102 protein-coding genes (1 of these 102 running past the window's edge) are annotated in these 114,689 nt (G+C 59.6%); 57 read left to right on the top strand and 45 right to left on the bottom strand.

Annotated features, from left to right (window positions below; genetic code table 11):
- The 11 genes from hisD to LKR43_RS07485 all read right to left on the bottom strand — a co-directional run.
- Positions 1-989, bottom strand: partial view of a histidinol dehydrogenase gene (gene hisD, locus LKR43_RS07535; RefSeq protein ID WP_227683435.1) — the 5' portion only. Its footprint begins 328 nt before the window's first position; 989 of the gene's 1,317 nt are visible here — the first part of the coding sequence; the start codon lies at positions 987-989; the stop codon falls past the left edge of the window.
- An 88-nt stretch (positions 990-1,077) separates the two neighbouring features.
- Entirely contained in the window at positions 1,078-1,752 is a 675-nt protein-coding gene (gene hisG, locus LKR43_RS07530) for an ATP phosphoribosyltransferase (protein ID WP_227683434.1), read from the bottom strand.
- The gene (murA, locus tag LKR43_RS07525) at positions 1,752-3,014 is read right to left on the bottom strand and encodes a UDP-N-acetylglucosamine 1-carboxyvinyltransferase (RefSeq protein WP_227683433.1); all 1,263 of its coding nucleotides are present in this window, start codon (positions 3,012-3,014) and stop codon (positions 1,752-1,754) included. The genes hisG and murA overlap by 1 nt, the downstream gene beginning before the upstream one ends.
- Positions 3,007-3,255 carry a BolA family protein gene (locus LKR43_RS07520; RefSeq protein ID WP_227683432.1) on the bottom strand — a complete coding sequence of 83 codons (249 nt, stop codon included), beginning with the start codon at positions 3,253-3,255 and terminating at the stop codon, positions 3,007-3,009. Before LKR43_RS07520 ends, murA begins: the two co-directional genes overlap by 8 nt.
- 5 nt (positions 3,256-3,260) lie before the next feature.
- The gene (locus LKR43_RS07515) at positions 3,261-4,055 is read right to left on the bottom strand and encodes an ABC transporter permease (protein ID WP_227683431.1); all 795 of its coding nucleotides are present in this window, start codon (positions 4,053-4,055) and stop codon (positions 3,261-3,263) included.
- Positions 4,052-4,843 carry an ABC transporter ATP-binding protein gene (locus LKR43_RS07510; RefSeq protein ID WP_227683430.1) on the bottom strand — a complete coding sequence of 264 codons (792 nt, stop codon included), beginning with the start codon at positions 4,841-4,843 and terminating at the stop codon, positions 4,052-4,054. The genes LKR43_RS07515 and LKR43_RS07510 overlap by 4 nt, the downstream gene beginning before the upstream one ends.
- 104 nt (positions 4,844-4,947) lie before the next feature.
- Positions 4,948-5,559 carry a phospholipid-binding protein MlaC gene (locus LKR43_RS07505; protein WP_227683610.1) on the bottom strand — a complete coding sequence of 204 codons (612 nt, stop codon included), beginning with the start codon at positions 5,557-5,559 and terminating at the stop codon, positions 4,948-4,950.
- A gap of 106 nt (positions 5,560-5,665) precedes the next feature.
- Positions 5,666-6,520, bottom strand: coding sequence for a VacJ family lipoprotein (locus LKR43_RS07500; protein ID WP_227683429.1), 855 nt, complete (start codon positions 6,518-6,520; stop codon positions 5,666-5,668).
- 59 nt (positions 6,521-6,579) lie between these two features.
- A complete protein-coding gene (mlaD, locus tag LKR43_RS07495) occupies positions 6,580-7,089 on the bottom strand; it encodes an outer membrane lipid asymmetry maintenance protein MlaD (protein WP_227683428.1) in 510 nt (169 codons plus the stop codon).
- Positions 7,090-7,108: 19 nt separating this feature from the next.
- The gene (mlaE, locus tag LKR43_RS07490; protein WP_227683427.1) at positions 7,109-7,897 is read right to left on the bottom strand and encodes a lipid asymmetry maintenance ABC transporter permease subunit MlaE; all 789 of its coding nucleotides are present in this window, start codon (positions 7,895-7,897) and stop codon (positions 7,109-7,111) included.
- Positions 7,894-8,721 carry an ABC transporter ATP-binding protein gene (locus tag LKR43_RS07485; RefSeq protein ID WP_227683426.1) on the bottom strand — a complete coding sequence of 276 codons (828 nt, stop codon included), beginning with the start codon at positions 8,719-8,721 and terminating at the stop codon, positions 7,894-7,896. The genes mlaE and LKR43_RS07485 overlap by 4 nt, the downstream gene beginning before the upstream one ends.
- Before the next feature lie 438 nt (positions 8,722-9,159).
- Here LKR43_RS07485 and LKR43_RS07480 point away from each other — a divergent pair, with 438 nt between their 5' ends.
- A complete protein-coding gene (locus LKR43_RS07480) occupies positions 9,160-9,579 on the top strand; it encodes a type II toxin-antitoxin system HicB family antitoxin (protein ID WP_227683425.1) in 420 nt (139 codons plus the stop codon).
- 51 nt (positions 9,580-9,630) lie between these two features.
- Here LKR43_RS07480 and LKR43_RS07475 read toward each other — a convergent pair whose 3' ends face one another.
- From LKR43_RS07475 to LKR43_RS07455, 5 genes are all read right to left on the bottom strand, one after another.
- On the bottom strand, positions 9,631-11,094 hold the full coding sequence (locus LKR43_RS07475; RefSeq protein ID WP_227683424.1) for a glutamate synthase subunit beta: 1,464 nt from the start codon (positions 11,092-11,094) through the stop codon (positions 9,631-9,633).
- Between the two features lie 11 nt (positions 11,095-11,105).
- Positions 11,106-15,812, bottom strand: coding sequence for a glutamate synthase-related protein (locus tag LKR43_RS07470; protein WP_227683423.1), 4,707 nt, complete (start codon positions 15,810-15,812; stop codon positions 11,106-11,108).
- 241 nt (positions 15,813-16,053) lie between these two features.
- Positions 16,054-16,722 (bottom strand): 7-cyano-7-deazaguanine/7-aminomethyl-7-deazaguanine transporter, encoded by a 669-nt coding sequence (locus LKR43_RS07465; protein ID WP_227683422.1) that lies wholly within the window; start codon positions 16,720-16,722, stop codon positions 16,054-16,056.
- Between the two features lie 97 nt (positions 16,723-16,819).
- On the bottom strand, positions 16,820-17,014 hold the full coding sequence (gene vapB, locus LKR43_RS07460; protein ID WP_227683421.1) for a type II toxin-antitoxin system VapB family antitoxin: 195 nt from the start codon (positions 17,012-17,014) through the stop codon (positions 16,820-16,822).
- Positions 17,015-17,081: 67 nt separating this feature from the next.
- Positions 17,082-17,810: a hypothetical protein gene (locus LKR43_RS07455; protein ID WP_227683420.1), complete on the bottom strand. Its 729-nt coding sequence runs from the start codon at positions 17,808-17,810 to the stop codon at positions 17,082-17,084.
- Positions 17,811-17,971: 161 nt separating this feature from the next.
- Between LKR43_RS07455 and LKR43_RS07450 the strand changes: the two genes are divergently transcribed.
- Positions 17,972-20,389: a 3-hydroxyacyl-CoA dehydrogenase/enoyl-CoA hydratase family protein gene (locus LKR43_RS07450; RefSeq protein WP_227683419.1), complete on the top strand. Its 2,418-nt coding sequence runs from the start codon at positions 17,972-17,974 to the stop codon at positions 20,387-20,389.
- Positions 20,390-20,398: 9 nt separating this feature from the next.
- A complete protein-coding gene (locus LKR43_RS07445) occupies positions 20,399-21,595 on the top strand; it encodes an acetyl-CoA C-acyltransferase (RefSeq protein WP_227683418.1) in 1,197 nt (398 codons plus the stop codon).
- Between the two features lie 32 nt (positions 21,596-21,627).
- Here the strand turns inward: LKR43_RS07445 and LKR43_RS07440 are convergent, their stop codons facing one another.
- A complete protein-coding gene (locus LKR43_RS07440; protein WP_227683417.1) occupies positions 21,628-22,533 on the bottom strand; it encodes a LysR family transcriptional regulator in 906 nt (301 codons plus the stop codon).
- Between the two features lie 133 nt (positions 22,534-22,666).
- On the opposite strand from LKR43_RS07440, the gene LKR43_RS07435 reads away from it, so the two are divergent.
- From LKR43_RS07435 to LKR43_RS07410, 6 genes are all read left to right on the top strand, one after another.
- The gene (locus tag LKR43_RS07435; protein WP_227683416.1) at positions 22,667-23,449 is read left to right on the top strand and encodes an enoyl-CoA hydratase-related protein; all 783 of its coding nucleotides are present in this window, start codon (positions 22,667-22,669) and stop codon (positions 23,447-23,449) included.
- A 2-nt stretch (positions 23,450-23,451) separates the two neighbouring features.
- Complete coding sequence (locus LKR43_RS07430) at positions 23,452-24,972, top strand: 3-hydroxyacyl-CoA dehydrogenase (RefSeq protein ID WP_227683415.1); 1,521 nt, start codon at positions 23,452-23,454, stop codon at positions 24,970-24,972.
- A 76-nt stretch (positions 24,973-25,048) separates the two neighbouring features.
- Positions 25,049-26,251 (top strand): acetyl-CoA C-acyltransferase, encoded by a 1,203-nt coding sequence (locus LKR43_RS07425; RefSeq protein ID WP_227683414.1) that lies wholly within the window; start codon positions 25,049-25,051, stop codon positions 26,249-26,251.
- Positions 26,248-27,423 carry an acyl-CoA dehydrogenase gene (locus LKR43_RS07420; protein ID WP_227683413.1) on the top strand — a complete coding sequence of 392 codons (1,176 nt, stop codon included), beginning with the start codon at positions 26,248-26,250 and terminating at the stop codon, positions 27,421-27,423. Before LKR43_RS07425 ends, LKR43_RS07420 begins: the two co-directional genes overlap by 4 nt.
- 23 nt (positions 27,424-27,446) lie before the next feature.
- Complete coding sequence (locus tag LKR43_RS07415; protein WP_227683412.1) at positions 27,447-29,576, top strand: acetate--CoA ligase family protein; 2,130 nt, start codon at positions 27,447-27,449, stop codon at positions 29,574-29,576.
- Positions 29,577-29,628: 52 nt separating this feature from the next.
- Complete coding sequence (locus LKR43_RS07410; RefSeq protein ID WP_227683411.1) at positions 29,629-30,636, top strand: tripartite tricarboxylate transporter substrate binding protein; 1,008 nt, start codon at positions 29,629-29,631, stop codon at positions 30,634-30,636.
- 40 nt (positions 30,637-30,676) lie between these two features.
- On the opposite strand, the gene pgi is transcribed toward LKR43_RS07410, so the two are convergent.
- Together pgi and infA are read right to left on the bottom strand one after the other, a co-directional pair.
- Positions 30,677-32,230, bottom strand: a complete 1,554-nt coding sequence (gene pgi / locus LKR43_RS07405) for a glucose-6-phosphate isomerase (protein WP_227683609.1) — start codon at positions 32,228-32,230, stop codon at positions 30,677-30,679.
- Between the two features lie 78 nt (positions 32,231-32,308).
- Entirely contained in the window at positions 32,309-32,566 is a 258-nt protein-coding gene (infA, locus tag LKR43_RS07400; RefSeq protein WP_013744218.1) for a translation initiation factor IF-1, read from the bottom strand.
- 289 nt (positions 32,567-32,855) lie between these two features.
- Here infA and LKR43_RS07395 point away from each other — a divergent pair, with 289 nt between their 5' ends.
- Positions 32,856-33,758, top strand: a complete 903-nt coding sequence (locus LKR43_RS07395; RefSeq protein WP_227683410.1) for a DMT family transporter — start codon at positions 32,856-32,858, stop codon at positions 33,756-33,758.
- A gap of 113 nt (positions 33,759-33,871) precedes the next feature.
- Positions 33,872-36,769: an HD domain-containing phosphohydrolase gene (locus LKR43_RS07390; protein WP_227683409.1), complete on the top strand. Its 2,898-nt coding sequence runs from the start codon at positions 33,872-33,874 to the stop codon at positions 36,767-36,769.
- Here the strand turns inward: LKR43_RS07390 and LKR43_RS07385 are convergent.
- The 3 genes from LKR43_RS07385 to LKR43_RS07375 all read right to left on the bottom strand — a co-directional run bounded on the left by LKR43_RS07385 (position 36,733) and on the right by LKR43_RS07375 (position 39,795).
- Positions 36,733-37,947: an O-antigen ligase gene (locus LKR43_RS07385; protein ID WP_227683408.1), complete on the bottom strand. Its 1,215-nt coding sequence runs from the start codon at positions 37,945-37,947 to the stop codon at positions 36,733-36,735. The two genes, LKR43_RS07390 and LKR43_RS07385, sit on opposite strands and share 37 nt — an antisense overlap.
- Before the next feature lie 130 nt (positions 37,948-38,077).
- Positions 38,078-38,962, bottom strand: a complete 885-nt coding sequence (locus tag LKR43_RS07380; RefSeq protein WP_227683407.1) for a glycosyltransferase family 2 protein — start codon at positions 38,960-38,962, stop codon at positions 38,078-38,080.
- On the bottom strand, positions 38,962-39,795 hold the full coding sequence (locus LKR43_RS07375) for a glycosyltransferase (protein ID WP_227683406.1): 834 nt from the start codon (positions 39,793-39,795) through the stop codon (positions 38,962-38,964). The genes LKR43_RS07380 and LKR43_RS07375 overlap by 1 nt, the downstream gene beginning before the upstream one ends.
- A 179-nt stretch (positions 39,796-39,974) precedes the next feature.
- On the opposite strand from LKR43_RS07375, the gene rfbB reads away from it, so the two are divergent.
- The 4 genes from rfbB to rfbC are packed head-to-tail and all read left to right on the top strand — an operon-like array spanning position 39,975 to position 43,400.
- The gene (rfbB, locus tag LKR43_RS07370) at positions 39,975-41,045 is read left to right on the top strand and encodes a dTDP-glucose 4,6-dehydratase (protein ID WP_227683405.1); all 1,071 of its coding nucleotides are present in this window, start codon (positions 39,975-39,977) and stop codon (positions 41,043-41,045) included.
- An 8-nt stretch (positions 41,046-41,053) separates the two neighbouring features.
- Positions 41,054-41,941: a dTDP-4-dehydrorhamnose reductase gene (rfbD, locus tag LKR43_RS07365; protein WP_227683404.1), complete on the top strand. Its 888-nt coding sequence runs from the start codon at positions 41,054-41,056 to the stop codon at positions 41,939-41,941.
- A 4-nt stretch (positions 41,942-41,945) separates the two neighbouring features.
- Complete coding sequence (gene rfbA / locus LKR43_RS07360; protein WP_227683403.1) at positions 41,946-42,833, top strand: glucose-1-phosphate thymidylyltransferase RfbA; 888 nt, start codon at positions 41,946-41,948, stop codon at positions 42,831-42,833.
- Between the two features lie 21 nt (positions 42,834-42,854).
- Positions 42,855-43,400, top strand: a complete 546-nt coding sequence (gene rfbC, locus LKR43_RS07355) for a dTDP-4-dehydrorhamnose 3,5-epimerase (RefSeq protein ID WP_227683402.1) — start codon at positions 42,855-42,857, stop codon at positions 43,398-43,400.
- Positions 43,401-43,410: 10 nt separating this feature from the next.
- Here rfbC and LKR43_RS07350 read toward each other — a convergent pair whose 3' ends face one another.
- From LKR43_RS07350 to LKR43_RS07315, 9 genes are all read right to left on the bottom strand, one after another.
- The gene (locus tag LKR43_RS07350; protein ID WP_227683401.1) at positions 43,411-44,844 is read right to left on the bottom strand and encodes a TolC family outer membrane protein; all 1,434 of its coding nucleotides are present in this window, start codon (positions 44,842-44,844) and stop codon (positions 43,411-43,413) included.
- A gap of 4 nt (positions 44,845-44,848) precedes the next feature.
- Entirely contained in the window at positions 44,849-46,192 is a 1,344-nt protein-coding gene (locus LKR43_RS07345; RefSeq protein ID WP_227683400.1) for an HlyD family type I secretion periplasmic adaptor subunit, read from the bottom strand.
- A 2-nt stretch (positions 46,193-46,194) separates the two neighbouring features.
- A complete protein-coding gene (locus LKR43_RS07340) occupies positions 46,195-47,946 on the bottom strand; it encodes a type I secretion system permease/ATPase (RefSeq protein WP_227683399.1) in 1,752 nt (583 codons plus the stop codon).
- 187 nt (positions 47,947-48,133) lie between these two features.
- Positions 48,134-48,922 (bottom strand): SapC family protein, encoded by a 789-nt coding sequence (locus tag LKR43_RS07335; RefSeq protein ID WP_227683398.1) that lies wholly within the window; start codon positions 48,920-48,922, stop codon positions 48,134-48,136.
- Positions 48,923-49,071: 149 nt separating this feature from the next.
- Complete coding sequence (locus tag LKR43_RS07330) at positions 49,072-49,764, bottom strand: transposase (protein ID WP_227683397.1); 693 nt, start codon at positions 49,762-49,764, stop codon at positions 49,072-49,074.
- Positions 49,765-49,895: 131 nt separating this feature from the next.
- Complete coding sequence (locus LKR43_RS16200; RefSeq protein ID WP_255675997.1) at positions 49,896-50,018, bottom strand: hypothetical protein; 123 nt, start codon at positions 50,016-50,018, stop codon at positions 49,896-49,898.
- A 203-nt stretch (positions 50,019-50,221) separates the two neighbouring features.
- Positions 50,222-50,557: a DNA-binding transcriptional regulator gene (locus LKR43_RS07325; protein WP_227683396.1), complete on the bottom strand. Its 336-nt coding sequence runs from the start codon at positions 50,555-50,557 to the stop codon at positions 50,222-50,224.
- Positions 50,532-50,831 carry a BrnT family toxin gene (locus LKR43_RS07320; RefSeq protein WP_227683395.1) on the bottom strand — a complete coding sequence of 100 codons (300 nt, stop codon included), beginning with the start codon at positions 50,829-50,831 and terminating at the stop codon, positions 50,532-50,534. Before LKR43_RS07320 ends, LKR43_RS07325 begins: the two co-directional genes overlap by 26 nt.
- 184 nt (positions 50,832-51,015) lie before the next feature.
- Positions 51,016-51,636 (bottom strand): hypothetical protein, encoded by a 621-nt coding sequence (locus LKR43_RS07315; RefSeq protein ID WP_227683394.1) that lies wholly within the window; start codon positions 51,634-51,636, stop codon positions 51,016-51,018.
- A gap of 100 nt (positions 51,637-51,736) precedes the next feature.
- Here LKR43_RS07315 and LKR43_RS07310 point away from each other — a divergent pair, with 100 nt between their 5' ends.
- Both LKR43_RS07310 and LKR43_RS07305 read left to right on the top strand, forming a co-directional pair.
- Positions 51,737-51,985 (top strand): type II toxin-antitoxin system Phd/YefM family antitoxin, encoded by a 249-nt coding sequence (locus LKR43_RS07310; RefSeq protein ID WP_227683393.1) that lies wholly within the window; start codon positions 51,737-51,739, stop codon positions 51,983-51,985.
- Positions 51,982-52,395: a type II toxin-antitoxin system VapC family toxin gene (locus LKR43_RS07305; protein ID WP_227683392.1), complete on the top strand. Its 414-nt coding sequence runs from the start codon at positions 51,982-51,984 to the stop codon at positions 52,393-52,395. The genes LKR43_RS07310 and LKR43_RS07305 overlap by 4 nt, the downstream gene beginning before the upstream one ends.
- Before the next feature lie 228 nt (positions 52,396-52,623).
- Here the strand turns inward: LKR43_RS07305 and LKR43_RS07300 are convergent, their stop codons facing one another.
- The 4 genes from LKR43_RS07300 to LKR43_RS07285 form a co-directional block, all read right to left on the bottom strand.
- Positions 52,624-55,611 carry a NosD domain-containing protein gene (locus tag LKR43_RS07300; RefSeq protein ID WP_227683391.1) on the bottom strand — a complete coding sequence of 996 codons (2,988 nt, stop codon included), beginning with the start codon at positions 55,609-55,611 and terminating at the stop codon, positions 52,624-52,626.
- A gap of 708 nt (positions 55,612-56,319) precedes the next feature.
- Positions 56,320-56,667: a hypothetical protein gene (locus LKR43_RS07295; protein WP_227683390.1), complete on the bottom strand. Its 348-nt coding sequence runs from the start codon at positions 56,665-56,667 to the stop codon at positions 56,320-56,322.
- A 1,248-nt stretch (positions 56,668-57,915) separates the two neighbouring features.
- Positions 57,916-58,689 (bottom strand): SapC family protein, encoded by a 774-nt coding sequence (locus tag LKR43_RS07290; protein ID WP_227683389.1) that lies wholly within the window; start codon positions 58,687-58,689, stop codon positions 57,916-57,918.
- 95 nt (positions 58,690-58,784) lie between these two features.
- Complete coding sequence (locus LKR43_RS07285) at positions 58,785-62,342, bottom strand: hypothetical protein (protein WP_227683388.1); 3,558 nt, start codon at positions 62,340-62,342, stop codon at positions 58,785-58,787.
- A gap of 263 nt (positions 62,343-62,605) precedes the next feature.
- Here LKR43_RS07285 and LKR43_RS07280 point away from each other — a divergent pair, with 263 nt between their 5' ends.
- Genes LKR43_RS07280 through LKR43_RS07255 form a run of 6 tightly spaced genes read left to right on the top strand, consistent with a single transcriptional unit; the run spans position 62,606 to position 69,856 of the window.
- Positions 62,606-63,427 carry an ABC transporter permease gene (locus LKR43_RS07280; RefSeq protein WP_227683387.1) on the top strand — a complete coding sequence of 274 codons (822 nt, stop codon included), beginning with the start codon at positions 62,606-62,608 and terminating at the stop codon, positions 63,425-63,427.
- On the top strand, positions 63,417-64,751 hold the full coding sequence (locus LKR43_RS07275) for an ABC transporter ATP-binding protein (RefSeq protein WP_227683386.1): 1,335 nt from the start codon (positions 63,417-63,419) through the stop codon (positions 64,749-64,751). Before LKR43_RS07280 ends, LKR43_RS07275 begins: the two co-directional genes overlap by 11 nt.
- 18 nt (positions 64,752-64,769) lie before the next feature.
- The gene (locus tag LKR43_RS07270; RefSeq protein WP_227683385.1) at positions 64,770-65,711 is read left to right on the top strand and encodes a bifunctional 2-polyprenyl-6-hydroxyphenol methylase/3-demethylubiquinol 3-O-methyltransferase UbiG; all 942 of its coding nucleotides are present in this window, start codon (positions 64,770-64,772) and stop codon (positions 65,709-65,711) included.
- A complete protein-coding gene (locus LKR43_RS07265) occupies positions 65,708-67,717 on the top strand; it encodes a glycosyltransferase (protein WP_227683384.1) in 2,010 nt (669 codons plus the stop codon). The genes LKR43_RS07270 and LKR43_RS07265 overlap by 4 nt, the downstream gene beginning before the upstream one ends.
- Before the next feature lie 47 nt (positions 67,718-67,764).
- Positions 67,765-68,613, top strand: coding sequence for a hypothetical protein (locus LKR43_RS07260; protein WP_227683383.1), 849 nt, complete (start codon positions 67,765-67,767; stop codon positions 68,611-68,613).
- Positions 68,614-68,671: 58 nt separating this feature from the next.
- Positions 68,672-69,856 (top strand): hypothetical protein, encoded by a 1,185-nt coding sequence (locus LKR43_RS07255; protein ID WP_227683382.1) that lies wholly within the window; start codon positions 68,672-68,674, stop codon positions 69,854-69,856.
- 9 nt (positions 69,857-69,865) lie between these two features.
- On the opposite strand, the gene LKR43_RS07250 is transcribed toward LKR43_RS07255, so the two are convergent.
- The gene (locus LKR43_RS07250) at positions 69,866-71,335 is read right to left on the bottom strand and encodes a TolC family outer membrane protein (RefSeq protein WP_227683381.1); all 1,470 of its coding nucleotides are present in this window, start codon (positions 71,333-71,335) and stop codon (positions 69,866-69,868) included.
- Positions 71,336-71,527: 192 nt separating this feature from the next.
- Here LKR43_RS07250 and LKR43_RS07245 point away from each other — a divergent pair, with 192 nt between their 5' ends.
- The 3 genes from LKR43_RS07245 to LKR43_RS07235 all read left to right on the top strand — a co-directional run bounded on the left by LKR43_RS07245 (position 71,528) and on the right by LKR43_RS07235 (position 74,447).
- Positions 71,528-72,799, top strand: coding sequence for a sugar transferase (locus LKR43_RS07245; protein WP_227683380.1), 1,272 nt, complete (start codon positions 71,528-71,530; stop codon positions 72,797-72,799).
- Between the two features lie 142 nt (positions 72,800-72,941).
- Positions 72,942-73,220, top strand: coding sequence for a hypothetical protein (locus LKR43_RS07240; RefSeq protein WP_227683379.1), 279 nt, complete (start codon positions 72,942-72,944; stop codon positions 73,218-73,220).
- Between the two features lie 135 nt (positions 73,221-73,355).
- Positions 73,356-74,447: an acyltransferase gene (locus LKR43_RS07235; RefSeq protein WP_227683378.1), complete on the top strand. Its 1,092-nt coding sequence runs from the start codon at positions 73,356-73,358 to the stop codon at positions 74,445-74,447.
- Between the two features lie 29 nt (positions 74,448-74,476).
- On the opposite strand, the gene LKR43_RS07230 is transcribed toward LKR43_RS07235, so the two are convergent.
- Complete coding sequence (locus tag LKR43_RS07230) at positions 74,477-76,948, bottom strand: autotransporter domain-containing protein (protein WP_227683377.1); 2,472 nt, start codon at positions 76,946-76,948, stop codon at positions 74,477-74,479.
- A gap of 192 nt (positions 76,949-77,140) precedes the next feature.
- On the opposite strand from LKR43_RS07230, the gene LKR43_RS07225 reads away from it, so the two are divergent.
- On the top strand, positions 77,141-77,662 hold the full coding sequence (locus LKR43_RS07225) for a gamma carbonic anhydrase family protein (protein WP_227683376.1): 522 nt from the start codon (positions 77,141-77,143) through the stop codon (positions 77,660-77,662).
- Between the two features lie 11 nt (positions 77,663-77,673).
- Here the strand turns inward: LKR43_RS07225 and LKR43_RS07220 are convergent, their stop codons facing one another.
- On the bottom strand, positions 77,674-77,886 hold the full coding sequence (locus LKR43_RS07220; RefSeq protein WP_227683375.1) for a hypothetical protein: 213 nt from the start codon (positions 77,884-77,886) through the stop codon (positions 77,674-77,676).
- Between the two features lie 70 nt (positions 77,887-77,956).
- On the opposite strand from LKR43_RS07220, the gene LKR43_RS07215 reads away from it, so the two are divergent.
- The 6 genes from LKR43_RS07215 to LKR43_RS07190 all read left to right on the top strand — a co-directional run bounded on the left by LKR43_RS07215 (position 77,957) and on the right by LKR43_RS07190 (position 83,932).
- A complete protein-coding gene (locus LKR43_RS07215; protein WP_227683608.1) occupies positions 77,957-78,883 on the top strand; it encodes a DMT family transporter in 927 nt (308 codons plus the stop codon).
- A gap of 15 nt (positions 78,884-78,898) precedes the next feature.
- Positions 78,899-79,897 (top strand): lipopolysaccharide heptosyltransferase I, encoded by a 999-nt coding sequence (gene waaC / locus LKR43_RS07210; protein WP_227683374.1) that lies wholly within the window; start codon positions 78,899-78,901, stop codon positions 79,895-79,897.
- 68 nt (positions 79,898-79,965) lie between these two features.
- The gene (locus LKR43_RS07205; protein ID WP_227683373.1) at positions 79,966-81,318 is read left to right on the top strand and encodes a 3-deoxy-D-manno-octulosonic acid transferase; all 1,353 of its coding nucleotides are present in this window, start codon (positions 79,966-79,968) and stop codon (positions 81,316-81,318) included.
- 102 nt (positions 81,319-81,420) lie between these two features.
- A complete protein-coding gene (putP, locus tag LKR43_RS07200; RefSeq protein WP_227683372.1) occupies positions 81,421-82,917 on the top strand; it encodes a sodium/proline symporter PutP in 1,497 nt (498 codons plus the stop codon).
- 345 nt (positions 82,918-83,262) lie between these two features.
- Positions 83,263-83,646 carry a type II toxin-antitoxin system RelE/ParE family toxin gene (locus LKR43_RS07195; protein WP_227683371.1) on the top strand — a complete coding sequence of 128 codons (384 nt, stop codon included), beginning with the start codon at positions 83,263-83,265 and terminating at the stop codon, positions 83,644-83,646.
- Positions 83,630-83,932: a DNA-binding transcriptional regulator gene (locus LKR43_RS07190; RefSeq protein WP_227683370.1), complete on the top strand. Its 303-nt coding sequence runs from the start codon at positions 83,630-83,632 to the stop codon at positions 83,930-83,932. The genes LKR43_RS07195 and LKR43_RS07190 overlap by 17 nt, the downstream gene beginning before the upstream one ends.
- A 12-nt stretch (positions 83,933-83,944) precedes the next feature.
- On the opposite strand, the gene galU is transcribed toward LKR43_RS07190, so the two are convergent.
- Positions 83,945-84,778, bottom strand: a complete 834-nt coding sequence (gene galU / locus LKR43_RS07185) for a UTP--glucose-1-phosphate uridylyltransferase GalU (protein ID WP_227683369.1) — start codon at positions 84,776-84,778, stop codon at positions 83,945-83,947.
- A 68-nt stretch (positions 84,779-84,846) separates the two neighbouring features.
- On the opposite strand from galU, the gene LKR43_RS07180 reads away from it, so the two are divergent.
- Entirely contained in the window at positions 84,847-85,050 is a 204-nt protein-coding gene (locus LKR43_RS07180; protein ID WP_227683625.1) for a hypothetical protein, read from the top strand.
- Between the two features lie 10 nt (positions 85,051-85,060).
- Here the strand turns inward: LKR43_RS07180 and LKR43_RS07175 are convergent, their stop codons facing one another.
- Both LKR43_RS07175 and LKR43_RS07170 read right to left on the bottom strand, forming a co-directional pair.
- A complete protein-coding gene (locus LKR43_RS07175) occupies positions 85,061-85,897 on the bottom strand; it encodes a type III pantothenate kinase (RefSeq protein ID WP_227683368.1) in 837 nt (278 codons plus the stop codon).
- Positions 85,894-86,772, bottom strand: a complete 879-nt coding sequence (locus LKR43_RS07170) for a biotin--[acetyl-CoA-carboxylase] ligase (RefSeq protein WP_227683367.1) — start codon at positions 86,770-86,772, stop codon at positions 85,894-85,896. Before LKR43_RS07170 ends, LKR43_RS07175 begins: the two co-directional genes overlap by 4 nt.
- An 82-nt stretch (positions 86,773-86,854) precedes the next feature.
- Here LKR43_RS07170 and LKR43_RS07165 point away from each other — a divergent pair, with 82 nt between their 5' ends.
- From LKR43_RS07165 to lipA, 7 genes are all read left to right on the top strand, one after another.
- A complete protein-coding gene (locus tag LKR43_RS07165) occupies positions 86,855-87,499 on the top strand; it encodes an alpha/beta hydrolase (RefSeq protein ID WP_227683366.1) in 645 nt (214 codons plus the stop codon).
- Positions 87,500-87,530: 31 nt separating this feature from the next.
- A complete protein-coding gene (locus LKR43_RS07160) occupies positions 87,531-88,754 on the top strand; it encodes a D-alanyl-D-alanine carboxypeptidase family protein (protein WP_227683365.1) in 1,224 nt (407 codons plus the stop codon).
- Between the two features lie 9 nt (positions 88,755-88,763).
- On the top strand, positions 88,764-89,627 hold the full coding sequence (locus tag LKR43_RS07155; protein WP_227683364.1) for a D-amino acid aminotransferase: 864 nt from the start codon (positions 88,764-88,766) through the stop codon (positions 89,625-89,627).
- A 60-nt stretch (positions 89,628-89,687) separates the two neighbouring features.
- Positions 89,688-89,963, top strand: a complete 276-nt coding sequence (locus LKR43_RS07150; RefSeq protein ID WP_227683363.1) for a DUF493 family protein — start codon at positions 89,688-89,690, stop codon at positions 89,961-89,963.
- Entirely contained in the window at positions 89,963-90,637 is a 675-nt protein-coding gene (gene lipB / locus LKR43_RS07145; protein ID WP_227683362.1) for a lipoyl(octanoyl) transferase LipB, read from the top strand. Before LKR43_RS07150 ends, lipB begins: the two co-directional genes overlap by 1 nt.
- Positions 90,634-91,419, top strand: coding sequence for an enoyl-CoA hydratase (locus tag LKR43_RS07140; RefSeq protein ID WP_227683361.1), 786 nt, complete (start codon positions 90,634-90,636; stop codon positions 91,417-91,419). The genes lipB and LKR43_RS07140 overlap by 4 nt, the downstream gene beginning before the upstream one ends.
- Before the next feature lie 199 nt (positions 91,420-91,618).
- Positions 91,619-92,611: a lipoyl synthase gene (gene lipA / locus LKR43_RS07135; protein WP_227683360.1), complete on the top strand. Its 993-nt coding sequence runs from the start codon at positions 91,619-91,621 to the stop codon at positions 92,609-92,611.
- A 48-nt stretch (positions 92,612-92,659) separates the two neighbouring features.
- Here lipA and LKR43_RS07130 read toward each other — a convergent pair whose 3' ends face one another.
- Positions 92,660-93,580: a LysR family transcriptional regulator gene (locus LKR43_RS07130; RefSeq protein WP_227683359.1), complete on the bottom strand. Its 921-nt coding sequence runs from the start codon at positions 93,578-93,580 to the stop codon at positions 92,660-92,662.
- A gap of 225 nt (positions 93,581-93,805) precedes the next feature.
- On the opposite strand from LKR43_RS07130, the gene LKR43_RS07125 reads away from it, so the two are divergent.
- The 7 genes from LKR43_RS07125 to LKR43_RS07095 all read left to right on the top strand — a co-directional run bounded on the left by LKR43_RS07125 (position 93,806) and on the right by LKR43_RS07095 (position 101,526).
- The gene (locus tag LKR43_RS07125) at positions 93,806-95,422 is read left to right on the top strand and encodes an ABC transporter substrate-binding protein (RefSeq protein ID WP_227683358.1); all 1,617 of its coding nucleotides are present in this window, start codon (positions 93,806-93,808) and stop codon (positions 95,420-95,422) included.
- 31 nt (positions 95,423-95,453) lie between these two features.
- A complete protein-coding gene (locus tag LKR43_RS07120; protein ID WP_227683357.1) occupies positions 95,454-96,431 on the top strand; it encodes an ABC transporter permease in 978 nt (325 codons plus the stop codon).
- 13 nt (positions 96,432-96,444) lie between these two features.
- A complete protein-coding gene (locus LKR43_RS07115; protein WP_227683356.1) occupies positions 96,445-97,380 on the top strand; it encodes an ABC transporter permease in 936 nt (311 codons plus the stop codon).
- Positions 97,380-98,363 carry an ABC transporter ATP-binding protein gene (locus LKR43_RS07110; protein WP_227683355.1) on the top strand — a complete coding sequence of 328 codons (984 nt, stop codon included), beginning with the start codon at positions 97,380-97,382 and terminating at the stop codon, positions 98,361-98,363. The genes LKR43_RS07115 and LKR43_RS07110 overlap by 1 nt, the downstream gene beginning before the upstream one ends.
- A complete protein-coding gene (locus tag LKR43_RS07105) occupies positions 98,360-99,388 on the top strand; it encodes an ABC transporter ATP-binding protein (RefSeq protein ID WP_227683354.1) in 1,029 nt (342 codons plus the stop codon). The genes LKR43_RS07110 and LKR43_RS07105 overlap by 4 nt, the downstream gene beginning before the upstream one ends.
- Positions 99,385-100,518, top strand: coding sequence for a M20 family metallopeptidase (locus LKR43_RS07100; RefSeq protein ID WP_227683353.1), 1,134 nt, complete (start codon positions 99,385-99,387; stop codon positions 100,516-100,518). Before LKR43_RS07105 ends, LKR43_RS07100 begins: the two co-directional genes overlap by 4 nt.
- A 108-nt stretch (positions 100,519-100,626) precedes the next feature.
- The gene (locus LKR43_RS07095; protein ID WP_227683352.1) at positions 100,627-101,526 is read left to right on the top strand and encodes an SUMF1/EgtB/PvdO family nonheme iron enzyme; all 900 of its coding nucleotides are present in this window, start codon (positions 100,627-100,629) and stop codon (positions 101,524-101,526) included.
- 45 nt (positions 101,527-101,571) lie between these two features.
- Here LKR43_RS07095 and LKR43_RS07090 read toward each other — a convergent pair whose 3' ends face one another.
- The gene (locus tag LKR43_RS07090) at positions 101,572-102,288 is read right to left on the bottom strand and encodes a Crp/Fnr family transcriptional regulator (RefSeq protein WP_227683351.1); all 717 of its coding nucleotides are present in this window, start codon (positions 102,286-102,288) and stop codon (positions 101,572-101,574) included.
- A 243-nt stretch (positions 102,289-102,531) separates the two neighbouring features.
- Between LKR43_RS07090 and nirK the strand changes: the two genes are divergently transcribed.
- From nirK to LKR43_RS07055, 7 genes are all read left to right on the top strand, one after another.
- A complete protein-coding gene (gene nirK / locus LKR43_RS07085; protein WP_227683350.1) occupies positions 102,532-104,004 on the top strand; it encodes a copper-containing nitrite reductase in 1,473 nt (490 codons plus the stop codon).
- A 193-nt stretch (positions 104,005-104,197) separates the two neighbouring features.
- Positions 104,198-105,781 carry an ABC transporter substrate-binding protein gene (locus LKR43_RS07080; protein ID WP_370632081.1) on the top strand — a complete coding sequence of 528 codons (1,584 nt, stop codon included), beginning with the start codon at positions 104,198-104,200 and terminating at the stop codon, positions 105,779-105,781.
- A 16-nt stretch (positions 105,782-105,797) separates the two neighbouring features.
- Positions 105,798-106,772 carry an ABC transporter permease gene (locus LKR43_RS07075; protein WP_227683348.1) on the top strand — a complete coding sequence of 325 codons (975 nt, stop codon included), beginning with the start codon at positions 105,798-105,800 and terminating at the stop codon, positions 106,770-106,772.
- Complete coding sequence (locus LKR43_RS07070) at positions 106,769-107,647, top strand: ABC transporter permease (RefSeq protein WP_227683346.1); 879 nt, start codon at positions 106,769-106,771, stop codon at positions 107,645-107,647. Before LKR43_RS07075 ends, LKR43_RS07070 begins: the two co-directional genes overlap by 4 nt.
- 3 nt (positions 107,648-107,650) lie before the next feature.
- Positions 107,651-108,631: an ABC transporter ATP-binding protein gene (locus tag LKR43_RS07065; RefSeq protein ID WP_227683344.1), complete on the top strand. Its 981-nt coding sequence runs from the start codon at positions 107,651-107,653 to the stop codon at positions 108,629-108,631.
- Positions 108,628-109,644, top strand: a complete 1,017-nt coding sequence (locus tag LKR43_RS07060; protein WP_227683343.1) for an ABC transporter ATP-binding protein — start codon at positions 108,628-108,630, stop codon at positions 109,642-109,644. Before LKR43_RS07065 ends, LKR43_RS07060 begins: the two co-directional genes overlap by 4 nt.
- Entirely contained in the window at positions 109,641-110,501 is an 861-nt protein-coding gene (locus tag LKR43_RS07055; RefSeq protein WP_227683341.1) for an N-formylglutamate amidohydrolase, read from the top strand. Before LKR43_RS07060 ends, LKR43_RS07055 begins: the two co-directional genes overlap by 4 nt.
- A gap of 18 nt (positions 110,502-110,519) precedes the next feature.
- Here the strand turns inward: LKR43_RS07055 and LKR43_RS07050 are convergent, their stop codons facing one another.
- Entirely contained in the window at positions 110,520-111,533 is a 1,014-nt protein-coding gene (locus LKR43_RS07050) for a C45 family peptidase (protein WP_227683339.1), read from the bottom strand.
- Between the two features lie 22 nt (positions 111,534-111,555).
- Positions 111,556-112,449, bottom strand: a complete 894-nt coding sequence (locus LKR43_RS07045) for a MurR/RpiR family transcriptional regulator (RefSeq protein ID WP_227683338.1) — start codon at positions 112,447-112,449, stop codon at positions 111,556-111,558.
- Positions 112,450-112,653: 204 nt separating this feature from the next.
- Between LKR43_RS07045 and LKR43_RS07040 the strand changes: the two genes are divergently transcribed.
- Positions 112,654-113,979, top strand: a complete 1,326-nt coding sequence (locus LKR43_RS07040; RefSeq protein ID WP_227683336.1) for an aspartate aminotransferase family protein — start codon at positions 112,654-112,656, stop codon at positions 113,977-113,979.
- Between the two features lie 32 nt (positions 113,980-114,011).
- On the top strand, positions 114,012-114,536 hold the full coding sequence (locus LKR43_RS07035) for a carboxymuconolactone decarboxylase family protein (protein WP_227683335.1): 525 nt from the start codon (positions 114,012-114,014) through the stop codon (positions 114,534-114,536).
- Positions 114,537-114,689 lie beyond the last annotated feature (153 nt).

Below are 114,689 nucleotides of genomic sequence, written 5' to 3'. Positions count from 1 at the left end.
TCGGGGGCGATCTCGTTGGCGATTTCGCAGGCTTGCTCCATGCTTTCCACATGAATGAGCGCGCCGCGATTGGCCAGACTGGTGCGTATGATGTCGGCGCGCGGCATGCCCGAAAGCAGGCGCTCTATGGCAGCCTGGACTTCGTCGAGATACTGCAGGTCGGGGCATAGCAGTATGGCCTGGGCCAGTTCATCGTGCTCGGCCTGTGAGAACAAATCCATGGCGATCCAGTCGACCGGCGTGGTGCCATCGGCAATGATAAGAATTTCACTGGGGCCGGCGATCATGTCTATGCCCACGGTGCCGTATACGCGGCGCTTGGCGGCTGCCACATAGGCGTTGCCCGGCCCCACGATCTTGTCGACGGGTGCCAGCGTATCGGTGCCATAGGCCAGTGCCGCCACAGCCTGTGCGCCGCCTATGCCCCAGACGCGGTCCACGCCTCCGATGGCGGCCGCCGCCAGCACGATGGGGTTGTGCACGCCATCTGGCGTGGGCGTGACCATGATCACTTCAGGCACGCCGGCCACCTTGGCGGGAATCGCATTCATCAGCACCGATGAAGGGTAGGCAGCCTTGCCGCCGGGCACGTACAGGCCCACGCGATCCAGAGGCGTGATCTTTTGTCCGAGCACGGTGCCGTCGTCTTCGGTGTAGGTCCAGCTTTCGGCACGCTGGTGCTCGTGATAGCGGCGCACGCGTTCGGCGGCCGCTTCCAGGGCCTGGCGCTGGTCTTTTGGCAAGGCATCGAGCGCGGCCAGCCAGGCGCTGCGCGGGATTTCAAGCTCGGCCAGGGTGTCAGCCGATACGCGGTCAAAGCGCCGGGTGTATTCGAGTACCGCCTGATCGCCACGGGCCCGCACGTTCTTCAGGATGTCGGCGGTGGCCTGCTCAATGGATTCGTCTTGCGAGGCGTCGAAGGCCAACAATGTGCGCAAGGCTTGCCTGAACTGCTCCGACCGGGTGCTGAGTCGATTTATGGAAGACATGATTCAAAACGCAAAGCAATATTTCAATCCAGCCAGTGTATACCGTAACGGGGTGCAGGTTTTGGCCGGCGGCGCACCCCGTGGCCGCTTATGGGTTTGCGGAGGCCTGCGCAAAGGCATCGATCAGGGGCTGCAACGCATCGGCGCGTGTTTTCAGCGAGGCCTGGTTCACGATCAGCCGTGACGAGATTTCGACAATGTCTTCAACCGCGACTAGGTTGTTGGCCCTGAGCGTCCCACCCGTTGAAACCAGGTCAACGATGGCGTCGGCCAGGCCCACCAGGGGAGCAAGTTCCATCGAGCCGTACAGCTTGATGATGTCTACATACACGCCTTTGCGGGCGAAATGCTCGCGCGCGGCCTTCACGTACTTGGTTGCAATGCGCAGGCGCGAACCCTGGTGCACGGCGGCTTCATAGTCAAAGCCCTCGCGTACGGCCACACACAGACGGCAGCGTGCGATATTCAGATCTATGGGCTGGTACAGTCCGCCGGGGTGCTCCGCCGCATGCTCGACCAGTACATCCTTGCCGGCAATACCGAAATCGGCGGCGCCATACTGAACATAGGTGGGCACGTCGGTGGCACGCACGATGATCAGCTGCAGATTGGGGCTGCTGGTGGGCAGGATCAGCTTGCGCGAAGTTTCCGGGTTCTCGGTAACCTGTATGCCGGCCGCGGCCAGCAAAGGCATGGTTTCATCGAATATGCGGCCTTTGGACAAGGCAAGCGTCAAAGGGCGGTCAAGGCTGGCGGGGCTCATCAGGCAGCATCCTTCAGGCGTTCAATCCGGGCACCCACCGAGCGCAGCTTCTCTTCCATGCGCTCGTAGCCCCGATCCAGGTGGTAAATGCGTTCGACCACGGTTTCGCCGAACGCGGCCAGGCCGGCAATGACCAGGCTGGCCGAGGCGCGCAGGTCGGTGGCCATGACGGTGGCACCAGACAGCTGCGGAACGCCGGTTACGACGGCGGTGTGCCCGTCGATGTCGATTTGCGCTCCCATGCGGCACAGTTCCTGTACGTGCATGTAGCGATTCTCGAAAATGTTCTCGACTATGACCGAGGTACCGTCGGCAATGGTATCAAGCGCCATCAGCTGCGCCTGCATGTCGGTGGGAAAGCCCGGGTATTCGCGTGTGCGAAAGCCCGTGGCACGCGGCCGCCGGTTCATGGCGGCACGGATCCAGTCGTCACCGCATTCTATGGTCAGGCCCGCTTCCTCCAGCTTGTTGATCACGGCGCCCATGGTGTGCGGAGCGGCCTTGCGCAGCATGATTTCACCGCCCGTGGCGCCTACCGCGCACAGGAAGGTACCTGCCTCGATGCGGTCGGCCACCACCTGATGGGTGGCGCCATGCAGGCGATCGACACCGTCAATGATGACGCGGTCGGTGCCGTGGCCCTGGATGCGGGCTCCCATTTTGATGAGCAGTTCGGCCAGATCGACGATCTCAGGTTCTCGCGCCGCGTTTTCCAGCGTGGTGCGGCCTTCGGCAAGAACGGCGGCCATCATCAGGTTTTCCGTACCGGTGACGGTCACCATATCGGTGCGTATCGAGGCGCCTTTCAGACGCTTGGCCCGGGCAACGACAAAACCGTGTTCGATTTTTATCTCGGCACCCATGGCCTCAAGGCCCTTGATATGCTGGTCGACGGGGCGCTGGCCAATGGCGCAGCCGCCCGGCAGGCTGACCTTGGCTTCACCGAAACGCGTCAGCAAGGGACCCAGCACCAGTATCGATGCCCGCATGGTCTTGACGAGCTCGTAAGGAGCTTCGAGGCTGTCTACGTGTGAGGCATCAAGGTGAACGATGCCGTCCTGGCTGTGGTCTGACTGCACCCCCAGCCGCCTGAGCAGCTTGAGTGCAGTGCCGATATCGTTCAGGGCGGGCACATTGTGCAGCGTGATGGTGTCTGCCGTAAGCAGACTGGCGCACAAAATGGGCAGGGCGGCGTTCTTGGCGCCTGATATGGTGACCTCGCCGCCAAGGCGATTGCCACCGGTGATCCGGAGTTTATCCATTCGGGTTCGCCTTGTATTCTTCGGGCGTCAGGGTACGCATGGACAAGGCATGAATTTCGGCCTTCATGCGTTCGCCCAGCGCAGCATACACCAGTTGGTGGCGGGCGATGAGTCGTTTGCCTTCAAAGGCCGGGCTTACGATCAGTGCCTCGAAATGGGCGCCATCGCCTTGTACCTGCAGCTGCTCGCATTCCAGGTTGTCGGCAATATATTGGCGTACTTGTTCAGGGGTGGGCATCATGGCGATCAATTCCGAAGTTTATAGCCGCTGGCCAGCAGGCGCAGGGCGAAAAGACAAAGCACGGCAAACACGGCGGTAACAACCGCCAGGCTGTGCCACGGCGAGACGTCTGACACGGCGAAAAAGCCGTAACGGAAGCCGTCTATCGTATAGAAGACGGGGTTCCAGTGCGAAACGGCCTGCCAGAACGGCGGCAGGCTGTGTATGGAGTAAAACACGCCGGACAGGAAGGTGGCCGGCAGGATCAGGAAGTTCTGGAATGCGGCAAGCTGGTCAAATTTTTCAGACCACAGGCCGGCGATCAGGCCCAGCGTGCCCATAATGCCGCAAGACAGTACCGCAAACACCAGCACCCACAGGATATTGGCAACGGGCAGGCGTACGAAGAACAGCGCCACCAGCCACACACAGGCGCCTACGCATAGGCCGCGGGCAATCGATGCCAGCAGGTAGGCGCCGAAGATCTCGCGGTGCGAAAGCGGCGGCAACAGTATGAACACCAGGTTGCCGGTGATGCGGCTTTGTATCAGCGACGACGATGGATTGGCAAAGGAATTTTGCAACATGCTCATCATCATCAGTCCCGGGATCAGGAACGATGTGTAGGGAACCGAGTTGTAGACCTGCACGCGACCTTCCAGCACATGGGCGAAGATCAGCAGATACAGCAACGCGGTGAGCACCGGCGCGGCGATGGTCTGGAAAGCAACCTTCCAGAAGCGCGAAAGCTCTTTGCGCAGCAGTGTCGGAAAGCCCGAGCCCATGTTTTGTTGCGGCTTGATGATGGGTGTTGAACTCATGCCACGGCCTCTTGTTTGTTCTCGGCGTGCATGATGCGCACGAAGGCTTCTTCCAGATCGGCCCCGCCGACGCGGGCCAGCAAGGCCTGGGTGGTGTCCAGTGCCACCATGCGGCCATGCTTGAGCATGGCAATACGCCCGCAAAGCGCCTCGGCCTCTTCCAGATAATGTGTGGTTAGCAAGATGGTGTGGCCTTCCTTGTTCAGGCGGGCAATGAATTCCCACAAGGTGCGGCGCAGGTCGACATCGACCCCGGCGGTGGGTTCGTCAAGAATGATGACGGGCGGGCGGTGCACCAGGGCCTGCGCCACCAGCACACGGCGCTTCATGCCGCCCGACAGCGCACGCATATTCGTTTGCGCCTTGTCGGCCAGCCCCAGGTTGCCAAGTATCTCGTCTATCCAGTCGTCGTTGTTGCGCAGGCCGAAATAGCCCGACTGTATGCGCAGCGTTTCGCGTACCGTGAAGAAGGGGTCGTAGACGATCTCTTGCGGCACGACGCCCAGCGAGCGGCGCGACTGACGAAAATCCCTGACCACATCGTAGCCACAGACGCGCGCCGTGCCGCCCGAGGCCTGGGCCAGGCCGGCCAGTATCGAGATCAGTGAAGTCTTGCCTGCGCCGTTTGGGCCGAGCAGGCCGAAGAATTCGCCATGCTCGACCCTGAAACTGACGTCGTCGAGCGCCTGAAAGCCTGTCGGCGCAGGCGCGCCCGACAGTCGTTCTTTCCAGCTGCGACTACGCGGTGCATAGGTTTTTGAAATGTGTTCTAGGACTAGGGCTGACATGGCACGCAAAAAAAGCTTGGCCCCGAATCAGGCCAAGCTTTGCATTATAGTCGGTGCGCCGGATATTGCTGCCATGGGCATGGGCGCCGGCGGATACTGCCGGATCAGCTGCCGCTGCGGTTCAGGGCGGCGATCAGGCCATCGATGCCGTTCTGCGAAATCTGTTGCGCAAACTGGTTGCGATAGTTCTGGATCAGCCAGATGCCTTCGACATTCAGGTCGTAGATCTTCCAGCCTTGCGGGGTTTTTTCCAGACGATAGTCTATGGCAACTTCGGGGCCGTTGGTCTGGGTCATGGTGGAGCGCACCACGACGTCGTCGGCCGATGGGTCGCCGCGGAAAGGCTGCATCTTGAATGATGAGTTCTGGTCAACCTTGGACAGTGCGCCGCTATAGGTGCGCACCAGGGTGCCCTTGAAGGCCTCGACCAGATCCTTTTTCTGCTGGTCGGTAGCCTGGCGCCAGTAGCGGCCTGCTGCCAGGCGCGTGGTCTTTTCAAAATTCACATAAGGCATGACGTACTGGTCGATGGCCTTGTGGATGCTGGTCAGATCGCCCGAGCGCACCGCCTGGTCTTTCTTGACAGCTTCCAGGGCGTTGTCGGCCACTTGCTGTACGTAGTCGTTGGGTGCCGCGTTGGGGTTGACCTTGCCTTGGGCCAGTGCGGGCAGGCTCAGGGCCAGTGCCGTCAGCGCGAACAAAGTGGCGGCCAGCATGCGCTGCACGCCCTGGAAATTCAGGTGGATGATGGATGGATTCAGCATAAATCGGACTCCTTGCTGTTGGGGTCCGGCCGGCGCGTGGCACCGGCCGGCACCGCGATTACTTTGGTGTGTCTGCCGCCGCTGGCGCAGCGTCCTTGGCAGTGTCTTCGGGGTCGGAATAGTCGGGCAGATCGTCGTCTGAGTAGTCGGGCAGGCTGTCGTCGGCTTCGCCGGGTGCGCGCAGACCGGCGCGGCGGCTGTTGACCATGGAGTTGCGCTGCTGCAGGTAGGCATCGCGAATGAAGCTGTAGCGGTCAAGCGCAATGTCGTCGACCAGTTTGTCGGCGTCAAGCAGGCCGGCGCGCGTATCGATAATGTACAGGGCGCTTATGCTGTTGCGCACTGCGACTTCGTCCATTTGCGTGACAGGGGTAAGGGGCGATACGCCGGCAGCAAAGGTGCCCACGCTGGCCGTACCGTCGCGTACCGTGCTTGGGCCCAGGAAAGGCAATACAACATAGGGGCCGGAGCCCACGCCCCACACGCCCAATGTAGTGCCGAAGTCGTTGCGGATGCGTCGCGAGCCATTCATGGAAGCCACGTCGATACAGCCACCCAGGCCCATGGTGGAGTTGAACAGCACACGGCCCAGGGTGTTGGCGAAATCGTGCCCGCGACCCTGCAGGAAGCTGTTCAGGGCAGACCAGACATCGCCAAGGTTATTGAAAATATTGCGCACGCAGTTTTGCGCCGGATCGGGCATGAGCGTGTCGTAGCCGATGGCAATGGGTTTGATCAACGCGCGGTCAACCGTATCGTTGAAGGCGTACATGCTGCGGTTATAGCTTTCCCAGGGGTCGTCGGGATTGGGATTGGGTACGCTGGCACAGCCGGCAGCCAGTGCCGTGGCGCCCAGCAGGCTGCCTATCCGCAGGAATCGCAGGGTATTCGGGGAAGCTGAAGTAGTAGTCATAGTACGTAACGGTTAACAGCAGTCTCAGGATTGTAAGCGTGTTATCGGCTGCCCGGGGATCAGGGCCGCGACTCACCAGGAGGAGTCAGGGTCGGCGCTGCAGATTGCCCGCCTTCTTTTTCAGCCGAGCTATACAGGAATTTGCTGATCAGCTCTTCAAGCACTACTGCACTTTGCGTGTACTGGATCTGGCCGTCCTGGGCCAGGTTCTTTTCTTCGCCGCCCGGCGTCAGGCCTATGTATTGCTCGCCCAGCAGGCCCGAGGTCAGTATGGATGCTGATGAATCGGTGGGAAACGAGTATTTCTCTTCCAGATCCAGTGTGACGACCGCCTGGAAGCGTTCGTTGTCAAACCCGACGTTGGCCACACGGCCCACGACCACGCCACTGCTTTTCACGGGCGCACGTACCTTGAGCCCGCCAAGATTGTCGAAATGGGCCTGTACCTGATAAGTGGATGCAAAAGAGAACGAGCTCAGGTTGCCGGCGCGCAGCGCCAGGAACAGCAAGGCGATGGCGCCCAGCAGTACAAACAAGCCCACCCAGAAATCGGTTTTTTCACGTGTCATGATTGATCCGTAAATTATTTTAGTTGCTGAACATCAGCGCAGTCAGGATGAAATCCAGGCCCAGAACGACCAGCGAGCCGCTTACTACAGTGCGTGTGGTAGCGCGTGAGACGCCTTCAGGTGTGGCCTTGGCCGTCCAGCCCGCGTGCAGTGCGATCAACGTGACCGCCACCCCGAAAACCACGCTTTTCACCACACCGTTAAGCACGTCCTTGAACACATCGACGCCGCCTTGCATCTGTGACCAGAAGGCGCCCGGATCTATACCGATCAGCAGTACGCCTACTATCCAGCCTCCTATGATGCCCACCATGGAGAATACGGCGGCCAGAACCGGCATGGCAATGACGCCGCCCCAGAAGCGCGGCACCAGTACCCGGCGTACGGGATCCACCGCCATGACCTCCATGGCGGCAATTTGCTCGCCCGCCTTCATCAGGCCGATCTCGGCGGTCAGCGATGTGCCTGCCCTGCCGGCAAACAGCAGGGCGGTAACCACTGGGCCCAGTTCGCGCGTAAGCGAGAGCGCCACCAGCAGGCCCAGCGCTTCCTCGGATCCGTAGCGGTTCAGCGTGTAATAGCCTTGCAGCCCCAGCACAAAGCCCACAAACAGGCCGGATACAGCAATGATCAGCAGGGAATGGTTGCCAATGAAATGGATTTGCTGGGAGATCAGCCCCGGACGTTTGAGTGCGATGTCGCTGCGCACCAGGATGGCGCCCGCCAGCCGCATGAAGGCACCCAGCCCGCTGATACCGTTGCGCACCCGCGCGCCCAGTGTCGTAATGAGTTGAACAGGCGATGTCATGAGCGTCTGCCGTGTTGATCCAGCCACTTCGTGAACGCAGGTGTGGTGGGGTAATGGAAAGCAATGGGACCGTCGGGCTGTCCGTCGAGAAACTGACGCACATAGGCATCTTGCGAATCGGACAGCGCTGCCGGCGTGCCACTGGCGATCAGGCGGCCTTGACCCACCATATAGACCTGGTCGGCAATGGCGAAGGATTCCGCCACATCGTGCGTGATCAGTACCGAAGCGCACTGCAGGCGGTCGGTCAGGTCGCGTATAAGCTGAGCGGTGATGCCCAAAGAGATCGGGTCCAGGCCGGCAAAAGGCTCGTCGTACAGCACAAGTTCGGGCTCGAGCACCACGGCGCGGGCCAGTGCAACGCGGCGGGCCATGCCGCCGGAAATTTCCGAGATTTTCAGATGCGCCGCCGCCCGCAGGCCCACGGCATCGAGCTTGTCGAGCACGCGCTCGATGATCTGGCTTTCGGATACCTGGGTGTGCTCGCGCAGCGGGAAGGCCACGTTCTCAAAGACATTCAGGTCGGTGAACAGCGCACCTTGCTGAAACAGCACACCCATGCGCTGGCGCAATTCCCGCAGCTTCTCGCCCTTGGCTTGTGCAATATTGCTGCCGAAGACCTGGATGTTGCCGCGCTGGGGCGCGATCTGGCCCGTGGTGGCGCGCAACAGCGTGGTCTTGCCTGACCCCGATCCACCCATCATGGCCACGACCTGACCCTGGCGGACCTCCAGGTCTATGTCTTGCAGCACGGTAAAGTCGCCGTAGCCCAGGGCTACGTTGCTGAACTTCACGATGGTGTCGCGGGTAGTGGGTGCATTCATAGGCAAAAGTGTCCTGTCGGCTGGACAATCAGCTTTGCATTGTACCTGTTCGCTCCTGCGCCAAATCGTCTACCGGGTGTAACCCTTGAAAACGCTTATGTCAGCGCGTAACAGCCAGGTTTTCAGCGCCTTGGCCTGCATAATCCTTTGCAAGTGGCATGGTGGCTATGGAGATATAGTCTTCTATTGATCTATCATTTTTGGTTAAAAAAGAATAATATGAATGGGCAGGCATAGAAAGGCAGGCGGGCGTGAAGCTTAAGGAAGCTCTGAACAAGTCGAGCGGTAAACAGGCGTTGTCGTTCAGGATGGGATGCAAGGCGCAAACCGCAGTGATAGCCGTAGCTATCGCGAGGATTTGCAACGCAGCAGACCGCCTGAATCGACAGATGCCTGTGGCGCGAGGACTTGTTCAGAGCTTCCTTAAATAAAGGAATAATGATGGATGTTCGTTATCCGGCCAAAGTGTCGGAAGATCCGGCTGGCGGCTTTTGCGTTCAGTTCATCGATCTGAACGAGGCGTTTACCGAGGGCGATACGCTGGAAGAAGCGTTGTTTAACGCCGCTGAAGTATTGACCCTGACGCTTGAGGGGCGACTTTCAGAAGGCATGGATGTCCCCGACCCCAGTCAGGGCGTGAAGGGCGGGCATTACATTGCTCCCGATGCCAAGACGCAAGGTGTGCTGCTGCTGCGAGCCGCTCGCGGAGACCGCACTTTAGCTCAACTTGCGCGGGCCATGGACACGAGCTGGCCCCAGGCCAAGCGCCTGGAAGACCCGCGCCACTGGCCCAGCCTGAAAACGCTGGACAAGGCAGCGCGCGTGCTTGGCAAGCGCCTGGTGCTCAGTATCGAGTAACTACAAGTAGACTTATAAAGAGGGCGCGACGCTGAAACATACCAGATAGTTTCAGCGCGGCAATACCGTGCTGCCCATCAGGAACTGGTCGACCGAGCGGGCGCACTGGCGGCCTTCGCGTATGGCCCAGACCACCAGCGATTGACCGCGCCGCATGTCGCCGGCGGCGAACACCTTGTCTACATTGGTGATGTAGTCGTCGGTGCTGGCACGGGCGTTGCCGCGGGCGTCCAGTTCGACGCCGAAGGCATCCAGCACATTCTTCACCGGTGAAACGAAGCCCATGGCCAGCAACACCAGGTCAGCCGGCAACTCGAACTGCGAACCTTCCATTTCGCGCATCTTGAGCTGGCCGGTGGCCTTGTCCTTGAACCATTCCACACGAGCGGCTATCAGCTTCTCAACTTTGCCGCCGCTGCCTTCAAGGCTCTTGGTGGCTACGGCCCAGTCGCGCTGGCAGCCTTCTTCGTGCGAAGACGAGCTGCGCAGCTTGATGGGCCAGTAGGGCCAGGTCAGGGGCTTGTCCTCGACGTCGGGCGCTTTGGACATCAGCTCGAACTGGGTGACCGATGCCGCGCCGTGGCGATTGCTGGTGCCGACGCAGTCAGAGCCGGTGTCGCCGCCGCCAATGACGATGACGTGCTTGCCCTTGGCGCTGATCTGTCCCTTCAGGCGGTCGCCGTTGGTGACCTTGTTCTGCTGGCGCAGGAAGTCCATGGCGAAATGTACGCCGCGCAGCTCGCGCCCCGGCACAGGCAGGTCACGCGGGTTCTCTGCGCCGCCGGTGAGCACGATGGCATCGAACTCTTGCTGCAGCGATTCGGGTGTGCGCACGGTCAGGCCGTCTTCGGCATGTTCCTTTGCGCCCACGTAGGTAGAGGGGCAGAACTCCACGCCCTCGGCTTCCATCTGCGCCAGGCGGCGGTCGATATGGCCTTTTTCCAGCTTGAAATCGGGAATGCCGTAGCGCAGCAGGCCGCCGATGCGGTTGCTTTTCTCGAACACGGTGACCGAGTGGCCGGCGCGTGCCAGTTGCTGTGCGCAGGCCAGACCGGACGGGCCGGAACCGACCACGGCGACTTTCTTGCCGGTCTTGCGGCTGGGCGGCTGGGGTGTCACCCAGCCCTGGGACCAGCCCTTGTCGATAATTGCATGCTCGATGGACTTGATGCCCACCGCGTCGTTGTTGATGTTCAGGGTACAGGCGGCCTCGCAGGGGGCGGGGCAGATGCGGCCCGTGAACTCGGGGAAATTGTTGGTGGAGTGCAATACGTCGAGTGCGCGGCGCCAGTCCTGTTTGTAAACCAGGTCATTCCAGTCGGGAATGATGTTGTTCACGGGACAGCCATTGCTGCAAAAGGGAATGCCGCAATCCATGCAGCGTGCGCCTTGCTGCCTGGCCTCGGCGTCGGTCAGGGTATTGACGAACTCGCTCCAGTGCTTCACCCGCGCCTGGGGCGCTTCGTAGGTTTCGGAGATGCGTTCAAACTCAAGAAAGCCGGTAACTTTGCCCATGTTCGTATTCCTCAGGCAGCAATTTGTTGTGGATTGGCGGCGCGCCACAGCTCGCCCAGCGCGCGGCGGTACTCGACGGGCATGACCTTGACGAAAGACAGGCGGGCCCGGTCCCAGTCGTCCAGAATGTCGCGCGAGCGGAAGCTGCCGGTATGGCGGTAGTGGTCTTCGACCAGGCGGCGCAAGATGGTTTCATCAGTTTCGCGTTCGCCGCCGCGCACGGCGCTGTGCCAGGTCTCGATCTGGCCGTGATCGAATTGTTCCTGGTGCGGCACCACACGCTCGAGCTCGACCATGGCCAGGTTGCAGCGTTGGCGGAAGCTGTTGTGCGGATCCCAGACATAGGCCACGCCGCCCGACATGCCGGCAGCAAAGTTGCGGCCGGTATCGCCCAGCACCACCACGGTGCCGCCGGTCATGTATTCGCAGCCGTGATCGCCCGTGCCTTCCACTACCGCAGCGGCACCGGAGTTACGTACCGCAAAGCGTTCGCCGGCCACGCCGTTGAAGTAGGCTTCGCCTGACAGTGCGCCGTACAGCACCGTGTTGCCGGCAATGATGTGGTCGGGTCCGAAGCCGCGGAAATCGTTGGGTGAGCGCACCACGATGCGTCCGCCCGACAGGCCTTTGCCCACGTAGTCGTTGGCTTCGCCGACCAGGTCCAGGGTAATGCCGTGGGCGAGGAAGGCGCCGAAGCTTTGTCCGGCCGAGCCGTTGCACTGTATGTGTATGGTGTCGTCGGGCAGGCCTTCGTGACCGTAGCGGGCGGCGATCACGCCCGAGAGCATGGCGCCTATGGTGCGGTTGCGGTTGCGCACCGGGGTGATGAAGGATACTTTTTCGCCGCGCTCTATGGCCGCCTTGCTGCGTTCTATCAGCTGGTGATCCAGGGCGTGATCCAGGGCGTGGTCTTGCGTTTCGACCTGGTACAGGGGTTGTTCGCTGGGCACGGCGTGGAATATGCGGCTGAAATCCAGGCCCTGTGCCTTCCAGTGTTCAATGCCGGCGCGGGTGTTCAGCAGTTCTACGCGACCGATCAGGTCGTCAAATTTGCGTATGCCAAGCTGTGCCATGATTTCACGCACTTCTTCGGCAACGAAGAAGAAGTAATTGACGACGTGCTCGGGCTTGCCGCTGAATTTCTTGCGCAAGACCGGGTCTTGCGTGGCGACGCCGACGGGGCAGGTGTTCAGATGGCATTTGCGCATCATGATGCAGCCTTCGACCACCAGTGGTGCGGTGGCGAAGCCGAACTCATCGGCACCCAGCAGTGCGCCGATGACCACGTCTCGGCCAGTCTTCATCTGGCCGTCGGCCTGAACACGTATGCGTGTGCGCAGATTGTTCAGCAGCAGGGTCTGCTGGGTTTCGGCCAGACCCAGTTCCCAGGGCGTGCCGGCGTACTTGATGGATGACACGGGCGAAGCGCCGGTACCGCCGTCGTGGCCGGCAATCACCACGTGATCGGCCTTGGCCTTGGCCACGCCCGTGGCCACAGTGCCCACACCAACTTCTGACACCAGCTTGACCGAGATCGATGCCTTGGGATTCACATTCTTCAGGTCGTGAATCAGCTGGGCCAGGTCTTCGATCGAATAGATATCGTGATGGGGCGGTGGCGAGATCAGGCCTACGCCAGGTACCGAATAACGCAGTTTGGCAATGTATTCCGAAACCTTGTGGCCGGGCAGCTGGCCGCCTTCGCCGGGCTTGGCGCCTTGTGCCATTTTGATCTGGATCTGGTCGGCGCTGGACAGGTATTCGGCCGATACGCCAAAGCGTCCGGACGCCACCTGCTTGATGCGTGAGCGCAGCGAGTCGCCTGCGGCCAATGCCACGTCGGCCTCGATGCGGTCGGTGCCCAGGAACGACGCTAATGTGTCGCCCTTGCGAACAGTGGGCTTGCCGGCACGCATCTCGGCGCGATAGCGCAGTTCGTCTTCGCCGCCTTCACCGGTATTGGATTTGCCGCCTATGCGGTTCATGGCCACGGCCAGGGTGGCGTGGGCTTCGGTCGAGATGGAGCCCAGCGACATGGCGCCGGTAGCAAAGCGCTTGACGATTTCTTTGGCGGGCTCGACTTCGCTCAGGGCAATGGCACGGGCCGGATCTACCTTGAACTCAAACAGGCCGCGCAAGGTCATGTGACGGCGTGACTGATCGTTGATCAGCTGTGCGTATTCCTTGTAGGTGCTGTAGTTGTTGGCGCGGGTGGCGTGCTGCAGCTTGGCGATGGAGTCGGGCGACCACATGTGCTCTTCACCGCGTACGCGCCAGGCGTAATCGCCGCCGGCATCCAGCTGGCTGGCCAGTACGGGATCGTTGCTGAAGGCCGAGGCGTGCAGGCGCAGTGCTTCTTCGGCGACTTCAAAAATGCCTATGCCTTCGATGTTGCTGGGGGTGCCGGTAAAGTATTGGTTGACCAGACTGGCATGCAAGCCGACCGCCTCGAAAATCTGGGCACCGGTGTACGACATATAGGTCGAGATGCCCATCTTGGACATGACCTTGTTCAGGCCCTTGCCGATGGCCTTGATGTAATTCTTGATGGCGGTTTCCGGATCGGGCAAGGTAGCCAGCGATTCCAGTGCCAGATAGGGGTGTATGGCTTCCGCACCGTAGCCGCCCAGCAGCGCCACGTGGTGCACTTCGCGCACGGAGCCTGTTTCAACCACCAGGCCGGTGTTGGTGCGCAGGCCGGCACGTATCAGATGCAGGTGTATGGCCGAGGTGGCTAGCAGGGCAGGGATGGCTACATGCTCGCTGTCTACCTTGCGGTCGGTGATGATAAGGATGTTGTAGCCACTGCGCACAGCGTCGGCGGCGTTGGCGCACAGGCTGGCCAGGCGTGCTTCGATGCCGTCCGGTCCCCAGGCGCTCGGGTAGGTAATATCGATTTCCAGGCTGCGGAACTTGTTCGATGTAATGTCGGAAATATGGCGTATTTGCGCCATGGCGGCAAAATCGAGCACAGGCTGCGTAACCTCAAGCCGCAGCGGCGGATTGACGTTGTTGATGTCCAGCAGATTGGGCTTGGGGCCAATAAACGACACCAGCGACATCACCAGCTGCTCGCGTATGGGGTCGATGGGCGGGTTGGTTACCTGGGCGAACAGCTGACGGAAATAGTTGTAGAACGGCTTGGCCCGGTTCGACAGCACGGCCAGCGGGGCGTCGTTGCCCATCGAGCCTGTTGCCTCTTCGCCATTGGTGGCCATGGGCTGCAGTATGAATTTGAAGTCTTCCTGGGTCCAGCCAAAAGCCTGCTGGCGCTGCAAGAGCGACAGGGCCTTGTGCGGGGCATCCGGATGCTGTGCAGGCAAGGACTCGAGTTTCAGGCGCAGGCGCTCGATCCACTGACGATAGGGCCGGGTGTTGGCCAGGTGCGATTTGATTTCCGCGTCGTCGATGATGCGACCCTGCTGCAGGTCGATCAGGAACATTTTGCCAGGTTGCAGGCGCCATTTCTTGACGATGCGGTGCTCGGGAATGGACAAGGTACCGGCTTCCGACGCCATGATGACCATGTCGTCGTCGGTGATGAGGTAGCGGGCCGGACGCAAGCCGTTGCGGTCAAGCGTGGCGCCAATCTGGCGGCCGTCCGTGAAGGCCACGGCGGCGGGGCCGTCCCAGGGTTCCATCATGGCCGCATGGTATTCATAGAAGGCGCGACGGCTTTCGTCCATATCTGCATGCTGTTCCCAGGCCTCGGGAATCATGATCATCATGGCGTGGGCCAATGAATAACCCGACATCACCAGCAATTCCAGGCAGTTGTCGAAGGTGGCCGTGTCGGATTGGCCTTCGTAGACGATGGGATAAAGCTTGGGCAGGTCATCGCCCAGCACAGCCGATTGCATCATCCCTTCGCGGGCGCGCAGCCAGTTGAAGTTGCCCTTGACGGTGTTGATCTCGCCGTTGTGAGCAATCATGCGGTAGGGGTGTGCCAGCGGCCAGGCCGGGAAAGTATTGGTCGAAAAGCGCTGGTGCACCATGGCCAGGGCCGAAACGGCACGGGTGTCGGCCAGGTCGCGGTAATAGCAGCCCACCTGGTTGGCCAGCAGCAGGCCTTTGTAGACCACGGTGCGCACCGAAATGGATGGCACGAAATATTCCTGCCCATGGGCCAGCCGCATGTGCTGAATGGCGTGGCTGGCTGTCTTGCGAATCACATAGAGTTTGCGCTCCAGGGCGTCGGGCACCATGATGTCGGGACCGCGACCAATGAACAGCTGGCGTATCACCGGCGCACAGGCGCGCACGGTAGGAGACATGGGCATGTCGTGGTCTACCGGCACATCGCGCCAGCCCAGCACTACCTGGCCCTCATCGCGTACCGCGCGTTCCAGCTCTTGCTCACAGGCCAGGCGCGAGGCGGTTTCCTTGGGCAGAAAAACCATGGCCACGCCGTATTCATCGACAGGCGGCAGCTCTATGCCCTGGCTGGCCATGTCCTGGCGGTACAAGGCATCGGGAATCTGTATCAGTATGCCGGCGCCATCGCCCATCAGTTCGTCGGCACCCACCGCGCCGCGGTGATCCAGGTTTTCCAGGATCTTCAAACCCTGCTGGATGATGGCATGACTCTGGCGGCCCTTGATGTGGGCGACAAAGCCTACGCCACAGGCGTCGTGTTCGTTATGGGGGCTATACAGGCCCTGTGCGCCGGCCTGGACGGCGGCGGCAGGCAGCGTGATGGAGGTAGATGACTGAGACATGGCAGTTCCGCTGTATTGGTGCAGTGCAAGGTTGCAACAATACTGCCAAGAGGGTATGGGCGCAATAAAAATAAATGGGGTACGTCCCTAATTTATATTGGATGAAAATACTTATATTATAAATAGGGACGCATCTAAAATATTGAAAATAGGAGTGTTTTTATTGCGATTATTTTTATGGATGGCGGGTTGGCAGGGGCAACATGCTGAAAAAAATTATATTCAGCGTGTTGTTCAGGGGCTAGATTCCGGCCAGATGGGGATCTTCGCGCTTCATCATTCGAACGATAATATTCAGCAAAATGCCGTACATGGGTACGAACAGCAACAGGCTTACGCTCAGCTTGATCACGTAGTCCACCATGGCAATTTCGCCCCAGTTGGCTGCCATGAAGGGGTTGCTGCTGCGCCAGAAGGCGATGCTGAAGAAGGCGGCCGTATCCAGCGCCTGCCCGAATACCGACGAGGCCGCCGGGGCAATCCACCACTGTATGTGATTGCGGCGCATGCGATCGAATACCTGCACATCCAGCAGCTGGCCCAGAACATAGGCAGCGAAGCTGGCCAGGGCAATCCGGAACACAAAGCTGTTGAATTCCGTCAGCGCGCCCAGGCCATTGAATGCGCCTTCGTGAAAAAGCACGGAAACAATATAAGAGGCGATCAGCGCCGGCACCATGGCGCGGCTGATCACGCTGCGTGCCTCGGACTTGCCTATCAGACGCACGGTCAGGTCGGTGGCCAGGAATACAAAGGGAAAGCTGAACGCGCCCCAGGTGCTGTGAAAACCAAAGAGATCTATGGGAAGCTGCACCAGATAATTGCTGGCGATGATGATAACAATGTGGAACGCGACCAGCAGGCCTACGTAAAACGGCACCCGCGACGGCGGGACAAAGGTGGGAGTCATATAAGCCTTTTTGATGGATGGGGTTAGGGAACCCATGGATAAGGGCAGTATTGTACTACTGCGCCGTCAACTTATGCGTTTGCTGGAATCCAGTTCTCTAGTTCATGAAGTCATCGCTGACTTTTGGGCCATTCAGGAAAAAGCCATCCCAAGTGTGGCCGACCGGCGCGATGATGCGTTCATTCCCCCTTGCGCGTACCTTTACCTTATATACGCCCTCGGGCAAGCGCATGTTTAGTGGAAGCAGGACTACTTGAGTCCTGCTATTAGTAAAAACTGCCGCAATAGACATATGAGTGCTCCTTTAAGACAGGTGCATACAGCAATAGTACAAAGCTTTTCTTGATGCCGTCCAGGCATCAAGCGTTACTAACATCTACCACCTTAGCTTTCCGTGGCCGCCCGCGTGGCGCGGGTGCGATTCTGCGTGTCGTCTGTGATTCCATGTGTGCAAGAAAGTCAGCCTCGCCCAGTACCCATTGACCGAACAGGGCCTGGTCTATTCTGGCGGACTGGCTGGCCGACAAGCCCCGGCTCAGGCGTTCCCGATAATAGGCCTGGCGTGCAAAGGGGGTGTTGCCGCCGTGCCAGTAGTCGGAGTGATCGGTCAGCAGCGTCCGGTCCGTGGCGGCTGCGGCTTGCGGCCCTTGAAGACCTGTGTGGGCGCCGGCCGACGACCAGGGCCAGCGTGCAGCTTCATCCACATAGTGCAGGCGCACCGGCAGCGATTCCAGCCAGATCAAGGCAGGCAGCACCCATTGTCCGGGCTCCACCAGTGCGCTGCGGTAGCGACCGGCAAACACCCGGCCGTGCCGCATGCCGGCGGCCATGCGCCGGCCCAGCGACTGAATCAGGCGTGCCATGCCCTGCGCATCATCGGCTGTGGCCAGCAGGGTGATGCGGTCGTTAAGCAGCAGCCAGCCGTGCAGGGCTATGCGGTACTCGCGCACGTCGCGCTGCAGCCATTGCTGCAATTGGTCCAGCTGATCTTGCGGGGTAGGGTCTTGCACCGCTGCCAACGGAGAGGCGAACTCTGCTTGCACAAGCTGTGGAATCTGCGGTGCGTAAAGGCGTGGCAATCGGGCCATGGCGGCGGTTCGGTAACGTAATTCAGTGGCGTATTCTAACGCGTGTGCAATGCGTGCAAGGGCTACCGGAATGAATTAACCTAGGGTATTGAACCGAAGCCAGGCATATGCTTTGCTTGCCTGGACTGCCAGTCCGGCCTATCGAGATCAGGGGGTTTATCATGCAGTTGAATCAGTCTGACCGTTTCCATGTGCGCAAGGTTGCGGTGTGTGGTGCGGGCGTTATGGGGGCGCAAATTGCCGCCCATTGCGTCAATGCCGGTGTGCCGGTGGTGCTGTTCGACCTGCCCGCCAAACAGGGTGACAAGAACGGCATTGCACTCAAGGCCATCGCGCAATTGCGCAAGCTCAAGCCGGCGCCGCTGGGCACACCCGACCTGGCCGAACTGATAACCCCTGCCAACTACGACGATGACCTGAACAAGCTGGCCGATTGTGATCTGGTCATTGAAGCCATTGCCGAACGTCTGGACTGGAAGCGCGATCTCTATCACAAGCTTGCACCCGCGCTCAGCCCCAACGCAATCGTGGCCAGCAATACTTCGGGTCTGTCGATTACCGAACTGTCGCGGGCCTTGCCCGAGGCGCTGCGCGAGCGCTTTTGCGGCGTGCATTTCTTCAACCCGCCACGTTACATGAGCCTGGTGGAACTGATCCCCACGGCCGACACGCAAGCCGAGCTGCTCGACACCCTGGAAACCTTTCTGGTGTCGCATTTGGGCAAGAGCGTGGTGCGTGCCAAAGACACGCCCAACTTCGTGGGCAACCGCATCGGTGTCTTCGGCATTCTGTCGGTCTTTGCCCAGGCGGAAAAATTCGGGCTCACTTACGAGCAGGTCGATGAACTGACCGGTACCCGCCTGGGGCGGGCCAAGTCGGGCACATTCCGTACCGCCGACGTGGTCGGCCTGGATACGCTGGTGCACGTGATAGGCACCATGAACGAGCAGCTGCCCGACGATCCTTTCCATGCTCACTTCGGTGTGCCACCGGTGCTGGCCGCCCTGATCGAACAGGGCGCGCTGGGCCAGAAAACCGGCGTGGGCTTTTTCCGCAAGGAAGGCAAGACCATCCTGCGCCTGGATCCGGCCAGCAGGCAGTATGTGCCGGCCGATGCCAAGATCGACGAATCCGTGGCAGCGATGCTGGCCGAGCGTGATCCGGCCAAAAAACTCAAGGCGCTGCACGATTCCGATCATCCGCAGGCCCAGTTCGTGTGGGCGGTCTTGCGCGACAGCTTCCACTACAGCGCCGTACACCTGGCCGATATTGCCGCGACGGCACGCCATCTTGATCAGGCCATGAAATGGGGCTTTGGTCATGCGCAGGGCCCGTTTGAGATCTGGCAGGCCGCAGGCTGGCATCAGGTTGCCGAATGGATACAGCGCGATATCCACGACGGTAAAACCTTGTCCGACGCACCTCTGCCCGACTGGGTCACACGCGGCCCGGTCTGGGAAAAGCAAGGTGTGCATACGCCTACAGGTTCCTGGAACCCGCGCGAACAACGCTTTGAAGGGCGCAGCACGCTGCCGGTCTATGAGCGCCAGATCGGGGCGCCGCGCCTGCTGGGGGAAACCAGCGAACTGGAAACCACCACGGTCTACGAAGACGATGCCGTGCGGTGCTGGACGCTGCCGGCGCCTCATCCCCAGGATGTCCTGATCCTGTCGTTCAAAACCAAGATGAACACCATCAGCCCGCAAGTCGTGCGTGGCATTGTGCACGCAGTCGATCTGGCTGAATCTTCCTTCCAGGCCCTGGTCATCGGCCAGACCGGCGAACCCTTCTCGGCGGGTGCCGATCTGGCGGCCATGCTGCCCGCCTTCCAGCAGGGCGGCGGGGCTGCATTGGAACCCATAGAGCGCGAGATGCAGGACATGGCCTTGCGCCTGCGTCATGCCCAGGTGCCTGTCGTGGCGGCGCTGGCCGGCATGGCGCTGGGGGGCGGTTGCGAGCTGGCCGTTCATTGCGCGCATCGTGTGGCCCACTTTGAAACCTATATCGGCCTGGTCGAAGCCGGCATAGGTCTGATTCCCGGTGCGGGTGGCCTGGCCTACTGCGCACGCCGAGCCGCAGAGCAGCAGGCCGAGGCCGCGCCCGATGCACCGTTGCTAGCCTTTTTGAAGAAATTTGCTTTGTCGGTCGCCACGGCGCAGGTCTCGACTTCGGCGCTGGAAGCGCGTCATATAGGCTATCTGCTGCCGTCCGACACCATTGTCATGCAGCGTCACGAACTGCTGTATGTGGCGGTGCGCAAGGCGCGTGCGCTCGCCGATTCGGGCTATCGTCCACCTCTGGCCCGACGCTATCCCGTGGCCGGGCGCGATGCCATCGCCACCCTGACCGCGCAATTGGTCAACATGAAAGTCGGCGGCTATATCTCCGAGCACGATTTCACCGTGGCCCGGAAAGTTGCGCACGTTATCTGCGGAGGCGATGTCGATCCCGGTTCGATGGTAGACGACGCCTGGATGCTGGCACAGGAACGCGCAGCCTTCCTGCACCTGCTGACCGAGCCCAAAACCCAGGAACGCATTGCCGGCTTGTTGAAAACGGGCAAGCCCGTACGTAACTAAGGAAACTCCATGAGCACTTTGCAACAAGCCTATATTGTCGCTGCCACCCGCAGCCCCATTGGCAAGGCGCCGCGCGGCATGTTTTCACACACCCGTCCCGATGACCTGCTGGCCACCGTCATTCAAGGGCTGCTGGCGCAAGCGCCCGGCCTGGATCCGGCCGCCATCGAAGACGCCATCGTAGGTTGTGCCATTCCTGAAGGCCCGCAAGGCCTGAACGTGGGGCGTATTGCCGCCTTGCTGTCCGGCCTGCCGTCTTCAGTGGCGGGGGTCACGGTAAACCGCTTTTGCGCATCGGGCCTGACGGCCATTGCCATGGCGGCCGACCGCATACGCGTCGGGGAAGCCGACGTCATCATCGCGGCCGGTACCGAATCCATGAGCCAGGTGCCCACCATGGGGGTCAGCACCTCATTCAGCCCGAACATCTTCGAGCGCGACGAGAACCTGGGCATTGCCTATGGCATGGGCCTGACGGCCGAACAGGTGGCCACGCAATGGAAGGTCTCGCGCGAAGACCAGGACGCCTTTGCCTTGCAGTCGCACCAGCGCGCGCTGGCAGCCCAGCAGGCGGGCGAATTCGCCGATGAAATCCTGCCCATCGATGTGGTGCGGCGCGTGCCCGATCTGGATACCGGCAAGGTCAACGAGCAGCACACCACGGTTGCGCTGGATGAAGGGCCGCGTCCCGATACCAGCCTGGAAGCGCTGGCCAGGCTGCGCCCGGCGTTCGCCGCGCGTGGCAGCGTCACCGCCGGCAACAGCTCGCAAACGTCCGATGGCGCGGGCGCCTTGCTGGTGGTGTCGGAACGCGCCCTGAAAACCCACAACCTGACGCCGCTGGCGCGCTTTGTGTCGTTTGCGGTCAAGGGCGTGCCGCCCGAAATCATGGGCATAGGCCCCAAGTACGCCATCCCCCATGCGCTGAAACTGGCAGGGTTGAAGCTCGGTCAAATGGGCTGGATAGAATTGAACGAAGCCTTTGCGGCGCAGTCGCTGGCGGTCATACGCGACATCGGCCTGAACCCGGACATCGTTAACCCGCTGGGTGGCGCGATCGCCCTGGGGCATCCGCTGGGCGCCACCGGCGCGATACGCGCCGCAACCGTCATTCACGGCTTGCGCCGTCGCAAGCTCGATTACGGCATGCTGACCATGTGCGTGGGCACGGGTATGGGTGCCGCCGGTATCTTCGAAAGGGTTTAAGCCGGCCTGCCGGCCGCGCCCTGGTCCCTGGCTTACAGCCGCTGGCACAGATCGATCAGGGCGTCGCGCAGCCAGCGATGGGCAATATCGTCGTCGGCTGACTGGTGCCAGATCAGATAAACCGGAAAGTCGGGCGTGCGTACGGGTGGCTGGTAGGGTTGCAGCCCGAAATGATCGGCATACAGCACCGCCATGCGTTTGGGCAGGGTTCCAAGCAAATCGGTATTGCGCACAATCACCGGCATAGACTGAAAGTGCGGCACCTGCACGACAATGTCGCGTTGCAGGTCGCGCTTGGCCAGCGCCAGATCTATCATGGGCATGCTTTTGGTGCGCGGTATCAGAGCCACATGCTTGACGCTCAGAAAGGTTTCCAGGGTCAGCCGTTCCAGTATGGCGGGGTGGTCTTGCCTGGCCAGAGTCAGCAGCGTGTCGGTCATTACGCAGTGGTGATGGAAGTCTTCCGTGCCCGGCACAAAGAAGCCCAGGGCCAGGTCAACCGATCCTCGTCTTAGCGCGTCTTTCGCCTGTATGCCGGGCTGAGGGCGTATCACGATGCGTATGCCGGGCGCGACCTCGTGCAGCCATTTCAGAAAGCGCGGCAGGATTACGTTTTCACCATAATCTTCCACGGCCAGCTCAAAGGTGCGTTTCGATTCGCTGAAGTCGAAGCCACTGCGCTGGCTCAACCCTTCACGCAACAAGTCCAGCGCGCGCTGTATAGGCTCGGCGATGGTTTTGGCGCGCGGTGTGGGTGCCATGCCTTCGGCGGTGCGCTCGAAAAGCGGATCGCCAATCCTTTCGCGCAGCCGGCTTAATGCATTGCTGACCGCAGGCTGGCTGAGGTTGAGCCGGATTGCTGCGCGCGAAATGCTGCGTTCGATATAAATGGCATCGAAGACGCGCAGCAGATTCAGGTCCAGGGATTGCAGATTCATCGGTAGCCCTTGCGGTAGCGGGATGGACAGGCTGTCTATTCATGGCATGAATAACGCTAATAATAAAAATAAACTTTAAAAATAAGCAATGCTTGTCTACCATACAAACATCCATATCAGTTAGAGGTCACTTATGCCGGGCCACGAAGATATCTTGATTTGTGATGTAGCGGACACGGGTGTGGCGGTGGTGTACCTGAATCGACCCGAAGCCCGCAATGCCTTGAACCTGCCATTGCGCACGGTCATGGCGGACACTTTCCGCAAGCTGCAGGACGATCCCGCCGTGCGCTGCGTCGTCATTGCAGGTAAAGGGCCATGCTTTGCAGCAGGTGCCGATCTGCGCGAAGCGGTCGAGCAAGGCCCCCGCGAGATCTGGGCGATGGAGGTCTTGCGGCACTGGCGGGCCCTGGCAGAATTCCCCAAACCTTTGATTGCTGCGGTGCACGGTGCGGCGCTGGGCGGTGGCTGCGAGCTTGCCATGCATGCAGACATCATCATTGTTGAAGAAGGGGCCAGGCTGGGCCAGCCTGAAGTCGCCGTGGGCATTATGCCGGGTGGCGGCGCCACGCAAAGACTGATGCGGGCGGTAGGCAAATTCAGGGCCATGCCCATGATGCTGACCGGCGACCTGATTACGGGCAAACAGGCCTTTGAAATGGGCTTGGCCAGCGAAGTCGTTGCCGATGGCACGGCGCTGGAACATGCCGTGGCCATGGCCGAGCGCATTGCGCGGCGCCCTCCCATTGCGGTTCGTCTGACCAAAGAGGTCGCGCTCGCCGGTGCCGATGCACCGCTGGCCACCGGGCTGATGCTGGAGCGCCGTGCGTTCGAGCTGCTGTTCGACACGCAAGACCAGAAGGAAGGCATGCATGCCTTCCTTGAGCGCCGCACGCCGGTTTTCAAAGGACAATAATCATGCAGAGTGAAATCCATCATATTGGTGTGGTCGGATCAGGTGCCATGGGGCGTGGCATAGCACAGGCTGCGGCATTGTCCGGGGCACATGTGGTGCTGATGGATGCCAACGAAGAAACGGCGCGGTCCGCGCGCGAGGCGATTGCCAAGGCGCTCGATACCGAAGTCGCCAAAGATCGCCTGACTCGTGAAAAGGCCGACAGCGCACTGGAGCGGCTGGCACTCACCGCCAGCCTGGCCGGCCTGAAAGATGTGGACCTGGTCATCGAAGCCATCACCGAAGACCTGGATGCCAAACGCAGTTTGTTTGCCGAACTGGAAAATGCAGTGGGTGCCGACTGCATCCTGGCCTCGAATACGTCGTCACTATCAATCACGACACTGGCCGCCGCGTGTAAACAGCCGGGTCGCGTGGCCGGCATGCACTTCTTCAATCCGGTGTCGCGCATGCGTCTGGTCGAGGTCATACAGGGGCAGCGCAGTAATCCCGACGTCATCGATGCGCTGGAGGCCGTTGGCACGGCAATGGGCAAACAAGTCGTGCGCGTTCAGGACACACCGGGGTTTCTGGTCAATCAGGTGGGGCGCGGCTATACGCTGGAAGCCGTGAATCTGGTCGGAGAGGGTGTCGCCACCTTTGAGCAGGTAGACCGCATCATGCGTGATGCCGCAGGTTTCCGCATGGGGCCTTTCGAACTGCTGGATCTGGTCGGGCTGGACGTAAACCATCCGGCGACCGAAATGATCTACGCCCAGTTCTATCACGAGCCTCGCTATCGTCCTTCGCCGCTTATGGACATGCGGGTGGCGGCCGGAGCGCTCGGGCGCAAGAACCAGGAAGGCTACTACCAGTATCCCGCCGAGCCCAAAGCCTCTGCACAGCAAACAGAGGCCCAGCCTGCGGCAGCAAGCCAGCCTTGCCCGGTGTGGGTCAGCAATGCCTTGCCGGATGCCGGCCAGGCGGTACGCGAGCTGCTGACCGGCATGGGTGTGCAACTGGACGCGGGCGATCGGCCCGGATCCGAATCCCTGTGTGTGGTCACGCCCATAGGCCGCGATGCCTCGCATGCCGCGGCGGCAGAACAACTCGACCCGGTACGCACCGTGGCTATCGATGCGCTGTTTGGCCTGACCACACATCGTACGGTCATGAGTACCTGCGTAACGGGCGAGCGTTGGCGCGAAGCCGCCGCGAGCCTGTTCGGGCTGGACGGCATACCGGTTACGGTGGTGCGCGACAGCCCGGGCTTTGTGGCACAACGCATTGTGGCCATGATCATCAACATAGGCGGTGGACTTGCCCAGGCTCGCACGGCCACGGCGGCGGATATAGACCGCGCCGTGACGCTGGGGCTGGCCTATCCCCATGGCCCACTGTCTTTTGCCAACAGCCTGGGGGCGGCTAATGTATTGCGCCTGCTGCAAGGGCTTTATGAAAGCTTCTGCGATCCGCGCTATCGGCCTGCCTTATGGCTGCAACGCCGCGCGGTGTTGAGTCTGGATTTTCTGGAAGGCGACTAGCGCACGCTGATGCCTGCACCGTAATGCAATGATGCCGGCGCCATTCAGGGCGCGGCGCAACAGGGAGACAACCCAAATGCTCGATGCATATATTTACGATGGTCTTCGTTCACCGTTCGGCAAACAGGCCGGCGCTTTGTCGGGCATCCGCCCAGACGATTTGCTGGCCCAGGTTATTAAAAAACTGCTGGACAAAACCGGGACTGATCCGGCGCTGCTTGATGATCATATCGTTGGCTGTGCCAATCAGGCGGGTGAAGACAGCCGCTGCGTTGCGCGGCATGCGGGGCTGCTGGCAGGTTTGCCCATCGAGGTCGGCGGGACCGTGGTTCAGCGTAATTGCGGCAGCGGGCTGGGTGCGCTGGCCGCCGCAGCGCATGCATTAACGGCAGGCGAAGGAGAGCTGATACTGGTGGGCGGTGTGGAAAGCATGAGCCGCGCGCCGTTTGTGGTGGCCAAGGCAGAAAAGGCCTTCAGCCCCAACATGACGGTCTTTAATTCTGCGGTGGGCGTGCGCTTTCCCAACCCGGTCATCGAGGCGCAATACGGTGCCGATACCATGCCGCAGACGGCCGACAACCTGGCCCAGGAATACGATTTGTCGCGCGAACAGGTTGATCAGTTTGCGCTGGCTTCCCAGGAAAAATACCAGGCGGCTCATGAACAAGGCTGGTTCAACGATGAAATCGCCGCCATAGATTTGCCGGCCAAGGGTCGCCAGCCGGCCGCCAGCGTATCGGTCGACGAGCATCCACGCGCCACCAATATGGAATCGCTGGCCAAGCTGCGAGCCTTGCACGCAGGGGGCGTTACGACTGCAGGCAATGCATCCGGCATCAATGACGGCGCCGGCGCCTTGCTGGTGGGCAACGCCGCCATCGGCAAGCGTCTTGGGCTCAAGCCGCTGGCCCGGGTGATGTCGACCGCAGTGTGCGGCGTACCGCCCCGCATCATGGGCATAGGCCCGGTGCCGGCCACGCAGAAAGCCCTGTCGCGTGCCGGTATCAAGCTCGAACAGCTGGATGTTATCGAGATCAATGAAGCCTTTGCGGCGCAGGCGCTAGCCTGCGTGAAGGGGCTGGGCCTGAAACTGGATGATGCCCGCGTGAACCCCAATGGCGGCGCGATTGCCCTGGGGCATCCTTTGGGTGCATCCGGCACCCGCCTGGCACTGACGGCGCTGCGTCAGCTGCAGCGCAATCAGGGCCAATATGCCGTAGCCACCATGTGCATAGGCGTGGGTCAGGGTATCAGCGTCGTGCTGGAGAGATGCTCATGAACAGCAGCAAATTCGACTGGCGTGACCCCTTTCTGATCGAGACGCTGTTGAGCGAAGATGAGCGCATGATGCGCGACAGTGTCGCCGACTATGCGCGTGAAAAACTCATGCCGCGTATCGTCCAGGCGCATCGCCACGAAACCTTTGATGTGAACATCATGAAGGAAATGGCCGAGCTGGGTTTGCTGGGGGCCACCATCAATGGCTACGGTTGTGCCGGTATCAGCTATGTGGCCTACGGGCTGATTTCGCGCGAGCTTGAGCGCGTGGACTCAAGCTTCCGTTCCGCAATGGGCGTGCAAAGCACACTCACCATGATACCCATCTATCTTTTTGGCAGCGAAGAGCAAAAGCAGCACTGGCTGCCGAGGCTGGCACGTGCCGAGGCCTTGGGCTGCTTCGGGCTGACCGAGCCGCACTCAGGCTCGGACCCGTCGGCCATGCACACGCGGGCACGCAAGGTCGGTGGCGGCTTCCGGCTGACCGGCCAGAAAACATGGATCAGCCATGCGCATCTTGCCGATGTGATGGTGGTCTGGGCCAAGGACAATGACGGCGACATTCGTGGCTTTCTGCTCGAGCGCGGCATGCCTGGCCTGGAAACGGCCAAGATAGAAGGCAAGTTTGCCGTGCGCGCCTCACCGACCGGGCAAGTCTTCATGGATGACGTCTTTGTGCCGCAAGAGAACATGCTGCCCGGCGCGAAGGGGTTGTCGGCACCGTTTGCCTGCCTGGCAAACGCGCGCTTCGGCATCTGCTGGGGCGCTGTGGGCGCTGCAGAGTTCTGCTGGCATACGGCCCGTGACTATGTGATAGACAGAAAGCAGTTTGGTCGTCCGTTGGCGGCCAGCCAGCTGGTGCAGAAAAAGCTGGCCGACATGCAGACCGACATCACCCTGAATCTGCTGGCCTGCCTGCATGTCAGCCGCCTGCGTGATGCCGACAAGGCCACGCCCGAAATGATTTCGCTGCTCAAGCGCAACTGTGCGGGCAAAGCGCTGGATATTGCCCGCAGTGCGCGCGATATGTTGGGTGGCAATGGTATCAGTGACGAATACCATGTCATCCGTCATGTAATGAACCTGGAAGCGGTCAATACGCTGGAAGGCACGCACGATATTCACGCCCTGGTACTTGGACGGGCCCAAACCGGAATACAGGCCTTTGCCTGAGGATAACCATGCAAAATGCCATCATGACTGAACCTCGCACCATCCTGAGCCGCCACGACGTTCTTGCCCGCATGCTGCAACCGCAATCGGTGGCGGTGATCGGCGCCTCGGCGCAGTTTTCAAAGATCAACGGGCGCCCGCTGAAGCACCTGCTGGAAAAAGGCTATCAAGGCAGAATCTATCCGGTCAATCCAAAGTATTCCGAGCTTGGTGGCCTGAGCTGTTATCCCGATGCCGCCAGCCTGCCGGAACCGCCCGATCTTGCCGTGATTGCCGTGCCGGCCAAAGATGTGCCTGCCAGCCTGCGCGAACTTGGCATGGCGGGCGGGCGCGCCGCGGTGGTGTTCAGTTCCGGCTTCGGAGAGATCGGTGCCGAAGGCCTGGAGCAGGAGCAGCTTCTGCGCACGATTGCCCAGGAATACGACATGGTGCTCTGCGGGCCGAACTGCCTGGGGTTCATCAATGCCCATGAAAACGTGTACGCCACCTTCAGTCAGTATGCCGACGGGCCGACCAACTCGGGCCCGATAGGCTTTGTGACCCAGTCGGGCGCTTTCGGCACGGCCATCGCCGCACTGGTGCGCCAGCGCGGGCTGGGCCTGGGCTACTTCATCAATACAGGCAACGAAGCCGATGCCGGCTTCAGCGAGCTGATGTCCATTGTGGTCGAGGATCCGCGCACGCGCGTGGTGGCCGGCTACCTGGAAGGCATAAAGGATGTCGAGGCATTGGCCAGACTGACACGACGCTGCCACGAGCTGGGCAAACCGCTGGTGCTGACCAAGGTCGGTCGAACGGCCAGCGGCGTTCGGGCAGCGGCATCGCATACCGGGTCGCTGGCGGTTGAAGATGCGCTTTTCGATTCCGTGCTCAGGCAATACGGGGTGCTGCGCGCGCGCAATGAAGAGCAGATGCTCGATATGCTGGAAGCGCTGGCAGGGTGCGATGTGCCGGCCGGACGCGGCCTGGGCATTATTACGCAATCGGGCGGGGCAGGGGTGATGATGACCGACCGCGCCGAAGAAATCGGCCTTGACGTACCGGTGCTGCAGCCATCAACCAGCACGGCGTTGCAGGCGGTCATGCCGGCCTACGGATCCAGCGGGAACCCGGTAGACATCACCGGACAATTTGTTGCCCAACCCGAGCTGCTGAGCGAGTCCGTGTCCATACTGCTGGATGATCCCGGCGTGGATATCGGGATCGTCTGGCTGCAGCTGATGACCATGCATGTCGACATGCTGGTGGATATTTTCGGGCGCATACGGGAGCAGGCCAAAAAGCCCTTCATCGTGTGCTGGGTGGCAGCCCCGCCCGGCACGGCCGAGCGGCTGCGCGAGAAAGGCATAGTCATGTTCGGGGCCGGCGAGCGTGCCGTCGATGCCGTGGCAGCCCTGGCGCGTTATGGTCAGATGCAGCGTGCGCACGCTGCCGCACGCGCTGATGCTCCGGTGCCGCTGCCCATAAAACTGCCTTTTGCCGACGGCCCGCTGCCTACGCTTGATGCGGTTGCCTTGCTTGAGCAGGCCGGTGTTCCGATGGCGCCGGTTGCCCTGGCGGCCTCGGCCGACGATGCCGTGCAAGCCTGGAAGCGCTTTGGCAAACCGGTAGCACTGAAAATCGAATCACCAGACATTCTGCACAAGACCGACGTGGGCGGCGTTGTGCTGGGCCTGGACAGTGAAGCCGACATACGCAAGGGCTATCAGGCCCTGCTGGATGCGTGCATGCAGGCGCGTCCGGATGCGGCCATAACCGGCATAGTGGTCCAGCCCATGAGCGCGGGCCATGTAGAGCTGGTGATCGGCGTGAAGCGCGATCCGGTATTTGGTGTCATGGTCATGGTGGGCTATGGCGGCATATTGCTTGAAGTCCTTCGTGATGTCGCTTTCCGGCGTGCTCCGTTTTCAGTGGGCGAGGCCCGAACCATGCTGGACGAGCTGCGCATGAGGCCGGTGCTTGACGGTGTGCGCGGTCGTCCGCCCATCGACGTGGACCGCCTTTGCATGATGCTGTCACGCCTTTCCCTGTGGGCAGTGTCTGTTGAAAATCAATTGCAGGAGTTGGATCTGAACCCGGTTTTGGCAGGCCCCGAAGGTCCGGTTGGGGTCGATAGCGTTGTGGTGCTCCGGACTGAAACCCAGCAGATTTAAGAGCCCCGTTCAGGGGCATAAACCCATTCCGCCTGAGCGGAAGGAGACAACGATGTTGCATGTGAATCTTAAAGGTTTTACTGGCGCCCTGAGCCTCTCGGCAGCGGCATGTATGGTGGCCAATCCCGCCTGGGCCCAGTCTGATTATCCCTCACGTCCCATTACATTGATTACGCCCTACAGTACCGGGGGCGATTCCGACATGGCGGCCCGCAACTTCAGCGCCGTGGCGTTCAAGTATTTCAAGCAGCCGGTGGTGGTGCTCAACAAGCCAGGTGCCAGCGGCGTCATAGGCTCCGAACAGGGCCGAACCGCTGAACCAGACGGCTATACATTGTTGCTGTCGCGCCCCGGCTCGCAAGCCATTTTGCCGGCTATCGCACCCACCCAGACCAAGTACAAGTGGGATGACTTCACGGCCATAGGGCTGCTGGAGCTCAACCCCTATGGTTGCTACGTCAAGGGAGACTCGCCTTATAAAACCTACAAGGACTTTGAAAAAGCCCTGCGCGAGAAAGGCCCCAGCATGAACTACGGAACAGCCGGTACGCTGACCACCAACTCCATGGGTCCGCGGGTGCTGTTCTCGGAGCTCAAGCTGGGTGGAAAAGTGCCTACGCAAATTCCTTATAAAGGAACGGGCGAAGCAACCAGCGCCTTGCTGGCGGGTCAGGTGGATTTTTCGTGCAGCAGCATTGGGCCCGCATTCGGGCTGATCAACGCCGGAAACCTGCGCGCGCTGTTTGTCACCACGCCCGAGCGCCTGAAATCATTGCCCGACGTGCCTACCGCCAAAGAGCTGGGCCTGAGCAAGATGAATCAGATCACGGGCTGGAGCGGTATTTCGGGCCCACCGAATATGCCGGCTGAGATCGTTGAGAAAATCCGCAAGGTGATGGAAGAGACCGGTAAAGACCAGCAGTGGATCAGCGCGACGGAAAATGCCGGTTCGGTGCCTTACATGAAAGGTCCGGAAGAAGCCAGGAAGTTCATTGCAGGGCAATTCGAGGTCTATCATGACCTGGGCAAAGAGCTGGATATCATCGACAAAACGAAGTAATCCGGATGCGGGGGCAGGGCTGCAGCAGTCAGCCCCGCCGTTACGCTTTCAGCGACCTGGCAAAAGTCTGCACCCAGTGCGCCGTCGAGGCGTCGCGCGATGCGTTGTCGGGCTGCACCTGGCCTGAAAGTTCTGCGGTAATGCCCTTGGCCAGAACCTTGCCGTATTCAACGCCCCACTGGTCAAAAGGGTTGATGCCCCAGATAAGCCCTTGTACAAACACCTTGTGTTCGTACATGGCCAGCAGTGCACCCAGGGTGTAGGGCGAGAGCCGCGACAGCACAATAAGATTGGAAGGGCGACCACCCGGATGCACGCGGTGGCGGGCCACCTTTGCGGCCTGCTCTTGCGACATGCCGGCGTCCAGGCATTCCTGCAGCGCCGCATCATAGCCCTTGCCCTTGAGCAAGGCTTCGCGCTGCGCCAGGCAGTTGGCCAGCAGACTGGTGTGATGCGCGGGCCAGCCGTGGTCGGCTTGTTGGCAGACGATAAAGTCGACCGGTGCGCCGTCGCTGCCCTGGTGCAGCCACTGGAAGAAGGTGTGCTGGGCATCTGTGCCGGGCATGCCCCAGACCGCGGGCCCGGTGGGAACGTTGACCGGTTCGCCGTCCAGGTCGACCGATTTGCCCAATGATTCCATTTCCAGTTGTTGAACATACGGCACGAGCGAGGCCAGGCGGAAATCATAAGGGGCGATATTCAGGGATCCGTAGTCGAGCACGCTGCGATTGACCACGCCGGCCAATGCCATTTGTATCGGTGCGTTTTGCTCTATGGGCGCCTGGGCAAAGTGATTGTCCATCGCATTGGCCCCTGCCAGCATGCCGGCCACCACGTCTTCGCTGACGGCCAGTGCCGTGGTCAGATTAACGGCCGACCACATGGAGAAGCGGCCGCCGACCCAATCCCACAGCTTGAAGATATTCGCCTCGGGCACGCCCCATTTTTTGGCCGTTTCGGGGCGCGCCGTAATAGCCACGATGTGTGACTGGGGGTTTTCCACGCCTGCGGCCTGCAGCCATTCCAGCGCCCGCTGCCCGTTCTGCAGGGTTTCGGCCGTGGTGAAGGATTTGGAAGCCATCACGATCAGGGTGTCGTGCGGGTCGAGTCCGGCCAGACCTCCCTGTATGGCGTGACCATCGATATTGGCTACGAAATGGACTTCCCGCCAGGTACCGGCATAGCCGAAGGCGCTGACGGTCAGGCGTACGCCCCAGTCGCTGCCGCCGATGCCTATATGAACAATGTTGCGCCAGCGGCGTTCGGAATCGGCCAGGCGAACAAAGGCGTTCAGGCGCTGGCGCTCTTGCGCGACTTCCTTGATGGCAGCGGGTGCGCGCAGCGCAGTGTGCCAGGCGGCGCGTTCTTCGGTTGTGTTGGCAATGCCGCCCGAAAGCAGGCGCTCGCGCATGGCAGGGAAGTCGCGTGCGGCCAGCAAGGCCCGGGCGGCTTCAGTTAGCTGGGGGGAGCTGACCTGTCCGCTGATGTCCAGGTCTATGCCTGCAACCTGGATCAGGCGCAGGTTCTGGACATTGACAGAAGATGTACGGGCGGCGTCTTTGAAGGCCACCCATTCGGGCATATTGCTTAACATACAAGACACGACACTTCCTTGCTGGCATGACATGGAACACGGATTGTAATGCCAGTGTCGTACTTGCGTGCCTAAGACTTAGCGGCGGCGTTGGCTCGGGCCACCCGGAGCGCGTCCGGCGATATGGCGGAAAGTGATGCGACCCTTGCTGAGGTCGTAGGGGGACATTTCCAGCGAGACCTTGTCGCCGGCAAGAATACGGATGTGGTGCTTGCGCATTTTTCCGCCTGTGTACGCGACTACGGGGTGACCGTTATCGAGCGTTACGCGAAAGCGGGAATCAGGTAAGACTTCAGTGACGAGACCGCCCATTTCAATCAGTTCTTCTTTGGCCATGTAGGGTTCCTGTAAACATTGAAAAAAAGCACCCGTGTGTCGGACTCGCGCTGCGTGGCATCCGGCAAAACCGCGTGTTGCAGTTGATTGGTGAAAGGTGCTTCGTGACGCCAAAAAAAGCGGCGTTTGGTGCTGCGTTCCGGGAGTGGAACGTATCAGATTGCGTAAGGTAGATCACCATGATAACACAAGTGCTTGTCAAATAGGGATTTTTTCTGGTATGCCCGGCAAACCATCGTTTTCACAGACTTGCTATCATGCGTGTGGACCAGGATCAGGGAAACGCATCGTGTCGGGCAGTCAGGCAATCAGAACGCAATTGATATTGATCGGCACCATGGCGATTTGGGGATTGAACGTTTCCGTGATCAAAGTGCTGGCGGCAAATGTGCACCCCATGCTGGTAGCGACATTGCGCATGGTGATTGCCGCCATCGTGATCAACCTTACGCTGTGGCTGCTCAGGCCTCCGATCATTCTGGGCAGGATCCCTCTTGCACAGTGCTTGCGCTTTGTGCTGTGTGCGGCCCTGATGGTGTATGCCAATCAAATCTTTTTTGCGCGGGGCATGGTCAGTGCCAGCGCGACCAATTCGGCATTGATTCTGGCGCTAAGCCCGCTGGTGGCGTCGCTCATGGCTGCCGTGATCTTTCGTGAAAAGCTCAGCCGGGTGCGGTTGTTGGGCGTTGCGCTGGGCTTTGGCGGGGTGTTTGTCGTGGTCATCATGGGTGCCGACGCCTCGCTGGCCCAGGCAAGCCAGGGCGATGCGCTGGTGTTTGGCGCCATGGTGAGCTTTGTGGCGGGTGGTGTCTTCATCCAGAGCCTGGCCCGGCAATACCATGCCTTGTTCATCAGCAGCGTCATATATACCGTGGGCTCGGTCATGCTTGGCATACACACCTTGCTTGACGATTCCGTTGTTCTGAATGAGCAAACCCTGCTGGGCCCGGGATTGCGGATCTGGGCCTTCATGGCTTTTGCCGGCATTGTGCCCACTGCAGTGTGCAATATGCTGTGGAACAAGGCGATTGCCGAATTGGGCGTGGCCCGGACATCGGTCTATCAGTACTGGATCCCGGTGTTTGGCGTGATCTTTGCCCTGGTGTGGCTGGACGAACCCTTTACGCTCTGGCATGTGGCGGGAATGGCGGGCATTTTGCTGGGTACTTACCTGGGTACCCGGAGGGCCTGATCTGCAAGGGATAGCCCTAGTTTGCCGGCGCACACGATGTATGAATTTACTGCTACCATCAAGACACGCTTCTCGATCGTCATGAAAAGCAAAATAATAAGACAGGGTTCGTTATGAAATCTTCAATACGAAGGGGCATATCGCTACAGCTGTTTTTTTCGCTGGCGATCTCATGTACGACCCTGCTCATGGGCAGTCTGCTGGCGTGGCAGCATTATCGCAGCGTGGAAACCGTCATGATTTCTGCCGCCGGCCAGACCGTACAGCAGCTGGGCAAGGTGCTCACTGAACGTTCGCGCAGCCTCATCGAGCCGCCGCGCAATGTGTTGCAGGTGTTGGCCTACAACCCCCTTTTGCAAGCCAAAACCGCGGAACAACGACTGGAGCGCCTGCCTCAATTGCTTCAGAGCCTGCGGGTCAGCAATGTGGTCAGTGCCGTGTTCGTTGGCTATCCCACCGGCGAGTTCTTCCTGGTCAGGAAGCTGCAGGGCGGTGATCTCCAAACACGCTTCTCGGCGCCGGAAGGCGCCTGGTACATGATGCGCAGCAGCACCCTTGCCGCAGACGGCAGCCTGGTGCGGCAATGGCGTTTCTACGACATCGACGAAAACCTGCTCGAAATCCGCGACCACCCCGGCAACGAGCTTGACCCGCGCGAACGGCCCTGGTTCCAGCAGGCGACGCAGCAGCCCGATATGGTGCTCATCAGACCCTATCTGTACTCCATGACGCAGCGCACCGGCATTACGCTGGCGCAGCGCGATGCCATGGGCAGTGGGGCGGTCGTAGGCATGGATCTGACCATCAGTGACCTGAATGACGAGCTGGCCGACCTGCAGGTAACCGATAACACTGAAGTGGCGGTGCTGGGCAAAAATGGCGCCGTTATTGCATTCCCCGAACGGGAACCGGGCAGCTTTCGTATACCCGAACTGCAAAGCGATGGCATGGGCGTCAAGCTGCCTCATGTCAGTGAAGTGAGCTCGGCCAGCCTGGCCCACGTCTTTGAGCACCCGCCTGCTGATGGCAAACCGCGCCTGTACCATATCAACGAACGCGACTGGTATGGCATCAGCGTACCCCTGGCGCTTTTTTCCGTTGGCCAAAGCCATCTGGTGGTGACGGTCCCGGCCGATGAGCTCTTGCTTGAGGCCCGTGCAGAGTTCGCACGTGGCATGGGCTGGACAGCAGGCCTGACACTGCTGGTGCTGGTGTTGGGCTGGATCCTGAGCAAGCGCCTGAGCCGTCCCTTGCGCCTGCTGGCAGAACAGGTGCGTGCACGGGCACGGTTCGACTTCAGCGGCAACATGGGGGTGAAGTCCTCGTTCACCGAAGTGCGCGAACTCAGCAGGGTGCTGGATCGCATGTCGCACGCCATAGTGGCCTTCCAGTCGATCGCACTGGCACTGAACAATGAAACCGAGCTGGACCGCATGCTGGACGAGGTCGTCGATAAGCTCGTCCATGCCCTGGAGGTCGAAGGCGGAGCCGTGTATCTGCTAAGCACCGAGGCCGACTCGTTGCAGCTGGCCAATCGCTGTGCGGTCGATAATATTCCCGGCACAATACGCCTGAATGCCGACAGCGCCGGCGATCTGCAAAAAGCCGTTACCGGTGCGCTGGGCGAGGGTGGCCATTATCTTTGTTTCGAACTGAACAACCGGCAGGGCTCCACCCTGGGCGTGCTGGTCTTGTGGCTGAGCGCCAGCCAGCAGCGCATGGACGATGTCCAGCACGCCTTTGAGCGCTTTGCGCGCCAGCTATCCAGTGCGGCCGCCATTGCCATCGAAACACGTCAATTGCTGGAAGCCCAGCAGATGCTGATGGATGCCATGATCAAGCTGCTGGCCAATGCCATCGACGCCAAGAGTCCCTACACGGGCGGCCATTGCGAGCGGGTGCCGCGGTTGGCAGAGCTGCTGCTGAACCAGGCCATTGCCACCGACAGCGGGCCTTATGCCGGCTTCAAGATGAATGAAGACGAGCGCTATGAATGCCGTATAGCGGCCTGGCTGCACGACTGCGGCAAGATCACCACGCCCGAATCGGTGATGGACAAGGCCACCAAGCTTGAAATGGTCTACAACCGCATTCACGTCATTCGCACGCGGTTTGAAGTCTTGTGGCGGGATGCCTCGGTGGAATACTGGCAAGGGCTTGCCAATGGCGGCGACCCGCAAACGCTGCAGGAAACATTGCAGCGCCGGCAAGCACAGCTGCAGGAAGACTTTGCCTTTGTGGCCCAGGTCAATATTGGCGGCGAAAGCCTTGACGACGAAGATATCGAACGCTTGCGTGAAATTGGCGCCCAGCGCTGGCAGCGCAACTTCGACCGCAGTCTGGGGCTGGCGCGCCATGAGCTGGAACGTCTGGGCCCCCAGCCCGAAACGCTGCCCAGCCAGGCCTATTTGTTGTCGGATCGTCCCGAGCATCGGGTTCCCTGGGGTGATCACAAGCCTCCGGTCGACAAAGACGACCCGGCCAATATCTGGGGCTTTGACATGCAAGTGCCTGAACTGGCCTACAACCACGGTGAACTTTACAACCTGAGCATACGGCGCGGCACCCTGACACCCGAAGAGCGCTTCCGGGTGAACGAGCACATCATCCAGACCATCATCATGCTAAGCAGCCTGCCGCTGCCACCGCATCTGAAGCGTGTGCCCCATATTGCGGGTACGCACCACGAAAAAATGGATGGCACCGGCTACCCCCGCCGTCTGTGCAAGGAAGACCTGGGCGTGCCCGAGCGGGTGATGATGATCGCCGATATCTTCGAAGCCCTGACGGCGTCCGACCGCCCCTACAAAGCACCCAAGACGCTGACCGAGTCGCTGGCCATCATGACCGATATGGCCCTGAACGGCCATATCGACATCGACATGTTCCGGCTGTTCCTGCAAGAACGCGTATACCTGACCTATGCCAAATTATTCCTGCTGCCAGCCCAGATAGACGAGGTGGACGAACAGGTTTACCTGAAAAGGCTGGATGCTGCGGCCGACACCTGACGCTCTTGTGCGCGCATGCAGCACCACAGCACTATCAGCGTAATAAAGAAGAACAGCAGGGTGTCGTTGCGGTACAGCACCACGTGCGATGCGCCCAGCATGCCGAACACTGCCAGCAGGCTGGTGCCGGCTATGGCCAGTATTCGCACATTGCTGTCCGGCGCACGCAGGCGCCGGCAAAAGAACACAAATGGAAAGATGAACAGGGCCAGAACGGGAAGCAGGCCTACCACACCCTGGCGCAGCATGGTTTCCAGATACAGGTTATGGGTGTGGGCCAGATTCAGCACGTGCGGATCCAGCTGTTTATTGGCGACCTGCTGTTCCAGTCTGGCGCGATAGTCGCTGTTATTCCAGCCGAAAATCGGTTTTTCGGGAATGTTCAGCAGGGCGGCCCGCCAAAGTTCGAAGCGGCCACTGATGGAACCCAGGGCGTTGCCGTCTTCCATATAGCCGGATATATCCTGCACGGCCTGGTTATAGCCAACCCGCAGCGGATTGTTGGGCACGGTGACATACCAGACCCCGGCCGCCAGCAGGGTGACCAGGGCCACCATACAGGCACGGTACAGGTTGCCGCGATTGAAAGTGCCCAGGCAGAACAGCACAAATACCAGCGGCAGGGAAATCCACGCGCCTCGGGTGCCCGACATCAGCGAACCGTAACCGGCACTGATCATGCCTGCAACCAGCACCGCCCGCCACAGCCACGGATGGGCCACGTTGTCACGACGGGCCCACAGCAGGCCGGCCGCGCACAGTATTGCCAGCATGGTGCTGATGCCGCCGTAGCGCACGCCATTGGTCAGCCCGTCTACGTCGTCCAGACCCAGACCATAGATTTGCCACAAGGCAACCCCACCGGCTCCATACGAGCCCACCGCCGCGCCGGCCCAGAACCAGCTCTGTCGTGGTGGTACCTGGATCAGCAGCAAAAAGATGGGAATGGCCAGCAGAAAGCGGCTGGGCAAGTCCAGGGCGGGCAAGCCGTTGTCGTGCACGAAGAAGTTGAGCACCGCCGCAAGAAAGAAGGCGGCCAGGGCGCCTATGCTGATTTTTTCTTCCGTCGTGAGTGCAGGCAGGGGATTTTGCACCAGATAGACCGCACTGCACAGCAGCAGCAGTGTGGCGCCCAGCGAATATCCAGACGGCACCGATTGATTGATGGCGTAAAACAAAAAGACACTGATCGAAATAAAGAGTACGTATTGCTTACGTTTTGTTTCGGAGCTTGGCATCAGTCATGGGCACTAAGGTGCGTGGGTGGTGTCCTATTGTAGCCACACCGTCGGGGAATGTTGCCGCCGCTCAGGGCATAGGACCATAGCGACCGGCCAGACCGTCTCTTATGCCCTTGATCATGAATCCCAGTCGTTTGCCGCCGTGATCCAGCGCAAAAGGGTAGACCACCAGCTTGAAGGCCATCTTGGCCAGACTGGAAAAACGCCAGTACCAGGGTGTATAGCTGCGCTTCATCAGGTGCAGGGCATTGCGAAAGGCATAGTAGTGCCGGAACGGTGCGGGCAGGCCGACGCCGATCAGCCCCAGCACCTTCTTGCGTCCCTCGCCCAGGCTGTGCCCGAGCAGTGCGGCCGGGTTCTTCACCACCAGAAAACCGTGTGCCCGCAAGCGCCAGCAGTACTCGAAGTCGACGGCATCTATAAACAGACCGTCGTCCATGCCACCCACCGCTTCATAGGCAGCCCGGGGGATCAGGCTGCCTGAACTCAGGGTTTCAGACAGCGACAGGTAATCGGTGCCCGTAATGACCTGGCCCTTCTGAACCCGTGGCCGGCTGATGGCACCCGTGACGTTGTCGTAGTCTTGCGCGCCCACCAGCCCTGGTTTGTGGCCCAGGCGGCACAGCTCGTCGTAGGCCTGCAGCAGCCGGGCCACCATATGCTCATCAGCCACGCTGTCCTGGTCCATCTGCAGGACAAAGTCGGCGCCGTGTTCGAAGGCATGGGCCATGCCCAGGCTTTGTGCCCGCGCTACGCCCAGGTTGTCGCGGAAATTCAGTACGTGTACATGATCGCCCGCATGTACGTAATCGTCGGGCGAATTGTTGCAGACCACCACCTCGTTCACCTGGCCGGCAATATTGGCGATGGCCTGTGCAAGTTCGTCGGGCGGCAGCCTGTATGCCACCAGTACGGCATATGTTTTCCGGGCGTTCTGATGTGCGGCAGTCATCAGGCCCGACCCCGCAGCTGCTTGTAAATGGCACGCCGGGCGCCGGTGGGCACCAGTCTGGCGGCAGAGCGGGCCAGAAATATGGGCCAGGCCTTCCAGAAGGGCGTCATGCCCTGGGCAATAAAGTAACGAGTAATCAGAAATTCGCTCTTGACGTAAGCCAGGCCGCCGCGCCGGTCCAGCATTTGTGCACCCGCCCGGGCCCTGACGAGGCATTGCGGCAGATTGGCGCCCGCATGGCCGGCATACATGAGCCTGGCCCACAAATACCAGTCTTCCATCATGGGAAAGTTGTGGTAATTGCCCACCGCCAGCACGGCATCTTTGCGCAAGATCACGGTCATGTGATTGAAGGGGTTGCGGTACGGCAGGCGCGCCCTGATATCTTCTGCCGACAAGGGCACCGTGCGCGTGCCCAGGCCGGCCTCGGTATCGGGGTCGATTTCAACAATGGCCGAACCGCAAAGGGCCAGTTCGGGGTGCTGCGCCAGGAAATCCATCTGTTGCCGAAAGCGCTCGGGTTCGCACAGATCATCGGTATCCATGCGGGCCACCAGGTCGTAACGGCAGGCCAGCAGGCCCTGTGCCAGCGCCGGCCCCAGGCCCACGTTCTCCGGCAGGGGCACGGTTCTGATGGGGAGCCTGGGCATCCATTGCTCGACCACCGCCAGCAGGGGGCGCGGTATCGGGCCGTCAAAGACCAGTACAATTTCTGTCGCGGGGAGCGTCTGGGCCAGCAGGCTGTTGAAGCACGCATGCAGATAGCCCGGATTTTCCTTGTGATACAGCGACATCAGTACTGAAAATGGAATCTCACTGCTCGCAGGGGGCATAGTGCTCATTGCTTGGGTGTGTGATACGGGGCGCAGCCATTATAGACAATGGCAAATACGCTATATTTGCTTACATTCGGCATTGCCTGCGCTTGCTGAAATACGTGCAATCCATTCCAATAGCGTCAATAAACAGAACAGCTGCCCGCCAAGGCGCTTCTAAAGGAATAAGAACACACATGACTATTATCGTCACCGGGGGCGCCGGGTTCATAGGCTCCAACTTCGTCATCGACTGGCTGGCCCAGAGCGATGAGCCCGTCGTCAATCTGGACAAGCTCACTTATGCCGGCAACCTGGCCAATCTGGCCGACCTGCAGGGCGATGCCCGCCATCATTTCGTACAGGGCGACATCGGCGACGTGGCGCTCGTGGCCAAGCTGCTTGCCGAACACCGTCCGCGTGCCGTGGTTAATTTCGCGGCCGAAAGCCATGTAGATCGTTCCATACACGGGCCGGAAGACTTTATACAAACCAATATCGTGGGCACCTTCCATTTGCTGGAAGCGGTGCGAGGCTACTGGAACGAGCTGGAAGGCCAGGAAAAAGACAACTTCCGTTTCCTGCACGTATCGACCGACGAAGTTTACGGTTCGCTGGAAAAAGCCGACCCGGCCTTTACCGAAACGCATCGCTACGAGCCCAACAGTCCGTATTCGGCCAGCAAGGCAGCCAGCGACCATCTGGTGCGCGCCTACCACCATACCTACGGCCTGCCGGTGCTCACCACCAACTGCTCCAACAACTACGGCCCCTATCATTTCCCCGAAAAGCTCATTCCGCTGATGATCGTGAATGCGCTGGCGGGCAAGCCCCTGCCCATCTATGGCGATGGCCAGCAGGTGCGCGACTGGCTGTATGTGAAAGACCACTGCAGCGCCATACGCCGCGTGCTGCAGGCCGGCAAGCTGGGCGAAGTCTATAACGTGGGCGGCTGGAACGAGAAACCCAACCTGGACATCGTTCATACCGTTTGCGCCCTGCTCGACGAACTGCGCCCGCGCCCCGACGGCAAGGCCTATAAAGAGCAGATCAGCTACGTCACCGACCGCCCCGGCCACGACCGGCGCTATGCCATCGATGCGCGCAAGCTGGAGCGCGAGCTGGGCTGGAAGCCCGCCGAAACCTTTGAAACCGGCATACGCAAGACCGTGCAATGGTATCTGGACAATCAGGACTGGGTGGCGCAGGTGCAATCGGGCGCCTACCGCGACTGGGTGGAACAGAACTACAGCCAGCGCAAGGCTTAGCGGCTTACATGAAAATACTGTTACTGGGAAAAAATGGCCAACTGGGCTGGGAACTGCAGCGCAGCCTGGCGCCCCTGGGCGAAGTCGTGGCGTTTGGGTCCACTGGCCAGGGCAATCTGGCCGACCTGAACGGCCTGGCGCAAACCGTCAGCAGCGTGGCGCCCGACGTGATCGTCAATGCGGCGGCCTATACGGCGGTCGACAAGGCTGAAAGCGAGCCAGACCAGGCCCGGTTGGTGAATGCCGACGCGGCCGGCGTACTGGCCGAGCAGGCGCAGCGGCTGGGCGCCTGGCTGGTGCACTACTCCACCGATTATGTATTCGACGGCTCGGGCGATACGCCGTGGCGTGAATCCGACCCCACCGGCCCGCTTAATGTATACGGCAGCAGCAAGCTGGCGGGCGAAGCTGCCATTCTGGCCTCGGGCTGCCGGCATTTGATTTTTCGCACCAGCTGGGTGTATGCGGCACGCGGCGGCAATTTCGCCAAGACCATGCTGCGCCTGGGCGGCGAGCGCGACCAGCTTACCGTGATCGCCGACCAGTTTGGCGCGCCCACCGGGGCGGATCTGCTGGCCGACGTCAGTGCCCACGCCTTGTGCACGGCGCAGCAGCGCCCCGAAGTTAGCGGCCTGTACCACCTGGTGGCGGGGGGAGAAACCAGCTGGCACGGCTATGCCAGCCATGTGCTGGAATGGGCGCGCAAGGCCGGCCACCCCATCAAGGTGGCGCCCGATGCCATCCAGCCCGTGCCCACCAGCGCCTTTCCCACGCCGGCCCGGCGCCCCGGCAACTCGCGCCTGAACACAGAAAAACTGCAAACCACCTTCGGACTCACCCTGCCGCACTGGCAAGCTGGGGTAGAGCGCCTGTTGACCGAAATTCTAGGAAACTGAAACCATGACGCAACGCAAAGGCATTATTCTGGCCGGCGGTTCCGGCACCCGCCTGCACCCGGCCACGCTGGCCATCAGCAAACAATTGCTGCCGGTGTACGACAAGCCCATGATCTACTACCCGCTCAGCACCCTGATGCTGGCCGGCATACGTGACATTCTGATCATTTCCACGCCGCAAGACACGCCGCGATTCGAGCAATTGCTGGGCGATGGCAGCCAATGGGGCCTGAACCTGCAGTATGCCGTGCAGCCCAGCCCCGACGGCCTGGCGCAGGCCTTCATCATAGGCAAGGACTTCATAGGCAACAATCCATCGGCCCTGGTGCTGGGCGACAACATCTTCTACGGCCACGACTTTCACAAGCCGCTGGCCAGCGCCATGCAGCGCACGCAGGGCGCCAGCGTGTTTGCCTACCATGTGCACGACCCCGAGCGCTATGGCGTGGCCGAATTCAACCAGGACGGCAAGGTGTTGTCGCTGGAAGAAAAGCCACTGGAACCCAAATCCAACTACGCAGTCACCGGCCTGTACTTCTACGACAACCAGGTCGTGGACCTGGCGCGCGACCTGCAGCCTTCACCACGCGGCGAGCTGGAAATCACAGACCTGAATCGCCTGTACCTGGAGCAGGAACAGCTGCATGTGGAAATCATGGGCCGTGGCTATGCCTGGCTGGACACCGGCACGCACGAATCGCTGCTGGAAGCGGGCCAGTTCATTGCCACCCTGGAAAACCGCCAGGGCCTGAAGGTATCCTGTCCGGAAGAGATCGCCTTTCGCCAAAAATGGATAGACGTCGAGCAGCTTAAAAAACTGGCCCAGCCGCTAAGCAAAAACGGCTACGGCAAATACCTGGCGCAAATCTGCAAAGAACAGCGTGGCCGCTAAGGTGCCACCAAGGAAACATTCATGCAAATCACATCACTGGCCATCCCCGACGTCAAGCTGCTGGAACCCAAGGTATTTGGCGACGATCGCGGCTTTTTCCTGGAAAGCTATAACCAGAAAGGCTTTGAAGCAGCCATAGGCCGGCAGGTATCGTTCGTGCAAGACAACCACAGCCGCAGCGCCAAGGGCGTATTGCGCGGGCTGCACTATCAAATTGAACAGGCCCAGGGCAAACTGGTGCGTGTGGTGCAGGGCGAAGTCTTTGACGTGGCCGTAGACGTGCGCAAAAGCTCGCCCACCTTCGGGCACTGGGTGGGCGAAATTCTGTCGGCCGAGAACAAGCGCCAGCTTTGGGTGCCCGAAGGCTTTGCCCACGGCTTTTTGGTCTTGAGCGACAGCGCCGAATTCTTGTACAAGGTCACCGAATACTATGCGCCGCAATACGAGCGCAGCATAGCCTGGAACGACCCGCAATTGAACATTGCCTGGCCCGGCGGCCTGACCCCGCTGTTGTCGGGCAAAGATGCGCAGGGAACTAGCTTCGCCGACGCGGAATTGCCTGACTGATTCCGGAATATTAAACAGCGTCCAACAATACCTGCTTGGGTCCAAAATAAGTCTGGCTGGCGGTTTCTATGGTGCTGCTGCTAAGGGTGCCCGCCGCGCCCGACAGCATCAGGCGCGCCAGCACATATTGCAGGCGGGCCTGGGTCAGGTCCAGCTGCGAGCGGTAGTACTGATCCTGCGCATCCAGAATGTCGGTCATGCTGCGCGTGCCGGCCTCGAAGCTGCGTTCGGTGGCTGTAAGGGCCGCCTGGCTGGATTCCACCGCCACCTGCAGCGCCGCTATGCGTTGGGCACCGCTGACCACGCCCTGATAATGGCGCGTAACTTCCACCGCAATGCGTTCGCGCGTGGCTGCCAGTTCCTCGGCCGCCCGGTCGCGGTTATGGCGCGCCTGCTTGACCTGGGCGCTGGTCAGCCCCCCGGAAAACAGCGGCAGGCGCACTTGTATGCCCAGGTTGGTGGTGTTGCTGTCTTGGTTGCGGGTAGACAGCGTTTCGCTGGTGACGTCGCGCCGCGACGCCACGATATCCAGCGTGGGCAGGTGGCCGCCGAAAGCGCGGTCGATTTCCTCGGTGGAAATGCGCAGGCCCTGTTCGCCCGTACGCACTTCGGCATTGCCCGTCATGGCCATGGCCTGCCAGTCGGCCAGCGCGCCGGGGCTGAGCGGCTGCGGCTTGAAGTCGTCTTTCAGGGTGGTAAGCACCACCGGTGCGCTGCCTATCATTTCCTGCAGCTCGCGGCGTGCCACCAGCAGGCGGTCTTGCGCCTGGATCACATCGGCGCGGGCCAGGTCGCGGCGCGACTTGGCCTCGTGCACATCGGTAATTGTGCCCTCGCCGCCGTCGAAGTGATGCTGGGCGGCAACCAGCTGCTTTTCGTTGGCATCGAGCTTGGACTGCGACAGCACCAGGTTTTCGTACGACAGCAGGGTCTGGAAGTAGCGGTTCAGCAGGCGCTCGGACGTGTCGTTGGCCTTGGTGTCGAACACGGCCAGGCTATAGTCGGCGCGGGCCTGGCCCTGCCGGTATTCGGCAAACGTGCTCCAGTTGAACACCACCTGGTTGAGGTGGATTTCATTGACGCCCGAGGTATAGCGCAGATCGGTTTCAACGGTGTTGCCGCCCAGCCCGGGGCTTTCCAGCGTGCCGCGCACCCGCGTGCGCGCCAGCGATGCGCCCACCTGGGGCAGCAGGGCGGCCCGCCCTATGGCGCGGTTGGTCTGGCCGGCCTCGCGTTCGCTGACGGCCGCCTTGTAGGTGGGGTCGTTTTCCAGCGCGGCCTGCCAGGCCTGCGACAAGGTCAGTGCGCCGCTGGGCGCCGCCGCCGTGCCCGGTGTGGCGCGCGCAGCCGGCGTTGCCGTATTCGCGGCCAACGCCGCGCCGGCCCACAGACCGGACAGCAGCGCCAGGCAAAGCAGCTGAGCGGCGGTGTTGGCAGCGCGCATAAGGCTATTGCTCCTTGAAGGATTTGTTCAGCCGCTCCAGGAAGGGTTTGAGCAGATAGCTGAGCATAGTCCGCTCGCCCGTGCGTATCAAGACCGAGGCCGGCATGCCCGGGCGTATGGCGTTGCCTTCCAGCATTTCCATGCCCTTGGGCGTAACGTTGACCTGGGCCAGGTAGTAGGGCATTTTGGTGGTCTCGTTGATCAGGCTGTCGGCCGAGACCGTCATGACCTTGCCCGGAATATTCGGCGTCTGGGCGTGGTTGAAGGCCGGGAAGGTAATTTCCACATCGAGCCCGGCGTGGATCTTGTCGATGGCCTGCACCGGCACCTGGGCCTGCACAATATAGCTGTGGTCCATGGGAATCACCTCCATGACCTGGGTGCCCGGGCGTATGACCCCGCCTACGGTGTGCACGCTAAGGTCTTGCACATAGCCGTCTATGGGCGCGCGTATTTTGGTTTCGCGCACGGTGTAGTCCAGCGCGGCCAGCCGGTCGCTCAGCGCTGAAGCTTCCTTTTGCACTTCCGACAGCTGCGACTGCACTTCCTTTTGGTAATCCTGGCTGCGCTGCAGTATGCGCAGCTTCAGTTCGGCCACCTGATTGCGCGTGCGGCTTTCCTCGACCACGTCGCCCGACAGCGCGGCCTGCAGCTGCGCCGCATCGCGCTCAAGTTCGAACATGCGATTGCGTGGCAAATAGCCTTCCTTGGCCAGCTGGCGCACGCCTTTCAGTTCGCGCTGTATGAAACTGATCTGGCTCTTGCGGTTGGCCTGCACCTGCGCCAGCCCCTTCAACTGCTGTTCGGCGCCGTTCAGGTTTTCCTTCAAAATGGTGATTTCGCCTTCCAGGGCTTCGCGCCGGGTCTGGAACAGCAAGTCTTGCGTGCCGGTGGCGCTGATATAGCGCGGGTCGTCTTTGAAGCGCTCGGTAAAGGCCGGGTCGTACCGGATTTCCGGCAGGCCGTCGCGCTCGGCCAGCAGCCGCGCCTCGGACGCCATGGCCAGAATGTATTGCGAACTGATCACGCCCTGTTCGGCCACCGCGCGGGTATCGTTAAGGCGTATCAGCACCTGGTCCTGCTTGACCTTGTCACCCTCGCGAACCAGAATTTCTTCCACGGTGCCGCCTTCCAGGTGCTGCACCGACTTGCGATTGCCAAACACCTGCACCGTGGCATTGGCCGGCACACCGGCATCCAGCGGGGCCAGCGCGGCCCAGGCGGCAAAGCCGCCAAAGCCTATCAGCAGCACAGCCAGGCCCCAGCGCAAGGGGGCGGTGAAATTGGTGTCGACCTTGTTGCCCGGCACATCCAGGTCGTCGTCCCGGTTCATATTCAATTCTTTCATGTTCAAACCTGGCCTTTACCCACAATCTGCAATGGCGAGCCCTGACCTGCGGCGCCCGGTGCGGCCGCCGCCTGAATCTGCTGCTGGCGCAAACCCTTCAGCACTTCCTCACGCGGGCCATACATGGCCGGCGTGCCTTCGCGCATGACCAGCAGCTTGTCGACCGCGCTGAGCACATTCATGCGGTGCGTGATCAAAATAACGGTTGCTCCCCGTTTTTTCAGGCCAAGAACGGTCTGGACCAGGGCGGCTTCGCCCACGTCGTCCAGGTTGGAGTTCGGTTCGTCCAGCACAATAAGCGCCGGATCGCCATATATGGCCCGCGCCAGCGCCACGCGCTGCTTCTGGCCGCCCGACAAAGACGCGCCGTCGGTGCCCAGGCGGGTGTCATAGCCCTTGGGCAGGCGCAGAATCATCTCGTGCACACCCGCATGGCTGGCCGCTTCTATGACCTTGGCCGAATCGGTTTCGCCAAAACGGGCGATATTCTCGGCGATGGTGCCTTCGAACAGCTCGATATCTTGCGGCAGGTAACCCACGTGCGGGCCCAGTTCATCTTTATTCCACAAATACACATCGGCGCCGTCAAGGCGCACTTTGCCGGCCTGCGCCGGCCACACGCCCACCAGCAGGCGCGCCAGGGTGGACTTGCCCGATGCCGAGGGGCCAATAATGCCCACGGTCTCGCCGGGCTTCACGCCGAAATTAACGCCCTTCAGAATGGCAGCCTGCCCGCCCGGGGCCGAGGCGTAGACGTTTTCCAGCAAGAGCTCGCCCTTCGGCGCCGGCAGGCTTAGCGTGTCGCCGCGCGCGGGTGCCGACTGCAGCATTTCGTCGAGCCTGGCATAGGCCTGGCGGGTGGACAGTGCCTGCTTCCAGGTGCCGATGGCCAGTTCCACCGGACCCAGCGCCTTGCCCATCAGTATGGAGCAGACAATCATCATGCCGGCCGTGATCGTGCCCTCGATAACCAACAGCGCGCCCGCGCCCAGAATCAAGGATTGCAGGGAAATACGCACAAAGCGGGTAACAGAACTGATGCGTGCATTGCGGTCGGAAGCCAGCGTTTGCAGCGACAAGACTCGGCGATGCTGACCGAACCAGCGCGCGCGCAGGCCGGGCAGCATGCCCATGGCTTCGATCACTTCGGCATTGCGCAAATGATTATTGGCAAACGCGCCCGCCGCGATGGACGCCTGATTGGCCTCGGCCAGCGGCTTTTGTGTGGAAATATTGGTGATATAGGCCAATATGAACAGAATAATGGAGCCGCCCAGCGTAATCAGGCCCAGCAGCGGGTGCACCATGAAGGTGACCAATATATAAATGGGCGTCCAGGGCGCATCGAAGAAAGCAAACAGCGCATTGCCCGTAAGGAACTGGCGCAGATTGGTCAGGTCGTGAACGGCCTGCGACGGGTTGCCGCCCTGGCGGCGCAGATTGCGCTCGAAGGCGGCCGTGAACACGCGCTGATTCAGCATCATGTCGAAACGGTTGCCCACCCGAATCAGCACCGAGGCGCGGGTGAATTCCAGCATGCCCGACAACACATACAGGCCCACCACCAGCAGCGTAAGCATCAGCAGCGTGGTTTCATTGCTGCTGGCCAGCACCCGGTCGTACACCTGCAGCATATAAATGGAAGGCGTCAGCGCAAGGATATTGATGACGCAGCTGAACGCGGCCAGACTGTAGAACGTCTTGCGAAATCGGTATAGCGCTTCGCCTAGTTCGGTGCGACGGGATGACTTCATGCGAAAAACCAGTAGGCGCCGTTGTTGCGATCCGCAACAACGCACGCAGTGTAAAAACAGAAAGATTTTGAAGCTTTTTAAAAAAGCTTTTTACTATAACATGTTGTCTCTGACGCCCAGTTGAAAAAGCCGCCAGAAAAGGCAGCTTTTCTATAAATGCAACACCTTGCGTGGCGCCCGGGCAGGCTCAGGCCAGACCGCCGAAATTGATGGTTCCGCCGTCGTTCAGGAATTCAAGATCCAGGTCGCCGCCGGCGGGTTGCAGCGCCGCTCCGGCTGCCGCATGCTGTTGAGCCAGCTTGCCCAGTTTTTCCAAGTGCTGCATGGACAGCAACTGACAAAAAGCTATGGGCAGGGCGCCCGACTTCTGCAGTTCAGCCAAGGGTTCCGGCTCCAGCTGATTCATGGCCGCCTCGTCAATGCGGAACAGCCCCTGAACATTTTGCTCGCCGCCTTCGGCCTGAACCTTGATGGGCCAGGGCTGAATAAGATTATGCTTTTGCAGCGCCGCGCATGCCGCCTGCGTGGCGACCCGGTTGGCCGCAATCTGACCCAGGAAATTCAGCACATCAGTAACCGCCTTGGTGGGTTTTTCGTCTTCGCCAAAGAAAGGCTCGCCCGTGTCGTCGGAAATCAGGCCGCTGTCTTCAATAATGCACAGCACCTGCTGCTGGCCGTTATCGGTATTGGCCAGGGCAAACGGATAGCCGCGATAAGCTGCGGGCACATAGCCGCCCAGCCAGCGGCCATCGGGCGCCACCAGCAGATTCTTGCCCGCCGCCAAGCCCTGCACCGCCACCGGCACATAGCCATCGTTCACCGAAATAAAGCCTATGGGCAAAGTCATGCAGGCGCGCGGCAGTTCCTGCGCCACCAGCGCCGCCACCGAATCGCCCGTGGCAAATGAATAAGAAGCATAACGCTGCCAGCGCTTGCCGGCATGCAGTTCCTTGGAGACGACTTGAAGTTTGGCCATACGGCAGTCCTGTGAATAGAGGGTCTCGGTATTGTAATTGTAATGGGGTCAGACACGATTAACCTTCGATGTAATGGGGTCAGACACGATTAACCTTCGATGTAATGGGGTCAGACACGATTATCAAAAGATAATCGTGTCTGACCCCATTACATCTTTGGCCTGCCCACTCCCTTTGATGCGGCTTGTCGACTTGCCAATCCTTCGATTCTTCTCTGGAAGTGTTCGTTTCCCAACGCCCAGCCCTTGTGGGTCGATTCTCGGATTGCCTGCAAATCCTGATCGGGTAGCGCTATCTTGAACAACCTCTGGTAGGCGCTCTGCTGCTCCTCTTTATTTCTTCCCAGACGGGAATACAGCTGATGAGGTGTCAGCCAGCTTGAGTTGGGGCCAGCGTGGCCTTGCGCATTGAAAGTATGGCTGGACCAACGGTAATCACCGGGGTGAGCCACCATGCCGGCCCGCACCGGGTTTAGCTCGATATAGCGCATCAGCGTCAGCAGATAGCGCTCACTATCCACCACTGTAGCGCGGTAGCGTCCTTCCCATAGGGTGCCGCTGCGCTGATATGTATAGTTGAAATGCTGCACATAACGCCTTCCCGTAGACTGAAAAACCTTGCTGATGCTGTCTCCAGCGCTTGGCGTGGCAAGCAAATGAACGTGATTGGTCATCCAGACGTATGCATGAATCGCCAGACCGTGTTTGTGGGCGGCATCGACCAGAGCGTCACGAAAAAACTGATAATCGGCCACTGAGGCAAAAATAGGCTGCCGGTTGTTGCCTCGCTGGATGATGTGCTGTGGTTGCCCAGGGATGACATAGCGAGGAAGGCGCGCCATAAGTGCTCCACGACAGATGTTTAAACTGGCAAGGTAAGTTCAATATCGCAATATCGTGTCTGACCCCGTTGGCAATTCGCTGCGCATCCAGGATTTGTAAAGTCCAGCGATCCAGGCTGACTTGGTCAGCGTCAGCCACGCGAGTCGAACTTGCGGGTAATCAGCGAAGCAAGAATGCTGGAGGCTGCTTCGAGCTTGCCTTCTTCATGCCCGCGCCTGAGCGCGACGCGTTCAATGGTGTTGACGTAGGTCATATTGTGTTCCTTTTCGATCTGGCTGACGTCATCGACATGGGGGCTTGAACAAGAAGATGTCGAGGCCTCTACTATGGCGGATGGGATTGATGAACAACAGCGAGAGTGAACGTAAAGCTCAATACGGAAAAGTACTTTGTGAATGTGAATGGGGTCAGACACGATTATCAAAAGATAATCGTGTCTGACCCCATTCGGCTTTCCTAGTGCAGTGCCGCCAATGCAAGTTCGGGCACTTTGTCGAGAATCTTCAGCAATGATTTGGCCGCTCCTGTGGGGCTGCGCTTTCCCTGTTCCCAGTTTCTGATAGTGTCTATGGGAACATCGATTCGCGCTGAAAACTGAGCTTGGCTGAGCCCCAGACGTTTGCGAACACGCCGCGCATACCGGGCGGTATCCAGTACGGCCTCTGCTTCATCGGCCGCTGCCTGTCGGGAAACATCCGCTTCTGTAGTGGCATCAACGCGAGCAAGATCCACGCGCCCCAGATTCATCGAAACAGGATCTGCCGGATTAAGTGTTATGCGTGTTTTTTTCATAGATACTGACCTCACGCTTATTGGCTTTGCGGGCCGAAATAATACGAATGACGTCGTGCCTTGATGTATAGACCACCACGAATAGGCGATACTCGATGGCACCCATAAGCCGGTATCGATCTTCCCCGTAGCTGTGTCGGATATCGGGCTGGATGATCCGATCAGGGTCGAGAAATGCCCGTGCAGCAAAGGAAAAGTCAAACCCGCGCTCTTGAAAACACGAGTCGCTTTTGGCACCGTCCCATTCGAAATCGATACATTCAGTATAGTTCATTGGCTTATAGTTAACAACTACCAAGCCCGCAAGGTCCTTACTATGACCAGTTGTACTGAATGGGGATAGTGTGAGTGAACACAAAGCTCATTGCGTGAAAGTACTGAAACCTGCAATGTCCAACGTGTGAATGGGGTCAGACACGATTATCAAAAGATAATCGTGTCTGACCCCATTCGGCTCCTTAATGCAGCAACACACCCAGGCTGGTGTCTTGCGGTTCGGGGCTGTCCAGCCAGGGCAAATCCAGCGGCAGATGCCAGTGGGCGGCTTGTGACTTCTTGATCAGCAGCTCGATCAACTGGTGCACGTGCTCGGGCGCCAAAGGCATGGCCAGCACCGGCTGCTGCGCGCTGGCCTGCGTCATGGCCTGCGGCATGGGCAGGCCCTTGAACGCCAGTATCAATTGTTTATCGTCCAGCCTGACCGTCAGCTCGGTGGCCAGAAAAATTTCAGCCTTCGCGACCGCAGTGTCCTGGCCCGCGGCGCTTGCCTGGCCGAACTGTTCCGCCTTTGCCGCCACCTTGGCGCTGTCGGCATCGAGTTTGGCCTGCATGGCTTTCTGATGCGCCATCTGCAGCACTTCCTTCCAGTAGGCGGCGGGCGTCTGGCCCAGCCCGGTCAGCTCGGGCAGCTTGACCAGCAGCTGCTGCAAGACAATCATGCTCATGCGCCGCGTCAGCAGTAGGTGCACAGCCCCTTGACTGGGTCGCTGTGCATTGATGACGAGGCGGTCTTCGCAGGCGCTGAAGGCGATGTTGATATGGCCGCTAAGCGGGTAAGTGGTGTCGGTGGTTTTGTCCATGGGGGTACGATAACACCAAGCTTGCACCGGTCAAAAGCTTGAAGGAAGTTGTGGGTATTGTTAAAATCTGACCTGTATAGTCAGATTAGGGAGAGGGCGCATGCAGACGTGGCAAATGCAGGAAGCCAAGGCACGCATGTCGGAACTGGTAAAGCGCGCTCAAACGCAACCCCAAGACATCACCCTGCATGGGAAATCGGTGGCGGTTGTAATTTCACGGGAAACCTTTAACCGCCTGTCGCAGGCACAGGACTCACTGGTGGACTTTATGCGCCGCTCGCCGCTCTACGACACGGACGACATTGCGCTGGAACGTGACCAGAGCCTGCCGCGGGATGTTGCGTTTTGAGCTACCTGATCGACACCAACGTGCTTTCCGAACTGCGCCGCAAATCGCCAGACCCCGGCGTGCTGGACTGGTTCGCAAAACGCCCGCCAACGACGCTGTACCTCAGCGTTCTGACGCTGGGGGAAATCCGCAAGGGCATCGAGGGTGTTGCTGAAGACGCACGTCGCCAGTCGCTGGTGGACTGGCTGGCGATAGACCTTCCCACCTTCTTTACGGGACGTATTCTAAGCGTGGACGCCGCGGTGGCCGACCGTTGGGGGCGCCTGGTCGCCGCAGCGGGGCGGCCACTACCGGCCATTGACAGCCTGCTTGCGGCTACGGCAGTGGAGCATGACCTGGTGCTGGTTACGCGCAAGCTTAAAGATTTTGCGGGGCTGCCGGTTAGGGTATTTAATCCGTGGGTTGGGTGAACGTGTTTGGTTTGGTGAGTGTTGTGTGTAAGGGCGCGGGAGCAGCCCGCCCTTATACACGGCAGCCATATTATCTTGTTGGGGTATAAGGCGGAAGAACCTCGCAATCGAGGGATTGCGAGGTTCTTTGACTGCTACGAGACGGGTTCTTGCTGAAAATTAGGGTGAGAAGAAACCATCCATAGCGGATATGCCGATGAGTTGAACAGCGGCGTCAGCTCCTTACCTTTATGCAGGGACCAGTGTGCCACCAAAGAAGTCTTGTATCTCACTCAGATCGAAATCGGCGGCTCCAGTCAGTTTCACTTCAAGATTCATGAACGCTCCCTCGGTCCATGTGACTGTAACTTGACCGTCAGTTAGTGCACCGAAAGTAATATGGTCATAGATGGCACCGGACTCTTTTGTGCTTGTGTATATAACATTATCGGCAAGCTCGCCCGCAGCTGTACTAAATTGCTCCAAGTCAATTGTAATATCAGATTCGCTGGTATAAACGCCTTCATTGTTGAGCCAGATAGCGCCTTCCATGTCCGCAATGCTGGTAAAGATATTGCCTTGAATAGTAATCTGGCCGCTGCCGTCGAAATCGTTGATGGAAATAGCTTTCCCGTTTCCAGAGAATGTATTGCCGTCGATTGTGATGTTCAGTTCATCCAACCAGCCGCTAAAGGTGGTGCCCAAGCTGATGCCTACGGCGTTATTGCTAAGGGTATTGCCAGTAACTTCTGCTTCTACTTTGTCGCTAAGCGAAATGCCGGAGGTGATATTGGTGACTGTGTTTCCAGTAATCTGAATATCCATCAGGCCAGCATCACCAGAGTAGTTACCGTCGGCGGCAATACCGATTACGCTATTGCCGTCGGCGATCTCGGTAGGGCCCGTGACCTTATTGTTCTCGATGATAGCGTTACTGGCCTCTTTTGTTACTGTAATGCCCGATGTGCTCCATGTGCTACGTACTGATGTGTAATCGGCTGTCGCTACCGTATTTCCAATGACGGTTGAGCCTGCACCGCTAATCTGTATCGAATTTCCATTCGCTGTATAGCTAAATACTTCTGATGTCGTTATTGTATTGTTCAGCACGTGAAATTGCCCGGCGCTGGCACTACTGAACTGCCCAATTCCGCCTTGTGTTCCGGCTATTACAGTCAGACCTTCAATGGTTGCTGTGCCGGTAAAAGATCCCTCTGCTCTGATTGCGTATACGCCGCCATTAGCGTCGATTATGGTTTGGCTGGTTCCCGCAAGCCTTGCATCACCCGTCAAAGAGGCAATATTGACTGCTTCTTGGAAGTTGCCAGGACCTACGTAAATAGTATCGTCCGGCCCAGTGCTAGTCACTGCCAACTGAACAGTGTCGTAGTTTGTGACTGTGCTCGTCTTATTTTCCACGTCGTGTATGACATACGCCTCGTCTCCGATGATGCTGGTCACTTCATCTTCGTCACGGGGAATATCGTGCGCCAGATCCCAAACTAACGTTTTCTCGAGATTGTGTACTTTTGTGAGTACGCCGTCGTGATACGCCCGCTCACCGAACTCTGCTACTTCTGGCTCAAGCACACGTGCTGTTAGCTCACCCCTAGTTATTCGGCCACTAATGGTGTCATTGTTGAGGTTACCCAGCAAATTATCATGCAGCGATTGCTGCCTGACTGCGAAATTTGGCCCGGCTGGCTCATCGCCGCTGGCCGGGCGTTTCGTTTGTACCACATCGAAAATTGGGGCATTGTCATCAAGAAGGTGCTCAGCATAAATAACACTAATATCAAGATTGGCGTCATTTACTGCTTTTTTCTGTGCGATATCGTCTGTATCAAGTACGGCATAGTACCCTTCATCGCCGGTAACCCAGAATAGCTTGAACTTATCAGCGATATTGCCACTGACGGTTGATACACTATTCCATACTGCACTGGGCGCGTTGCTGTCGCCAACATATACGTTGGAGATATCGACACTTTCCAACTGTTGAGTGTCATTGCTTAATTCACTAAAGGCTGTGGCTACCTTTAGCATTGCCCCGCCTGTCAGATCAATTCGCGGCAGTTCAGTAACAACGTCAGCTGAAGTCTGCAGTGTTGCGCCATTGACAGTGATCTTCGTAATGTCGTTCATTTCAGGTGCAGTCGTGGCAGTCAACGAGCCGCGAGCAAAGCTCGCCACGCCATCCGCGACCGACATGATGATGTCTCCGGTGGCTGTTCCACCAAAAGTCACCGCACCGTCGTCGTCAATCACCACTGAAAAGTTGGGTACCGGCGTGCCATCACCATCGCCATCGCCGTCGCCGTCGCCATCGCCATCGCCATCGCCATCGCCGCCATCACCATCACCATCACCATCACCATCACCATCACCATCACCATCACCATCGCCATCACCATCGCCATCGCCATCGCCATCGCCGCCGCCCGTATCAACTGGCGGTTCAAAAGTGTCGGGTAACACCGTGCCAGGCGGTACTTCTACGGAAGGTGGAATGACCAGCTTCGTGCCTTCGGGCGGTACAAAGTTTGTTGGTATAGGCGTGTCGGCGGGTGCTTCCCAGTTACTTGGCGGTACGAAGGTAGGTAGGAATGGGGCTACTTCGGCCACGCGTTCCAGGGCGCCTTGCACGTCGCCAGCTTCCAGTGCTTCTTGGAAAGTTTCGTCATCTGCGAATATGGACATGTCTACGCCATTGCCTAGATCACGGCCTTCGCTCACACCATATAACATCAGGTGGTCTAACGCACTCATTTGACCGGCCGCTACTGCATCGGCAATATCGGGGTTGGCGTCTAGATAGGCTCCCAAGTCTATGGAAGGGCTGAAGGGGCGGTGTTCATTTTGGCCATACAACAGGAAATGCTCGATGGCTGACATGCCGCCATCGTTAACCGCATCGGCGACGTCGGGGTTTTGTGTCAGATAAAACGCTTCGTCGAATAGATGGCTGGGGGTGCGTCCCTCAGAGGCGCCGTACTGAATGAAGTGGTCGTAGGCAGTGATTTCGCCCTTTCTTACAGCTTCGGCCACATCGGGATTATCAAACAGATATTGCTCGATATTAAAGAGTGGACTGGAGCTGCGCCCTTCGGCTTTGCCGTAATCCAGGAAATGCTGGTAGGCGTCGTTGATTTCTCCGCTTTCAAGTGCTGCGGCGACATCGGGGTTATGGTCCAGATACCATTTAAGATTGAATAACAGATCGGGGGCTAAGGCCATGAGAGCGACTCCTTGTGCAATAGAAAGCTGTGTAGCAGATTAGTTCGATACTTATTAATACGTAAAGTTACATATTAAACACAGTGTGATTATAGAGTCGATAAATAAAAAGTCGAGCGTTGTTTATGTATGTAAACCCTTATAAAACATAGATTTACATTAAATTAATTTAATTATAAATATGTCGCTAAACTTGTCTTTTATTTGGTTTGTCGAAGTTTTTGTTTCGGATAGTTTGTGGGGAATTCTATTGGATAGTCTGGCTGTAGGGACTATGGGGGTGCTCAACGAAAGCACGCACAAAATTATTTTGAAGCCTACTGGGCGAAAAGTCCCCCCAAGCCAATCAGAAGTGTGGAATAAATCTGCATATTGGTAATTGCATGGATGATTTCCTGATTGAGGAAATCTTAACGGCAGCCGCTTGAGATTCAGCAGCCTGCGCCTTGCACGTTCAAGCATTGGCCGTCTTCCGTTATGGCCGGGATAGCGCCGAGGGTTGTAGCGAATGGCGGTCAGCCTTTATTGGAAGCCGTTAAAGATCGAGAAAGCGCAGCGCACCGCCTGGGCTGTGCTCGCCAGCGGCTAAGTGGGTTGTAATGCGGGGGACTTACAACGGGGGATGACAATTATGGAGCTAAGGACAAAAAAAAGTGTTAGCAACTGGAGGGGCTGCAATGAAGTGAGCACTCCGTTCTAAGTCGCAGATTAATTCCCGCTACCAGCAACCTTCATTTGCTCACACATTTCCGCTTTTTCCGCGGGGCTGGCCATCGCTATTTGGGTGCGTGCGTTGTTGTAGCTGGCTTCAAACATCTGATCGTATTGGGCTACGGAAACTCCCATTGCTGATACAGACGTCTGCTGCTGCTTACGCATTTCTTTGAGCTGGCTTTGTGTATAGTCACCACATTCTTCAGCAACGGCCTGTATCGTTGCGCCGGCCTGTGCAAACTGCTGCGCGAACTGTTCAGGTGAAGCCTGAGTGTAGGCAGAAAAGCTCAAGGCTGAGAGTCCAACGACAAGCGCGAAGCTGCGCGAGAGATTTTGAGCCATACAGCCTTCTGTAAAAAGATGAAAGATTCCTGCGCGCAGTCAGGATTGTCCTGCGCAGGCCCAGGAAAAAGACCATCGCTTGGCAAATTTTCCGGCGAGATATTCGGGAGCTTAGTTGAACTGATGGCTCGGTCTCTCAACGTCATCTTCTCGTGGCTCGGTGCGCCCGAGCAGCCACCAAGCTATGATTAGGGCGGCTCCTGCTCCGTATAAAATCATTGGGATAAATGTGTGTGACATCGGCTGACAACCCTTTTATTATTGAGTTTATGGCGTTTGGTTGAGGGGTATTTCTCCCTCTCTTTTATGTGTCTTAGGCAGCATTTAATTATTTATTGTTACTTTTATCATAAGGTTCTGAACAGCACTATCAGGGTTCCTCCTCATAGCTTTTATTCATTACCTTCGGTTGCCTAAATCAAGCGCCGGCTAAATACTTTGTGCCCCCCACTGGGCACCTCTCAGGTGCTTCCGGCCCTCCAGCACTGAATGACCTTTTTCCTGGGCTGACCTTCACATCAAGCGGTTCACGTCTAGAGGTGATTTCCGTCGCATTGTGCAAAATGAGAGTCGGGCGCCTGCATGGGAGCAGGCCGTGGGCTTTACATCGCCTTGTATTGATTGAAAAATCGGCTAGAATGTTGCCTTCCGTTTCAGCGCGTTGCCTTCCGTTGCTTTCTCGTTGGATGCAGATTGAGAAGCCGTTTTTTTGTGTCGGCTGACTCTGACGAGTGAACGGCAAGCTATTACCGATACCATTCCATCAAATGGTTCACTAAAGCGTTGATCCAACCGCTTTAATTCTATGAGATATTTATATGTGGCTGACTGCGAGGCAGGCCTAGCTGTTACACACGATGCAACGCACCCGGTAAATTAATTATGTCTTTAATAATCAGTGTCGCTCCGATTAGGGCCTTTAGTGTCAGGAATAGCGCTTCCGGTATGTGGGCCGTAAGTCCAAGAGCCGATAAAAGTCGAATTCAAAGCGATAACAAAATCGGGGTCCGGAATTGTCATTAGCTTTAGCTATCAAGTCATACTTGGCTGTGGCGGCTGGATGTTTTATTGGACTGTTGTGGTTGAGTTGGCGCGATAGTCAGTGAAATTGTAAGCGCCACCGTATCCTTCCATTTGCGCTGAAACTTCGCAAACCTTTTCAGGCTGCATTCGACAGCGCTTCAGAATAGAACAGGTGGCGTGCTTCTTTGATTTGACTCAAAGGAAGAGTCCTCTGTCACTGCTAAATCAGTGCAGCCCGCCAAAACTGATCGTGCCGTCTTTGTCAATACCCGATAGTGCTTGAGAAGCGTCGCGCGGCATCAACAGGCTGTCGGTCAGGTTGCTCATTGACATGAAGTGCGCATGAGCCAGAGCCAGCGCGCCGCTGCGGTGCAGTTCATGCAACGCATTAGCAGGCAGATCGGCGAAGCGTTTGGGGTCAATTACGCGCATGCCCTTCAGTGCGAACGGTTCACCTTGTTTGGGTTGTACGCGCAGCGCTTGCTCTTCGAGCAGCCCGGCTGCGTCAAGCTGGGCAACGAGTTTGAGTGTGCGCAGCTGATCACGCTGCAAGTGACTAAGAGATTCCTGAGCGCGTTGCAGGACAGGTGCCGGTCCACCTTGCTTATCGAACAGCGGTTCAGCGCCAGATTCGACAAAGTGAGGTGCTTCGGCGTCTATCATCATGGTAAAGCGGCGATTGCCGGATTCGCCCGGATTTTCAGCCGAGTCGGCAAACATGAACGGGTAACGACGCACATGCGCTGGAATGTAGCGAGATTGCCAAGCGCCGCTATCATCCACATAGGCATTCTTGTCTTTATCCACACCCAGCAAGGCCAGCGGCAGACTTTCCGTTTTACGCGCAAATACCAAAACATATTCGCGAGCAATATGACCGGCTTCGGCAGCCACCACGGGACTGACCATCAGCTTTGAGGCAAAGCTGTAATTATTCTTGGCATCAAAATGTAGATTTCGATGCGCATCGAGATTCAATGGAACTAGCTTCTGGAACATAACATCTTCCGATAACATGAGGTAAAAAGGGACCGTACCCTAAGGCACGGTCCCTTGCAAGCGGAACCGAGGTTCCTTGAAAATCTCAGTTTCGCTTAAGCGAAGATGAAGTTTTCGTTGGTCAAGTCAGCAGCACCGGTAATGCCAACCAGGTGGATGGCGAACGATTCATCTGCATTTGTAAGAACGATATCACCTGCAAAGGTAGTCGTGTCATACACAAAATCAGACAGTTGTGAAATACCATGTGCCGATACGTCCAATACTGAAACCTCTTGGATTGCAGAGCCAGTACCGTCGTCGAAACCAGTGATCTTCACAATGTTCTGATAGCCATCAGTGGCGTTACCTGCTCCGCCAACGGCGTCGGCGATAACGTAGGTAACGATGTTAAGGGCGCTAGCGCTTTCGTCGATCTCAACACCGTAGCCATTTAACTCAATGGTTATGTTACGGACAGTGATGACGCCAGTATCCAAGGTGAACGCAGCGACATCGCCCACATACTCAGAAAGGTCAATATTGCTGAGAATGTTGGTCTGTGCGCCAAGATTAACAGAATCCACTACGCCTGCACCATTGTCGCCACCGCCGGTGATAACCAGCGAGCGGGCGTAGACGAGGTTTACGTCACCAGGTGCAGGTGTCAAGTCGCCATTTTCGTCGAGCAATCCCAAGTTAACGGTGTAGATGTTGGCCTGATCAACATCCCCACCAAGATCCAGCTTAATGGTGCGGAAGTCTTGGGCTTCGAGCTCCACTGTTCGCGCGCCGGCAAGCGTTTCGTACTCAATATCGAGCACGTTGGTATTGGCCTGGCTTGCTGCAATGAACGTAAGCGTGTCGCCAGAAGTAGCGTCAGCATCTACCCAGACCTTCTCGTTGCCCTTCATGCCGGATACTTCGAAGTCGCGTGATGTTTCTTCGATGCGATATTGTGCAACACCGTTGAAGTTGGTCACGTCTACGGTGTCAAGCCCAGGCCCAAGCGCAGTAGTGAAGAACTCTACCGTTTCAAAAGCGGTAACGGTCGTGTTGTTGGTCACGGCAAGTGCACCTTCCAGTCCCAAGACGTCATCTTCGTTGGCAGTACCGGTCAGAGTGACGGTTTTGCTGGCAGCGTTAATGGCGCTAACCATGTCGCCCGTCAGGTCCAGATCGAGTGACCCAGCCAGATCGGCGCCGTTAACAACCAAGGCGTCGCGCAGGCCTGCTGCTGCGGTAGAGTTCGCTGCAGCAGAGATGTCTACAAAGAGGTCTTGCGTACCGGTCAGATTGAAGGTATTGACCAATGCAGCGTCAAGATCACCCACAACGTTGAATGTGTCGCGCGAACCAGCCGAGACAAGATTCAGCGTACGAATGCCGTCGGCGTCACCATCAAGATCACCGATGGTCAGGCCGCTAACGATCAGGCCTGCATCCAGACGTGCGGTGTTTTGCAGTGTAACGCCCAGGGTGCTGTCACCGCCGACGACGTCAGCGCTGTCAATGGCGATGTTACCAAAGAATTGGAAGCCGTTGCTGTTCGTGTCCAGCGTTTGGTTCTTGCCAGTGATGACCACATCAGCGTCACGAGCGACGTTGATGAGGTCGGTATTGGTGGCACCACCCAAGGTTGCGACATTGATTGCTGTTACGCCTTGCATGGATTCGAAATCATGCTCGGTGTCTGCAAAGCGCTCAACCTCGTAGGTTTGGAAGTTGGCGAATGCAGCGAAGGTGTTGTCGGCATCAGTACCATGGCTGCTGGCCACGGCAATGGTGTTGCTGCCTTCGCCGCCGTCTACGGATACGTTGCTGGCGTTTTCGATGGTCAGGTTCAGGCGGTCGTCGCCTGCGCCCAGATCCACGCTCATGGCGTAGTCGTCGTCACCTGATACGTCGGACTCGTAAATAGTGATGTTGTCTGCGCCATTACCGCCTTCATATGTGAACTGAACGGTGTCTTCAGCGTCATCCAGGTAGCGTGCAATGGAGTCCGCAGTCAGGACCACGCCGTAGGACAGGTCGCCCTCGAAGCCTTGGTTCAGAACTTCACGGACATCTGTCAGGCCATTTTCAACGCGACCATCCAGTGCGCCGGTACGGGCATCGCCTACGTATTCACCAATTGCCAGATCGCCGTTTGCGCCGATGCTGGTCAGGTTGATGGTTTCCAGATGGCGATCGCCTTCGCCGAAGTATTCACGCGATTCAAGTGCGCTAACCCAGCTGTCGCGGTCAACGGATACGTTGAACACTTCAACGCCGCCGTCTGCCATGGAGCCGATGTCAAGCTCACCGCCTTGCGAGGTGCGGCCCACTGCGTCCAGAACCACGTTGGTGGTGACTGGCACGTTATCTTCGATGGCTGCGCCAGCGGACATGTTCCACTGCAGATTGCCGTCGGAAGGAACAACGTTACCAACCCATGTGTAGCCTACGGGCTCGAAAGCTTCGCCTTCAGGGTCGACCAGAGTAATGGAGTTGTTGGGGTTCAGGGTAACCGTAACGTCGGCCAAGTCAGGGTTGGCTGCCAGAGCGGCTTGCAGATTTGCTGCGAACTCTGCATAGGTGGCGCCCAGGGCGTCTTCTGTTTGTACGGTGTATTCGGTGCCGCCCAGAGTGAAGACGATACCGTTGACGGGGAAGTTTTCCAGTTCGTCAGCACCGGGGGTGTTGTCGACCAGGGTCAGGGTCAGGCTGGAGTCGCCCGAAGTGCTGCGATCTTCGGCCAGTTGAGCTGGGTCGAAGTACACGTAAAAGCTTGCGCCGTCGTTGCTGTTTGATTCTGGATCGGTTTGACGCATGCCGAAGGTCAACTCTTCGGGAAGTTGACGGATGTCTTCGATTTGCAGGTCGGCCCGGCTGTTGTTGCTCCAGTATTCTTCAACGCCAGCGTGCAGTTCAGCGTCGATGTGCGAGAAGTTTACGATGTCGCGGTTGCCGTATTGTGCACGAACATTGATGACTTCAACGTTGGATACTGTGGCCGAAATGGCAGGAGCGCTAAACAGGTTATCCACGCCCTGGGAGTTGGTCAGGACAACGTTCAGCGTGTCGTGGCCTGCGCCGCCGTCGATGGTGTCGCCGGTTTCAAAGGTGTTGACCAGTTCGCCGTTTTGGTTCTGTGCCACAGGGCCGCTGATGGTGTCATCAGCGGAAGAACCTACGATATTGTCGATGCCGACTGTCAGTGTCAGGTTTTCTGGGTCGACTTCTTCGAAGTCTGCACCAGGGCGGCCTTCATAGTAGCCGTATTGATAGTAGTGGCTGGTCAGTGCTTCTTGCTGAGCTTCAGTCAGATCGGTAGGGTCTTCAATATCGAAGGCTGCTTGCAGATCTGGGTTGGCGGCAGCATAGGCTTCCAGCCCTTCTTCGGTGATGGTCAGGCCTTGCGAAGGCGAACGGCCCTCGAATTGACCGTACTGCACAAAGTGTGCGAAAGCGCCGTCGGCGCCTATGCCCGCTTCGATCAGGTCGGCGTTGTTGTCCAGGTAGTAGGCAACGTCGAAATAGGGGGCCGGGTTGCGCGAGGCGTTACCCAGAAGAGCTTCGTTGGCGCCATATTGCAGGTAGTGCTGTTCGGCAGTGTCTACTGTATAGCCAGCAGCCATTACGTCGGGGTTTTTCTGCAGGTAGGCGACGGCGTTAAAGTACGGATTAGCCATTATCTGTAAGTCCTATGGTTTGTTACGGGTTACACCCATCGATGGATGTTATCTGGTGTCAGAATTTATGTTGACGCGCGTCATTTATTCTGACGTCCAGTAACATCAGCGCAGCTTAAACAACTTGTAATCCCTTGTCAATTAATGAAGACTAAAGGTTCCTGAATGTTATGTAACTGCAACATTATCTCAGGTGCTGGCAAATCGGCCTTGACGGGGGCGCCGTACTATAATCGGCCTTTCCCAATTTTCACTGTTTCTTTATGGCTGCAAGCCCCTTAGCACCGTCGTCGCGTATTCCGCTATGGCAACATCGCCAGTTGATTGCCACCCTGGCCTGGCGCGATGTGCTGGGCCGTTACCGCGGTTCGGCGGGCGGCCTGGTGTGGTCACTGGTTACGCCCATACTGATGCTGGCGGTCTACACCATTGTGTTCAGCGGCATTTTTCGCGCCCGCTGGTCGCAGGGCGGCGGGGCGGCCGATCCGGTGGATTACGCTTTACAACTGTTTGTGGGCTTGGTCATACACGCGCTGGCGGCGGAATGCCTGATGCGCGCGCCCACGCTGATGATTACCAACGTAAGCTATGTGAAGCGGGTGGTGTTTCCGCTGGAAGCCTTGCCCGTTATCAATCTGTTTGCGGCGGTATTCCACTTTGTGCTGAGCCTGGTGGTGCTGCTTACCTTCTATTTGGCCGTGCACCGGTCCATGCACCTTACTGTGTTGTGGCTGCCGCTTATTATTCTGCCCTATGCCATTTTGCTGGCGGGCGTCAGCTGGCTGCTGGCCGGCCTGGGAGTGTATTTGCGCGATATTTCTCAGGTTACGGGGCTGCTGATCACCATACTTATGTTTCTGTCGCCTATTTTTTATCCCGCTTCGGCGCTGCCCGACGAGTTCCAGACTATCTTTCAGTTCAATCCACTCACCCTGATCATAGAGCAGTCGCGGGCGGTGATCATAGATGGCAAGATGCCCGACTTTATGGCCCTCTCTATATATACAGTGGTGGCGCTGGTGTTGGCGGCTGTGGGTTACCGTGCTTTCCAGGTGATGAAGAAGGGGTTTGCCGATGTCCTCTGAAATTGCCATAGAAGTTCGCAATGTGGGCAAAACTTTCCGCCTGTACAAGCGCCCGCAAGATCGCCTGCTGCAGTATTTCTTCCGGGGCCGCAAGTATTTCCGTGAATTCCACGCCTTGTCCGACATCAGCTTTACGGTGAACCGGGGCGAAACGGTGGGCATTATCGGGCGCAATGGCTCGGGCAAGTCCACTTTGTTGCAGCTGGTGTGCGGCACGCTTACGCCCACGCTGGGCCAGGTCACCGTGCATGGCCGTATTGCGGCGCTGCTGGAATTGGGCGCGGGCTTCAACCCCGAATTCACCGGGCGCGAGAACGTTTACCTGAATGCCGCCATACTGGGCCTTAGCCGTCAGCAGATAGACGAGCGCCTGCAAGACATTTTTGCCTTTGCCGAAATCGGCGATTTTGTTGATCAGCCGGTTAAAACGTATTCCTCGGGCATGTATGTGCGCCTGGCCTTTGCCGTGATTGCGCACGTCGATGCCGATATCCTGATCATAGACGAGGCGCTGGCGGTGGGCGATGCCCTGTTCACGCAAAAGTGCATGCGGTTTTTGCGGCGCTTCCGTGAAACCGGCACCATCTTGTTTGTAAGCCACGATAGCTCGGCGGTAACCAATTTGTGCCAGCGCGCCATCTGGCTGCGCGAAGGCCATGTGGTGGAGCAGGGCGCGGCCAAGGAAGTGTGCGAATCGTATCTGGCTTCGTTGTTTGAAAGTACGAATAAGTCGGGGTCGTCGGAAAAAAGCCAGGCAACGCTGGCCGAGCCCGAAGAGTGGGTGGACCAGCGCAGCAACTTCATCAATCACAGCAATTTGCGCAACGATCTGGAAATTTTCCGCTTCGACCCTGAAAAAGCCGGCTTTGGCCAGGGCCATGCCACCATCAGCGATGTGTATCTGGCCGATGCCGACGGCAGGCATATGGCCTGGGCGGTGGGCGGCGAGGTCACCACGCTGCGCATGCGCATTACGGCTCACCAAGACCTGGAACGCCCCATTGCTGGCTTCTACATCAAGGATAGACTGGGCCAGACCCTGTTTGGCGACAATACCTATTTAAGCTATGCCGACCAGCCCGTGCGGCTGCAGGCCGGCCAGACGCTGGTGGCCACTTTCCGTTTTCCCATGCCGCTGCTGCCGGTGGGCGACTATTCCATTGCGGTGGCGGTGGCCGACGGCACGCAGGCCGAGCACGTGCAGCACCACTGGATACACGACGCCGTGTTGTTCCGCTCGCACTGCACGGCCACGGCTACGGGGCTGGTGGGCATACCCATGCTGGATATCGCCCTGGCGGTGGAGCAGGACGTTGCCGCCTAAGCGCGGCGGAATAGGCCTATGACAGCATCCGCTTCCCGCTACGATTATCAGTTCGACCCGCAGGGCGATGGCACGGCGGCCCGGGTGTGCCGCCTGGCCGGCCAGAATGGCGGCCAGGTGCTGGAGCTCGGTTGCGCGGCCGGCGCCATGTCGGCGGTGCTGGCGGGGCATTATGGCTGCCAGGTGACCGGCGTGGAATACGAGGCGCCCGCGGCCGAGCAGGCGCGCCGCTACTGCCGGCGCGTGGTGCAGGCCAATCTTGACGACCCCGGCTGGGCCGATGCCCTGGAGCCGGAGCGCTTTGACACGATTGTTGCGGCCGACGTGCTGGAGCATTTGCGCGACCCGCTGGGCTGTTTGCGCCGCGCGCGTGGGCTGCTGAACCCCAACGGGCAACTGGTGGTGTCGGTACCCAATATTGCCCATGGCGGGGTGCTGGCCGCCTTGCTGGCCAATGATTTTCCTTACCGTGAGACCGGTCTGCTGGACCGCACGCATATTCATTTTTTCACTTCGCTGACGCTGGGCCGCATGCTGGTGCAGGCGGGCTTTCAGGTCGATAGCTGCGAAACGGTGGATACCGGCCCCTGGCACCCCGAGTTCAGTGATTACTGGAACAAGCTGCCCGACGCCGTGCGCAACTGGCTGGCGGCCAATCCCGCCGGGCAGGCTTACCAGGTTGTGATGCTGGCCAGGCCGGTTGACCAACCGCCTGAATATAGCGATGGCGCCCAGGCGGCCATGCCCGATTGGCTAGCGGCGCTGCCGGGCCAACCCGACTCCGCCGCGCAGCTGGACCAGCTGCGCCAGGCCCATGATGCGCAGGCAGCGGAACTGGCGGCCGCCCGTGCCGAAAGCGAGCAGGCTCGCAGCCAGTTGCAGGCCGTTACGGCTTCGCGCAGTTGGCGCCTGACGGCGGGCTTGCGCCGGCTGGCCAATAGTTTAAAGTCCCGACCATGACGACACCGACCCCATCCACACCGCGCGTAAGCGTGGTGATCCCTTCGTACAACCACGAGCGCTATCTGCAAGACACCATGGATAGCGTGCTGAGCCAGCAGGGCGTCGACCTGGAACTGGTCATTATCGATGACGGTTCGCGTGATGGTTCGTGGCAGTTGATTCAGGAAGCCGCCAGCCGCGACAGCCGGGTGCGCCCATATGCCCAGGCCAATCAGGGCGCGCACGCCGCCATCAATGCGGGCCTGCGCGCCTGTCGGGGCGAGTTCCTGGCCATACTGAATTCCGACGACCGCTATCAGCCCGGTCGCCTGGCCACGCTGGTGGCGCTGGCGCAGGCGGGGCCGGGGCTGGACTTCATTGCCACCGGCCTGCGTCTGATCAACGATGCCTCGCAGCCCGTGATTCAGGCGCCGTGGCTGGACGAATACCAGCGCATGCGCGATACGGCCCGCGAACAGGGGCTGTGGGCCGCGTTGCTGGAACGCAATTTCACGGTGTCCACGTCCAATTTCTTCATGCGCCGTTCGCTGTATGAGGCGCTGGGCCCCATACGCCCCTTGCGCTACAACATGGACTGGGACTACGCGCTGCGGGCCTATCTGCAGGCGCCCGAACGCTTTGCCTGGCGCGATGACCTGGTGCTGCTGGATTACCGGCTGCATGGCAGCAACACCATACTGGGCGGCCTGCCGGTTTCGGCCATAGAGGCCAATCATTTGCTGTACCGCAGCCTGAAGCAGCGCTACGGCGTGCCTGGGTCGGCGCTGGCCAGCCTGCGCCGCCACTATCGTTTGATACGGCTGCAGCAGGTCAGTAAAGTGGCGCAGGAACGCGACACCCGCTGGGAGGCCGAGTTGCAGAAGGCGCATGCCGGCTGGGCGGCCACGCGTGACGAAAACGATCAGGTGCACGCCCGGCTAGGCGATACGCTGACGGAATTGGGCGTGGCGCGCACCGGTTGGGGCGAGGCGCGCAAGGATTTGGGCGAAACGCGCCAGGAGCTGGGCCTGGTGCGCCATGAATTGGCGCAGGTACTGGCTTCGCGCAGTTATCGGATTGGCCGCAAGGTGACGGCACCGGTGCGCTGGTTGAAGGCGCGACTGCGCAAGGATGAGCCTGCGGTTGCGTCGTCGCTCGCGTCCTCGGCTTCGGGCGCGGTGCCTTCGGAAGCCCTGGTGCAGGGCGCAGCCGCCGCGGCTGCCGGGCACCCGGCTCCGGCCTACCAGCCACTGGCTCTGCCCGACGTGGTCGATATGCCTGCCGCCGAGCGGCCACGCGTGGCGGCGCACCTGCATGTGCATCATCTGGACCTGCTGGACGAATTGCTGGATGCCGTGGGGAATTTGCCCACGCCTTTCGACCTGTTCGTGACCACCACCAATTCGCTGGACACCGTGCAGCCGCAGGTGCTGGCACGCTTTCCGGGGGCGCAGGTTTGGCAGCCCGCCAACCAGGGCAAGGATGTGGGGCCGTTCGTGGATGCGCTGAACCGCCACAGGCTGGACCAGTACGATCTGGTACTTAAGCTGCATGGCAAGAAAAGCCAGAACCACCCCAATTACCTGGCCGCCGTGCGCGGCCTGTTCGGCAAGGATATCCGCGACGGCGACGACTGGCGGCGCAAGCTGATTGCACCCCTGGCGGGCAGCCCGCGGCGTGTGGCGCAAATCTACCAGGCCTTTGCCAACGATGCGCAACTGGGCATGGCGGGCGCGGCGCGCTTTATCTGCAAGGCGCCCGATGCCGATCCGGACGCCTATGCCGCGTTGTGCGAGCGGCTGGGGGTGTCGGACCAGATACTGTTCTTTGGCGGCACCATGTTCTGGATACGCGGCGCGGCACTGGCTCCGTTCCTGGGTGCCGGCCTGACGCTGGATGATTTCGATGACCGCCACGCCGCCAGTGTGGAAGGCACGCTGGAGCATGGCTGCGAGCGGGTCTTTGGCGCACTGGCGGCCAAGGCGGGCGGCCGGCTGGGCGGTTTGGACGACCTGCAGGCCTGATCTACAATGCAAGCCCATACGGGGGATACCCGGGTACCACGGTATTTATGAACTATTTCCAGACCCCCATCTTCATTATTGCGTTCAATCGGCTTGAGCCCCTGCAGCAGTTGCTGGCCTGGCTGGAGCGCGCCGGGTATGGAAACATCCATATCATCAACAACGCCTCGACCTACCCGCCCTTGTTGAACTACCTGGCGACCAGCCCGCACCATGTACACAATATGGACCAGAATTATGGTCATCTGGTCTTGTGGGATTCGGGCTGTTTCGATGATGTCATCAATCACCAGGACTACGTGCTGAGCGACTGCGACGTCGTGCCCGACGAGGCCTGTCCGGCCGATGTGGTGGAGCGCCTGGCCCGCATACGCGAGCGTTACCCCAATTTCACCAAGGTGGGGCTGTCTTTGCGCATAGACGACCTGCCCGATCATTACCAGCTGAAGCCCAAGGTGCTGGAATGGGAGGCGCCGTTCTGGGAGCACGTGCTGGAAGACGGCGCCCTGTACGAAGCGGCGGTGGACACCACGTTTGCCTATTACCGGCCCGGCATTGCGCCCAAGGACCCGCGCTGGTGGCGTTCGCTGCGCACGGCCGCGCCCATGACGGCGCGCCACCTGCCCTGGTATGCCGACACCACCCGGCCCACGGAAGAGGACATCTACTATCAAACCCATTTGAAGGAGATGTCGTCCCAATGGAGCACCACCGACCCGGTGCTGCTCAAGGAACAGAACATCAAGCTGCAGACCGAGGTGCATGCCTTGCGCCGCGAAGTGGCCTTGCTGCGCCAAGGCGCCTGGGCGCACTGGCGTAGCGGCGTACGGCGCCGTATCATCGAATGGCTGGATCGCCTGGGCATAGGGGCCCTGTTGCGCCGGCTGCGTAGATGATGGCGTCGGCACCAGTTATCAATAATTTTCAAAACATTGCGAGAGCATCACACTGCCCATGAAATATTTCTTCACTTCCATCAATAATGCCTACATTCCCAAAGCGATTACCCTGGCGGAATCCTTGCGGCGTGTTTATGGGGAAGAGGCTCATGTAACGTGCATGTTGTCTGATGCCGTGCGCGAGGACATAGACTATTCGGCCTTCGACGAGATACTGACCATAGAAGACCTGGACCTGCCCGTGCCATCGCTGGAAGCCTGGATCTTCAAGCATTCGGTGGTTGAGCTGTGCACGGCGGTCAAGCCCTGGGCCTTCAAGAAGATTTTCCAGCGCCACAATGCCGAAACCGTCTTGTACATGGATCCGGACACCGTCGCGTATTCGCCGCTGGACGAAATCTATGAAACGCTGCCCCAGCAGCCGGTTATTCTTACGCCCCACGTCAGTGTGCCGGCACAAGACGAAGACGACCTGCTGGACGGCGAAATGCTGGGTTGCCTGCGCCACGGCGTGTTCAACCTGGGTTTCCTGGCTCTGGCCAACCACGGTGAAGGCATAAGCTTTCTGGACTGGTGGGCGCAGCGCTGCCTGGACTGGTGCTACGACGACGGCCCCAAAGGTTTGTTCACTGACCAGCGCTGGGTCGATCTGGCACCCTGTTTCTTCCCCACGCTGCATGTGTTGCGCCACCCCGGCTACAACATGGCCACCTGGAATCTGTACTATCGCACGCTCAGCCGCGCGGCCGACGGCACCATTAATGTGAACGGCAATCTGCCGCTGCGCTTCTTCCACTTCTCGGGTTTCGACCTGGGCACGCACGAGCTTATGCTGCGCAAGCATGCGCCCGATGACGCCTTGCTGCACGAAATGAGCGATTGGTATGTGAACGAGCAAAAGCGCCACGAACAAGAGCGTCTGGGTCGACGCCCCGGCCACTTTGATTTTTATTCCGATGGCCAGCCCATCGTGAAGGACTGGCGTTTCGTCTATCGCGCCGAAGCCGATCTGCCCAAGCGCTTTCCCAAGCCTTACAGCGAACCCGGTTTCCGGGAATGGATGGAGCGCCATAACAAGGCGGCGGCCCCCCAGCCTGAAGGTGCTGCGGCCCCTGCAGCGGCCGGCACGGGCCTGGCCGGCGCAGTAGTGGCGCAAATCAAGAAGCATCCCAGGCTGGTGCTGTGGCTGAACCAGAATATTCCGGCCAGCGTGCGCGCACGCATCAAACGCCGGCTATGACAGCCTTGCTTACCGGGGCCCGTTGCTGGGCTCTTGTTTTTCCTGCAGGGTAATGACCCGGCCCAGATAGGTCTGCGAAATGCTGTCGAACCCGGCGTCGTCGAGTGTGCCGGCGGCGCTGGCCAGCGACAGGCGGGCCAGCAGGTATTCCAGCCGTGCCCGGACCAGGTCAAAGCGTGCGCGATACAAGGTATCCTGGGCACGCAGCACATCCAGATTGCTTAGTACGCCGGCACGAAAGCTTTGCTCGGTGGCGTGCAACGCCTGTTGTCCGGACTCGACCGCCGCCTCGAAAGCCCTGATGCGCTCGGCACCGCCCAGCACATTGGTGTACTGGCGCATGACTTCCGCCTGGGTTCTTTCCAGCGTGGCGGTCAGTTCGTGCTGCAGGCGCTTCTGGTCGGCGCGCGTGCGCGACACATTGGCGGTGTTGTAGCCACCCGTGAAAATCGGAATATTGGCCTGCAGGCCGGCCATAAAGGTATTGCTGCGCTGGCTCAGGGTCGACAAGTTCTCGCTGTCGGCCTTGCTCACGCTTACGATCAGATCCAGTGTGGGAAGGTAGCGGCTGGTGGCCTGGTCGACTTCTGTTTCAGCCACGGCTACGGCCTGGCGCGCGGCGCGTACTTCGGCGTTGTTCGTGCGTGCCAGTTCCAGCCATTGGGCCAGGCCGGCAGGTTGCAGCCCCGTCAGGGGGAAATGTTCGGCTTGCAGGGCCGACAGGCGTGCGACCGGCCCGCCCAGCATGGCGGCCAGTTCGCGTTCGGCCACTTGCAGCTGGTCGGCCGCATCTATCATGTCGGCGCGGGCCACGGCCAGACGTGCCTGGGTTTCCTGAACGGCAGTGACGGTGCCTTCGAATTGCTTCAAATGCGCTTCAAGCGCGGTCGCACGTGCTTCCAGCACCTCGACCAGCGAGCGCTGCAGGCCCAGATTGTCGTGCGCCAGCAACACATTCAGGTAAACCTCTGTTAGCCGCAGGGCGGTGGCCTGACGCCGGGCGGCAAAAATGGCCGTACCTTCGTTGGCCAGGGCGATGCCGCGCTGATAGCCCGCATAGCGGCCAAAATTCACAATAGGCTGCTGCAGCTGTATATAAGCGTTGGTGGACGTGTAGCTGAGTTCAGACGAATTGGACTGGCCCAGGGCATTGAAACTGACGGCATCGCCCTTGACCTGGCTGCGCGAATAGCCGGCCTGTATCTGCGGCAGCAGCCCGGCGCGGCCCATGGCCTCTTCGGTTTGCGCGGCGGCCTGTTCGCTGATGGCGGCCTGATAGTTGTGATCGTATTCCAGCGCCCGGCGCCAGGCCCGCGACAAATCGACCACACCCGTTATGGCGCCATTGGCCTGACCACGCAGGCCGTTGATATAGCTGGGCTGGGGCTCGGATGGCTGCGCCTGGGCGGTGGCTGTGCCCAGGGCCAGAGCGCAAGCCAGCACGCCGTTCAACAGGCGTTGCAGCAGGGGTCTTTGCAAGACAAGAGCCTGGACGGATGGCGGCATTGCGGAAGATTCGATCTTGGGTAAAACCGCTATTCTAACAATTTGACACGGCCTGCTGGGGCGCATGGCTGCGCGGCACCAGACTTGCCTATAATACACAGCACCTGTTACAACCCCCACCATCATTCGGTTTGGAACAATTGTCTTTCATGGCCCAAGCAATCTATGCGTTCCATTAGCAATCGACGCTACACCAAAGTTCACGAACAGGTTCTGCTGTCGCATACTTTTTCCTTGCTGATGGGCTGGTTGCTGACCGTGGCGCTGCCTTCGCTGGCGTATTGGGGCCTGGACGACTTCGCCAAGCCAGACCAGGGCCGCTTTTGGGGCATGGTTACATCCAGTGTGGCGCTGGCGCTGGCGCACTTCACCGTGCACAGGCTGATGTCTTCTTACCCGGGCGGGCGCAGCATAGGCATGGTCATACCCAATGTAGTCATCATCTACCTGCTGTCGGCCATAGTTCCCTTGTCGCTGCACATAGGCGTTTCGCGTTATATATTGGTGATCAGCGGGCTGGCGGCCCTGCTCTGGTTCCAGCTGCAATACATGGTAACCGAGAGATTCCGCCGCCCCAAGCTGGCCATCGTTCCCAGCGGCCAGGCGCTGGACTTGCTGGGTTTGCCCGACATCGACGGGCGCGAGCTGGAAGCGCCCGACCTGAAAGACAAACGCTACGACGGCGTGGTGGCCGACTTTGAATCCCTCAGCCAGGAATGGGAACGTTTCCTGGCGCGCTGCGCGCTGGACTGCATTCCTGTTTATAACGCCAGAACAGTATACGAATCGGTCACCGGCCGGGTGCGCATCAACCGCATGTCTGAAAACGACCTGGGTTCCCTGCTGCCGTCGCCGGTGTACAGCCGCTTCAAGGCCTTGCTGGACAGCGTGCTGATATTGTTGACCGCGCCCATCAGCCTGCCCCTGGTACTGTTCACCGCCTTGTGCATCAAGCTGGAAAGCCCGGGGCCCGCGCTATACGTGCAGGAACGCATGGGCCTGGGCAACAAGCCCTTCAAAATGTACAAGCTGCGCAGCATGCGTCACGAGCCGGGTTCCTGTGCGCTGTTCGCCTCGGAAGACGACGACCGGGTCACGCGGGTGGGACGCATCATACGCAAATACCGCATAGACGAATTGCCGCAATTCCTTAATATTCTGAAGGGCGAAATGAGTCTGATAGGTCCGCGTCCCGAGCAGCCCGACTTCGTCGAGGATTTCGACCGGTCATTGCCTTTTTACATCTATCGCCATGTGGTCAAGCCCGGCATCACAGGCTGGGCCCAGGTGCGCCAGGGCTATGCGGCCGATGTCGATTCCACCCGTGAAAAAATCGAGCACGATTTCTATTACATCAAGCATTGCTCGTTGTTCCTGGATGGGTTCATCATGCTGCTGACCGTGAAGACCATGTTTACCGGCTTCGGCGCGCGCTAAACCCTGCTCCACCTTGTAATGATCAGGGTATATACTGGCTTTATGTGACAATATGTGTACTATATTATTAAAAGAAACTAAAAGACACGGTGCCTACATACGATTGTTTTGATGTATAGCGATATTTTCCAGGAAGACAGCCATGCCTCATGTTCAGATGCATCCCGTCTCTGCTTATACAGAATTCAAAGATGCCATGCGTACGCAACTTCTGCGTCTAGCGCTACACTTCCTGGCTGGCATGGCGCTGGCCATCTTCCTGCTGCCCGAAGGTGCCGGCATCGTGCTGGCAAGCGCCGTGGCCGTAGCCAGCGCCAGAACCTTCTACGACTACCTGAACCGCAGCATCAATATGCCCGCCTGTCTGTGCTTGCTACTGGGCGCTATGGCCGTCGTTATGGCTACGAATCCCATGCCTTAGACTCGTTCAGTCGGCTTGGTCACGCAGTGGCTGGGTTGACGGTAATATTTACGCGTAATCTTACGTAAAAACGATACAATTCCGGGCCGGTGTAACGCACCCATAGCCTAATCCTGTTTCCGGAGTCCGTCGTTCATGCGCAGCCCCAATACGGTGTATCTGTCCAGATTGGATCATTTGCGTTTCTACGCCGCGGCCCTAGTTCTGGTGTATCACTATTTTCACCGATTCGTGGGCAACGTTGCCTACAACAATCCGCTGGCCAGCCTGATCAATGAAGGGCATGTGGGCATAGGCCTGTTCATGGTGCTCAGTGGCTTTATCTTCTCGGTGATTGCACAGGGCAAGGTCATCCATTATGGGTGGTTCATATTCAATCGGTTCATCCGCATCTATCCCTTGTATGTGTTTGCCGTGTTCCTGGCGGTTTCACTCATGGTCTACAACCAGGGCCAGGTTCATCGCGGCGTGTTCGACATTCTGGGCTGGCTGCTGGCCTTTCGCCCGCCCACCATTGTGGAAGTGCCTTACTTCCCGCATCTGTGGACCATACCGGTAGAGTTCTCCTTTTATCTACTGTTCCCCTTTCTGCATCGGTTCTTCACTGAACGTGGGGTACGCTATTTCCTGGGTCTGCTCGCGCTGCTGCTGGTGTTGCGCATAGGCGTCTACCTGGAATATGGCACGGTGCGCTTTCTGGCCTACGAGACGGTGTTCGGCCGGCTGGACCAGTTCCTGATCGGCTATCTGTGTGGCTGGCTGTACGCCGAGGGCAGGTGGAGCAAGGCGCTGGGCTTTCCCCTGGCGTTGCCCATTGCCTTTGGCGTGCTGCTGCTTACGGTGCAGTGGTTGAACCAGCGTGGAGGTTCCCTGAACATGGATGCCTGGTGGTGGACGATATGGCCGTTGGTTGAAGGCCTGGCCTGGGCCTTCCTGGTGCTGGCCTACATGCACTTTCGCATTCCGATTCCCAAGCGGGTGGATCGCGTGCTTTCAAGGCTAGGTGAATACAGCTTCTCCATCTATATCGTGCACATGTTCGTGGTGATAGTTGCCAGCAAGCACATTGGCCTGCTGGGTCTGAGCAGCAATATCGCCGTGGACGCCACCCTGAGCGCGCTGCTGACGGCACTGCCCCTGACGCTGCTGATTTCCGCACTGACGTATGCTGTCATCGAGAAGCCGTTTCTTGCCTACCGCAGGGTGTATGCCGCCAAGCAGGGCTGAGGGGCGGGCGGGTCAGCTTGATACGTCCGTCAAAACGCCCACATGACATTCACCCTTGCGCCGTGATCCTGGCGCCCCGATGCATAGTGCCCGGCATAGACAAGGCCCAGCCGTCCGCCTTTGCCGATGTCGGCCTCTATCCCCAGCTTCAGCGACCAGGCCTGGCGTGCCAGGGACTGGCCTTCAGAGGTGAACAGTCTTTGCCGGTTGCTGTCGCGAAAGCGCTGCTGGCTATAGGCGCGCACATCGCCGCTGGCATGATGCCAGGCCAGTTCTCCCTCCACACGCGCTTGTCCTGATGGGGTTTCCAGCGTACGCAATGCTTTCAGGCCCAGGGTGGAAAAAATAACGGCATGGCTGGCCGGCTCCACGGTCAGGGCCGCCATGCCGCCTTGTTCGCCATAGCCTGGCGTTTGATGGCGTGCCCACGCAAGCCGTGCGAAAGGGGCCAGTTGAGTCCGGGACTGCCCGGCGTAGCGTTTCAGCTGCTGCTTGCCCAGCCATAGAAAGGGCGCCGTGATTTCAGCGAAGGCCTGCAGGGTTTTGCCGCGATAGCGGCCTGTCAGGGTATCGTGCAGGCCGGGCAGTGCCAGGCTGCGGCGGCTGTTGATGTTGTGCCAGGTGTGCGCCATGCCCAGCACCCATTGCAGACCGCCCCAGTTGTGCGCCAGGCCCAGGCCCGCATGCTGGCTGTCTACAGAGGCATGGGTCTGATGCTCCGCGCGCCACATGCGGCTTTGCTGGGCGCCCAAGTAGCCGCTGACGCTCAGTGCATCGCTGATGGCGTGGCTGCCGCCCAGCACCAGGCCGCCCGTGTCGCGAGTGTCGCCCGGTGTGCCGTGCTGCGCGTTGCGGTGGGCCGAGGCGTACCAGGACTGGTGCCACGCGCTTGATGTTCCGGCCGCCTCGCCGGCCGCGGCGCCCGTGTGCAGCAGCGCGGCTTCGCGGATGTAGCGGCTGTCTTCCAGCAGGCGCGAGGCGATGGATGCGGCCCAGTTGCCCGAGAGCTGATTCAGCGCCTTGCGTGCGGTGGGCTGGTCCATGACGATGATTGTGTCGTGCAGGGTGGGGGGCTTGGGTTCGCTGACGACTTGTTCGGGTTCAGGTTCGGGAGCAGGTACTGGTTCCGGCTCTGGTTCAGATTCGTCAGGAGGTTGGGGCTCAGGTTGCGGTTCAGGATCGACAACCGGATCGGGCGTAGGCTCCGGCGTAGGTTCGGGAGCGGGAGCAGGTTCAGGAGTCGGTTGGGGATCTGGCTTGGGATCTGGCTTGGGGTCGGGTTTCGGATCAGGCGGCGGCGGTGGAGGCGGTGGTGGTGGCGGGTCGTCGTCTTCTTCGTCCACGACCTCGCCGACCTCATCTTCGGTGGGCGTTTCGCCGACGTCGTCCAGCGGGGTGTCGTTGCGCACCAGGCTCAGGTAAACGTGCTGGTCGTCGTAGCTCAGTTCGGGGTCAAGAAAGGGCAGGTTGGCCGTGGCGCCATCAAAGCGGGCGCCGTCCAGACCCTGTTCGGCCCGTACTATGGTGTAGCGGGTGTGGGGCTGCCAGTCGCCGGCTTGCGCCAGTGTCAGAACCTGCCCGGCCAGGGCTATGGTGTCGATCACCTGGATTTTGTCGGCCCGGCCGTCGGCATGGGCATGCACTTCCAGCGTGGCACCGGCCTGTAGCTCCAGCTGGCGTATCACCATCGTGCCCGGATCGGCCTGCATGCCGGGAGCCAGCGTGGCGCCATTCTGCACGGTGGCGACATCGACCGCCCCTGTGCCTTCCAGGCGCGCGGCGGGCCTGACCTGTATGGGGCCGGCAAAGAAGCCGCCTATGACCAGGCTGCCTTCCTGTATTACGGCCAGTGAGGGCTGAGTGACGTAGCCCGGCAGATGCAGGGTGCCCGCGCCGACTTTGTTTATAGGCACCGAGCCCAGCACGGTGCCTATCTGGCTGGCGCTGCCGTGGTCCACCCGCCAGGTAACGGTGGTGTCAGGCTCGCCGCCGGGCTGCAGCTGCATGACGTTGTACAAGGCGGCGTCTGGCGCGTAGTTCAGCGTGGTGCCGGCGTACATGTTCAGCGTGGCGTAGGTGGCGCCCAGGGCACTGTCGCCCTGCACCGTCAGGGTGCCCTCGTGCAGGGCGGTATTGCCTTTGTAGCGGTTCTGGCCCGACAGCATCAGTGTGCCGGTTCCATACTTGGCCAGGCCTTGCGTGGAAGCGCCCAGGTTGGAAACCGGCCCCGACAAATGCAGCGTTGCGGTGCCGTCGGTGTGAATAAGGGCTGGCTTGTCTATGTGGAATTCGCGCCCCGATTCGAAACTGCCCGACACATAAAGACCATCGTCAGTAAAGACAAAAGGCGCATCGGGCAAGCCCAGTTGCGCCTCGTGCTCTATCCAGTGCGGGTCGGCCAGCGCCGGCCTGCCCAGTGCAAACAACAAGGTGGTCAGCATGATGGCTCGCTGCCCGTAACATACCTGCAAAGACAACAGCAATACGTGTGAATACGTCATAGTGTTCTCCGATAGTCAAATATGCCACTGCCGTGACGAGCGCAGTATGAGGCCAGGGGCATATTGCAAACATGCTTCAAATCATGTTTTTGGAGATATCCTGGATCTACCATGGACATTTGTATCCATGCCCTTGTGCTACGATCGTTCACGACCGTATCCACCGATTCAACCAAACAGTACAGGCACGCAATGACTTGTTATGCACTGGGCGATCTGACGCCCGACATTCACGATTCCGCCTATGTGGCGAAAGAAGCCACGATCATCGGGCAGGCTGTGATGAGCAAGGGCTCCAGCATCTGGCCGGGCGCTGTGATCCGGGCCGACAACGAGCCCATCGTGGTGGGCGAGGGCTCCAACGTGCAGGAAGGCGCGGTGCTGCACGTGGATCCGGGCTGTCCGCTGAACATAGGCCGGAATGTCACCGTGGGCCATCAGGCCATGCTGCACGGCTGCACCATAGAAGACGGTGTTTTGATCGGCATACAGACCGTGGTGATGAACAATGCGGTAATAGGCAAGGACAGCCTGGTGGGCGCCGGCGCCATTGTCACCGAAGGCAAGGTCTTTCCGGAGCGCTCATTGATTCTGGGCGCACCTGCCAAGCTCGTGCGCACCCTGACCGACGAGCAGGTCGTCGATTTGCACAAGGGGGCCGCCAACTATCAGGCCCGTGCGGTTCGCTACAAGCAGGATCTGAAGGCGCTGTAAATCGTGGTGGCCTAGGTCAGGTTGTTGCGCAGCCAGGTTTCGCCTTCCACAGCCAGGTCCATCAGGCGTTTGATGATCAGCGCGTCGGGCTGGCCATGTTCGCGCATGGCATCGGCAAAGGCTTCCATGCTGTCAGTGGTGGGGAGCCAGTCGTTTTCAGGCTGAAGTTCCAGACCGTTTGTGTGTTTTACGTTGCCGTTGGGCAATATGTACCAATTATTCATGCGGCAATGGTAATTCATTTATGATGATCACCCATTGCCCTCGCGGCCAATTTGTTGCTGGAGTTTGATGATGAGTGGGGTCAGTCCCGCAACGGTTTCCGCTGCAGCCTACGGTGCTACACGCCCCGTGGCGGGTATCGTTGTTCTGGTTTTGTCTACATGGGCTCTGTCGGGGCTCGATGCCAGCGGCAAGTTTGTTCAGGGCGTCGGCGTGCCGCTGCTGATGCTGTGCTGGGTACGTTACGTTTTTCATCTGGTGCTGGTCATGGCGCTGGTGATGCCTACGCGCGGCGTGTCGGTGCTGCGCTCGGCCAGGCCCGGGGCCCAGATCGCGCGCGGCGCCATCATGCTGCTGGCCACCATGTCCAGCTTTACCACCCTGCATTACTTGCCGCAGGCCGAAACCACAGCCATTAACTTTCTGGCGCCGCTTATCGTGCTGGCCGTGGCGCCCTGGGCGCTTAAAGAACCGCCGCGCCTGTCGCGCTGGATCGCATCGGGCGTGGGTTTTCTGGGCGTGCTGATCATTATCCGGCCCGGCTCTGGGCTGCATGTTGCAGGCACCCTGTTCGGATTGCTGACGGCTTTTCTGTTTGCCTGTCAGTTCATTGCCACGCGCCGCGTGGCGGTCGATGGCCCGTTCACCACCCTGATCTGGAGCGGGGCGGTGGGCAGCATTGCCCTGACCGTGATTTTGCCCTTTGTGCTGCCGTCGGCCTTGCCGGTGCTGGCGGCCCTGACGCCCATGCAGTGGCTGGTGCTGTTATCGACCGGCTTCTGGGGGGCGCTGGGTCATTTGCTTCAGGTGCAGGCCTATCGCAATGCGCCGGCCTCAATGCTGGCGCCTTTCCTGTATCTGCAGATCATCAGCGGTGCCGGGCTGGGCTGGCTGATCTGGGGGCAATTCCCCGACACGCTGACCTGGCTGGGCATTGCAATTATTTGCGCCAGCGGGATCACGATCGGCACGATGGAATGGCGCAGGCGCAATTTATAAATTTATAATCCGGGCATGGTAAAAAAAATCCTGATAGTCCGCACGTCATCGCTGGGTGACCTGGTGCACATGCTGCCGGCTATTTCCGATATTGCCCGGCATGTGCCCGGTGCCCGAATCGACTGGATAGTTGAAGAAGGCTTTGCCGAGATCCCGGCCTGGCATCCGGCAGTCAATGAAGTCATTCCTGTGGCGCATCGGCGCTGGCGCAAGCATTGGTGGTCACCGCAGGTACGGGCTGAGCGCGCGGCATTGCGCAAGAACCTTGATGCGCGCCGCTACGATATCGTGCTTGATATGCAGGCACTGATGAAATCGGTGTGGCTGGTCCGGCAAACCCATGGCACGCGTCATGGCCTTGACCGCAAGTCGGCGCGCGAACCGCTGGCGTCTTTTTTCTACGACGTCAAACATACCGTCAATTTCTGGCAGCCGGCCGTTACACGCCAGCGCGAGCTTGCGGCCGCGGCTTTCGGCTATACCTACCAGGGTCCGCCCGACTTTGGCCTGGAAAGCATCACCAACGGTGTCGAAATCGAACCCTATGCCGTCATCATGCCGTCGGCCAGCCGCGACGACAAACTGTGGCCCGAAACCGCGTGGCAAAAAGTGTTTGCGCGCCTGCACGAACACAATCTTGACCTGAAACTGTTGTCTGGAAACCCCACCGAAACAGAGCGTGCCCGCAAGCTGGTGGACGGCAATGCGCGCGCCCAGGTGCTGCCGCGCATGTCCCTGACAAATGTGGCCGGGGTTCTGGCAGGTGCGCGCATCATGGTCGGACTCGATAGCGGACTGACGCATTTGTCGGCCGGGCTGGGTCGCCCCACGATAGGGCTGTACAAGGCTTCCACCCCGGTGCGCACGCCCCTGGAAGGTCCGGCCTACACCGCCAGTCTGGGTGAGCGTGGCAGCGAACCGTCGGCCGAAACCGTGCTTAGCGCCATCGATCAGGCGCTTGATTTTGATGATTCGGCACATGCTGAACTGACGGGTGGCGAAGCGCCTGACTGAAACAATGAGGTGTCCGATCAGGCTTATCTGGCTAAAATAGTCCAACTATTGCGGGCACAGGCATATTTTTGAATCGTTTTTTCTACACCGCTCTGATCAGAATCCTGACGCCAGGTTTGTTGGGATGGATGGCCTTACGCGCACGGCGCTCCGAAGGCGAGTGGGGTGTGTGCTCGGGAGCCCGGTTCGGCCATTACGCCAGCCCCAGTCCCTTGAAGCGTCCGGTATGGGTGCATGCCGTCAGTCTGGGTGAAATGCGCGCCGCCCAGCCACTGGTGCAGGCGCTGCTTGATCAGGGCGAATCCGTACTGCTTACTCACATGACGGTGACCGGTCGGGCCGAAGGCGTGCGTGCCTTCGAGCAGGACATTGCCCAGGGCCGTCTGCTGCAGCAATGGCTGCCTTACGACTACCCGGGCGCCACCCGCCGCTTCATGGAACATTACCAGCCTTGCGCGGGCGTACTGATAGAGCGCGAGGTCTGGCCCAATCTGCTGGCCGCTGCCCGTGAACATCGCGTGCCCGTCATGCTGGCCAGCGCCCGCTTTTCCGACCATGCCCTGCGGCAAAGCCTGCGCCTGGGCAGCGTCATGCGTCAGGCCTATGCCAGCTTCAGCGCGGTCTATGCCCAGACCCTGCACGATGCGCAGCGGCTGGAACAGGCCGGCGCAGCGGCTGTGCGGGTATCGGGCAACTTCAAGTTCGATGTGACGCCGCCGTCCGGCAAGGTCAAGCGGGGCAAGGCCTTTGCGGCCGATCTGCCGCGCAAGGTGATTGTGATCGCCAGCACGCGTGAGGGCGAAGATGAACTCTTCATACGTTCCATAGGACGCCAGATCAAGCGTGCGCGTGCCCAGGGCCGCAACCTGTCGGAAAAAATCCTGTTCTGCCTGATCCCTCGCCATCCGCAACGTTTTGACGAGGCCGCCGAACAATTGGGCAAGGCCGGACTGCAGTACGTGCGCCGTTCGCAACTGATAGAGGCGGGCGATTGTGGTTCGACCGCACTGGAACTGAGCAGCCGGGCCACCGTGCTGCTGGGCGATACCCTGGGTGAAATGCCCTGGTATTACGCCCTGAGTCAGGTGGCGATTGTGGCCGGCAGCTTCCAGCCGCTGGGCGGGCAAAATCTTATCGAGGCCTGCGCCATCGGCGTGCCGGTGCTGGTGGGACCGCATACCCGCAACTTTGAGCAGGCTGTGGTTGATGCCATGGATGAAGGCGCCGCGTTGCGCGCGTCCGACCCCGACGCGGCCCTGCAGATGGCGCTGCAGCTGCTGGACGAACCGCAGCGCCTGAGCCGCATGGGTGAAGCCGGCGAGCATTGGGTAAAGAAGCACACCGGCGCCGTTGCTCGGGTGGTGGTGGGCCTGAACGAACTCAAGGCCAGCGTCAGGACCAACGCCAATCAAGAGCCATAAAATCTTGGCCTGATCGCGTGCATGTGTTAGTGTGCGCAAATGACAGCCCGTGTCGGGTGGTGAAGTTTTGCTACAGACGGCACACAACCCAAGGAGAAAATCATGGCGGTTGGTGTCTGGATTAGCCTCACACTGTACTTTGTTCTGATGCTGGCTATCGGCTTTTATGCCATGCGTCAGGCAACCTCTTCATCCCAACAGTATCTGCTTGCCGACCGCAATTTGCATCCGGCTGTGGCGGCGCTTTCGGCTGGTGCCTCCGACATGAGCGGCTGGTTGCTCCTGGGCTTGCCAGGGGCAATTTTCATTGCCGGCCTGCAAGAAGCCTGGATAGGTGTAGGGTTGTGGGTGGGCGCGTTAATTAACTGGATCATCGTGGCGCCCCGGCTGCGCGAGCAAACCGAACGCTACGACAACGCCCTGACCATTCCCGCATTTCTGGCCAATCGTTTCCCTACCAAAGCCCTGGCGCTGCGCATTGTGTCGGCCGTTATTGTGGTGGTGTTCTTTGCCGTGTATACCGCTTCCGGCCTGGTTGCCGGCGGCAAGCTGTTCCAGATGGCCTTCAGCGGCCTGTTCACGTTCGGGGGCCTGACCGACTATCAAACCGGCGTATGGCTGACCCTGATCGTTGTGCTGGTGTATACCTCGGTGGGCGGCTTTCTGGCGGTCAGCCTCACTGACTTCGTGCAGGGCTGCATCATGATGCTGGCGCTGGTCATTATGCCCATCGTGGTGTTGTATGGCGAGGGTGGCGGCGGCCTTGACCAGGCCTCGCAAACCTTGTCCACCGTGACCGAACCGGCCAACTATCTTTCCTGGACCCAAGGCCTTACCTTTGTGGGCTGGCTGTCTGCCGTGGCCTGGGGGCTGGGTTACTTTGGCCAACCGCATATTATCGTGCGCTTCATGGCGGTCAAGTCCGTGCAGGATGTTCCCACCGCACGCAACGTATGCATGCTCTGGATGTTCATTTCGCTGTTTGGTGCGATTGCCATGGCGATTTTCGGGCGGGCCTACGCCATCCGCAACGGGCTGACCATAGAAGATCCCGAAACCCTCTTCATTGTGCTGGCCAATCTGCTGTTCCATCCGCTGATTACCGGCTTTCTGTATGCAGCCCTGCTGGCGGCGGTCATGAGCACCATTTCCAGTCAGTTGCTGGTGTCTTCGTCGTCGCTGGTCGAAGACTGCTATCGCCTGTTCTTCAACAAGAATGCCACTGAGCGGCAAAGCGTGAACGTGGGCCGTATCAGTGTTGTGGCGGTTGGCTTGATCGCGGCCGTCATTGCGCGCAATCCCGATTCCCAGGTGCTCACGCTGGTCAGTCATGCCTGGGCGGGTTTTGGCGCCGCCTTCGGCCCACTGGTGATCCTGGCCCTTACCTGGCGGCGCATGTCGGGTGCCGGTGCCGTTGCCGGCCTGATAAGCGGCGCTGTCACCGTCATGGTCTGGATAGCCCTGGGCTGGAATTCCAGCTTCCTGGGCGGGCAGGGTATCTACGAAATCATTCCAGGCTTTATCGTGTCGTGGGTAGCTATTTACGTAGTCAGCCTGATGACGCAGAACGAAACCGAATTCCGGGCCGCCGGCGGGTAACGGCGTTTAAAGACATTTTTCCGGTGCTATACCTGGAGGCTTTTGAAAATGAAGAAAACTTCGGTCAAAAGCCTGTATAAGTACGGTCGACAGCACTGAACGATAAGCTTATATTCAAGTCCGTCTGGGACGGCTAAATGGAAATCCAGCAGGTCATGAAATCGATCGGCTGGTTCGGAAAACATAGGGCTTCTGGATACAAACAGGAGCCTTTGTTTTATCTGCTCTGGCCGCAGTGGCGGTCATTTACTCTATTTCCTGAAAAGGCAGAATGATGAGTTTCTGGCCACCGATCGGTGATATATTGAAATATATACCCGTTTCGGGTATATATTAGGGGTTGAGATGAAGCGCATCTTCAAGCGGAAAGGCTTTGCTCGGTGGCAGGCGGGCGAGAAGTTGCAAGATGTCACCCTGTGCAAGGCAGTCACCGAGATGGAACACGGGTTGATCGATGCGGACCTCGGTGGTTTTCTCTACAAGAAGAGGGTGGCCCGACCAGGAGGTGGCAAGAGCGGTGGTTATCGTACGCTGCTGTCGGCAAAGATGGGCGACAGCTACGTATTCCTGCATGGGTTCCCCAAAAGCGACAAGAAGAACATCACGCAGAATGAGAAGCAGGCACTGCAATTTGCCGGCAAATTTTTCCTGGAACTGTCTGGCGAAGCCTTGTCACAGGCATTGAAATTAGGTGTTCTAGTAGAGGTACATTGTGAGCAATATCATTAAATCGTTGCGCGACGACCTGGCGGAACTTGTTGAGGCTGGTGCGATCAACAAGGTAACGATGCGCGAGTTCGACGCGATCTGTGCGCCGCCGGTTCGGGATTTCGGCGCTGCGGACATCAAGCGTCTGCGCGAAGGCTTGAAGTTCAGTCAGCCGGTCTTCGCGCTTCATCTGCATACGTCGGCATCGACAGTGCGCAAGTGGGAGCAAGGCGAAACACATCCTACCGGCCCGGCACTCAAGCTGCTGAACATTATTGCCGATAAGGGCTTGCAGGCTATTATCTGATACCTATATGGCCTAGCCTAAGCCATGGTACTTACGCCCCAGTTCCACGGTGGCCTGGAAGAAACCGGCCTTGCTGCCGCAGTCGTAGCGCAGGCCCTCGTATTGCAGGCCAAACACACTTTGATTTTCCAGCAGGCTGGCGATGCCGTCAGTCAGCTGAATTTCACCGCCCACGCCAGCCTGTGTGCGGCGCAGGTGCTGGAAGATTTCGGGTTCCAGCACATAGCGGCCCACCACGCCCAGGGTGCTGGGTGCCTCTTCGGGAGCGGGCTTTTCGATAATGCCTGATACGCGCGTGGTGTCGGGGCCGGCCGGTATGCCCGACACGATGCCGTAGCGGCTGGTGTCTTGTGGCTGTACGTTCTGGATGGCCAGTATGCTGCCTTCATGTTTGTGGGCGGCTTCAATGAGCTGCTGCGTAACCGGGGTGGTGGCGTCGATCAGGTCGTCGGCCAGCAGCACGGCAAAGGGTTCGTCTCCGACGATGGGCGCGGCGCACAGCACCGCATGACCCAGGCCCAGCGGCGCCGACTGGCGCGTGTAGATACAGTTCACGTGCGAGGGCAGTACGCTGCGTACGATCTCGAGCATTTCCTGCTTGTTCTTGGCTTGCAGTTCTGCCTCGAGTTCGGGCACATTGTCGAAGTGATCTTCGATGGCGCGCTTGTTGCGCCCCGTCACGAAAATCAGGTCGGTAATGCCCGCAGCGATGGCTTCTTCGACCGCGTACTGGATGAGCGGCTTGTCGACGATGGGCAGCATTTCCTTGGGCATGGCCTTGGTGGCAGGCAGAAAGCGGGTGCCCAGACCAGCAACGGGGAAAACGGCTTTGCGAATGGGTTTCATGGCAACCTGGGAAGTAAGCAAGGTTTTTTAATCATACGCCATCATGATGCAAGCAACTGCTTTACACTATGCGCAATTATTACCACACGGCCCCGTCGTTTTCTTCCATGCGTGTTTTGTTTCTTGTCGTATTGCTGGCCAATCTGGGCGTGCTGGCCCTGGGCCAGGGCTTTTTCGGCACGCCGCCCAACGAGCAGGGGCGCGAGGCCCGCATCTTGTCGGAACGCAATCAGCAGGCGGTTCAACTGGGCGAGCCACGCGCCCAATATTGATGCGCCGGCTTTAACTTGCGGCTTGCGCCAAACGTGCCAGGCCGTCCAGCACCGGGGCCGGCAGCCATTGTATGGGCTGCGGCGGCAGGTTCAGATCGGCCTGCGCGCGTGCCAGGGCCCTTTGCGTTTCGTTTTCAATAATCGGCCAGCCACCGCCTGAACTGAATACGGTCGGCGCGCGGCCGTAGCGTTCCAGCCCTTCGCGCCACTGACGCAGCACGGCGCCCGCCTGCGCAGCGGCGATGCCGCTGCTGATGGCTTGCTGCGTGTCGGTTGGGTAGGCGCAAACCGGTCCGTCGGCGCGTGGCAGCCTGGCGGTGCCGCTGGCCAATGACGTGGCCATCAGGGCCGGCCCAGGAAATATCAGGCCGCCTTCAAATAGGAAACGGGTGTCGCCGGCCGGATCGGCATCTGCGTTCGATACCGGGTTCAGGGTGTCTATGGTGGTGGCGGTACCAAAGCTGGCCAGTATCAGCGGGCCGGCTTCGGCCGTTGCCAGTGCGCGCCCGGCCAGGCCCAGCATGGCGACCCAGCGATCCGCGCCCAGTTGTGCAGGCGTCTGGTAGGCGTTGCGCACGCCGGCCGCCCAGGGGCTGCCTTGTATCCATTCAGTGCTCAGGCCGTCGCGCCGGTTCAGCAGGGTGTCCAGCTCGATGGCGACCTCGGGTGCAGCGACGGATACGCCCAGTACGGCGCTGGGCCGTTCGTCCAGCTGGTCCAGCCAGTCGGACAACAGACCCAGTGCATGGTGTTCCAGCGCCAGGGGCTGCGCTTCGCGCTCGCCGCTGTCTGGCTTGATCCAGCCTGCCTTGATGCGGGTGTTGCCAATGTCTATCAGTAGTTTCATGCGCCAGGGCCTTTGTTTGGTCGCACGGAGACTTCGCCTATGGTGATGGCATGCTCGCCCTGGGGATTGCGCAGCAGCAGCTGCCCCAGCTCATTGACGCCACAGGCTATGCCGGCCTGCAGTATGCGCCCGTCATCCAGTACGTTAATGTGTTGCCCCACCAGGGCATCGACCTGGGCGTAGCGCTCGGGCAGGTGCTCCAGGCCGTGGGCGGTGACGCGGTTCAGGCTGTCGTACCAGGCCTGGGCGATACGGCTGACCAGATCGGCGGCCGTTGCGTGGCCCGCATCGCTGTCGTGAGCAACCACTTCGGACCAGTCGGCCACCTTGCGATCCAGTGACGTGCTGAGCGCACGTGCGTCGTCCAGATTAATGCCTATGCCCAGTATGGCCACATAGTGATCGGGCGACAGGCGCGCGGTACCGGCACGCGTTGCCTCGACCAGTATGCCGGCCAGCTTGGCCGATTGCCATTGCAAGTCGTTCGGCCATTTCATGGTGAGCTGGCTGCGTGTGGCCGGGGCCAGCAATTCGCGCAGCGCCTCGCAGGCTGCCAGCCCGGCCAGCGGAGACAATGTGGGTAACTGTGCGGGCGGCAGGAATACGTCGAACGCGCAAGAGAACATCAGGTTGGCACCGGGCCGGTTCTGCCAGCTGCGCCCGGCGCGGCCACGGCCGGCATGCTGCAGGTGTGCACCCAGCAGCCAGGGGCGGGCCTGTGGGCCGCTTTGGGCACGCGCCATGGCCATCAGATCGGCGTTGGTCGAATTGGTGCTGTCCACCCATCGCACTTGCTTGAAGTGTGGCAGGGCAGCAGTCAGTTGCGTCAGCATCTGTCCGGGCTCGGGCAAATGCAAGGGAGTGCTGATCGTCATGGTGTTGCGGACACCGGGATTGGCGGTGTCTGGTCGTGGCGTAAAATGGGCGTGCCTGTGTTTATAACTCAAACTGGTGATTATGCTTGCGCGTACCGAGAAAATGACTTTTCAGGGCGAGGCCGGAGCCATAGACTGTGCCCTGGACCTGCCCATGAGCCAGCCGCGCGGCTGGGCCCTGGTGTTGCATCCGCATCCGCTGCATGGCGGTGCACGCGACAACAAAATCGTTACGACCATAGCTCGTGCCTGTGTCGAGCACGGCCTGATTGCCGTGCGGCCGAATTTCCGTGGCGTGGGTACTTCCGAAGGCGAGTTCGACGCGGCTCGCGGCGAAACAGCCGACATGCAGCGGCTGATCGAACAGTTCACGCAAGCATACCCGGAAGCGGCCGGTGGCAAATGGGTCCTGGCAGGCTTTTCCTTCGGCACGTCGGTGGCTGCCCAGTTGTATTCGACCCTGGCCGAGCAGGCCGGCCCTGTGCCCGATGCGTTACTATTATTTGGCCCCGCTGTGGAACGGTTCAGCTTCCGGGCGGTCTCTGTTCCTGACAATACCTTGCTGGTTCACGGCGAAGACGACGAAGTTGTTCCTTTGTCCGAGGCCATGAGCTTTGCGCGCTCGCACGACCTGCCGGTTACGGTTGTGCCGGGTGCCAGTCACTTCTTTCATGGCAAGCTGCTGGTGCTGAAACGATTGTTGCAGCTCAGGCTGGATTTGCTATGACGTCCGGTTCAAATTCATTTACGATACGCCAATGACTTTTCAACAAGAATCCCGTACACGATGCCTGACGCTGGCTGCCAGCCTTGCGTTCGCACTGGCAACCACTTTTTCCTTTGCTCAAGACGCCGCCACGCCGGCTGCGGCGCCGGCCACAGCGCCTGCTCCCGTGGCTACCGTGGCCGAACTGGCAACCGTGCCGGCCCCGGCCCTGACCGCGCGCGCCTGGATGACGCTCGATGTAAACAGCGGCCAGGTGATTGCCGCTCAGAACCTCGACGAACCTGTGGAACCGGCCTCGCTGACCAAACTGATGGCCGCTTATGTGGTGTTCGACGCCATAGAAAACAATCGCCTGTCGCTGGATCAGAAAGTGCCGGTTTCGGAAAAGGCCTGGAAAACCGAAGGCTCGCGCATGTTCATCAAGGTGAACAGCCAGGTCTCGGTCGATGAGCTGCTGCAGGGCGTGATTGTGCAGTCGGGCAACGATGCCACCGTGGCGCTGGCCGAGGCCGTTGCCGGCAGCGAAGACGCCTTCGTGACCCTGATGAACGAAGAGGCTGCGCGTCAGGGCCTGCGTGATACGCATTTTGAGAACTCCTCGGGCCTGCCCGGGCCTACGCACCTGACCACGGTGCGCGACCTTGGCACGCTGGCGCAGAACCTGGTAACCCGCTTTCCCCAGTACCTGCACTACTACAGCCAGAAAGAATTCACCTACAACAAGATCAAGCAGAACAACCGCAATCGCCTGCTTTGGGCCGATCCGACCGTCGATGGTCTGAAAACCGGCCATACGCAGTCGGCGGGCTATTGCCTGGTCACCACCGCGCTGCGCGACGGCCGCCGGGTGGTATCGGTGATTGTGGGCGCGGCCAGCGATGCGGCCCGCACCGAGAATAGCCTGAAGCTGTTGAACTGGAGCTTCCAGAACTTTGACACCATCAAGCTGTACGACAACGAAAAGCCCGCCGTGACCGCCCGGGTCTGGGAAGGCGAGCTCGACAATGTCGGACTGGGTTCCACCACCGCGACCTGGGTGACTGTCCCGCGCGACAAGGGCACCCAGATCAAACCTGTGGCTCAGTACACCGAGCCGCTGGTTGCACCGCTTAAGGCGGGTACCAAGGTAGGCACGGTCAAGCTTTCGCTTGACGGCCATGTGCTGCGTGAAGACCCGTTGTACGTGCTGGCCGATGTACCCGAGGCCGGCTTCTTCAGCCGTATCTACGACAAAGTTCTTCTGTTATTTCAGTAAGGCATAGAAATGATTCCGAATGTCGATAACGACAGTATTGTTTATCTGAACGGCGACTACGTTCGCCTGGGCGATGCCAAAATATCCGTGCTGGATCGCGGCTTTATTTTTGGTGATGGTATCTACGATGTAGTGCCTGCCTATAACGGCAAGCCGTTCCGCATGGACGGCCACCTGGCCCGCCTGGAGCGCAGCCTGGCTTCCATCGGCATCAAGGTCGACATGACGCGTGCCGACTGGGAAGCCCTGGTACACGATCTTCTGAAACGTTCGGGTCTGGGTGACTGCATGGTCTACATTCAGGTTACGCGCGGCGTGGCCAAGCGCGATCATGCCTTCCCCGCAAACACCACCCCCACCATTTTCTGCATGGTCTCGCCTTTTGTGCGGCCGGGTGCCGCCGCGCGCGAGCAAGGCTATTCAGCGGTAAGTATTCCCGATGTGCGCTGGTTGCGTTGTGAAATCAAATCGGTGTCGCTGCTGGGCAACGTGCTTGCCAAGCAGGCTGCGGTCGAGGCCGGCGTCGACGAGGTCCTGCAATTCCGCGACGGCTATTTGACGGAAGGCTCGTCCTGCAATATCTGGATGGTAAAAAACGGGGTCTTACTGGCGCCTCCGCGCAACAACCTGATTCTTGAAGGCATACGCTACGGCTTGCTCGAAGAGCTGACTGCCGCAGGCAATATTACTTTCGAGATACGCCCCATTTCGCAGCAGGAAGTCGACGAGGCCGATGAGCTGATGCTGTCTTCGGCCACCAAGGAATTGCTGCCCATTACCACCTACAACGGCAAGCCGGTAGGCTCGGGCAAGCCCGGTGCCGTGTATGCCAGCCTGCGCGCTGCCTACGACGACGCCATCGCCGCCCTGTAGGCCTGCCTTGTTTTATAGGGGGGTTCAATTCCCCCGTCCTGCATTGATGGATGTGCAAGCATGCGAGAAATTCCGCCCGAAGAGTCCCTGATCGAATACCCCAGCGACTTTCCCATCAAGGTCATGGGCAAGGCGCATCCCGAACTGGCCCAAACGCTTACCGAAGTGGTGCTGCAGTTCGATCCCGGTTTTGATCCGGCCACCGTTGAAATGCGGCCCAGCCGCAGCGGCAACTATCTGGGCCTTACGTTTACCGTGCGCGCCACATCGCGCCAGCAGCTTGATGACCTGTACCGCGCCCTGCACAGCCATCACATGGTTTCCATAGTGATGTAATGATAAACAGCAAATGGTTGCCCGGGCCTGCCGCATATCTGCCGGTATGGCAGGCCATGCGCGAATTCACCGAGGCACGCGCGGCCGATACGCCCGATGAAATCTGGCTGGCCGAACATCAGCCGGTTTATACCCTGGGCCAGGCCGGCAAGCCCGAGCATGTGCTGAACCCGGGCAATGTGCCGCTGGTGCAATGTGATCGCGGCGGTCAGGTTACCTATCACGGGCCGGGGCAGGTCATGGCCTATTGCCTGATCGACTTGCGTCGCATGAATTTGTTCGTGAAAGAATATGTGGCGCTGCTGGAAGACGTCATTATTCAGGTGCTCGATGAACTGGGCCTGCCCGGAGCCTGCCGCAAAGCGGGCGCGCCGGGCGTCTATGTGCCGGTTGCGCGGCTGTTGCCGCCGTATCGCCAGGCCACGCCGCCGGGCAGCGACGGCCTGGCCAAGATTGCCGCCCTGGGCATAAAGATACGCAAGGGCAGCGCCTACCACGGCCTGGCCCTGAACGTGGACATGGACCTGACGCCTTACCTGGGCATCAATCCCTGTGGCTATGAAGGCTTGCAGACGGTGGATTTGCGTGCTTGCGGCATACAGGCTACCGTTAAACAGACAGGTGACTTGCTGGCCAGGCGCCTGACGCAAGCGCTCGAAGGAGGCCCGGTATGACTGCTGAAAACCCTGTTCTGCTGACCGATGTGCACGATGGCGTGGTCACGCTTACGCTGAACCGCCCGGATCAATACAACGCCTTGTCCGAGGCACTGCTGACGGCCCTGCAAGACGGCCTGGCGGCGGTGGCCAACGACGACAGCGTGCGTTGTGTGGTGCTGGCGGCCAATGGCCGCGCGTTCTGCGCGGGCCACGACCTGAAGCAGATGCGCTCAAAACCCGAGCAGCGCTATTACGAGCAACTGTTTGCGCAGTGCGGGCGAGTCATGCAGAGCATCGTCAATCTGCCGGTGCCGGTCATCGCCAGGGTGCACGGTACTGCGACCGCGGCGGGTTGCCAGCTGGTTGCCAGTTGCGATCTGGCGGTGGCGTCCGATGACGCCCGGTTTGCGGTGTCGGGCATCAACGTGGGGCTGTTCTGCTCTACGCCGGCCGTGGCATTGTCGCGTAATGTGCCGGCCAAGAAAGCCTTTGAAATGCTGATCACCGGCGAATTTATCAGCGCCCGCGACGCTGTCACGCATGGTCTGATCAACGACGCCGTTGCGCCGAATCAGCTTGATGCGCGGGTGGCTGCCCTGGTGCAGTCCATTTGCCAGAAAAGCCCCGTGGCGGTGCGTACCGGCAAAGGCATGTTCCAGCGCCAGCGCGGCATGAGCCTGGCCGATGCCTATGACTACGCCGGCCAGGTCATGGCCTGCAACATGATGGCCGAAGACGTGGCCGAGGGCATCGACGCCTTTATCCAGAAGCGACAGCCGGTCTGGAAGGGGCGGTAAGCTCATTTTCCGGGCAATTTCCTGACGCGCTGACAGGGCGATTAGGTAAGGCAGGGGGTGGCGCGTTAAAATTGACCCCTTGTAGCTTTTTTGTCTCCGGCTGGCGGCTATCCCGCCGGTCGCTGTTCTTTCAATAATGGCGCGTGAAGCACGCTGCCGTTTTTAGCGTACAAAAAAGGTTTTGTGCGCAGGGAATCGTATGACTACACCCGTTGATCAGTCTGCCGTCCGTAAACCCACCGTGCGTCCCGCCTACGACCCAACGCAAAAGCAGAAGTCGGCAGACAAGACCTCGCGTATCCCCATCAAGGTGGTCCAGGCCGAGCGCCTGAAGAAACCCGAATGGATACGTGTGAAGGCCGCCGCGCCTGGCTCGCGGTTCTACGACATCAAGAAGATTCTGCGCGAACATAATCTGCACACCGTCTGTGAAGAGGCTTCCTGTCCGAATATCGGCGAATGCTTCGGCAAGGGTACGGCCACCTTCATGATCATGGGCGACAAATGCACGCGCCGCTGCCCCTTCTGTGATGTGGGCCATGGCCGCCCCGATCCGCTCGACGTCAACGAGCCGGTCAACCTGGCGCGCAGCATTGCCGCCATGCGGCTGTCGTATGTAGTCATCACCTCGGTCGACCGCGATGACCTGCGCGACGGCGGTGCCGGCCATTTTGTGGAATGCATACGCCAGGTGCGCGAACTGTCGCCCACCACCCGCATTGAAGTGCTGGTGCCCGATTTCCGTGGCCGCCTTGACCGTGCGCTGGGCATACTGAACGAAGGCCCGCCCGACGTCATGAATCACAACCTGGAAACCGTGCCGCGCTTGTACAAGCAGGCGCGCCCGGGTTCCGACTACCAGCATTCGCTCAGGCTGTTGTCCGAGTTCAAGGCTTTGCATCCCAATGTGCCCACCAAGTCCGGCCTTATGCTGGGCCTGGGTGAAACCGACGAGGAAATCCTTGAGGTCATGCGCGACCTGCGTGCGCACAATGTCGACATGCTGACCATAGGCCAGTATCTGCAGCCCTCGGAACACCACCTGCCGGTGCTGCGCTACGCTCACCCCGACGTCTTCAAGATGCTGGAACGCGAAGCCTACGCCATGGGCTTTACCCATGCGGCCGTGGGCGCCATGGTGCGCTCGTCTTACCACGCCGACGAGCAGGCGCACAGCGCCGGGGTGGCGTAAAGCGGTCGCTTGAGGCGGCGCCGGGGGGCTGAATGGCCCCAGGCCTGATTACACCGGCGCCTCCAGCACGATCTCGTTCATACGTCTGATCGTCACGCTCAGGAACTGCTCGATCACATCCGGCAGTATGCGCCCGCGCATGACCTGCACCTGCATGGTGCGGGCATGCATTTCCGGATTCTTCAGGGGAATCGCCACCAGGCGATTGACCTTGAGTTGCTGGAAGATGGAACTATAGCTGGCAAACAGTATGGCCTGGCTGTCGCGCACGTAGGCGTGCAGGGCGGCGGCGTAGTTGCTGTAGATCTTGGGCTCCACCCATGTCCCCACCATGTTCGAGGCAAGCTGATACAGCTTGAAGGTTGACGTGTTCTCGTCGGTCAGGGCAATGGGGTAGGGCATCAGGTCGCGAATATCGAGTCGCCGGTGGCGTGCCAGGGGGTGATCCTGCGACATGACCGCCAGGGCGGGCGAGGCGCGTGCGTACAGCACCTTCACGGACCCGGTGGATGGCGGGGGCGTGATGCTGAAGGTCAGTGCGACATCGGCTTCGCCGGTTTCCACCCTTTGCGTGGCTTGCCTGGCGCTGTCTACCCAGATGCGAAAGCGGATATCAGGATGCATGCGCTCGAAATGCGCCAGGGTGCTGGGCAGGAAGTCGTTGGCCAGCCCCTGTGTGCAGGCGATGCGCAATACGCTGTGTCCGGCCTCGCGCAGTGCGGCAATCGATTCGCGTACTGCCTGGTCTTCCAGCGTGGCCCGGCGCACATGACGCAGCAGCAGTTCGCCCGCTTCGGTCAGGACCATACCGCGCGCGCTGCGCTGGAACAGCGCGCTGCCCAGGTCTTGTTCCAGTGTGGAAATCTGACGGCTTATCGCAGAAACCGCAACATGTAAAGACTCGGATGCGGCACTCAGGCTGCCTTTTTGAGCGACCTCGTAAAAGTATCTGACGGCTAAGCTTTCCATTTCAACTATTTGTTTTCAATAAGGTTTGTGTGGGTGACATAAAACTGTAATATGGGGTAAACCCTAGTGTAGCGTGCTCTTTTTGAGAAAGAGTTCGCGATTTATTGAAATTGTATAGAAAGAATGCAAGGCCTAGAATGCTCTTCTTTTGCGTGATCCCTGCGCGCCTTTCCAGCCGGAGCGGGCCACGTTTACCTCCCAGAGACAAACCTAAGGAATTCACGAATGTCGACGGTATATCCCACGATTAAAAAAATTGCTGTCGTAGTGGCTTGTGCCTTTGCGGGCATTGCCCAGGCACAGACTTTGAAGATAGGCCTGGCTTCCGAGCCGACAGCGGTCGACCCGCACTATCACCAGACAACGCCCAACGAGGCGCTGGTTTCGCATATTTTCCAGCCGCTGCTGGCCATGAGCCCCGACATGAAGTTGATGCCCGCGCTGGCCAAGTCCTGGGAAGCCACCGACGAAACCGTGTGGACCTTCAAGCTCGATGAGAACGCACGCTTTTCCAACGGCGAGCCGTTTACCGCGCAAGACGTGATCTTCAGCTTCTGCCGCATTCTGAACAACGAAACCGGCATCGGCAGCGGTGCTGTCAATACCGTGCGCCGCATTGCCGCCATCGAGGCGCCGGATGCCAGGACCGTGCTGCTCAAGACCACGGTACCCCAGCCCGTACTGCCCAACGAACTGGCCCGCATCCCCATGATCTGGAGTGGTATCGTCAAGCACGACACCCTGACATTCACCCCCAAAGAGGGCTGTGGCGTAACATCGCCGTGGCCTGTGGTGAATGATTTCAACAGCGGCGACGCCGTGGTGGGTACCGGCCCCTACACGCTCAAGTCCTACGTCAAGGGCACCGGCATTGTGCTGGAGCGCAACGAAAACTACTGGGGTGATGCACCCGCCTGGAGCGAAGTGCAGCTGCGCGCCGTGCCTGCCGCCGGCCCGCGCCTGACCGGCCTGCTGGCTGGTGACTTCGACCTGATCGAAAACCCCGCTGCACGCGATCTGAAGCGCATCAAGGAAAGCGGCTTTGAATACACCGTGAAGCCTTCAGTGCGCATCATGTTCTTCCAGCTGGATGCCGGCCGCGAGCAAAGCCCTCTGGTCAAGTCGCCCAAGGGTGACAACCCCTTGCAGAACGCCAAAGTGCGTCAGGCCATGTCGCTGGCGATTGATCGCAAGACCATAGTCGAGCGCATCATGGACGGCGTGGCAGAGCCTGCCAACCAATACATTCCCCAGGGCATGTTCGGTGCCATCGAAGGCGCGCCCGCTCTGGAATACAACCCGAAAAAGGCCAAGGAACTGCTGGCTGAAGCCGGCTATCCCGACGGTTTCGAGCTGACACTGTCGGCCACCAACGACCGTTACATCAATGACGCCCAACTGACCCAGGCGGTTGCCCAGTACCTGAGCCGCATCGGCATCAAGACCTCGGTCGACACCATGACACGCTCGGTTTACTTCCCCAAGCGTGCCAAGCGTGAAATGAGTGCCTCCCTGGGTGGCTGGGGTTCGGAAACCGGTGAAGCCGGCAACTTCCTGCAGTACTGGACCACGACCTACAACAAGGAACTGGGCGTTGGCAGCAGCAACTACGGCCGCTATTCCAACCCCGAGCTGGACAAGGTCTACCTGGAAGCCATGCGCACGCTGGACGACAACAAGCGCAGCGAGCTGCTGCAACAGGCTGTGAAGATGGCCCTGGCCGACATGCCCAACATCCCGCTGCACTTCGAGAGTGGCGTGTGGGCCTATCGCAAGGGCATCGCCTACGAAGGTCGTGCTGACCAGCGTACCCTGGCCACCGGCGCCACGGTCGCCAAGTAAGGCGCAGCAAGGCTGACTAAGGAGTAAGGTTTTGGCTTTATTTATAGTACGCAGGCTGCTGCAAAGCCTGCTGGTCTTGCTGGCCGTATCGGTGGTGGTTTTTTGCGCCGTCTATGCGGTCGGGGATCCTATCGAGCTTCTTGTCAGCCCCGACGTGGCCCAGGCCGAGCGTGATGCACTGATCGCGCGGCTGGGCCTGGATTTGCCGCTATGGAAGCAGTACGGCGTGTTCCTGTGGCGCGCGCTGCACGGCGACCTGGGCAATTCCTTTGTACATGGCATACCGGCGGTGCAGCTCATACTGCAGCGCTTTCCGGCCACCCTGGAACTGGTGTTCGTGGCCATCACGCTGACCTGTGTGCTGGGCATTTCGCTGGGCCTGGTGGCTGGCCTGTACCGTGATCGCCTGCTGGGCCGCGGCATTATGGCCGGCTCGATCTTCGGTTTTTCCGTGCCCAACTTCTGGCAGGGCATGGTCTTCATTTTGTTGTTTGCCGTCTGGCTGGGCTGGCTGCCGGCCTCGGGCCGCGGCCCTACCGTTGAAGTGCTGGGCGTGCCGCTCAGTGTATTCAGCGCCGAGGGCTGGAGCCACATTGCCATGCCGGCCGTCAATCTGGCCATTGCCAATATTGCTTTGGTGCTGCGTATGACGGCTTCTGGCGTAAGCGAGGCGCAAAGCCAGGACTACGTGCGGTTTGCGCGCGCCAAAGGCATCAAGCCCGGCCGCATTGTGCGGCGTCATATCCTGCGCAACATCCTGATTCCCGTCGTTACGGTTATCGGTATGGAGTTCGGCACGCTGATCGCCTACTCCACCATCACGGAAACCGTGTTTTCCTGGCCCGGCATGGGCAAGCTGCTGATCGACAGCGTGTATCAGCTGGATCGCCCCGTGATCGTGGCCTACGTGATGCTGGTGACCTTGCTGTTTGTCATCATCAATCTGGTGGTGGACTTGCTGTATGCAGTGCTGGATCCACGTGTTCAATTGCTGGAGCCAGCTGCCTGATATGTCTGGAATCATGACCAAATCTTCAACGACGCAGACACCCGACACGGCCCCGGTGGCGCGTGTTGCGCCTCTGCAGCAAACGCCCGGGCGTGCGCGCATGCTGCGCAAGCTGCGCGGCAAGCCTTCCACCAAGTATTCCCTGCTGGCCTTGGGCCTGCTGATTGTGCTGGTGATGGTGGCCCCCTTTCTTGCCCCGCAGAATCCTTACGATCTGCTGGCCCTGGACATCATGGATGGGCGCCTGCCGCCGGGCTCCACCAATTTCGATGGCTCCATAACTTACTGGCTGGGTACCGACTCGCAAGGTCGGGATATGCTCAGCGCGATTCTGTACGGCTTGCGCATCAGCCTGTTTGTAGGCCTGGGGGCAGTGCTGATCTCGGTGGCCATCGGCGTAACGCTGGGGCTGCTGGCGGCCTATCGCGGCGGCTGGCTCGATACCGTGATCATGCGCGCAGTAGACTTCATCCTGGGCTTTCCCACCATGCTGGTGGCGCTGGTGCTGCTGGCGGTGCTGGGCCGGGGCATAGACAAGGTCATCATCGCACTGGTGGTGGTGCAGTGGGCGCACTATGCGCGCATTATGCGTGGTCGCGCCTTGCAGGAACGCCGCAAGGAATACATAGAAGCCGCACAGAACCTGGGCTTTCCGGCCTGGCGTGTGATGCTGCTGCACCTGATGCCCAATTGCATCGCCCCGGTCATGGTGTTTGCCACCATACAGATCGCAACGGCCATCACGCTGGAAGCCACGCTTTCCTTCCTGGGCGTAGGGGTGCCGGTGACGCAGCCGTCGCTGGGTTTGCTGATTGCCAGTGGTTTTGAATACCTGATGTCAGGCGATTACTGGATCAGTATCTTCCCCGGTGTGGCGTTGTTGCTGCTGATTCTTTCCATCAATATCGCGGGCGATCGCCTGCGCGAAAGCCTGGACCCCCGACGCTGATGACTACCTCCCCTGTTTTATTGGATGTGCAGGGCCTGCAGACGGCCTTTCATACCGAGGCCGGCGCCTGGCTGGCTGTTGATGGTGTAGACCTGACCGTAAGACGCGGTGAAATCCTGGGTCTGGTCGGTGAGTCGGGTTCGGGCAAATCCGTGACCGGTTTTTCGCTGCTCGGCCTGATCGATGCGCCCGGTGAAGTGGTATCCGGTTCGGTGCGCTTCAAGGATCAGGAACTGCGCGGCCTGACGGAAGAGCAGATGCGCGCCTTGCGCGGCGACCGCATTGCGATGATCTTCCAGGATCCCCTGATGACGCTGAATCCGGTGCTCAGGGTAGGCGAGCAGATGGCTGAAGCCATCTACACTCACTACCCGCGCGTATCGCGTGAAGAAATTCGCGCCCGCTGCATCGAGGCCCTGGGCCAGGTGGGCATACCATCGCCTGAAAGCCGGCTGGACAATTATCCGCACGAGTTCTCGGGCGGCATGCGCCAGCGTGTGGCCATTGCGATTGCCATGCTGAACCGGCCCGAGCTGATCATTGCCGATGAGCCCACCACGGCACTGGACGTCACCATACAGGGCCAGATTCTGTTTGAAATGCAGAAGCTGTGCCGTGAACAGAATACAGCCATGATCTGGATCACGCATGATCTGGGCGTGGTGGCCGAGCTGGCCGACCAGGTTGCGGTGATGTATGCCGGACGCATAGTGGAGTACGGCAGCGTCGAGCAGGTGCTTGGCAATCCTTTGCATCCCTACACCAAGGGTCTGCTGGAATCCATGCCGGGCGCGACTGCGCCGGGTGCACGGCTCACGCAGATCGAAGGCATGGCACCCACGCTGACCAGCCGCGAGGCCGGCTGTCCCTTCCGTCCGCGCTGCACGCGCAGCGATGTGTTGTGCGGACAGAAGGCTCCCGACGTTACCCGGCGCGGTGAACGCCATTTCCGCTGCCATTTCCCGCTGGAGGTTCAGGCATGAGCGACGTACCCGTCATACAGTTGCAGGACCTGTACAAGCGTTTTAGCAAGAAGCCCGACCTGGCGCAGCGGCTGCTGGGACTGACCGGCCGCCCGGTCGAAAACCCGACCGTCCATGCCGTAAACGGCGTGGATCTGACCATACGCAAGGGCGAGGTTCTGGGTCTGGTGGGCGAGTCGGGCTGCGGCAAGTCAACGCTGGGCCGCATTCTGGCCGGTCTGATCAAACCCAGCCAGGGCCAGGTGATGTTCGACGGCCGCGATGCCGGCACCTTACGCGGCAAGGATCAGCTGGACTACACGCTGGGCGTGCAGATGATCTTCCAGGATCCGCAGGCATCGCTGAACCCCAAGCAGAAGCTGCATCAGATTCTGTCCGAGGCCATGCGTGTGCACAAGCTGGCACCACGCAAGGAAATGGCTGACCGTGTTGACCAGGCCCTGCTCGAGGTTGGCCTCGATCCCGAATACCGCAACCGCCTGCCGCACCAGATTTCCGGTGGACAGCGCCAGCGCATCGGCATCGCCCGCGCCCTGATGGTGCAGCCGCGCTTTCTGGTGTGCGATGAGCCCGTGGCGGCGCTGGACGTATCGATACAGGCACAGGTCATTAACCTGTTCATGGACCTGCGCGACCGACATGGTTTTACGTATCTGTTCATCAGCCACGACCTGGGTGTGGTGCGCCATATTTCCGATCGTGTGGCCATTATGTATTTGGGCAAGATTGTTGAGATCGCGCCCACCAGCGAGGTCTATGGACGTGCGGCGCACCCCTATACGCAGGCGCTGCTGGCTGAAATGCCCGACGTGTCGCGCCGCGGACGCAAGTTCATTCCCATCAAGGGTGAGATTCCTTCGCCGCTGGCGCCACCGCCGGGTTGTACATTTCATCCGCGCTGCCCGCATGCGACAGACATCTGCCGCCGGCAGGTACCCGAGCTGCGCACGATAGCGCCCGGCCACCAGGCCGCATGCCATCTGCTGCAGCAATCCGATCACAACAACGACAATGGAAGCATATGAGCCAACCTGATCACGACACGACGCCCTTGCTGGAAATGATAGAGCGCTGGGTACGCCTTGAGTCACCTTCCCACAGCGACGAAGCGCTGCAGGATATGGCGCAATTGATCGTCGCCGACGCGCGAGGCCTGGGCCTGAACGTCGATCTGCACGATCTGGGCAGCGCCGGTGCACCATTGGTGCATATTCATAACCGCGCGGCCGGTGACGACAGGCCAGGCATTCTGGTGCTGGGCCATTACGACACCGTGCATCCCGTGGGTATTCTGGAAAAGAACGCGCTGCGCCGCGAAGGCGACAAGCTGTACGGGCCCGGCATCTATGACATGAAAGCCGGCATTTGCCTGGCGCTGGTGGGCCTTGCCAAGGCGCAGCAGTCGGGCGGCACGGCCCTGCCGGTAGACCTGGTGATCCTGCCGGATGAAGAAACCGGCAGCCATCGCTCACGTACGGCTATCGAAGACTATGCGCGCAAATCGCGTTATGCCCTGGTTTGCGAGCCCGCAAGGGCCGATCGGGGGCGTTGCGTGACGGCGCGCAAGGGCACGGGTTTCATTACCGTCAAGGCGCACGGCCGCCCCGCGCACGCGGGCATGCAGCACCAGAAAGGGCGCAATGCCATCGAAGAAATTGCACATCAGGTGCTGGCCCTGCAGGCCATGACCGATTACGAGCGCGGCATTACGGTCAGCGTGGGCGTGGTCAAGGGCGGCACCACACCCAACGTGGTGCCTGAACACTGCGAAATCCGGGCCGATTTCCGCTTGCCTGATCCCGAGGCGGCCGATGAACTGCGTGCCAAGGTAAACGGCCTGCAGGCCCGTGTGCCCGACGTTGAGCTGGATGTGGTGTTTGAATTGAACCGGCCGCCTATGCCGCGTACCGAAGGCACGGTCGCCTTGCTGAAGCGCTGCCAGGCCTATGCCGCAGCCGCAGGCCTGGATCTGGACGAGGCGCCCATGACGGGTGGGGCCAGCGATGCCAACTTCACCGCGGCCCTGGGTCTGCCCACGCTGGATGGCCTGGGCGCCGACGGCGACGGTGCGCACACGCTTTACGAGCACATTCTGGTGTCCACGCTGGCCAGCCGCCAGCAGTTCTGGATCAACACCTTGCAGGCCCTGAACTAGGATACTGCCGGGCGGCGTCTTTGCGCTGCAACAAAGACGCCCGGGCGCATAGCGGGTTCAATAGAGGTGTAGCGCCGGCCCTGCCGGCCTGTACTTCAAGGTAAGAACATGCTTGCGCCCGCCAGAATCCTGTCCCGTACATTGTTTTATGCCGCCGTAGCCGCCCTGATGGCCGGCTGCGGCGCGGGCACCGACAAGGTGGCCGTCAATGCCGCCGATACGGCCGTTCCGGACGGCCTGGCGGCCATACCGGCGGGCGAGCTGCACTATTATCCGCCAGGGGAATACACCAAAGGCGGCTATCCCGTCAGCCCGCCGCTTGCGCAGGTCAATTTCGACAGCACCCTGTACATCATGCAGCGCCAGGTCAGCCAGGCCGAATTCGCCGCCTGCGTGCAGGCCAAGGCGTGCAAGCGCCTGGACAAAGACCAGCGCGACGCGGTCGATCCCAACCTGCCGGTGGTGGGCGTCAGCTGGCGCGATGCCACCGACTACGCCGCCTGGCTGTCCGGCGAAACCGGCCATCATTACCGCCTGCCCACCTTTGCCGAATGGGTGCATGCGGCCGGCCCGGGCTACAAGGAAGACATCTTGCTCGACACCTTCGATCCGGCTGATCCGGCCCAGCGCTGGCTGGCCGAATACAAGCTTGAAACGCAGCGCCAGACCGCGGTTGACGCGCAGTTGCGTCCATTTGGCGGTTTTGGCCAGAACGAGGCCGGCATGCAGGATATGGTGGGCAATGTGTGGGACTGGACCGACACCTGCCACAGCCGCTACAACCTGGACATCAGCGATACCGCCGGTGCTGCAGGCGGTACGCCTAATTGCGGCGTGCGCGTGGTGGCCGGCCCGCACCGCAGCGTAATTACCGATTTCATTCGCGACCCCAAGGGCGGGGCCTGCTCGGTGGGCATACCGCCCAGCAACCTGGGCTTCCGGCTGGTGCGCGACGACAGCGCCGATGCGGCCAAGCCCAGCCTGATGGAAAAGCTGGGTATGGGCTAGCCCCTGTTCGCACGATAGAGCGCGCTTCAGTGGTGCGAGCAGGCCTTAGCCGGGCGTTTTGATGGGGTGTGCGCCTTCGGCCAGCCGTATCAGTTCGTTTACGTCCAGCACCACGATGCGCTTGCGCCCGCTGCTGACCAGGCCGCGTTCTTTCCAGGCGCTGAGCAGGCGGCTGACCGTGTGCAGCGTGGTGCCGGTCATTTCGGCGATGTCTTGCCGCGTAATGGGGAAATTGATCAGTATGCCTTCATCGGTTTTTTCGCCCGATTCGTCGGTAAGACGCACGATGGCGCGCGCCACCCTTTGTTCGACTTCTTCGGTAGACAACTCGCGTATGCGCGAATGGGCGTCTTGAAGGCGCTGGCCAACGGTTTGCAGTGCATTGACGGCAAACAGCGGATTGCCGGAAATGAACTCGTCCCATTCCGCCGAAGGCCAGGCCAGCGCAATGCTTTCCTGGACGGCTACGGTTGTGGCCGGGTAGTGGCTGCGCTGCATAGCCCTGGCAATGCCGAAAACGTCGCCCGGATTAACGTAGCGCACAACGACTTGTTCGCCTTCGGGCGTGACCTGGACGACTTTCAGGTGGCCGTGCAGCAACACAAAAAACTGGGTAGCCGGTTCGCCCTGGTGAAAGGCTGCCTCGCCATCGGCCAGGCGGCATACCTGCGCGATTTCCAGGGCGGCATCGAGTGCAGCGTCGGGCATGGCCTTGAAAAAATCAAGCTTCTTGATCAACGACCGGCTTAGCTGTTTCGACATGTGGTTTTCCAGGGGCAGGTTGTAGGCGTTTAACCCTTGATTCTAGCATCGGGGCCTTGCGTTTTGTGGTCTAAATCATTGATTCCTAGCAATAGTTTGGGTCGGGCGGCCGAGCGTTGTATCTACGTATAAACCCCAGGAATCAGTCTCCGAGTTTGTGCTGCAACAAAGAAGGAAGTTGCGCGCAAGAGTCCAATAGAGCTGTAGACATTACTAAAGCAAGTGACTGAAGGGAGTAGCAAAATGAAAGCGTTGCGTCCAACCCTGTTAGCTGCAATGACCGCCTTGATGATGGGCGCCCCTGCCTGGGCTGCAGATCTGGCCGATAAACTCGAGCGCGTGAAAGTAGACCTGGTGGCTCCGCCCCTGGTGCACGCGCACACACAAAAGGCATCGGCCGAGCCCAAGGTGGTTGAGTTCACCATGGTCATCGAAGAAAAGAAAATCGTGATCGACGACAAGGGCACAACCTTGCAGGCCATGACCTTTAATGGATCCATGCCCGGCCCCACCATGGTGGTGCATGAAGGTGACTACGTCGAGATCACCCTGATCAATCCGGCCACCAACGCCATGCCGCACAACGTTGACTTCCACTCGGCAACGGGCGCCCTGGGCGGGGCCAAGCTTACCGACGTTGCTCCCGGCGAGCAGGCCACCATGCGCTTCAAGGCCGACCGCAGCGGGGTGTTCGTGTATCACTGTGCGCCTGAAGGCATGGTGCCCTGGCACGTGGTTTCGGGTATGAGCGGCACCATCATGGTGCTTCCGCGCGACGGCCTGAAAGATCCTGAAGGCAATGAGCTGAAGTACGATCGCGTCTATTCCATAGGCGAGTTCGACCTGTACATACCTAAGGACGAAAACGGTCAGTACAAAGACTATGCTTCGTTGGCCGACAGTTACTCCGACACCGTGGAAGCCATGCGCACGCTGATTCCCACGCACGTGGTCTTCAATGGCGGCGTCGGTGCCCTGACCGGTGAAGGCGCCATGAAAGCCAATGTGGGCGAAACCGTGCTGATGATTCACTCGCAGGCCAACCGCGACACCCGTCCTCACCTTATCGGTGGACACGGTGACTGGGTCTGGGAAACGGGCAAGTTCGACAACGAGCCTGAAAAGAACCTGGAAACCTGGTTCATCCGGGGTGGTTCGGCCGGGGCAGCCTTGTACACCTTCAAGCAGCCTGGTGTGTATGCCTACGTCAACCACAACCTGATCGAGGCTTTTGAACTGGGCGCCGCCGGCCACTTCGTGGTCGAGGGTAAATGGAATGACGACCTGATGAAACAAATCAAGGCAACGAGTCCCATCACCAAGGAAGCGGCTGCGTACGTTGAGGACTGGAGCAAGAAGATGGCCAGCGCCAAGCCAGCCCTCAAACCAGCTCCCAAAGCGGTCGCTGCCAAGGCAGAACCTGTAAAGCAAACGGCCAAGTCTGCGAAGCCCGCTGCCAAGAAAGTCGCGTCGACTCACCCTGACGGCGAGAAGTTGTACAAGTCGTCTTGCGTAGCCTGCCACAGCACCGGTGTAGCCAATGCACCCAAGCTGGGCGACAAGACGGCCTGGGCTCCGCTGGTCGAAAAGGGTCTGGACTCTGTCCTGGAAGTGGCCATCAAGGGCAAGGGTGCAATGCCTCCGCGAGGCGCCACTTCGGCCGATGATGCAACCCTGCGCGCTGCGGTGGAATACATGATGAGCAGCGTGCAGTAAATGCCCGGCGACATTCCGGTTGCATGGGGAAAATACTGATCATGTAAATCCGGCCGACTCGCTTACACTCGCCCCATGCCTCAAGCATGGGGCGTTTTTTTGTTGCGCCGCGCAGGTGTATGGCGTGCATGTTTTCGAGCAGTGTTTGGCTTACCCGTTTAATCAAATAAATAGCATAAAGGGCAGCACACTTATGAAACTGATTCACAAGACTATTCTTTTGTCGGCCATGGCGGCCTGCTTTATGGGGGCGGCAGGCATGGCGCAGGCACGCGACCTGACCATCGCCTTGCGTTCCGAGCCCAGCTCCATGGATCCGCAATTCCACTCGCTCACGCCGAATACCCAGTTGTCGGAAACCATGTTCGATCCGCTGGTCCGTACCGACGGCAATGCCAAGCCCGTGCCATCGCTGGCCGAATCCTGGACCGTAGATGGTGAGGTCTGGACCTTCAAGCTGCGCAAAGATGTCAAGTTTTCCGATGGCTCACCCTTTACTGCCGAAGATGTCATCTTCACCTACGACCGTGTGCCCAAGGTACCCAACAGCCCTTCGTCGTACTCGCTGTATTTAAGCAGTGTGGCCAAGGTCGAGGCCGCCGATCCACACACCATCAGGATCACCACCAAGGGTCCTTCGCCCGTGTTGCTGGCCAATCTGTCCATGGTGCCCATCATGTCGCACAAGGCGGCGGCCGGCCCGGCGCCTGAAGGCAAGACCACGGTCGAGCTGAATCGCGGCGATGGCCTGGTAGGTACCGGGCCATACAAATTCGTATCCTGGAAGCGTGGCGCCGAGATCGTCCTCGAGCGTAACGAGCACTACTGGGGCGACAAGCCCGACTGGGACAAGGTCACATACCGGCCCATTTCCAATTCGGCTGCCCGGGTTGCCGCCCTGCTGGCGGGTGATGTCGACGTAATCGAAGATCCACCCACCGACGATCTGCCACGGCTCAAGAACGACAAGAACCTGTACATACAGGAAACTCCTTCGGTGCGCGTGATCTACCTGGCGCTCAACCAAGGCGCAGAACCGCCGCCCGGCATGGAAGGCACCAACGGCAAGAACCCTCTGACCGACAAGCGGGTGCGCGAGGCCCTGTCGCTGGCTATAGATCGCAAGGCTGTCGTCGAGCGCATCATGGATGGCGTGGGTCTGCCTGCCGGCAACCTGCTGGCTTATCCGGCCTTTGGTACCTCGGAAAAACATTCCAAGGCTGAAGAGGTTGATGCAGAAAAGGCCAAGAAGCTGATGGCCGAAGCGGGTTACGCCGATGGCTTCACCATTACCCTGGGTTCGCCTGACGGCCGCTATACCAACGACAAGCGCATTGCGCAGGCCGTGGCTGCCATGTGGGCTCGCATAGGTGTCAAGACCAACGTCGAAACCATGGCGCCGCCCGTGTTCTTCAAGCAGCGTAATGCCTTTGCCTTCAGCACCTATCTGGCGGGCTGGGCAGCCAGTTCGGGTGAAATGCTTAACCCCCTGAAGTCCCTGGTCGTTACCAAGAACAAAGAGAAAGGTCTGGGTACCACCAACTGGAGCAAGTACTCGAACCCCGAGATGGACAAGGTCGTTGCCGAAGCCTCGGTCACACTGGATGACGACAAGCGTTCAGCCTTGCTGCAAAAGGCCGGCGACATGGTCATGGAAGACTACGGCATCCTGCCGTTGCAGTTCGAGCTTTCCGTCTGGGCCATGAAGAACGACATCCGCTATGGTGGCCGGGCCGACCAAATGACGCTGGCCCAAGACATGACGCTAGCCAAGTAAGCGGGTAGCGTAACCAGTGTTCGCGACCATTGTTCGTCGTCTGCTGCAAACGCTGGTCGTAGTGCTGGTCATGTCGGGTCTGGTGTTCGGCGGCCTTTATCTGGTCGGCGACCCGGTCGACATGCTGGCCAGCCCCGAAGCCACTGACGCTGAGCGCGAGCTCATACGTCAGAACTTCGGGCTCGACCTGCCGCTATGGCGGCAATACGCCATTTTCCTCAGTAAGGCGGTACACCTGGATTTCGGTGCCAGCTTCCTGACCGGTGAGTCGGCTATGCGCCTGATCCTCGAGCGCATGCCGGCCACGCTGGAGCTGGCCACCCTGGCCATGTTTCTGTCGTTGGTCATAGGTGTGCCTCTGGGCATTTACGCCGGCCTCAAGCCAGGCGGCAAGAGCGCGCGTGGCATTATGGCCGGGTCGGTGCTGGGATTCTCGCTGCCCAATTTCTGGGTGGGCCTGATGCTGATCATGCTGTTTGCCGTCATGCTGGGCTGGTTGCCGGCCGGCGGACGCGGGCCGGTTGAAAGCTATGGCCCCATACAGCTCAGCATCTTCAACTGGGAAGGCTTCAAGAATCTGATACTGCCGGCCTCAACCATTGCCGTAGCCAAGTGTGCGCTGATCATTCGCGTTACGCGAGCGGCCACGCGCGAGTGTCTGCCACTGGACTACATCAAGTTCGCCCGTGCCAAAGGCTTGTCCGAGCGGCGCGTGCTGGGCGTGCATTTGCTGAAAAATATCCTGATTCCCATCGTGACCATAGGCGGACTGGAATTTGGCCAGGTCTTTGCGTTTGCTGTGGTTACCGAAACGGTGTTTTCATGGCCGGGCATGGGCAAGCTGCTGATCGATTCCATCATCACCCTGGACAGACCTGTGGTGGTGGCCTATCTGATGCTGACCGTGGTGTTCCTGGCCATGCTTAATCTTATCGTTGATATTGCCTATACCGTGCTCGATCCGCGCGTACGCCTCGGAGGGAGCGCATGAAGGATAGCCAGCTCCGTATATTCATTGCACAGTTCTACGCCAGCAAGCTTGCGGTATTGGGTTTGCTGCTGCTGATGGTTTTTCTGCTGCTGGCGATTTTCGCGCCCTGGATAGCGCCGCAGAATCCTTTCGATATCGCCACCCTGGATATCTTCGATTCCAAGATGCCGCCCGGCAGCACCAATATGGACGAAAGCATGACCTACTGGCTGGGCACCGACGGGCAGGCGCGCGATGTGTTCTCGGCCATACTGTACGGCTTGCGCATCAGTCTGTTCGTGGGGTTTGTCTCGGTGTCGGTGGCGTTTCTGATCGGCGCCGCAGTGGGGCTGATTTCGGCGTACTTCGGCGGGCGTACCGATGCGCTGCTGATGCGCATCGTCGATATTCAGCTGTCCTTTCCATCCATTCTTCTGGCGCTGGTTCTGCTGGCGGTGCTGGGCAAAGGGGTAGACAAGGTCATCTACGCGCTGATCGCCGTGCAGTGGGCCTACTTTGCAAGGGCGGCACGCGGTGCGGCCATCGTCGAGCGCAACAAGGAATATGTCGAGGCCGCGCGCTGCATGTCGCTGTCGTGGCCGCGCATTCTGTGGCGCCATGTCTTCCCCAACTGTATTCCGCCGCTTATGGTCATTGCCACCATAGACCTGGCACACGCCATCGCGCTGGAAGCCACCTTGTCGTTCCTTGGCGTTGGCGTACCCGTTACCGAGCCTTCGCTGGGCATGCTGATTTCCAATGGTTTTGAGTTCATGATGTCGGGCAATTACTGGATTTCCTTCTTCCCGGGTATTGCGCTGGCGCTGGTGGTCATCGCCATCAATCTGGTGGGTGATCATCTGCGCGACATCCTTAACCCGCGCAACGAGATTTAGGCCATGACAGCAACTTCCTCTTTATTGCTGGATGTGCAGGGCCTTAAAACGTGGTTCCACACGCGTGCGGGTATCGTGAAGGCCGTTGACGGCGTGTCGCTGCAGCTGCAGCACGGCGAAATTCTGGGGCTGGTCGGCGAGTCGGGATCGGGCAAGAGCATTACCGGCTTTTCCCTGATGAAACTGGTCGACGAGCCGGGCCGCATGCAGGCCGAGCGCCTGTATTTCAACGGACAAGACCTGCAGTCCTTGCCCGACGAAGAATACCGCCGCTTGCGCGGGCGCGACATGGCCATGATCTTTCAGGATCCCATGATGACGCTCAATCCCACCTTGCGTGTGGATACCCAGATGATAGAAGCCATCAGGGCGCACAAGCGGGTCTCGCGCAAGGCGGCGCGCGATCGTGCCATACAGGTACTGGGCATGGTGGGCATTCCATCGCCGGCCGACAGGTTGCTGGTGTATCCGCATCAGTTATCGGGCGGCATGCGCCAGCGCATTGCGATTGCCATTGCCTTGCTGAATGAGCCCAGGCTCATTATTGCCGACGAGCCCACTACGGCACTGGACGTCACCATACAGGGCCAGATTCTGTACGAAGTACAAAAGCTGTGCCGTGAACTGGGTACTGCACTGATCTGGATTACCCACGATCTTGCCATCGTGTCCGGATTGGCGGACCGCCTGGCGGTGATGTATGCCGGTCGTATTGTTGAAACCGGCCCGACAGGGCAGATCATCGGGGGCGCACAACATCCTTACACGCATGGTCTGATTTCTTCCATACCGTCGGTCGACACGCGTGGTAAGGACCTGTTCCAGATACCCGGCTCTACGCCTTCCTTGCTGGATCTGCCTCCCGGCTGTCCCTTCCAGGCGCGTTGCTATCGCGCCAGCCTGCAGTGCGTGAATCCGCCTGTGCTCGAAGAGACTGCACCGGGACACTGGGTCAGCTGCTGGCACAAGGGGGAACAGGCATGAGCGATACCGAAATGATCTTAAGCCTGAAAGATGTGCAGCGCCGCTACAGCCAGCCGGTAGATTTTGTTGAGCGGATCGGGCGGCTGATCAAGGGCGGCGGTCCTCCCCGTTCCGTTCTGGCCGTGGCCGGGGTTGACCTGAACATCCGGGCCGGCGAGGTTATAGGACTGGTGGGTGAGTCGGGCTGCGGCAAGTCAACCCTGGGTCGCATGCTGACCGGCATTTTGCCGCCCACCGGCGGCCAGGTGCTGTACAAGGGCGTGCCCGTCGAAACCTTGTCCGGTGCGCGCCGGCGCGAGTACGAACTGGGCGTGCAGATGATTTTCCAGGATCCTTTCTCGTCATTGAATCCGCGCATGCGCGTACTGGACATCATCGGTGAAGGTCCCGTGGCGCACGGCCTGATCAAGCGCGCAGACAAAGAGTCCTACGTGACCGGACTAATGCAGAAAGTGGGTCTGGACCCGGACTATCGCTTTCGCTACCCGCACCAGTTCTCGGGTGGTCAGCGTCAGCGCATAGGCGTGGCGCGGGCGCTTGCCCTGAAGCCATCGGTCATTGTGTGTGACGAGGCCGTGGCCGCGCTTGATGTATCCATTCAGGCCCAGGTGCTGAACCTGTTTATAAAATTGCGCCAGGAATTCGACCTGACCTATATTTTCATCAGCCACAACCTGGGCGTGGTCAGCCATATTTCCGACCGTGTGGCCATCATGTATCTGGGCCGCATCGTCGAGCTGGCCGATACCGACACCATCTTCAGCCGTGCCAATCATCCGTATACGCAGGCCCTGATCAAGGAACTGCCCGTGCTGCGCACCGGAAGGCGCCAGTTTGATCCCATCAAGGGCGAACTGCCTTCGCCCATAGACCCGCCTTCGGGTTGCCCATTTCACCCGCGTTGTCCCAAGGTCATGGATCGGTGCAAGGTGGAACGTCCCTTGCTACGCGCCATCCATACGGGCACTGTCGAACACCTGAGCGCCTGTCACTTGAACCAGGAGACACCATGAAATTTGCCGACTCGGATTTTGCGCCTTACGAGCTGTCGTTACCCACCAGCACTGCCATTCCGCTGGTATGTGATTCGCCTCATAGCGGTACCTGCTATCCGGCCGATTTTCAGTTCAGCATACCGGTCTCTGAGCTGCGCTCTGCAGAAGATACCTACGTGCACGAACTGTGGCGGGCCATACCGTCGGCAGGTGGCGTTTTGCTGGCTGCCAACTTCCCGCGTTCCTATATCGATCCCAATCGCGATGTCGATGATATCGATCCTAATATTCTGGCCGAACCCTGGCCCACAGACCTGCATCCTACCGAGAAATCCAGGCTGGGCCACGGACTGATCTGGACCAAGGGACGCACCCAGCCCATTTACGATCACAAGCTCTGGGTTTCCGAGGTCGAGAGCCGCATCGCCGACTACCATCAGCCTTATCACGAAGCCCTGGGCCGGCAAATCGAGGCCGCCCATGAGAAGTTTGGTGTGGTCTGGCATCTGAACCTGCACTCCATGCCGTCCAACTCATACGAAATTCTGGAGATTGCCAGTGACAAGCCGCTGGCTGATTTTGTGCTGGGCGATCGTGACGGCACGACCTGCGATCCCACTTTTATCGGCGTAATTGAAGACTTCCTGGTTGAGCGCGGTTACACCGTCGCACGCAACGATCCCTTCAAGGGTGTGGCGCTGATTGCACGCATGGGCCGGCCGCAAGAAAACCGGCACAGCCTGCAGATAGAAGTAAACCGGGCCCTTTATATGGGCGAGACCGATTACGGGAAAAGCGCCAACTTCGAGAAGCTGCAGAACGATCTGACCGATCTGAGTGCAGCCGTGGCCGAGTTTGTCAGGAATTCGATCTAGCGCCTGCGCCTGGCACGCCTAAACCAGACTGGCGTCCGTCAGGCGATACCGGGGCGGTTCGCCCGGTTGTTCGTACACACACCAGTCGACCTGGCCGGCACCTATGTGCAGATCGGCGGTGGCCATGGTGTTCTCGTTATCGCTGTCGTCGGGGGCGTTGCGATAAATCGGAAATACCTTGTTTTCCTGATCGGCCAGAATCCGCAAAGGATCATTCACCCCCTGGGCCAGCAGGGCATTGCCGCGCTCCTGGCGGTAGCGCGATGAATCGGTGATCAGCTGCGCATGATCGCGCATGAATGGGTGGATCAGGTGATTGGCGTGCAGCGCGGGCTTGGTCAGTGTAAAGGTTGATACGCCCAGCGCATTGAATTCCACCGTGTACAGATCGGGCTGGCCGCTTTGTGCCAGGCTCAGGTGAAAACCGCCGGACTTGGCCGTGCTGCGCAGCAGTGTCAGGGCGTTTTCAAGACGCGTCTGGTTCAGGATGGCGCGCGTGATAACCATACGGGGAACGCCGGCTGTGATCTGACGCGAGCGCAGGTTATTGACCGTCATGGCCAGACCGTGCGCAGTCACCGCAAATGTGTGTCCGGGGATAGAAGCAGGGTACAGGAACGACGCAAACGCCGGCCCGTTGTCGGGCCTGAACAGGCCCAGGCCGCAATGCCCGGCAAACCCCGGATCGCCATCTTCGTTGTGAGTGATGCGCGGCTGCCGGCCCGGCAACTGCACGGTGGTGCAGCCATCGGGAGGCATGGACCACAGGTCACCCCGGCAATTCCACAGGAAAACATCTTCAAAGGGCAGTTCCAGACCGCTGGCCAGCCCTTCGAGTTCCTGGCGTATTTGCGGGAAATGGGCATCGACCAGAGCCAGCATGGAGGCGGCTGCATCGCTGCCACGCCATGCCATGACGCTGGCCCATGACTCGGAATGGATCAGGTAATCATGAGCCGCCGGGGCGCCGAATTTGCCCAGGGTGCTGCCCACGCTGAACGGTGAGCCGGATAGTTCAACCAGTGACAACATGTTGTATTCCTTGCCAGATAAATTATAGGTAGGCGCCGGTTTGGTGCAGTTGTTCCTCGGCGGCCTCGATACGTTTGATGGCTTGCTTGCCTGCCTTGGTCAGCAACTGCTCTATGAGCAACTCTATCAGAGCCGTCGCGGCCGTGCTGGAGGGAAAGAAAGAGGGCGTGTCGGTGGAAAACAGCAGCACGCAGTCGGCATTCAAGGCGATGGGGGCGACGGCACTGTCGCAAATGGCCAGCACGCGGCTGCCGGCCTGCTGTGCGGCCTGTGCTACCCGCAATGCCTCGCGCGAATAAGGTGCGAAGCCGACCAGCACGACCGTGTCGTCCTTGCCCAAGGCGCGCAGCTCCATTTCCAGGGTGCCGGCATCACCACGCAGCAGTGTGACGGAAGTACGGAACAGACGATATTGGTACTGGAACAGGAAAGCCGACGCAAATGATGCCCGAAAGCCTGCCACATACACCTGCCGTGCGCGCGACAACAGTTGCAGCGCTGCGGGCAGGCGCTCGGCGTTATTGGCCTGAATGCGGTGGATATTGTCGGACTGGGCCTCAACGGCGCGGCTCAAGGCATTGCCCGTACGCCTGCCATGCTGCAGCCTGCGTGCCCGGTCGGCGTAGCGCTCGGGACCACGCTGCAATGATCGCACGAAAACATCTTTCAGTTCCTGCCAGCCCTCATAGCCCAGCGACTTGGCCAGACGAACCAGTGTGGCAGGCTGCACACCCGCCTGCCCGGCAATCTTGCGCATCGAGGCCAGCGGGATCTCGAGCGGAAACTCCAGCAGATGGCGGGCGCCCACCTGGAATTGGGGCGTCATCTGCGCAAAGTCGCGCTGGATGCGGGCCGTGAGGGCTTCCAGGCTGGCGGGAGCGGCGTCTTTTACAGACCGGGATGAGGACTTGGGCATAGCGTAGCCTTGCATCAAAGGATGGGTGCGGGCCGGCCCGGGTGTCAGGAAACTGCAACGTACCCGGGCGCGGTCAGCGAAGCATGACCCGATTATATTGATTTATTTGTTGAAGAGTATATGATTTGAGAAACAAGTGTTGAATTTTGCCTGTCGCGTCATGCGCAGCCACATTCATCCACCACTTTCCATTCAGGGCCCGTCATGTCACATGTATTTCATCGCAATCCCAAGCAGCACCTTGCCTTTGCCGTGCGCGGCCAGGGCATAGAGCTGTTCGACCAGGACAACAAATCGTATATCGATGCTTCAGGCGGAGCGGCGGTTTCCTGCTTGGGTCACGGGCATCCCGTGGTGATACAGGCCATCAAGAACCAGCTCGATGAAATGGCCTATGCACATTCGTCCTTCTTCACCACGCGGGCAGCCGAAGATCTGGCCGATTTCCTGGCCGAGCGCGCGCCCGGCGACCTGAATCATATTTACTTTCTGTCGGGTGGCTCCGAAGCGGTCGAGGCGGCATTGAAGCTGGCGCGCCAGTACTTTGTCGAAATCGGTCAGCCCACGCGGCGCCATTTCATTGCACGCCGCCAAAGCTACCACGGCAATACGCTGGGGGCCCTGGCCATAGGCGGCAATGCATGGCGGCGCGAGCCCTTTCTGCCGCTGCTGGTGCCAGCGCATCATGTGTCGCCTTGCTATCCCTATCGCGATCAGCGTGCCGACGAAACACAAGAGCAGTATGCCGAGCGCCTGGCCCTCGAGCTCGATCAGCAAATACAGACTCTGGGCGCCGAGAACGTGGCCGCCTTCGTGGCAGAAACCGTCGTGGGCGCCACGGCAGGAGCACTGGCTCCGGTCAATGCCTACCTGCAACGGGTACGCGAGGTTTGCGACCGCCATGGCGTGTTGTTGATACTGGACGAGGTCATGTCCGGCATGGGGCGCACAGGCCATTTGTTTGCCTGCGCCGAAGATGGCGTAGTGCCCGATATCATCACTATCGCAAAGGGCCTGGGCGCGGGCTACCAGCCCATAGGCGCCATGGTGGCCAGCAGCCGCATCTACGACGCGATTGTGGCGGGCAGCGGCTTCTTCCAGCACGGGCATACCTATATGGGTCATGCCACGGCCTGCGCGGCAGCGCTGGCGGTTCAGCGCGTGATCGAGCAGGACAAACTGCTCGACAATGTGCAGCAGCGGGGCGAGCAGTTACGTGCCGAGCTGCGCAGTGTGCTGGGCGATCATCCGAATGTGGGCGATATCCGTGGCCGCGGCCTGTTTGTGGGTGTGGAGTTCGTGCAGGACAAGGCCAGCAAGGCTACGCTGGATCCAGCGCAAAAGACGCATGCGAAGCTGAAGCAGCAAGCGATGCAAAATGGGCTGCTGATGTACCCTATGGGCGGCACGATCGATGGTGTGCGTGGCGATCATGTGTTGCTGGCGCCGCCGTTTATTTGCAAGCCGTCTGATATCACCGAGATTGTTTCGCGCTTTGTTCGCACGGTTAATCAAGTGCTGCCGGTTTAGTTGCCGGCGCAGTCATTGTTCAAGGAAGCCCTATGGCCCGTTTACCTTATGCCGATCTGACGCATCCCGAGGTCAGTCCGTTGGTCGAGCAGATTGTCGCGGAGCGCGGCAGTGTGTTGCATTTGTACCAGATGTTGTTGCAGAGTCCGCCGGTTGCGCGTGGCTGGCTGAATCATCTTACGGGCATACGTCATCATAATTCGCTGGATGGTGCTCTGCGTGAGATGGTGATTATGCAGATTGCGCATTTGAATGGTGCGCCTTACGAGGCTGATCAGCATGCGCCGATTGCGCTGAAGGAGGGGATGTCGCAGGCTCAGCTTGATGCTTTGCCGCATTGGCAGGATTCGGATTTGTTCAGCGATAAGGAAAGGGCGGTGTTGGCCTATACCGACAGTATGACGCGGCAGGTGCAGGTGCCTGATGCGGTGTTTGATGCGGTCCGGCCGTTTTTTGAGCCGCGGCAGTTGGTGGAGCTGACGGCTACGATTGCTACTTACAACATGGTTTCACGGTTTCTGGAGGCGCTGCAGATTCATTCGCATGATGAGCGGTGAGTGTGCTTGGCTTCTTTCTAACGTACGGTATTTTCCCCTGGGATATTTCGCCTTTCTAAAGAAAGGCATGTGTGGGTGGGGCCGCTCCGGCTTCACGCGCTACGACCCCGGCTGCCGCCGGGGTTTCCCGATTCAGGGTGGGATGGCGAGGCG

This window comes from Pusillimonas sp. MFBS29, from assembly GCF_020687695.1.
Lineage (GTDB): Bacteria > Pseudomonadota > Gammaproteobacteria > Burkholderiales > Burkholderiaceae_B > Pusillimonas_C.
The sequence above is the reverse complement of the archived record's forward strand: the minus strand, read 5'-3'. Positions and strand labels throughout refer to the sequence as shown.

Coding starts and splice junctions, on each gene's coding strand:
- LKR43_RS07170 (WP_227683367.1), bottom strand. CDS start 86,772: ATGACGATCAGCACTCCCTTGCATTTGCCCGAGCCCGGACAGATGCTG.
- LKR43_RS07230 (WP_227683377.1), bottom strand. CDS start 76,948: ATGACGTATTCACACGTATTGCTGTTGTCTTTGCAGGTATGTTACGGG.
- LKR43_RS07055 (WP_227683341.1), top strand. CDS start 109,641: ATGAAATTTGCCGACTCGGATTTTGCGCCTTACGAGCTGTCGTTACCC.
- LKR43_RS07215 (WP_227683608.1), top strand. CDS start 77,957: ATGAGTGGGGTCAGTCCCGCAACGGTTTCCGCTGCAGCCTACGGTGCT.
- LKR43_RS07335 (WP_227683398.1), bottom strand. CDS start 48,922: ATGGCCAAACTTCAAGTCGTCTCCAAGGAACTGCATGCCGGCAAGCGC.
- LKR43_RS07265 (WP_227683384.1), top strand. CDS start 65,708: ATGACGACACCGACCCCATCCACACCGCGCGTAAGCGTGGTGATCCCT.
- mlaE (WP_227683427.1), bottom strand. CDS start 7,897: ATGACATCGCCTGTTCAACTCATTACGACACTGGGCGCGCGGGTGCGC.
- LKR43_RS07245 (WP_227683380.1), top strand. CDS start 71,528: ATGCGTTCCATTAGCAATCGACGCTACACCAAAGTTCACGAACAGGTT.
- LKR43_RS07350 (WP_227683401.1), bottom strand. CDS start 44,844: ATGCGCGCTGCCAACACCGCCGCTCAGCTGCTTTGCCTGGCGCTGCTG.
- LKR43_RS07140 (WP_227683361.1), top strand. CDS start 90,634: ATGACTGCTGAAAACCCTGTTCTGCTGACCGATGTGCACGATGGCGTG.
- LKR43_RS07080 (WP_370632081.1), top strand. CDS start 104,198: ATGAAACTGATTCACAAGACTATTCTTTTGTCGGCCATGGCGGCCTGC.
- LKR43_RS07465 (WP_227683422.1), bottom strand. CDS start 16,722: ATGACTCCCACCTTTGTCCCGCCGTCGCGGGTGCCGTTTTACGTAGGC.
- LKR43_RS07315 (WP_227683394.1), bottom strand. CDS start 51,636: ATGGACAAAACCACCGACACCACTTACCCGCTTAGCGGCCATATCAAC.
- LKR43_RS07275 (WP_227683386.1), top strand. CDS start 63,417: ATGTCCTCTGAAATTGCCATAGAAGTTCGCAATGTGGGCAAAACTTTC.
- LKR43_RS07225 (WP_227683376.1), top strand. CDS start 77,141: ATGACTTGTTATGCACTGGGCGATCTGACGCCCGACATTCACGATTCC.
- LKR43_RS07450 (WP_227683419.1), top strand. CDS start 17,972: ATGCAGTTGAATCAGTCTGACCGTTTCCATGTGCGCAAGGTTGCGGTG.
- LKR43_RS07160 (WP_227683365.1), top strand. CDS start 87,531: ATGACTTTTCAACAAGAATCCCGTACACGATGCCTGACGCTGGCTGCC.
- galU (WP_227683369.1), bottom strand. CDS start 84,778: ATGAAACCCATTCGCAAAGCCGTTTTCCCCGTTGCTGGTCTGGGCACC.
- waaC (WP_227683374.1), top strand. CDS start 78,899: ATGGTAAAAAAAATCCTGATAGTCCGCACGTCATCGCTGGGTGACCTG.
- LKR43_RS07435 (WP_227683416.1), top strand. CDS start 22,667: ATGCCGGGCCACGAAGATATCTTGATTTGTGATGTAGCGGACACGGGT.
- LKR43_RS07095 (WP_227683352.1), top strand. CDS start 100,627: ATGCTTGCGCCCGCCAGAATCCTGTCCCGTACATTGTTTTATGCCGCC.
- LKR43_RS07515 (WP_227683431.1), bottom strand. CDS start 4,055: ATGAGTTCAACACCCATCATCAAGCCGCAACAAAACATGGGCTCGGGC.
- putP (WP_227683372.1), top strand. CDS start 81,421: ATGGCGGTTGGTGTCTGGATTAGCCTCACACTGTACTTTGTTCTGATG.
- LKR43_RS07235 (WP_227683378.1), top strand. CDS start 73,356: ATGCGCAGCCCCAATACGGTGTATCTGTCCAGATTGGATCATTTGCGT.
- rfbC (WP_227683402.1), top strand. CDS start 42,855: ATGCAAATCACATCACTGGCCATCCCCGACGTCAAGCTGCTGGAACCC.
- LKR43_RS07285 (WP_227683388.1), bottom strand. CDS start 62,342: ATGGCTAATCCGTACTTTAACGCCGTCGCCTACCTGCAGAAAAACCCC.
- LKR43_RS07340 (WP_227683399.1), bottom strand. CDS start 47,946: ATGAAGTCATCCCGTCGCACCGAACTAGGCGAAGCGCTATACCGATTT.
- LKR43_RS07330 (WP_227683397.1), bottom strand. CDS start 49,764: ATGGCGCGCCTTCCTCGCTATGTCATCCCTGGGCAACCACAGCACATC.
- lipA (WP_227683360.1), top strand. CDS start 91,619: ATGACTACACCCGTTGATCAGTCTGCCGTCCGTAAACCCACCGTGCGT.
- LKR43_RS07425 (WP_227683414.1), top strand. CDS start 25,049: ATGCTCGATGCATATATTTACGATGGTCTTCGTTCACCGTTCGGCAAA.
- LKR43_RS07240 (WP_227683379.1), top strand. CDS start 72,942: ATGCCTCATGTTCAGATGCATCCCGTCTCTGCTTATACAGAATTCAAA.
- LKR43_RS07040 (WP_227683336.1), top strand. CDS start 112,654: ATGTCACATGTATTTCATCGCAATCCCAAGCAGCACCTTGCCTTTGCC.
- LKR43_RS07310 (WP_227683393.1), top strand. CDS start 51,737: ATGCAGACGTGGCAAATGCAGGAAGCCAAGGCACGCATGTCGGAACTG.
- LKR43_RS07155 (WP_227683364.1), top strand. CDS start 88,764: ATGATTCCGAATGTCGATAACGACAGTATTGTTTATCTGAACGGCGAC.
- LKR43_RS07500 (WP_227683429.1), bottom strand. CDS start 6,520: ATGACTACTACTTCAGCTTCCCCGAATACCCTGCGATTCCTGCGGATA.
- LKR43_RS16200 (WP_255675997.1), bottom strand. CDS start 50,018: ATGACCTACGTCAACACCATTGAACGCGTCGCGCTCAGGCGCGGGCAT.
- lipB (WP_227683362.1), top strand. CDS start 89,963: ATGATAAACAGCAAATGGTTGCCCGGGCCTGCCGCATATCTGCCGGTA.
- LKR43_RS07180 (WP_227683625.1), top strand. CDS start 84,847: ATGCGCAATTATTACCACACGGCCCCGTCGTTTTCTTCCATGCGTGTT.
- murA (WP_227683433.1), bottom strand. CDS start 3,014: ATGGATAAACTCCGGATCACCGGTGGCAATCGCCTTGGCGGCGAGGTC.
- LKR43_RS07475 (WP_227683424.1), bottom strand. CDS start 11,094: ATGGGCAAAGTTACCGGCTTTCTTGAGTTTGAACGCATCTCCGAAACC.
- vapB (WP_227683421.1), bottom strand. CDS start 17,014: ATGTCTATTGCGGCAGTTTTTACTAATAGCAGGACTCAAGTAGTCCTG.
- infA (WP_013744218.1), bottom strand. CDS start 32,566: ATGGCCAAAGAAGAACTGATTGAAATGGGCGGTCTCGTCACTGAAGTC.
- rfbB (WP_227683405.1), top strand. CDS start 39,975: ATGACTATTATCGTCACCGGGGGCGCCGGGTTCATAGGCTCCAACTTC.
- LKR43_RS07110 (WP_227683355.1), top strand. CDS start 97,380: ATGACTACCTCCCCTGTTTTATTGGATGTGCAGGGCCTGCAGACGGCC.
- pgi (WP_227683609.1), bottom strand. CDS start 32,230: ATGTTAAGCAATATGCCCGAATGGGTGGCCTTCAAAGACGCCGCCCGT.
- mlaD (WP_227683428.1), bottom strand. CDS start 7,089: ATGACACGTGAAAAAACCGATTTCTGGGTGGGCTTGTTTGTACTGCTG.
- nirK (WP_227683350.1), top strand. CDS start 102,532: ATGAAAGCGTTGCGTCCAACCCTGTTAGCTGCAATGACCGCCTTGATG.
- LKR43_RS07195 (WP_227683371.1), top strand. CDS start 83,263: ATGAAGCGCATCTTCAAGCGGAAAGGCTTTGCTCGGTGGCAGGCGGGC.
- LKR43_RS07270 (WP_227683385.1), top strand. CDS start 64,770: ATGACAGCATCCGCTTCCCGCTACGATTATCAGTTCGACCCGCAGGGC.
- LKR43_RS07255 (WP_227683382.1), top strand. CDS start 68,672: ATGAAATATTTCTTCACTTCCATCAATAATGCCTACATTCCCAAAGCG.
- LKR43_RS07165 (WP_227683366.1), top strand. CDS start 86,855: ATGCTTGCGCGTACCGAGAAAATGACTTTTCAGGGCGAGGCCGGAGCC.
- LKR43_RS07480 (WP_227683425.1), top strand. CDS start 9,160: ATGATGGATGTTCGTTATCCGGCCAAAGTGTCGGAAGATCCGGCTGGC.
- LKR43_RS07410 (WP_227683411.1), top strand. CDS start 29,629: ATGTTGCATGTGAATCTTAAAGGTTTTACTGGCGCCCTGAGCCTCTCG.
- LKR43_RS07390 (WP_227683409.1), top strand. CDS start 33,872: ATGAAATCTTCAATACGAAGGGGCATATCGCTACAGCTGTTTTTTTCG.
- LKR43_RS07175 (WP_227683368.1), bottom strand. CDS start 85,897: ATGAAACTACTGATAGACATTGGCAACACCCGCATCAAGGCAGGCTGG.
- LKR43_RS07150 (WP_227683363.1), top strand. CDS start 89,688: ATGCGAGAAATTCCGCCCGAAGAGTCCCTGATCGAATACCCCAGCGAC.
- LKR43_RS07375 (WP_227683406.1), bottom strand. CDS start 39,795: ATGCCCCCTGCGAGCAGTGAGATTCCATTTTCAGTACTGATGTCGCTG.
- LKR43_RS07440 (WP_227683417.1), bottom strand. CDS start 22,533: ATGAATCTGCAATCCCTGGACCTGAATCTGCTGCGCGTCTTCGATGCC.
- LKR43_RS07035 (WP_227683335.1), top strand. CDS start 114,012: ATGGCCCGTTTACCTTATGCCGATCTGACGCATCCCGAGGTCAGTCCG.
- LKR43_RS07045 (WP_227683338.1), bottom strand. CDS start 112,449: ATGCCCAAGTCCTCATCCCGGTCTGTAAAAGACGCCGCTCCCGCCAGC.
- LKR43_RS07280 (WP_227683387.1), top strand. CDS start 62,606: ATGGCTGCAAGCCCCTTAGCACCGTCGTCGCGTATTCCGCTATGGCAA.
- LKR43_RS07100 (WP_227683353.1), top strand. CDS start 99,385: ATGAGCCAACCTGATCACGACACGACGCCCTTGCTGGAAATGATAGAG.
- LKR43_RS07345 (WP_227683400.1), bottom strand. CDS start 46,192: ATGAAAGAATTGAATATGAACCGGGACGACGACCTGGATGTGCCGGGC.
- LKR43_RS07520 (WP_227683432.1), bottom strand. CDS start 3,255: ATGATGCCCACCCCTGAACAAGTACGCCAATATATTGCCGACAACCTG.
- LKR43_RS07505 (WP_227683610.1), bottom strand. CDS start 5,559: ATGCTGGCCGCCACTTTGTTCGCGCTGACGGCACTGGCCCTGAGCCTG.
- LKR43_RS07325 (WP_227683396.1), bottom strand. CDS start 50,557: ATGAAAAAAACACGCATAACACTTAATCCGGCAGATCCTGTTTCGATG.
- LKR43_RS07260 (WP_227683383.1), top strand. CDS start 67,765: ATGAACTATTTCCAGACCCCCATCTTCATTATTGCGTTCAATCGGCTT.
- LKR43_RS07320 (WP_227683395.1), bottom strand. CDS start 50,831: ATGAACTATACTGAATGTATCGATTTCGAATGGGACGGTGCCAAAAGC.
- LKR43_RS07295 (WP_227683390.1), bottom strand. CDS start 56,667: ATGGCTCAAAATCTCTCGCGCAGCTTCGCGCTTGTCGTTGGACTCTCA.
- LKR43_RS07070 (WP_227683346.1), top strand. CDS start 106,769: ATGAAGGATAGCCAGCTCCGTATATTCATTGCACAGTTCTACGCCAGC.
- LKR43_RS07380 (WP_227683407.1), bottom strand. CDS start 38,962: ATGACTGCCGCACATCAGAACGCCCGGAAAACATATGCCGTACTGGTG.
- rfbA (WP_227683403.1), top strand. CDS start 41,946: ATGACGCAACGCAAAGGCATTATTCTGGCCGGCGGTTCCGGCACCCGC.
- LKR43_RS07290 (WP_227683389.1), bottom strand. CDS start 58,689: ATGTTCCAGAAGCTAGTTCCATTGAATCTCGATGCGCATCGAAATCTA.
- LKR43_RS07445 (WP_227683418.1), top strand. CDS start 20,399: ATGAGCACTTTGCAACAAGCCTATATTGTCGCTGCCACCCGCAGCCCC.
- LKR43_RS07300 (WP_227683391.1), bottom strand. CDS start 55,611: ATGGCCTTAGCCCCCGATCTGTTATTCAATCTTAAATGGTATCTGGAC.
- LKR43_RS07065 (WP_227683344.1), top strand. CDS start 107,651: ATGACAGCAACTTCCTCTTTATTGCTGGATGTGCAGGGCCTTAAAACG.
- LKR43_RS07485 (WP_227683426.1), bottom strand. CDS start 8,721: ATGAATGCACCCACTACCCGCGACACCATCGTGAAGTTCAGCAACGTA.
- LKR43_RS07220 (WP_227683375.1), bottom strand. CDS start 77,886: ATGAATAATTGGTACATATTGCCCAACGGCAACGTAAAACACACAAAC.
- LKR43_RS07050 (WP_227683339.1), bottom strand. CDS start 111,533: ATGTTGTCACTGGTTGAACTATCCGGCTCACCGTTCAGCGTGGGCAGC.
- LKR43_RS07090 (WP_227683351.1), bottom strand. CDS start 102,288: ATGTCGAAACAGCTAAGCCGGTCGTTGATCAAGAAGCTTGATTTTTTC.
- LKR43_RS07430 (WP_227683415.1), top strand. CDS start 23,452: ATGCAGAGTGAAATCCATCATATTGGTGTGGTCGGATCAGGTGCCATG.
- LKR43_RS07105 (WP_227683354.1), top strand. CDS start 98,360: ATGAGCGACGTACCCGTCATACAGTTGCAGGACCTGTACAAGCGTTTT.
- LKR43_RS07060 (WP_227683343.1), top strand. CDS start 108,628: ATGAGCGATACCGAAATGATCTTAAGCCTGAAAGATGTGCAGCGCCGC.
- LKR43_RS07125 (WP_227683358.1), top strand. CDS start 93,806: ATGTCGACGGTATATCCCACGATTAAAAAAATTGCTGTCGTAGTGGCT.
- LKR43_RS07130 (WP_227683359.1), bottom strand. CDS start 93,580: ATGGAAAGCTTAGCCGTCAGATACTTTTACGAGGTCGCTCAAAAAGGC.
- LKR43_RS07470 (WP_227683423.1), bottom strand. CDS start 15,812: ATGTCTCAGTCATCTACCTCCATCACGCTGCCTGCCGCCGCCGTCCAG.
- LKR43_RS07415 (WP_227683412.1), top strand. CDS start 27,447: ATGACTGAACCTCGCACCATCCTGAGCCGCCACGACGTTCTTGCCCGC.
- hisG (WP_227683434.1), bottom strand. CDS start 1,752: ATGAGCCCCGCCAGCCTTGACCGCCCTTTGACGCTTGCCTTGTCCAAA.
- rfbD (WP_227683404.1), top strand. CDS start 41,054: ATGAAAATACTGTTACTGGGAAAAAATGGCCAACTGGGCTGGGAACTG.
- LKR43_RS07420 (WP_227683413.1), top strand. CDS start 26,248: ATGAACAGCAGCAAATTCGACTGGCGTGACCCCTTTCTGATCGAGACG.
- LKR43_RS07510 (WP_227683430.1), bottom strand. CDS start 4,843: ATGTCAGCCCTAGTCCTAGAACACATTTCAAAAACCTATGCACCGCGT.
- LKR43_RS07115 (WP_227683356.1), top strand. CDS start 96,445: ATGACCAAATCTTCAACGACGCAGACACCCGACACGGCCCCGGTGGCG.
- LKR43_RS07455 (WP_227683420.1), bottom strand. CDS start 17,810: ATGGCCCGATTGCCACGCCTTTACGCACCGCAGATTCCACAGCTTGTG.